Origin of the sequence: Halomonas sp. LBP4 (assembly GCF_003202205.1) — a bacterium.
GTDB classification, from domain to species: domain Bacteria; phylum Pseudomonadota; class Gammaproteobacteria; order Pseudomonadales; family Halomonadaceae; genus Halomonas; species Halomonas flagellata.
The window spans coordinates 1,287,240-1,402,582 of the sequence record NZ_PDOG01000001.1 but is presented as its reverse complement, the minus strand read 5'-3'; the positions used below and the strand labels follow the sequence as shown (position 1 = coordinate 1,402,582).

Genomic DNA, 115,343 nt, shown 5'->3' with positions numbered 1-115,343 from the left:
GTTTTTTTTAAGCAAAAAGCACCCGGTTGGAGACAAATACCCCTATGAAGTTCAGGACCCATATAAAGTACTAGGTGAGGGGACTGGCTACGAGAATCTACATCTAGTGGGTGATAACTGGATAGATAACCCAGAATTTCCCATCATAACGGTCATTGGATGCAATGATTGGAAGTTCGGGTTTGTGGCAGACTATCTTCCAGACTACCGTGTGGCTTTTCTACCTAGGAAAAAGGTGGGTTTTAGCGCGATAAGGTTTTTTTTGCGCCTTAAAATAAAACCGTCGGCCGCCCTTGTTTGGGGCTATACTGAAACCAGTGTCCTTTCTCGCTATCTGCAGCTGGCAAATTGCCCTATCTGGCGTATAGAAGATGGGTTTGTTCGATCTGCGGAGTTAGGGGCCTCGCATGCTACCCCCTATTCGTTGGTAATAGATAAAACTGGATTGTATTATAACTGTCATCAGCCTTCTGATATTGAGAATATTTTAAACTTTTATGACTTTGATGCTGATGCTCAGCTATTAGAGAATGCTGAGGTTGCGCTTTCTGAACTGAAGGCCCTGAGGTTGTCAAAGTACAATCTCCCTACGGTTCCGGGCGGAAATAATGTAAAGCTCAAGAAGCGAGTGGTTGTTATTGGTCAGGTCGATGCAGATGCCTCTATCAGGTATGGTAATCCCGATGGCTGGACCAGTGAAGAACTGGTGAAACTTGCTTATTATGAGAATCCCGAAGCAGAAATAGTGTATCGGCCCCATCCTGAAGTCTACAAAGGCTTTCAGAAAAGCGCATTCAAGAAGAAGCGTGTTGAGAAGTTTGCGAAACTGGCATCTCCCGAAGAGGGAGTCGTTGACTTTATAGAAAGTGCTGATCACGTCTATACGATCACTTCTCTGACGGGTTTGGAAGCGCTAATTAGAGGGAAGAAGGTTACTCTGGTTGGTGCTCCTTTTTATTCGGGGTGGGGATTGACCGATGATAGGGTCAAGATAGAGAGACGTGGAAGAAAACTATCTTTAACTGAGCTGTTTTTAGCTGCCTATATTATCTATCCTAGGTATTTGGCCAATCTCTCGGACTCTTTTGTTGGGCTGATGGCTTCATGCTATAGGATTTCTATTGAGAGAGATGCTCTTAATAAAGAGGCTTGTAAAGAGTTGGTCTTCCAAGGAGATTCTAATGATTTTGTTCGGCTTTTTCATGGTGGTAGTTGGCCGTTGGCGTTGGTAGAGGCTAGCAAGAGAAAGGATTATGAGTTTGATTTTCTACTGGTAAAGAATTTTGATCACAAACGCCACCTTTCTTTTGGAGGGGGGGTGTACAATAAACTTCTGCCTTATATTTTTATTGGTTGCTTTTCGGATAGCAGGTCCATTGACAAGTATTTAACTTCTGTGCGTGAGTTCTTGGATCATGAGTTATTTAACATTATCCTTGTGGATCTTGAAGGGTGTTTTCCTGGTGATTACCTGTTGAAGCATTGGGTATGGTTACTTTCTAAGTCAGACAATGAAGAGATCTTTTATATTGAAAATTCCTTGTATATTAGGTACATTGAAGAGTGTGGTGGCGAAGACAAACAGCTTATAAGAAAAAACGTAAGTATTGATAAGGAAAGCCCAGTCTTGAACAATGATCTTTGTCTGGCTGTGTTTGAAACCATAGAAAATAAATTATATGACCGTCAGTTTTCTGGGTTAGATGAGCTCTTTAGGTTGCTTTTCTTGTCTGGCTTTTCACTGTCTAAGACAGTAAAAATGGCTGTGACCTTGTCAGAATTGCTCTTTGATTTTTCATCAATGCGAAGTTTTTCTGTGCTTTTGCATGGGTTGGGCCCCTTCTTTGCAAATCGGCATGGCGCACTTTCTGAGTTTAAGTCATTTTCCAATCGGGTGGCTAATAGCAGGCAAGAGCATCTTAGAGTCTTGAGTAAGCTCGTTTACTATCGGCCGGACTCTGTTGGGGCTGCCGTGTTTAATATACAGAAGTTTGAGGATGAATTTCTTCCTCATGATGCTGATATTTTTGCTTGTCAAGTAAGGTTAGATGCTTTTCCCAGTGGCAGGTTAGCACAGGCCTATATTACTCTTGAGAACTATGAAAAGGCCGAGAGGATAGCAAGAAAGGTTGTTGATTTAGAAGGTGGTCTTGAAGGTGATCTAGTAAGGCTATCTCAGGCTCTTTCATATAATGGGAAGCTGGGGGACGCGCTATCTCTTATGAAGTCAGTGCGTGCTAGGGGGTTGACTTCTATGAATGTGGCCGAGTCGATGAGGCTTTTTGTGTTGAAGGGGATGTATGCGGAAAGCCTAGATCTCATGAAAAAAGCGCTTTCTCAAAATATTAATATAGGGGAAATGCACAGAAGGAAAGCCTATTTTGGCAATGGGATGATTCGGGAAGCGTTTGAAACATTCACAGACATTAGGGTGCGCTGCTCTGTTGAAAAATACTATAAGGAAAAATATTATAAATTTGATAAGCTATTGGAAAGGAAGGAGCAAGTCTTCTTGCTGGCAATCTTCGGGCCTGGGGATGAAATCCGATTTGCATCCATCTATAATAGGTTGGCTGGCAATCTTGGGACCGAAAAGGTCTTCATTTCTTGTAGCCCTCGTTTGCGGAGTCTGTTTTCTAGGTCTTTTCCCGCCTTAGAGTTCGTCCCTGTTGCAAGGCCAAGGTATGTGGATAAAATTGATCTTGATGATTATTCTCATGTGCCCGGATCTGATGTCATAAATGTTATGGATAACTCGGCAGTAAGTCAGATTCAATGCTCTGATAAGTTCCTTTTCGTTACTGATATGCTTCATCGGGTTTTGCCAAGCAAGGATGAGTTTCCTGGGCTTGCTTATCTCTCAGCAGACCCCATTTTGGTTGAAGGGTTTCAAGAAAGGTTAAAAAAGCACAAGGGAGAGATTCTTGTTGGAGTCTCATGGAGAAGCAGCCTTGCTACCAGTGCCAGAAATGAGCACTATTTATCGATTGAGCAACTGTCTAAAATTTTCGATATTGAAGGTGTTCAGTTCGTCAATTTTCAATACGATGAGTGCCAAGAGGAACTTGACTGGGTTGAGGGAAGGTTCCCAGGAAAACTAATTGATTTTGAAGATGTTGATCATTATAACGACTTTGATAGCGTTGCGGCCTTGATGAAGTGTATGGACTTGATCATTTCTCCAGCGACTACAGTTGCTGAGCTGGCTGGTGCGCTGGGCTGTGCGTCACTGATGTTTTCTAACTCTTCAGAGATCGATTGGCGAAAGAAAGATAGAAAAGGCTGTGATATTTGGCACAATTCCATGGAAATAGTGGATGTTAAAGAAAAAGGAAATAAAGACCTTTTGGTGGAAGAGTTAAGACGTCGATTAGTTTTTCGTGTCAACTTCGTTTCAAGTGTCGAGCTTGTCGAAGCTTGATTTAATTTTCTGGTTGTGAGATTGATATGTTTGGTGAATCTACTATCTTGTTGACAGGTGGTACAGGCTCTTTTGGGCACAAATTTGTGCCAATGATTCTTGACAAATACAATCCCAAGAAGGTTATCATTTACTCTCGCGACGAGATGAAACAGTGGGAGATGGCCAAGAAGTTTCAGGGCGACTCTCGAGTGCGCTTCTTCATCGGTGACGTGCGGGATCGGGATCGCATATACCGGGCCTTGGACGGCGTCGACTATGTGGTGCATGCGGCCGCCACCAAGATCGTTCCCACCGCCGAGTACAACCCATTCGAGTGCGTCAAGACCAACGTCATCGGCGCCATGAATCTGATCGACGCCTGCATTGACAAGGGCGTCAAGAAGGTCGTTGCGCTGTCCACCGACAAGGCCAGCAGCCCGGTCAACCTGTACGGTGCCACCAAGCTGACCTCCGACAAGCTTTTCGTGGCCGGCAACTCCTATGCCGGTGGACATGATACCCGCTTCGCGGTGGTTCGTTACGGTAATGTCATGGGCTCGCGCGGTTCGGTGATTCCCTTCTTCATGTCAGTCCGTGACAAAGGTGTGCTGCCGATCACCGACGACCGCATGACCCGCTTCATGATCTCCCTGGAGCAGGGTGTGGAGCTGGTGTGGCATGCCTTCGAGGACATGGAAGGCGGCGAGATCTACGTCAAGAAGATCCCCTCCATGAAGGTTACCGACTTGGGCCGGGTGGTGGCGCCTGACACCCAGCAGGAGGTGGTGGGCATTCGCCCCGGCGAGAAGCTCCACGAGCAAATGATCGGTGCCGAGGATGCCTACTACACCTACGAGTACCCTGAGCACTTCAAGATCCTGCCGGCCATCAACAGCTGGGACCAGGATGCCAACCGCATCAAGGATGGCACTAAGGTGCCCGAAGGCTTCGTCTATGCCAGCGACAACAACGCGGAGTGGATGACTGACGATGAGCTCCGGGCGTGGATCGATGTCAACTGGGAAAAGATCGGAGCCATCTGATGATTCCCTACGGACGCCAGGATATTCAGCAGGCCGATATCGACGCTGTGCTGGCTGTGCTGCAGTCGGACTTCCTGACTCAGGGCCCGGTGGTGCCGCGCTTTGAGCAGGCCGTCGCCGACAAGGTCGGCGCCCGCCATGCCCTGGCAGTGAACAGCGCCACCTCGGCGCTGCATATCGCCTGCCTGGCACTCGGCCTGGGGGAGGGCGACTGGTTATGGACCTCACCGATCACTTTCGTCGCCTCCGCCAACTGTGGCCTCTACTGCGGGGCCCAGGTTGACTTCGTCGATATCGACAAGGCCACCTACAACCTCTGCCCTCGGGCGCTGGAGGCCAAGCTCGAGCAGGCCGAACAGGAAGGGCGCCTGCCCAAGGTGGTGGTGGCGGTACACCTGTGTGGCCAGCCCTGCGATATGCAGGCGATCCATGCCCTGGCGCAGCGCTACGGCTTCATGATCATCGAGGACGCCTCCCACGCCATCGGCGGCAAGTACCAGAACGATTACATTGGCGGCGGGCGCTACAGCGATATCACCGTGTTCAGCTTCCACCCGGTGAAGATCATCACCACCGCCGAAGGCGGCATGGCGCTGACCAACGACGACGCTCTGGCAAGTCGCATGGACCTGCTGCGCAGCCACGGGGTGACCCGCGACCCGGCGCTGATGACCCAAGAGGCCGATGGCCCCTGGTACTACCAGCAGGTCGACCTGGGTTTCAACTACCGCATGACAGAACTGCAGGCGGCCCTGGGGCTTTCTCAGCTCGAGCGGCTGGGTGCCTATGTAGCGCGGCGCAACGAACTTGCCGCTCGCTATGATGACCGGCTGGCCGAGTTGTCTGTGACCACCCCCTGGCAGCATCCGGACGCCTATTCTGGGCGCCATCTCTACGTGATTCGCCTCGAGCTCGACCAGATCGGCGTGACGCATCGCCAAGTCTTTGAGGCGCTGCGTGAGCAGGGTATCGGCGTCAACCTGCACTATATTCCCGTGCACACCCAGCCCTACTATCAGGAACTGGGCTTCCGGCCGGGCGACTTCCCCGAGGCGCAGCGCTATTACGCCGAGGCCATCAGCCTGCCGCTCTATCCCACCATGAGCGAAACGCAGCAGGACCAGGTGGTTACTGCCTTGCACCAGGCGCTGGAGGTGGCATGAGCGATACCGCTGTCACTGGCTGTATTGCCGTGATTCCCGCCCGCGGCGGCAGCAAACGGATTCCGCGCAAGAACATCCGTGAATTTGCCGGCAAGCCGATGATCGCCTGGTCCATCGAGGCGGCGCGGACCAGCGGCTGCTTCGACCGGATTCTTATCTCCACCGATGACGACGAGATCGCTGCCGTGGCCGAGGCGCATGGCGCCGAGGCACCGTTCCACCGCCCGGAGGCACTGTCCGACGATCATACCGGCACCCTGCCGGTGATCGCCCACGTCATCGACTGGCTGCGCGAGCAGGGCGAGGCGCCGCAGGCGGTGTGCTGCCTCTACGCCACCGCGCCCTTTGTACAGGCGGATGACCTGAAGACAGGCCTCTCGGCGCTGCAGGGTGATGAGGTGGATTACGCCTTCTCGGTGACCAGCTACGCCTTTCCCATCCAGCGCGCCTTGCGCCTGACGCCCGAAGGCTGCGTGGCGATGTTCCAGCCCGAGCACTTCACTACCCGCTCCCAGGATCTCGAGGAGGCGTGGCACGATGCCGGGCAATTCTACTGGGGCCGCACCGAGGCCTGGCGGGCCGGCACGCCGATCTTCAGCCAGCGCGCCGTGCCGGTGAAGCTTCCGCGTCATCGCGTGCAGGATATCGACACCCCAGAAGACTGGCAGCGCGCCGAGTGGTTGTTCCGGGCCTGGCAGGCCGAGAACCAGGCGGGGCAAGAGGGCCAGGCATGAGCGACACAGCGAACCACAACGCCGCCAGCGTGGTGGCCTTTCGCGCCGACGCCTCGCTCGAGATCGGCACCGGGCATGTGATGCGCTGCCTGACTCTCGCCGAGGCCCTCGCGGCGCAGGGCGCCGAGTGTCACTTCCTGTGCCGTGAACATCCGGGCCATCTGATCGAGGCGATCGAGGCACGGGGCTTTACCGCGCATCGGTTGCCCATGGTGCGCCAGGAAGGCGCCGCAGCCCGGAAAGACGACGCCCAACCGGATCATACGCACTGGCTGGGCACGACCTGGGAGCAGGATGCCGAGGCCTGTCGTCCCCTGCTGGCACACCTCGCTCCGGACTGGCTGGTGGTGGATCATTATGCGCTGGATGCCCGCTGGGAAGCGGCCGTGCTGCCTGAGCGAACCCGTCTGTTGGCCATCGACGACCTGGCCGACCGCCCCCATTGCGCCGGCCTGCTGCTGGATCAGAACCTGGGGCGTGCAGCCGAGGACTATGCCGGCCTGGTGCCGATGGCGTGCCAGGTGCTGGCCGGCCCGCAGTTTGCGCTATTGCGACCGGAATTTGCCGAGCTGCGTGAGAGCAGCCTGGCCCGCCGACGCCACGCTCCGTTCAAGCGGTTGCTGATCAGCCTGGGCGGCGTGGACAAGGACAATGCCACCGGCCAAGTACTCGACGCTCTCAAGGCCTGCGATCTGCCGAAGGATCTCGGGATTACCGTGGTGATGGGCGCCACGGCTCCTTGGTTGTATGACGTCAAGGCTAGGGCCGCCGAATTGCCCTGGCCGATCGAGGTGGTGGTCAACGTGTCGGATATGGCCCGGCGCATGGCCGAGGCGGACCTCGCCATCGGGGCCGCCGGCAGTACGTCCTGGGAGCGCTGCTGTCTGGGCCTGCCCACCCTGATGCTGGTGCTGGCCGAGAATCAACAGCCTATTGCCCGGGCGCTGGACACCGCCGGTGCGGCGATCTGCGTGGGCAGGCCGGAGCAAATTGTCGACGGGCTGTCCCGCCATCTTGCCGCCCTCCAAGTGCCCGATACCCTGCAGGCCGTACGCCGAGCCGCCGCCCAACTAACGGCAGGGGAGGGGGTGATGACGCTCTGCCATGCCATGCATCAGGAGGACGCGTTTGCATGACACCGGCTGCCACCACATTGCGCCCACTCCAGGAAGCCGATCTCGCCCAGGTGCGCCAGTGGCGTAACCATCCCGAGGTGCGCCGCTACATGTATACCCGGCACGAGATCGGCGAGGCCGAACACCGGGCCTGGTTTCTGCGCTCCCAGGAAGACCCGCACCGTCATCTGTTGTTGGCCGAACGCGAAGAACAGCCGTTCGGCTTCGTCAACATTCAGCTGGTGGATGCCGACGCGCAGCGGGCGGACTGGGGCTTCTATCTCGCCCCTGACGCGCCGCGAGGCAGCGGCCAGGCGCTGGGGCTCGCCGCCCTGACGCATGCCTTCGGCCAACTAGGGCTGCACAAGTTGTGTGGCGAAGCGTTGGACAGGAATGATCGCTCGCTGCGTTTCCACGAGCGCCTGGGCTTTACCAGAGAAGCACACCTCCGCGACCATCACTTCGATGGTCACGCCTATCATGATGTCATTGGCTTCGGCCTGCTTCGCAGCGAATGGCAATCCCATCAAGGAGCTTGACGTCCCATGTCGCTACCCGCTATCGAGATCTCTGGCCGTCGTATTGCGGCGGATCAGCCCCCCTACATCATTGCCGAGCTTTCGGCCAATCATAACGGCAAGCTGCAAACGGCCATGCGGATCATTGAGGAAGCCGCCAGGGCCGGTGCCGATGCCGTCAAGCTGCAGACCTACCGCCCCGACACCATCACCCTCGACTGCGACAGCGAGGACTTCAAGATCAAGGGCGGTCTGTGGGACGGGCGGACCCTCTACGAGCTCTACGAGGAAGCCCACATGCCCTGGGAGTGGCACCAGCCGCTCTTCGAGCACGCCCGCAAGCTGGGTATCACCATCTTCAGCTCGCCGTTCGACACCACCGCCGTCGACCTGCTCGAGGAGCTTGGCGCGCCGGCCTACAAGATCGCCTCCTTCGAGGCCGTGGATCTGCCGCTGATCGAACACGTGGCCAGGACAGGCAAGCCGATGATCATTTCCACCGGCATGGCCGACGCCGAAGAGATCCAGGAAGCCATCGATGCTGCCCGCGGCGCCGGCTGTGAGCAGCTGGCGATCCTGCAGTGCGTCAGTGGCTACCCAGCACCGCCGGAAGACTATAACCTGCGTACAATTCCCGACATGATCAAGCGCTTCGGGCTGGTGACGGGGCTCTCCGACCACACCATCGACAACACCACCGCCATCACTAGCGTGGCGCTGGGTGCCAGCCTGATCGAAAAGCACGTCACCCTGGATCGCAACGGCGGCGGCCCCGACGACAGCTTCTCACTGGAGCCTTCAGAGCTCACTGCCCTGTGTCGCGACACCAAGACCGCTTGGCAGGCGCTGGGCAAGGTGGACTACGGTAGGAAATCCAGCGAGCAGGGAAATGCCCAGTTCCGCCGCTCGCTCTATTTCGTCAAGGATCTCAAAGCAGGGGATATTATTACCGAGGATGCGGTGAGAAGCGTTAGGCCGGGATATGGTCTATCGCCGAAAAGATTAAAAGAGTTGCTGGGAAAAAAAGTAGTTGGTGATGTTTGTGCTAATACGCCAGCAATAGAAGATATTATGAAATAAGAGTGCGTGGTCGATAACTTTCAGCCCAGAGTGATTAACTACCTGTCGGGTCCCGGGTGATTGACTACTCGTTTGTGAAATAACTTAGGCTGGACGGTCTCAAGTTCCAAGCGCAACGGCGAGTTCACGGTGAACATCGCGCTGATCGAGAAGGGAAAGCCGGTGCTTGGCGTAGTCCCGGCGCTGGAGGTGTCTTATCTCGCGGCCGCGTGGAAACCCTAGTTAGTCAGCCACTCAACTACTCTGAGCCGCAAAGCATCTGAACCCCTACTTTGTGGTCTGGGGCGAGGGGTGATCAGCATTTGGCTACGGTATCAAAAGTTGTAGGTGACGCCGGCGGTGAACAGGTCGAGGTCACTGTCGTTGCCGTTGTCACTCTGGCCGAAGCCTCCTAGGTAGCGATAGTCGAACCGTAGGCCGAGGTGGGCGCCGAATTGATACCAGGCGCCGATGCCGAGGATACCGACAGTGTCCTCGAAGTGATGCTCGACAGTGTCTCGGGAAGACATCGGCTCCCCGAGCACCGCGCCATGGTGTGTCGTCACCGCCGTGATGTCGGTGTCGATGCGGGCCACCCCCGCGGTGAAGGTACCGTTAAGCGCCTCGGTGATGGGGAGCAGCAGCTTGCCGTTCAGCCCCCAGCCGCGCGCCTTCACATCGGTCACCGTGCGCGAGCTGAGCTGCTGGGTCGGGGCAGTGAGCGCGCCCCTTGTCTCGAACTGATAGGACCCCAGGTGGTAGTAGGCCAGTTCGAGGGCCAGATAGCGGAAGGGCTGGATCCCCACCCCGATGGTACCGGCAGCGCTCTGGTCATCGACGTCCCTCAGGGCGACGCCGCCGTTGTCGGTAATGCTCTCCGCCATTCGCTGGTGTCTTCTGTCCAGGGTATCCATGTCGGGCTCGGCGAGCCCTGCGTCCGCAAAGAGATAGATATCCGCCGCTGAGGCGTTGACCGCCAAGGCCGGCGTGGTCAAGAGCCAGGTCATGGCAAGGACGGTGTGCCTTTTCATCGACACCTCCCGAGAGCGAGTAGGGTGAAGGACTCGTCACTGATGCCAGGCCCTTTCAACCGTCTTTGTTACTCGAAGGCCTGAGTGATGTTGCTTATGAAAGACGCTAGCAACATTCTGTAACATGATGTTGCAAAACAGGCTTTTTTGCCGAAATATCAGTAGGGTGGGTGACAAGTCTGGTGCTTTTCTTCAGCGATAACGGAAGTGCTTCTGCTGAAAAAGTTTGAGGGATATCATCCCTATCGACGGCGTGGAGAAGCTGCGGTACCGCCCTTGGGCAAGTGAGCGTCGTGCGGCAAGTATCTTGCACACAGGGGCGTACGCCCCTGTTGGTTGCCCGGCCGGACAGTGGGCTTGCTTAGTCGCACAAGGGCAGGGCCAGGGTGGGCAAGCAGGAAGGGAAGGGAATCTAGTTGGTAGGGGAGGCGGCCGACTCGGCCATGGCGAACCTCAGGGCCTCGAGGGTGCCGTCGACCTGTTTCTCGCTGTGTTCGCAGGAGAGGAAGAAGCGCAGGCGCGCGCTCTTCTCGGGTACGGCGGGGTGGAGAATCGGCTGGACATTGATGCCGCGTTGGAAGAGGTCGTGGGAGAGTCTCGCGGCAAGCGGTGAGCTCCCCACGATCACCGGCACGACGGCGGCGCCGATGCTATGGCCGGTATCCAGTCCCATATGGCGGGCCTGCTCCAGGAAGTAGCGCGAGATGGCATGCAGTTTCTGCACGCGCTCGGGTTCCTCGTCCATCAGCTCCAGCGCCTTGAGCGAGGGGGCGGCAACTTGGGCGGGGAGGCCCACGCTGTAGAGAAAGCCGGGCGCGAGGTAGCGCAGCGTTTCCACGAGTTCGCGGCAGCCGGCGATATAGCCGCCGCAGCCGGCCAGGCTCTTGCTCAGGGTGCCCATCCAGATATCCACGTCGCCGGTGGGCACGGCGAAGTGCTCGCTCAGGCCCAGGCCGTGCTCCCCCAGCACGCCGAAGGAGTGCGCCTCGTCGACCATCAGCCACGCCTGGTGGCGCCGCTTGAGCTCGACGAAGCGCGGCAGGTCGGGCACGTCGCCGTCCATGCTGTAGAGGCCTTCGATGACGATCAGCACCCGCTCGAACTGACCGCGGTGGCGGGTCAGCAGGGCATCCAGGGAACTGGCGTCATTGTGCGGGAAGGAGATGCGCCGTGCGCCGGAGAGCTGGGCGCCGACCAGTGAGCTGTTGTGGATGTACTCGTCGTGCAGCACCAGGTCCTTCGGCCCCATCAGGTAGCCAAGGGTAGAGACATTGGTGGCGTGGCCACTGACGAAGGCCACGGCGTCCTCGACCCCGTAGGCCGCCGCCAGGGCGCGCTCCAGTTCACCATGGATCGGCCGTTCGCCGGAGACCACACGGCTGGCCGAGACCGAGGTGCCGTAGCGCTCCACGGCATCCCGGGCCGCCCGGTTGACGCGTGGGTCGCCGGAAAAGCCGAGGTAGTTGTAGCTGGCGAAATTCAGGCATTCGCGGCCATCGATCACCGAGGTCGCCCCGGCGTTGCCGTCATGAACCTTGAAGAAGGGGTCGGTCAGGCCCAGCTGGGCGGCCCCTTGGCGCATCATGGCGATCTGCTGGTAGCCCGGGTGGGCATCGAAGCGCGTGAAACGCTCCGGTATCGCGCCGCGAGGGCCCATACCGGCGGGCATCACCTCGGTGGTGCTGGGTGCGGCCGCGCGTGGCTTGCCTTGCTTGAGAGCCCGAGCCAGCAGCTGCTGCTTGAGGTCGGTGCGACGCTCATTCATGGTGTGGCGTTCTCCACGGTCTCTTCGGTGGCCTCGAACCCCTCGGCGCCGTGGCGGGCGGCGAGGGCCGCCATGTCGTCGGCGCTCGTTTCCCCGTCATCGCGGGCGTGCTGCTGAAGCTTCTGGATCAGCACACCGGCCAGCTTGTCGAGGGTCGAGGCTTCGCTGAGCACCATCACCGGCACCTGGACGCCCAGGCGAGCTTCGATGGCGGTCATCAGCTCCACGCCCATCAGCGAGTCGAACCCCATGTCGTAGACCGAGCGGTGCACGTCGATCTTCTTCTCGTCGAGCAACAAGATGCCGGCCAGTTCGGTCCGTAGCAGGTCGGTCACCGCGCCGTGCAGCTCCTCCGGGGAGAGAGACGCGAACAGATCGGCGAGATTGTCGCCGCCATCGTCCACGCGGCTGTCGTCCTCGGCCTCGCGGGCGATCTCGTGGAAGCGCGGGCTCGACGCCGTGGGCAGGAAGCGTGCCAGGGCACTCCAGTCGAGCTCTAGCACACCGAGGTTGCGACCTCCCCGCTCCCCCTGCACCAGCAGCTGTTCGAGTACGTCCAAGGCGTCGTCTGAGTGCAAGGCGGAGCCGCCCAGGCGCTCCTGCAAGGCATCTCGGGTGCGAGTGTGGCGGGCCAGGAAGCCGACGTCCTCGATGGCGCCCCAACGCAGGCAGGTCGCCGGCAGGCCCTGGCGGCGCCGGGCGGCGGCCAGCGCCTCTAGCCAGTGGTTGGCCGCCACATAGTTGGCCTGGCCGGGATTGCCGAAGAGCGTGGTGGCCGAGGAGTACATGACGAAGAAGTCGAGCTCGGCGTTTCGCGTCAGGGCGTCGAGGTGGCGGGCACCGTCGATCTTCGGCGACAGCACGCGGCGGATGCGTTCGGCATCGAGGTTACGGATCAGGCCATCGTCGATCAGCGTGGCGGCGTGCACCACGCCGCGTAGCGGCGGAAGCGTCTCACGGCACTCGTCGAGCAGGGCGGCAAGGGCCGTGCGATCGGTGACATCGCAGGCGGCGGCTTTCACCGTCACGCCCCGGGCTTCCAGCTTGGCCACGCCGGCCCGGGCCTCGTCACTTGTCGCGCCGCGGCGGCCGACCAGGATCAAGTGACGCGCGCCACGCTCGGCCAGCCATTGGGCGGTCTTCAGCCCGAAGCCGCCGAGGCCGCCGGTGACCAGGTAGCTGGCCTCGGCGGGCAGTGCCAGGGTGTCGCGTGACAGGCCGGTAGAGGAGTCGGCCGGGATGAGGGGTTGCTCGTGGGTCACGACCACCTTGCCGATCTGGCGCGCCTGCTGCATGAAGCGGAATGCCTCGACCACCTGCTGGGTAGGGAAGGCGGTGTAGGGCAGGGCGCTGAAGGTGCCGTCGTCGAACAGCGCCATCATCTCGCCGAATAGCTGGCCGGTGAGCTCGGGCTGTTCCTTCATCAGCTGGTCGGAGTCGATGCCGAAGTAGCTCAAGTTGTTGCGGAACGGACGCAGGCCGATGTGGGTGTTCTCATAGAAGTCCCGCTTGCCGAGTTCCAGGAAACGCCCGAACGGGCGCAGGGCGCGCAGGTTCTGGTTGATCGCCTCGCCGGCCAGCGAGTTGAGCACCACGTCGACACCCCGGCCGTCGGTGGCGTCGAGAATCTCCTCGGCGAAGGTCAGCGAGCGGGAGTCGTAGAGATGCTCGATGCCCATCAGGCGCAGGAAGTCGCGCTTTTCGGCGGAGCCCACGGTGGCGTGGATCTCGGCGCCCAGCCACTGGGCGACCTGGATGGCGGCGATGCCCACGCCGCCGGCGGCACCATGGATCAGCACCTTCTCGCCCGGTGCGAGCCGGGCCAGATGCTTCAGCGCGTAGTAGACGGTGAAGAAGGTGGTGGGAATGGTCGCGGCGGCCGCGAAGCCCACGCCGTCGGGAAGCGGCGCGATGGCGTGCCGGTTGGCGATCAACCGGTCGCTGAAGCTTGCCGGGCCAAAGCCGACCACGGCATCGCCCACGGCCACGTCGCTTGCGCCCGGCCCCACCGCCTCGACGATGCCGGAGAACTCCAGGCCCAGGGTGGGGCCGGCGAAGCCGTTCTCGATGGCTTCATCGGAGAGCAGCCCGAGGGTGTACATCACGTCACGGAAGTTCAGGCCGGTGGCCTGCACCTTGATGGCCACCTCGCCCTCGGCGGGCTGGGGCAGGGGCACGGCGGTCCAGGTCAGGTGGCGCAGCTGGCCGGGCATGGCGAAACCCAGCGTCATGGCATGCTGCGATGACCCGCCTTCCTCCGTTGCGGCACCGGGGGCCGGCAGGGTGCGCAACCGCGTCGCATAGCGGTGGCCTTGCGCGTCCAGCACGACCTCGGTTTCGGCATCGGGCTGGCTCAATTCGTCGAGCAGCGCCGCGATCAGGGTGGCGTCGAGGTCACCCTCGGGCAGGTCGAGCAGCCGCACCGGGTAGCCGGTGGATTCATTGGCCAGCGAGCGGCCAAAGCCCCATAGCGCGGCATCCGGGCCAGGCAACCCCTCACCACTCACTCCTGGCCACTCACCACTCACCCATTCACCACTCACCCACATGCCGGCCACGCCCCGGGTGATCAGCCATAACGCGCCTTGATCACCGAGCGGCTCGAGATCCCGCGCCCACTGCATGGCCTGTTCGCAGCGTGCTTCACCCTGACGAAGATCGACGATCCGAACCGGGGAGTGGCCTTCGTTCGGGAAGGCGTCAACGACGCGGGCCTGCTGGCCGCGCTCGATCAGGCCGGCGGCAAGCCGGTCGGCCAGCGGGCGTGTGCCGGCATCCGCCACCAGCTGGACCGTGCCTAAGTCCCCTGTGGGGTCTGACCCCAAATTTTGCTGTGGGGTCTGACCCCACTGGGCGTGGATCAGGTAGGCACCGCGGGTCTCGTCTTCCAGCGGGATCGGCTGGATGTGGATGGCCCCGAAGCGCTCGAGCGTGGCGATGACCTCGGCCTGTTCCGTGGCGAGCAGGGGAGTGCCGTTGTCCTCGAGGCCAGGCGTGGCCAGCAGGGTGTCGAGCCAGGTGCCGGGGTGCACGCCGAGCAGCAGCAGCTGGGCGCCCGGGGCCAGGCGGGTGGTCAGCGACTCCAGCAGGTGGCGATTACGCTGGCGGTGGCCCACCTCGAGGCTGATCAGGGCGAGCTGAGCCGGCGCGGCCTCGGCGGCCAGGGCCTCGAGACGCTCGATGTCGATCAGCGGGTGGCGCTCCTGGAGTTGTTCGGCCTGGTGCCAGGCACCGTCGCCCACCGCCAGGATACGGTAATCGCAGCGGTCGGGGTCGAGCAGGTCGCTGAGCCGCTCACCCAGCGCCGGGGCCGCGGGGCCGGCTTCCAGCAGGCGCAGGCGTTGGCCGGCAGGCATGCCGTCGAGGATGCCTCGCAAGGCGTCGTGTAGCCCCTCGGCCAGCGCTTGCCAGCCCCGCGCGTCGATCAGCTGCCGGCTGAGCGGGGCCAGTGCATTGGCGTCGAGACCCAGCGTTTCGGCGTTCTCCTGGCCCGTCAGCAGCGCCGGCAGGTGCAGGCCGAAGCGGCCCATGCGCTGTACCGGAGCGAAATAGTCCGGGTAGTCGCGCACCAGCAGCTGCCAGATGGTGGCAGCCGCGACGGCGTCGTCATCCTCGATCAGCGCCCAGCCCTGGTCGCTTTCCACCAGTCGCTCGTTGTTGATGAGCAAGCCGATCAGCTGGTCGAGCAGCGGCTGGCTGGCGAAATGGGTGCGCGTCAGCTCGCGGTAGCGGGCATGGCTGAGGTGTTCGCCGCCGGCCAGCGCCTGCAGGGTTTGCGCGGCGAAGGCGTCGGTCAGGCTGTCGAGCAGCGGGTCGACCTCGCCGGCGAAGCGCCGGCCGGTGCAGCGGGCGAAGTCGTCCAGCAGCCGCGGCATCGCGGCAAGCAGCGGCGTCAGGTCGAGCGCGGCGGCGTCGCTCTGGCGCGGGGTCGGGGTCAGCTCGACATCCAGGTAACTCAAACGCTGGTGGTGTTGGCGCTTGAGACGAACCGCCTTGAAACGGGTCTCGCTGAGCACCGCGATGGCGCGGCCCTGGGCGTCGAACAGCGCGAAATCGGCGGTGAAGGAGTGAGGCGAGCGCTTGCCCAGACGGGCCTGGGCGAGCGTCGGGGTGCCGGCGCCGGGCAGGAACTGCACGCGGTCGACACGGACCGGCACGAAGGCCAGGCCGTCGTCGTCGCGGCCATGGGCGCGGGCTTCGAGGGCCAGCAGCGGGATGAACAGCTGGAAGGCGCTGTCGAGGATGCCAGGGTGCAGATGCAATGCCTCGCGGCTCGCGTTCAGTGTCTCGTTCAGCGTAATCTCGCCGATCACGCTGTCACCTGCGACCCAGGCATGGCGGATGGCCTGGCAGGCGGGGCCATAGTGCAGCCCGAGGTGCTCGGCCATCGCCAGGTGGTCGGCAAGCGTGACATCGGGCGCGCGAGCCGGTCGGACCGGGGCCTGGCGGCGCAGCAGGAAGCCACGGCTCTGTGCCATGACGCGCGCCACGGCGTTGAGCTGCCAGTCGCTGCCGGTGACCGGCTCGCGGGAATGGATCTCCACACGGCCATCCTGCGGGGCCAGGTGTACCCGCACGCGACGTCCGTTGGCGGCATCGAGCAGCAGCGGGGCATGGATCTCGAGCTCTTCGATATCGACGAGCGGCGCTTCCTTGCCGTGCTGGGCGGCGGCCAGTGCCAGTTCGATGAAGCCGGCGCCCGGGAACACCGCCCCCTCGCCGACCACATGGTCGGCCAGCCACGGCACGCGGCCGGTATCCAGCTGGCTCTCCCAGGTATTGGCCTGCTGGGCCAGTCGGTAGCCGAGCAGGGGGTGTTCGTAGTAGCGGTCGAGCAGGCCCTGGCCGTCGGTGGTGCCTTGAACCCAGTAGGGTTCGCGCTGCCAGGGATAGCGGGGCAGTTCGACGAAGTGCCCCGCTACCGGGAAGTGGCGCGAGACGTCGAACGCGATGCCGGAGAGCAGGACCTGGCCAACCGCACGGGTCAAGCACCGAGCGGCGGGCGTGTCACGCTCCAGGGTGCCGATGACCTGGCCGTCGCGCGCGCTCGCGCGCAGCGTGTCGGTCAGGTAGCGGCGCAGGATCGGGTGGGCGCCGATTTCGACGAAGACGTTGATGCCGTCGTCGATCAACGCCTGAATGGCCGATTCGAATCGCACCGGCTGGCGAATGTTGTGCCACCAGTACTCGGCGCCGAGCTCGCTGCCGGCCAGTTCACCCCCCGATACCGTGGAGATGTAGGGCAGCGTCGTCTCGTGGGGGGCGATGCCAGCGAGCGAAGCGAGCACGCCGGCCTGGATGGGGTCCATGGCCGGGCTGTGGAAGGCGTAATCGAGCGGCAGGCGCTTGGCGAAGGTGCCCAGGTCGCCGAGCCGCTGCTCCAGGCGAGCAAGCGCGGCCGGGTCGCCGGCGAGTGTCACGCCGTTGGCGCTGTTGATGCCGGCGAGGTGCACGCCTTGATACTCGGGGGCGGCGAGCAGCTCGCTGATCGCCTCGGCGCCCATCGCCACGGCAGTCATCTCGCCCTGGCCTCGGGTCTTGCCTTGGTAGTGGCTGCGGTAATAGATCACCTTGACGGCATCGGCGAGGTCGAGCGCCCCGGCGGCCCAGGCGGCGGCCACTTCTCCGACGCTGTGGCCGGTCACGGCAATCGGCTCGATGCCGTGGTCACGCAGCAGGGCGGTGATGCCGACCTGCACGGCGAACAGCGCCGGCTGGGCGATCTCGGTCAGCGCGAGGCGGCTGCCGCCATCCGCCAGGGCGTCGTTGCGGCCCTCGAGCTCGGCGCGCAGCGAGAAGTCGCCGTGGCGCTGGAACAGCGCGTCGACCTCGTCCACGGCGGCGGCGAACACGGGGGAGCTTTCAAGCAGCGCGGCCCCCATGGTCTCCCATTGGCAGCCGTTGCCGGCATAGACGAATGCCGGTCCCCGGGCGTTCTCCAGGTGCTGGCCCCGGGCCAGGCCGGCGGGCAAGTCAGCAGGTTGCTCCGCGGTATCGGGAGCGGCCCAGACAGCGAGGGTCTCGGCGGCCTGTTGCTTGGTGCCGGCGAACAGCAGGGCGCCGTCGCGGTGCGCTTCACGATGGGCGTGCAGCGTATGGGCGATGTCGTAGAGGCTGGCCTCGGTGCGGGTCAGCCACTCGGCGAGCTCGCCGGCCATGGCCTTGAGCGCCGGCTCACCGCGCGCGGACAGCCGAAGCGGCAGCGCCCCGTCCGGCACGTTCTGGTACTTGTCGGGGGCGGCGCGTTCGGGTGGGCTTTCGAGAATGACGTGGGCGTTGGCGCCACCGAAGCCGAAGGAGTTGACGCCGATCACCAGGCGGCCTTGCGGCCTGAGCGGCTGTGCCTGGGTCACCACGCGCAGGTTCCACTCGTCGAACTTGATACGCGGGTTGAGGGTCTTGATGCCGATCGTGGCCGGCACCTCGCGGTGGCGAATGCTGTACAGCGCCTTGGCCAGGCCCGCCACGCCGGAGGCGGTTTCCAGGTGGCCGACGTTGCTCTTCACCGAGCCGATGGGCAGCGGCGTGGCGCGGTGCTTGCCCAGCGCCTCGCCGATAGCGCGGGCCTCGATGGGGTCGCCCACCGCCGTGCCGGTGCCGTGGGCTTCCAGGTAGTCGATCTCGTCGGGCGAAATGCCGGCCTGTGCGTAAGCCTGGCGCATCAGCGCGATCTGCGCCGTGGGGTTGGGCACGGTCAGCCCCGACTTGTGGCCGTCGGTGTTGACGGAGGAGCCCGCCACCACGGCCAGGATGTTGTCGCCATCGGCCACCGCACGGTCGTAGTCCTTGAGCAGGAACAGGCCGCCGCCCTCGGAGCGCACGTAGCCGTTGCCGGCCTCGTCGAACACCTGGCAGCGGCCAGTGGGCGAGAGCATGCTGGCCTTGGAGAAGATGATGAACCCATAGGGGTGCAGGTGCAGGCTGATGCCACCCGCCAGGGCCATGTCGGTCTCGCCGGCGCGGATCGCCTGGCACGCCTGGTGGAAGGCCACCAGCGAGGAGGAGCAGGCGGTGTCCAGCGACATGCTCGGACCGTGCAGGTCGAAGACATAGGAGAGTCGGTTCGAGGCGATGCTGGAGGTATTGCCGGTGGCCGTCGATGCATCGATGGCGTCGAGATCGTCGGCCAGGCGATAGGAGTAGTCGAGGCTCGCCACGCCTAGAAATACGCCGCACTGGCTGCCGCGCAGCCGCGAGGGCGGCACGCCGGCGCTCTCCATGGCTTCCCAGGCGAGCTCCAGCAGCATGCGCTGCTGCGGATCCATATGGGCGGCCTCACGTGGCGAGATGCCAAAGAACGCTGCATCGAAGCCGCTGATGTCACCTAGGCTGCCGGCGGCGAAGGTCACGCTGGTGCCGGGGTGGTGCTTGTCAGGATGCTGATAGGCTCGCTGGCTCCAGCGGTCTTCGGGGACCTGGCTCACCAGGTCGCGGCCTGCCATGAGGTCGGTCCAGAAGGTCTCCGGGGTGGTGCCGGGCAGCCGGTGGGCGGCACCCACGATGGCAACGCGTCGTGTCATTCCTGCTCCTGAGTGTGACGACTGGGCGTCGCGTTCTTTTCGAAATGGTGAACCCCTGCCGGGGCAAGGGCGTTGCGCTCGGCATGGGCGTGGATCCAGCCAAGCAGCTCGACGGCCAGCCGTGAGACCTCACGTTCCACCGGGGGAGGTCCGAGGGCAGTGTCGTGACGGGTCGACCAGATCAGGTAGTCGGTCATGCCGTCCGGCTCCCCCAGCCTTTGGTAGGCCTGGTCCAGGATCGGCACATGATCCCCGTACCAGCACAGCAGGCCGTCACGTGGGCTTTCGGCGAGCCGACGGCTGAGGTCGTCCAGCATGCGGTCGGCATTGGCCAGGTGACGCAGGTAGACCTGCAGGTCACGGTAGTGGGCCTGGTGGGCCGCCGCTTGACAGGCGGGCGACAGGCGCCGTGCATCGGCCTCGCCCGGGGTCTCCAGATGCAAGGGGCCATGGTTCTCCATGGTGATGACAAAGAGAAACAGGGGCGCATTGTCCCTGTCATCGAGCAGGCTTCCAACCCGGCGGGCCAGAGCGGCATCGCCGATGTATTGCCCGTCACGGTCGGCGGGGTCGAAGTCGCTGATGTCCAGAAAGTGATCGATGCCCAGAGCCGGCAGAACACGGTCGCGTAGATAGAAGCTGGCCGGCCAGGGATGCAGGGCCACGGTGCGATAGCCAAGCCGGCGAGCGCTGGCCAGCAGGTTAGGCATGGGCTGGCGGGCGAGCTGGTGATAGGGGTTGAAGCGGTGGTTGCCCAGCTCCCCGGGGCCGAGGCCGGTGAGGAAGGCCGCCTCGGTACGCACGGTATTGGCGCCCCAGGCGGGCACGCGGAGCGGGCCATGGGCGAGGCTCCCAGTGGAGAGGCGGTCCCAGTGGCTCAGCATGTCCGGGTGGACATGATCGCTCCAGCGGCGCGGATCGAAGAAAGACTCGCTCTGTACCACCACCACATCGGGCAGCGCCTCGGGGTCAGGCGCGGTGGCTGGCTGGCGAAATTCGGGCGGCGAAAGCCGGCTGTCCAGCGGGCGTCTTGCCTGACGCCCATAGCTCCACAGGAAGGCGTAGAGGCCGAGCGGGGACAGATCCTGCGTCGGCACCAGCGTGACCGGCGGCAGGCGCCGAAGTCCTGCCATGAGCAGGGCAGCGCCGACCAGGCCCTCGAGGACGAGGGCGAGCAGCCCCTCCCCTGGAGTGAGTCTGGTGAATAGCCACGGCTCGAGCCAGAGGAAGGCGGCGATGGCGACAGCACCGGCGAGCATGGCCCCGGTGGCGAGCCAGAGGCCGAAGAAGGGCAGGTAAAGTCGCGGGTGACGGACGGCGTCCAGGAAGTAGTCGAAGTCCTGGTAGAGGAAGGGTTCCTTGAGCGAGCGCCACTTGGTCAGGCTGGTCTGGATGACCACCAGTTGGAGACTGAGGATGAAGGCGCTGGCGAACCAGGGGCGTTGGAGCACGGCGAGGAAGGCCGCATGCAGCAGGCACCAGCTGCCCAGATGGACCAGCAGGGCCGCCGTGGGGCGACGCCACGGAGCCGCCACCCGCGGGCGGAGGAGGCCTTCGAGTGCAAAACTGGCCAGGCCGCCGAGCAACAGAGCGAGCGCCATGACTATCATCGTGGTGCCCCGTAGCCGAACCAGCGCACCAGGCGCTGGGAAAGGCCCGCCGGCAGCACGCCGAGCCACCAGCTGCCGACGTTCAATGGAAAGGGGAAGCTGATCCGCGCCAGGTCTTGCTCGATGCCACGGCGGATGACGCGGGCGGCACGCTCGGCCGACCACTGCCAGGGCTTGGGGCCGGGCATGGCCGCGGCCATGGGGGAGGCCACATAGCCGGGCATGACAACGCTGACACCGACCCCGTAGGGGGCGAGCCAGCCACGCAGGGCTTCGCCATAGGCCTTGATGCCGGCCTTGCTGGCGCTGTAGCTGGGCGTGACGGGCAGGCCATGCCAGGCCGCCAGCGAGCTGATGAAGACCAGCTGGCCGCTGCCGCGTGCCTTCATGCGCGGGGCCAGGACATTGGCCATGGCCATGGGGGCTCGCAGGTTCAGTGCCAGCAACTGCGCCGACTGCTCCCAGGGTTCCCCGGCGCCGTCCCGGCCGATATCGATATTCATGCCGGCGCAGGCGATGACCAGGTCGGGCAGGGTGTCATGGTGAAGTTCCTCGAGCCAGTTGTGTAGCTGGTGGTCGTCAGTCAGCTCCACGCTCGTCAGCTCGGTGTGGGCGCCAAGAGCGCTGCAGCGGTCGGCCACGGCCCGGAGCGCCGTGGCGTTCCGGCCATGCAGCAGCAGTTGCACGCCGGGCTCGGCATAGGCGCAGGCCAGGGCTCCCCCGATGGCGCCGCTGGCCCCGGTGATCAGAATCAGGCGGCGATGGGCAGGCATGTCAGCAGCTCTTCCAGCGGGGAGTGGTCCGCTTCCAGGCGGTGCAGGGTGTTTTCCACGGCGAGCTCGGTTCCGGTGGCACAGTAGAAGCCGCCGTTGATTTGGACGGAGTGCAGCAGGGTCGTGCGGAAGGCCTGGACCAGGGCGGCCTGCGGTGGCGTGCCAGCTTGCCAGAAGTCATCCAGCCGGCCCTGGAACGTCAGGCCCCGCATGGCATAGATGGGGGTGCTGAGCGTCAGCGTTGGGCAACCCTGCTCCAGGGCCACCAGGCCCGCCGTGCTGTTGACCGTGACCAGCCCGGCGGCACGGGGCAGCAGGCGATTGAGGTCACCGGTTTCCAGGTAGTCGACTCGGCCACCGATGCCAAAACCCTCTGCCAGTCGATCGATCACCCCTAGGTAGTCGACCAGGCCCATGTCGAGGGGGTGGTTCTTGATCACCAGGCGTGCGTTGGCGGGGGCATGTCGGGTGAAGGAGGCCATCACGTGTTCGATGACCTCCTCCATGCCGGCGAACGGGGAGTGGTCGCGGATCTGGGCGTCGCTGTTGAGCTGCAGCGGCAGCACATAGTAGGGCGCGTTGCCGCCCGCCAGGCGCTCGATGCAGCGAGCGTCATGGGCGTGGCGGCGTTGCAGACGCAACTGAAGGAATCGCTTGAGGTAGCCGGCATACTCCACCGGTGCGGTGACCGGGGCATGGTTGCGGTAGCGGGGAAACCCCACCGGATTGGTCAGGCCGGCCAGGTGATAGGCCACATCATGGGCCGCGCGGACCTTGAACGAGGAGCGAAAGCGGACCGCGGGCGGCGGCGGGCCCAGGCGCGCGGCTGCCTCACGGAACCAGTCGGGGTCGCGAGGCAGCAGCGAGTGGCCGTTGACGCCCTCGCGCTCCAGGGTGATCCAGAACGGCCGCAGGTAGCCCTCCTCGAAGATATGGTTGCGGATGCCGCGGCTTGCGGCGCCCTCGATGGCGGGCCGGTGTACCGCGCGGCGGTCACCGAACATCAGCTGATCGGTGATGCCGAGGCGCTCCCATATGCCCTCCAGGAAAGCCGGCAATTCGCTCGGCCGGCCGCGAAAGGCATAGGACGGGAGGCCGCGGCGGTAGGCGCGGTCGCCGCCATTGAAGTCCACGAGGGTGACGCGGTGCCCCTGGTCGGCCAGGCGCAGGGCGAGGCGTCGGAAGAAGGGCGTGCAGGGCCCCTGCAGCAGAAGAAAGGATCGTCCTTGATCGTGCATCTAGTGCCTTCCGATGAAAGAGTTGCGATACCAGCGATAGAGCCGACGCGAAAGGGGCAGCCGAGAGCGCTGCTCGCGATGCCGTTCCAGCCAGTCCACCACCGTTTCCGCGTTGACCAGCTGCCGTGAGCGCGGGTCGACGTAGAGGGGATAGAGAATCAGGCAGCCGGCGACCAGCTCGTCAAGGCTAAGCTGCCGTTGCCGCCGGGGGCAGGCTGGCCCCCGCTCCTCGGTGAGCCCCCAGCCGGCATAGAAGGGCAAGCCGTAGGTGACCACGTGGCAGCCGCGCAACAGGGCCTCGAAGCCGGCCAGGGAGCTCATGGTATGAAGCTCGTCCACCTGGGGTAGCAGATCAGTAATGCTGACGTCGGTAATTTGCTCATCATACAGCGGTTCGGTGTCAGCTTCGAGTCGCCCCAGGCGGGCACCGCTGACCACGTCCGGGTGGGGCTTGTAGATCACCCAGGCATCCGGAGCGGCGGCACGAACCCGGCGCAGCAGCTCGCCGTTGGTGGTGACGTGCGGGGAACCGAAGCGAACCGAGGCGTCGCTCTCCACCTGGCCGACCACGAGCAGGCTGCGGCGATCGCCGGGCCGCTGGGGGTGGGGAGCTCGGGAGGTGCCGACGTTGTATTTCGAGAGCCCGCTGTCGACCAGCCGTTCGCGCAGCCCGCGTGCCCGTTCCAGCAGGTGGGGCGAAAATGTTTGCGTGGCTAGCAGATGTTCCAGGTCACTGGGCTGGCGCGGGTCATAGTGGATACCGCGGCTGTCCAGCGCCAGGGATAGCGGTTTGACCAGGTCGACGCCGAGGCCGATGGAGCGGATAAAGCCATCCTCCATTCGCCACAGCGGGGCGGTGTGAGCCGAATCTGGCAGCCCTTCGAATGTCTCCTGCTGGCTGGACCAGAGCAGCAGCCGTTCGCTGTGGGCGGGCTGGGCACGGGCGGGGCGCGATGCGTGCCGAAGCTTGGCCTGCTCCCCCAGAAAGTCGCCCACGAAGCTGCGTTTCCAGGATGAGAAGCCCATGCCTAGCCAGTCACCGGCCAGTTGCGCCTGACGGCGCGTCTGGTCGGCGATCAGGTCGATGGTGGCCTCGAGGCTGGAAGCCTGACCGGTATAGGGGTTGGCATAGCGTGCGTAGCGAAGGTAGGCGGCGGCGAACAGCTGCAAAAGGCTGCGTGGCTGATTGCGTCGCGCGCAGTGAGTGCGGTCTTCTGTCAGTCCCCAGCCGGCATAGAAGGGCATGCCGTGGCAGGTGACTGGCTTGCCCGCGAGCAGGGCCTCGAAGCCGAGTTGACTGGTGACCACGTGGACCGCCTCGACGGTGTCGAACAGGCACCAGGGGTTGAGGTCCTCGGCGATCAGCCGGCAGCGAGGGTGCTGTCTGGCAGCGTCCAGCAAGTGACCTTGCTTGCGGCCGGCCACGACATCCGGGTGGACCTTGACCAGGATCTCGGCCTCGGGATGCTCATCCAGCGCCACGTCGAGCATGGAGCGAAAGCGTTCGGTATCGGCCAGGCCATAGTGGATCGAGGCATCGCCAGCTGTCTGATCGACCACCAGCACCCGCTTTTTCCGGCTAACTGGCAATGAGCGATCAGGTGCATGGTTGTACTTCGAGAGCCGGTAGTGCCGGATCAGCGCCATGCAATGGTCTGCGCGCTTCAGTTCATCCCCGCTGAACGGTGCGTCAAGTATCAGCTGCTCGAGGTCGGATGGACGTGTGGCGTCGTAGTAGATGCCCGTGGTGTCCACGATCAGGCTGTGAGGCTGATAGCCGTTGACGCCCAGTCCCCAGGAGCGCAGGAAACCATCTTCCAGTGAGACATAAGGAATGCCCCGTTGCCCAGCCAGCTGCCTGGCTTTCAGGCTGGTCGGCTTAAGCCCCCATCCCAAGGTGACATCGGGACGCTGCCAGGGCTTCAGCGGGGTAAAGCCTTGGTACTCACTGAGACAGGCGGGGAGGATGGATAGCCTGCAGATGCCACGGGAGGCACAGGCAGCAAAAGGGGGTCCCATACGGCTAGCGCTTTCCATGCGACCTCTGGCGTAGTACTGGTACGGCGGCATGAAGCAGAGGCGACCAGTAGCGGGAGAATCAACGACGAGGGCACATGATGCCCGAAGGGTGCGCGAGTATGAAGCAGGCTTAGCCTGCCTGGTAGTAAGTGACAATACATAAGTTTTTGTGCATAATGGTCAGCTTGTTTCCCCCTGCACCAGGACGTGCGCATGAGGCACCGCTTTGTTACTCCTCTCACTACGGCTGAGCAGGAGGCCCTGATGGACACTTACCAGTATGCCGAAAAGCCTGCGCTGCGTCGGCGTGCTCATGGCATCCTGAAGTTGACCCGGTTCGGTGGACACCCGACCCTTTGAGAAGGAGGAGTCCACCGAACCGGGTCAACTTCAATAGTATGCATTAGCCTCAGGCTAAAGCCGTTCACCGTCCGCTGAGTTGGTGTGACTCCATCGTCATTTACACCTCTTTTTCCTCAGAAATCAGAAGGAAGAGGGTCAGGCCGACATGAAGTCGTTCCAGCGTCTGACTAGATAGTTGTGTTCATCCATTACCGTGTTCCACACCGCGATACGGCTCATGCGCGTCATATAGTCTCCGCCGTCGCGGATCTCGCCACGATGAATCATGCGAGAAGATCCGGAGGGGCCGGAAAGATCCTCAGAGGCCGGCTTTCCAGCGTACCAGAAGTCCCATTCAGCAGAGGTTAGGTGAGGACGGGTCAGCTCTGGGGTGGAAATGTAATAGCCTTGACGGGCCATGACTGCACCGGGCCATCCGGAAAGCCACCAGTTGAGATAGTCGTAGGCGGCATCCAGGGTGCGCCCCTTCACATGTCGCGAGATTGACATGCCGCCATACCAGGCGCGGTAGCCCTCTATTGGCGAAGCCATGCGCACCTTGATTTGGCGTCGCTTGAGGTCAGTCATGGCCGGTGACCACAGGCTCTCGATGCCGACACGGCCGCGAACCATATCCGAGGAGGCCTGATCTTGGTTGCTCCAGAACGTACGAAAATGCTGCTGGCGCTTTAGACTGATGAGGCAGTCGATGAGGCAGTCGATCTCGGCCACGCTGAGGTTTCCAAGATCCTCGAACTGGACCAGGCCCGCCGCTTTGGCGGCCATTGCGGCGTCGATCGCCCCGATGGCGCTGTCGTTCTGCAGGCTGACCATGCCCCGCCAACGTTTGTCCAGCAGCCAGCCCCAGCTCTCTTGGTCGCTATCTAGCCCTTTCGGCAGCATGTCCAGACGATAGCCGAAGCTGTCCACATTGTGGCTGACTGGCAGCATGGTGATATGTTCGCTGGGGCGGGAACCGCAGCTGCCATCGGGCTGGACGTAGAGGCGGTCGACCGGATTACTGCCGGCGCCCAGCGGCGCGTGAGGCGTCAGGCGGCCTGTCTTCGGCAGGTCATTGATCCTGTCCCAGTGCTCAATGCGGCCGATCTCAATGGGTTGGATGGCATTGGCTGGCCAGACGAAGTCCACGTTGTGAAACCATTGATCGTAGATATCGAAGCTGTCCGGGGCCAGAACACCCGCGCGCTGGGCAGCGACGCCATCGAGGACCTCAAAGATCAGGCGAATGCCCAGGTCCTCCCGAGCGCGCTTGCGAATATTCTCCAGAAGTGTCACTGAGGTGCCGAGCACGCGTAGGGTAACGGGGCTGCGCTGCACGTAGGGCGGGGTCGATTGGGGGGAAGATGCAGCTTCACTCATGGAAGATCCTGGGGCTTGTGTGGTCGCTGACTGCGCTCATGAAGGCAGCCAATGAGTCTGCCACGCGCTTGGCGGTGATGCCATGGGTGATGAAGATTAGGTCTGAGCGGCGGTCACTCTCGGGCCAGGTCTCAACGTGCTCCGGGGGATGAATGGTGTGCTGAACACCGTGAAGGATCACCGGGCGACTGTCCCCTTTTATGTGCAGGACACCCTTGACTCGCATAATGTTGCTGCCGTGGCGATTGAGTAGCATAGAGAGCCAGAGACCAAAGCAGGTCCAGTCCACGTCGCCTTCAAAGCCGAGACGAAACGACTTAATATCACCAAGATGAGCAACTGCTTTGGATTCTATTGGTATGCGCCAGGGCCCAAGCCATGTTTTCACTTCGGAGTGGCTGAAGCGCTCAAGGTGGGGGCCGCTGGCGAAGAGCTCATCACTGGGTTGGTGTAGAGCCTCACGTCCCAGTCGCTGAGCTGCCGGGTTGATGGCGTCAATTAAGTGCTGGATCTCACTAAGTTGGTCGTTATCAACCAGGTCGCTCTTGCTGATTACCAGCTTGTCGGCCACCGCCACCTGGGCCTCCCACACCGGGTGCTGCTGTCGGCTGGCTGTGGCGTTGACGGCGTCGACCAGGGTGAGATTAGTGCCCGGGCGCAGGTGATGACGTAGCACCGGGTCGGCGGTGATGGTGGAGGCGATGGGGCCCGGGTCGGCTAGGCCGGTGGTTTCCAGCACAATCCGCTTGAACGGTGGGATTTTACCGTCCTGTCGCTGTGACAGCAGGCGCCGCAAGGCTTCCGACAGTTCGCCGCGAATGGTGCAGCAGACGCAGCCACTGGAGAGCAACACGGCATCCTCGGCGATATCTCCGAGCAGGCGATCGTCAAGGCCCACATCGCCGAACTCGTTAATCAGCACCGCGCTGTCACCGAAGGCTTCGCTGGCCAGCACCGACTTGAGCAAGGTGGTCTTGCCGCTGCCCAAGAAGCCCGATATCACGTGAACCGGTAGCAGCGGTGTCGTGTCGTTCATGGGTTGGCTCCTCGCCGGGGGATGTCATGGGGCTTTGGAAAGTCGGGAAGTCAGTTCAGAGATGCCAGAAACTGCGCGTCCAGAGGATCTATATCGTGACCGGTCAGCTGCTCGGCCTGGCGCCAGATGCCTCCCAGATCCTGAACAATCTCTCGTTTGCCGGTGGCCGTGGCTAGCACGAAGCTCGATGCCTGGAAATCCTCGATTTCCAGGCGGTGCGGGCGAAGTGCGCGATTGATCAGCTTTGTGCGGTAGGCCCTGGCGCGGCGACGCTCATAGTGGGCTTGCTCCGGGTCTTCGATATGGGTGCTCCAATGGTTCTCGCCGCCGAAGGCGCCGCATAGTCCGCACATGAGATCTCCTGGAACGGTTGGTTAAGGCAGGCAGCGAGCCTGCTCCGGGTCCGTGGGACAGTCCGTGTGGTAGCTGGCCGCAAGCGCCACCCTCAACAGCGCCTCGTCCTCTCCGCAGGGCGCGGTTAGCTGGATGCTGGTGTGCTGCTGCTCATCAACGCCGCTTGGCAGTGCTACCGCCGGAGCATCCAGCAGGCTCGCTACCATGCTCAATCGCAGGGTGGCGAGATTTACCTCGGCGAAACGCTCGGGGTCGTCCTTCAACGGTGCAAGCAGTGGTGCGGCATGCGCAACGGTAGGAGTGAGCAGGGTAGCACCTGCGAGCTCATGGCGAAGCTGCGATTGAAGCGCCCGGCGTTGGCGATAGAGCGTCACGACGCTGTCCGGTGTCATTTTCTGTGCACCCAGCAGCCGTTGGCGAACCCTTGGATCCATATCTTTGGCGGCGTCACGTTCCAGGAGCTCACGATACTCGGTGTAGGCTTCTGCCGCGCCTAGCCAGCCGTGGCATTGGATCAGGTCCAGGGTGTCGCTGATGCTGGCAAGCTTCCTCCTGACTAGATGAAAGCCGGCATTGGCAAGGCGCTCTGCGCTCTTCTCCAGGTTTTGACGCACGCCTTGTTCGACACGCTCGTCATCGAGACAGGCAGTATCGAGCACGATTACCGTGCATTCGGGGTCCGCCGGCTCTCGCACCTGTACCGCCTGGCCTCGCATAGCATCGTCGATGGCCAGACAGTCCTCCAGGGAGGTGGCCATCACCCCGATGGTGTCCAGGCTGTAGGCTAAGGGAGTGACACCCTCTCGGCTGTGGCGAGCTTGCGAGGGACGGTAGGACACCAGACCGTTGAAGGCGGCAGGCACGCGAAGCGAGCCCGCCGTGTCGGTGCCGATGGCTGCCGGGACGATCCCCTTGGCCACGGCCACTGCGGAGCCAGAGCTCGAGCCGCCGGGAACCCTGGGCTCCCCTCCCCCCGGAGTGTGGTGGGGAGTGCCATAGTGTGGATTCAGGCCCAGGCCCGAATATGCCAGCTCGGTAAGGTTGGTCTTGCCGATGCACACCATCCCGGCCCCCGCGGCATGGCGAACCGCTGCGGCATCGCATTTGGCTGGTGCTTCGGCGAGCACTTGACTGCCGGCGGTGGTCAGAGAGCCGGTGATATTGAACAGATCCTTCCAGGCCAGCGGGACTCCATCGAGGGGGCCCAAGGCGGTGCCGTAGCGTCGGCGCTGGGCGGCGGCCTCGGCTTCGGCCAAGGCACGATCCGGGGTGAGCGAGATAAAGACCGCGTCACTATCCTTGGCCTTGGCCAGGCAGTGACGCGTCAGCGCGACCGGATCGAGCTCGCCGCGCTGGATGGCCTCGCCGATGGCGAGGGCGGTGCGGGGGAAAGAGTCCATGAGGGTGTCTCTCCGGGTTGGAAGAGCGTCACCAGGGCGACGCTCGATGCCGGTTCAGCGATCCTCGCGCTTCAGCGCGGAGGTCGGGATGTCGTCGGTGATCAGGCGCTCGAAGCGTTCCTGCTCGGTGTAGACCCAGTTGCGCCCCACCGAGGTGGCCAGGAAGCGATCATCGAAATCGGCGTCCAGCTCTTCCTGAGGATAGCGGCGCAGGATCCAACCTTTCATCAGCACGAGGTACACAACCAGTGCCGTGACAAAACCGACGGCGTAGGCGTACTCGAGGAATAGGAGCGCCACTGTGCCGCCGATCACCCAGGCAATGATTCCGGCCGGGTTAAAGCCGTTGAGAAAGCGGAACTGGCCGTTGGGATCGAATAGCGCAGGTACATTGAGGCGACGGCGGCGCAGGATATAGTAGTCCGCCACCATGATGCCGCCGACCGCGGAGAGCACGGCGCCGTAGTAGCTGAGGAAGGTGAACAGATTGTCGAGGATCAGCCAGGGCATGGAAGCGGTGCCGATCAAACCGGCGATGACCAGCGCGACCGGATAGCTGATGCGAGGTGCGCCAGCGTTAACGAAGGTGAGGGCGGCCGGAATCAGGTTGGCCGCGTTGTTGGTGGACCACTGGGCGAGAATCACCATCAGCAGCAATGCCACCAGGGTCAGGCCGCCGCCCTGACCCTGAATGACAGTGACGGGGTTCCAGTCACCCGCGGCGATAAAGGATACCCCGCCGATCAGCGCGATCCACGCCTGGGTGGCGGGGAGGGCCAGAAACTGGGCGACGAAGACGTTGCGATTGCGGGCGAAGAAGCTGCGCTCTCCCCCGGGCGTGCGCAGGAAACGGGTCAGATTGGGGATGTCCACAGCCAGTGCCGACCAGAAGGCCATGTTGGCGAAGAACAGCCCCAGAGGGGCCACGTCCTGATCGCCGACAAAGGTCCAGATATTGATGCCGTTGGTCTCGGCCAGTACGTCGAGAGTGAAGTACATCCACACCGAGATCGCTACGATGCAGGGGGCTGCAATGGATGCTAGCAGTTCCACGGCGCGGATGCCGAGAGCGGTATTGACGATCTGCACCACGGCGAACAGTGCGTACCACAGGACCCAATTATCGAAACCCCACAGGTATTCGACGATGCCGTTGAGGGCCAGGGCGCCGAGATAAGTCTGGACGCCGAACCAGATGGCCGCCACCACGCCTCGGGACACCGCGGGCAGGTGGGTGCCCTTGAGTCCGAAGGGAGCGCGTAGGTAGACGGCAAAGGACAGGCCGTGTTCGGTGCCGATATCCGCGGTAAGGCTCATGACCACGCCGAGGACGAGGTTGGCAAAGAAAATGATCGCCACCACCTGAAGCAGTGGCAGGCCAGCGACACCGCCGGCGCCGAGCTGGAAGGTGGCGATGATTACGGCCATGCCTATCCAGAGCCAGATAAAGCCAAAGAAACCGATGGTTCGCTGGTTGAGCCAGACCGGCAAGATGGCAGCTTCCAGCAGGTGTTGGCGGTTATCGTCCGGTTCGACCGACGTGGCGGAGTCGTTGATGTCTTGTGTGTAGGCCACGGTATCGCTCCTCTGGGGTTGTGCGATTGTTGTTAGAAGGCGATTTTCGGCGACGATGACCTGATCGCGCCGAATCCAATAAATGCATTATGGGTACAAAAATCATCATTTGGCAAGAGACGCACCTTCTCCTAAGGTCGTATAGAGCGACACGGCTTAATCTAATAGGCTGTTTTATAAAGGAAAAGCCACTCTGAAAATCTGGTTGCTGTTAGGTTTTATGGTTTTTGTCGACAGTCGTCGCTTTTTCTCGGCTCGAAAGGCATGGAGGGAAGTGTCAAAATACGCTGTCGTCTATGGTGCGTTTGATTAGCGTCGGGCGAGCAAATCTGGCGCTCGCCAGGGTGGAGACGAGTGAGTGGATGACTTCGGGGAGGAGGGGGTTCTGGCTATCGCTTACAGTTCCAGCAGGCGTCAAGAGGGGCGCGCTCCGCGCTATGCCATGATCCAGGCGTCTTTGCGTGAGGCCATTCTGGCTCAGCGCGTGCCATCCAATCTGGTTCTGCTCGAGGGTCCTATTGCGAGGCTGTACGGCACCAGTCGCGGTCCGGTTCGCAAGGCGCTGGAACTGCTGCACGAACAGGGGGTGATCAGTCGCTTCGAGGGGCGCGGCTTTCTGGCGACGCCGGAGCCCGACTCGGTGACGCCGACGCGGGAGGCGCTGACGCCGGAGATGCTGGGGCTAGCCGCTGATGATCAGCCCGCCGTGGATACTCGGCCGGCCGCCGATCGCATCTACGCTCAGGTGGAGGAGGCCGTTGCCACCTGCCTGGCCTTTGGTCACTTTCGCATCGTTGAGACGATACTCAGCGAGTACCACGGCGTCAGTCGCACCGTGGCCAGGGAGGTGCTAGGACGTCTTCGCAATCAGCGGCTGGTCGAAAAGGACCATTATTCTCATTGGTTGGCCGGCCCTCTGACGGCCCAGGCGGTGTCCGAGGATTACGAAATTCGCGTTCTTCTCGAGCCGGCGGCGCTCAGGGCTTCCGGACCTCTGCTGGATCGCGCCGAACTGAAGGCGATGCAGGCGGGGGTTCAGCGCATGATCGATCATCCTGACCTGCAGAGCGCTGCGACCATCACCCGCCTAGAGCAGGATCTGCATCAGCGATGCCTGCGCCACTACCGAAATCGCAAGGCTAGCGAGATGATCGCCCAATGCCAGCTGCCGGTGGTCGTCAATCGCATATTTTTTCAGACGCTAGGCGTGCCACCGGACGAACCTCTGTTGATGGAGCACAAGCTGGTCCTCGACCATCTGCTGTTCGGCGCCTTCGACGCCGCGGCTTCCAGTCTGCAATCACATCTTCAGGCGGCGGCCGAGCGCACCCGGCGCCGACTGAAAGTGCTGTCGGTCTTTCCCGAGCCAGACCTTCCGCCTTACCTGCTCAAAATCACTTGAGTCGGCGCCTTCCCTTTGCTCTGTTGCCTCGTTAGGGCGCAATGCGCCTGCCTGCCTTTACGGAAGGTTGTGGGGGGCTTCCAAAGCCCTGGCTAAAATGACATGTGAATTCAATAGTCGTAAATAATGGCCTGTTTTGGAGCATCGGTAACGATGGTTAGCCTCTGGTCGAAAACCGTTGCGCAACGCGATCGAGAGCAAAGGTGGTAATTCTCTGATTTGTTTATATTTTTACTGCACCATGGGCTTTCCCGACTTTGGCCCTTTTGGTGCAACTGGAGGCCACAAAACGGGCGTCTCCAGTTGGTGATGTTCTTGCCTTGACAAAAATGACCTTTGTGTTCAGTATCCAATTGAGAGCGGATGGTGAAGACCACCATTCGCCTGCTGCAAGCACACCATGGCCAAGTACTAATAGAGGTGTTCAAGATGGCGAAAAAAGAGATTCTCTGTGCATTTGGCGTCGACGTGGACGCCGTGGCCGGCTGGCTCGGTTCCTACGGCGGCGAGGACTCCCCCGACGACATCTCCCGCGGCCTGTTCGCTGGTGAAGTCGGCGCGCCGCGCCTGCTCAAGCTATTCGAGCGCTACAACCTCAAGACCACCTGGTTCATTCCCGGCCACAGCATCGAGACTTTCCCGGAGCAGATGAAAGCTGTAGTGGATGCGGGTCACGAGGTCGGCGTTCACGGCTACAGCCACGAAAACCCCATTGCCATGACCCGCGAGCAGGAGCGGGACGTCCTCGACTACAACATCGAGCTGGTGACTAACCTATCCGGCAAGCGGCCGACGGGTTATGTGGCGCCATGGTGGGAGTTCAGCCCGGTGACCAACGAGCTGCTGCTCGAACGTGGCATCAAGTACGATCACAGCCTGATGCATAACGACTTCCACCCCTACTACGTCCGCGTTGGCGACTCCTGGACCAAGATCGACTACTCCAAGCCCGCCAAGGAGTGGATGAAGCCGCTGGTTCGCGGTGAGGAAACCGACCTGATCGAGATTCCGGCTAACTGGTACCTCGATGACCTGCCGCCGATGATGTTCATCAAGAAGTCCCCCAACAGTCACGGCTTCGTCAGCCCGCGTCAGCTGGGCGAGATGTGGCAGGACCAGTTCGACTGGGTCTACCGCGAGAATGACTACGCGGTGTTCACCATGACCATCCACCCCGACGTTTCGGGTCGCCCTCAGGTTCTCATGATGCTCGAGCGACTGATCGAGCACATGCAGAGCCACGAGGGCGTGCGCTTCTGCACCTTCGACGAGATCGCCGACGACTTCGCCAGCCGCCACCCGCGCAGCTGACGTTGGATCTGTACTAACAACCACACCACAACGATAACGAAAGAGGGTGACGTCAATGACCGAACCAACTTCCACCGCGCCCTCTGGGGCCCGTTCTGACGCGGATGAGCCCTGGAACGCTGTCATCACCAAGAAGCAGATCGGCTACGCCTCGCTAGTCTGCTTTATCGCCTGGGTGGCGTCTGTCTACGACTACACCCTCTTCGGAACACTACTGCCCGTGATCGCCGACGATTTTGGCTGGAGTGCTGCTAAGGCCACTGCGATCAACACCTGGGCCACCATTGGGGTGTTTGTCGTCTCGCTGGTGGTTGGCACCCTGCTCGATCGCTTTGGACGCAAGAAGACGCTGATCCTGCTGGTTATAGGTGGGGCGGTTAGCTCTGGATTGTCGGGGATTGCCATGGGGGCGGCCTCGATGGTCATTATTCGCGCTTTCTCCGGCTTTGCGGTCTCTGAGGAGGTGGTCAACGCCGTCTATCTCAACGAGATCTACAAGAAGGCCAAGGGGCGCGGTTTCATGTACAGCTTAGTGCAGAGCGGCTGGCCAGTAGGCGCTTTGCTGGCTGCGGGCATGACCTCGCTGCTGCTGCCCGTTGTGGGCTGGCGCGGTAGCTTCTTTGTTGCCGCCTGTGCCTCGATCATTGTCATCGTGATGGCTGTCAAGCTGCCAGAATCGCCAGTGTTCGCGGCGATAAAGGAAGTCGAGCGTCGGCGCAAGGCGGGAGATGCCGAGGGCGCCACTAAGCTGGCCGCCGAACACGACGTCGAGGTAGACACAGGAAGCAACCTGGGTCTGAAGGGTGTCTTCGCACCTGAACTGCGCCGTCATACCATCTCGTTATCGCTGGTCTGGCTGTTCAGCTGGATGGCGATTCAGGTCTTCGCGGTGCTGGGCACTACGGTGCTGGTGGAAGCCAAGGGTGTCAGTTTTGAAAACTCCCTCTACGTGTTGATCTTGGCCAACGCAGTAGGCTTTGTTGGCTACCTGAGCCATGGCTTGGTGGGAGATCGCATCGGCCGCCGCAACACTGTACTGATGGGTTTCCTGCTCGGCGGTATCGCCAGTATCCTGATGCTGCTTGGTCCGGCCAGCGATGGCTTCGTTTATCTGATGTACGCTATCACCCTATTTTTCCTGCTTGGCCCCTTCGCCGCCATCCTGTTCTACATGGGCGAGTCCTTCCCGGCCCACGTTCGTGGCACCGGAACCAATGTGGCCCACGTCATGGCCCCGGTGGGTGCAATTGTCGGTTCGGGCCTGGTATCTGTGCTGTTGACCATTGGCGTCAGCATGACCTGGGCAGCGATTCTGGCTGGCTCCCTGCCGCTGGTTCTCAGTGGATTGTTGATGTTCGGTACTCGACATGTGGATCACCTTGAGCACGACACACTCGAGGAGGCTGTGGCATGAACACTTTAAAACGTGACGATGGTCTGGCAGGAAAGGTCGCGATCATCTCCGGTGCCGCTAGTGGGATCGGCCAGGCCTTGGCGGTCAGTTATGCCAAGGCTGGCGTCAAGGTGGTAGCGGGTTACTACCCGGGCGACCCTCATGACGTCGAGGAAACCGTCTCGGCGGTGAGGGAGGCTGGCGGCGAGTGCGTAGCCGTGGCGGTAGACGTGAGAGATGGGTCCCAGTGTGACGCCCTAGCCCAAGCCGCCATCGATACCTTCGGCGCCCTCGACATTGCCGTCGCCGGAGCCGGGATCCTGCGCCAGGCGTCGCTGCATGACCTCTCAGATGAGGCCTGGAACGACATGTTGTCGGTGGATCTTACTGGGGTGATGCGAGTCTTCCGTGCAGCTTCCCGGGTCATGGCCGGGCCTGGCGCCATGGTTGCCATCTCGTCAATTGCCGGTGGCGTCTATGGATGGGACGACCATGCCCACTACGCTGCGGCCAAGAGTGGCTTGATGGGGCTAGTGAAGTCTCTGGCGGTAGAGCTCGCGCCACGCAGCATCCGCGTCAATACCCTTGTTCCAGGGTTGATCGAGACGCCGCAGTCGCTGGATCCAGTTAACTCGCTGGGCCCCGAGGGGCTCGCCGCCGCCGGCAAGTTGATTCCGTCGGGACGGGTGGGTCGTGCCGAGGAAGTGGCACGCACGGTGCGCTTTTTGACCAGTGACGATGCCACCTATGTGACCGGCCAGCAGCTCATCGTCGACGGTGGCCTGACTGTTCGCTGGCCGAGCTGACCGCGCAGACACGGGGTGGGGGTCTCCCTGCCTCGTCTCCCTCTTGAAAGGAGAGTTCCTCCATGTCAAATAAACTTCAAGGCAAGGTCGCCTTGGTGGTGGGCGGAGCCAGCGGTATCGGTCGCGCCATCGCCCATCTGTATCACGCCGAAGGCGCCACCGTTGCCGTGGCCGATCGCAATGCCGACGCCTGCGAGCAAGTGAGTAGGGCGTTCAGATCCCGCTTTACCACTCACGCGGTTGACGTCTTCGACGAAGCCTCGGTGAAATCCATGGTCGATGAAGTGATCGACACCCATCAGGCCATTGACGTGCTGGTCAACAGTGCAGGCATTCTTGACGAGAAGCCCTTTCTCGAAATGACCGCCGAGACCTTCGATCGCATGATCGGCATTAACCTGCGTGGTGTCTTTCTAGTCAGTCGCCAGGTCGCGCCGCACATGGTAGAGCGCAAGAGCGGGCGCATCATTAACGTGGCCTCTCAGCTAGCGCTCAAGGGCGGCATGGGCCTGTCCCATTACTGTTCGGCCAAGGCCGGCGTACTGGGGTTAACCAAGTCCATGGCCCATGAACTGGCCCCCTTTAATGTGCTGACCAACGCCATCGCCCCTGGACCTATTTTGACGCCGATGCTGGAAGGCCTGAGTCCCCAGTGGATTGCTGACAAGGAAGCGGAACTTCCCTTGGGCCGCTTCGGCAAAGCTGAAGAGGTGGCACCTACTGCACTGATGCTGGCCGCTTCACCGGACGGCGATCTGTACCTTGGCCAGACCCTTGGACCCAACAGTGGCGATGTAATGTAGTCGGCCGGGATCATGCCGATGCTCAGTATTCTGCTCGTCAAATGGTTGTCCACCGCGATTGTGGTAATTGGCGTGTCCGTGGCGGTGGTGCGTCTGGGCCCCAAGCTTGGTGGCGTCCTGGCCGGGACGCCCATCGTGCTGGGGCCGGGCTACTTCTTCATGCTCCGCGAGCAGCCGTCGGCCTTCGTCGCCGATGCCGCTCTGGGATCATTGCATGCCATGCTGGCGACTCTAGCCTTTTGCCTCAGCTATGTGCTGCTGGCCGGTCGATGGGGTGCATTGGCCAGCGTCGCTCTGGCCGCCGCCCTTTGGGTTCCGGTGGCGGCCGCCGTAGCGGTGCTGCCTGGTGGCGTGGCGTTGGCGCTAGCCGCGATCGGGCTGGGCATGATACTGGCGCTGCGTTTGATGAATTCACTGGGGCTTGCGCGAAGTGCGGTATCAGCACCGCTGCATTGGGGCGATTTACTCATTCGAGGCGCGCTCGCTGGGGCGATCGTCTGCCTGGCTACGGCGGTCTTGGATGATTTCGCACCCGCCGTATCCGGTGTAGCCTTGAGTTTCCCCATCGGCATGCTGACCATTGCTCTGACTCTACATCAGCGCTATGGCGCCGAGGTGGCCCGTGCCACCCTGGCCGATACCCAGCTCGGAATGCTCAGCTTGATAGCTTTCAGTGCGGTACTGGCTTCAAGCGTAGAATCGCTAGCTTCGGTCTTTGTATTTGGTTTGTCGTTGGCAGCGTCGCTTCTCGTTAGCATCCTACTGTGGTTCCTCCACAGTATCCGTCCGGAAAGCCCATCTTCCGCTGAGGCCAGCAGCGCGTAACAGTAGGTGCCCATCTATTTCTAAATGGGCACTACCATGACCATCCCAAGCATTGATCGCGTGATTCGTCGGCGTCGCCACTACACTCCCGAGTTCAAGGTCAGGATCGTGACTGCCTGCCAGTAACCCGGCACCTCGGTGGCCGGAGTTGCCCTGGAACATAGCCTGAACGGCAACCTGGTGCACAAGTGGATCCGTGACGCGCGTCGGCGGGAGTCGGGGTGCGACACACCACCATTTGTCCCGGTACTGATGGTAAGCCCCTTGCCACCGCTGGCCACCCAGCATCAGGATGCTGAGTGCATCTGACTCACGATCCCGCGCCCTCAGGGGGCGGTGACCGTGGCATGACCCGTCTCCGCCGCGGAGAGCTGTCGCGCGATGCTTTGGGATCTGCTGTCGTAATCCTGGATCTCGATGGCCTGCCCATCGAGGTGTTTGGTCGTAAGCAATGGGATGGAGTCCTCCCCGTTTGCCAGCATGGAGGCCTTCCTGCGCGCCAACGACAACCCGCACGGCGTGGACATGATAGGGCTCGGAGATCCGTGGCTGATCGTGACAATCCACAATCCGCTGGACACCGAGCCGAGTCTCTACCCCACCATACTCCGCGGCGCCTTCAAGCCCTCGCAGATCACAGACTTCATCAACCGCGAGGCAATTGTATACGGATCCGTACATATACGGTGGTCTGGGAGGGCACCGGGGGTGACCCCGGTCCCTACCCGATTGTGTTCTGGAATGGCTCCAACGCCCGCCTTGTCACGAATTCCTCAACGAGTGCGCCCTGCTGGCCTCTCCCGAGCCGGGTCTCAGCAGACTCCTGTCTGCAGCGACGTTCCGTCCGGGGGCAAGAACTGATGTTCCGGCCCCGTGGCATGGGGCATCGGGGCCTGCCGAGCGTGGTCAGAAGGTTGGTGGGGTATTTACCCAGACGATACGGGCGGTAGTGCGACCAGGGTTGCGGTAGCGGTGCTTGCGATTGGACGGAAACCAGAAGGAGTCCCCGGTCTGCAGAAAGAAGGTCTCATCATCGACCTGAAGCTCCAGGCAGCCCTCGATCACCAGGCCCAGCTCCTCGCCTTCATGGCTGATGGCGCCGTCGCTTTCGGCACCTGGTTCGACAATGTGAATGTTTGCCTCGAGCAGGGCATTCTGTTCGGTTGGGGCCAGGCCTTCCAGTGCGATCTGACCTGAGTAGTTGGCGCCCTTCAGGCGAATCATCGGCCGCTCCCCGGCACGTCGCACGATGCCGGCGGCCTTCGGGGTCTCGAACAGCGAGGCGATGCTGACGTCTAGGGCATGCGCAATGCTGTGCAGGACCCTCAGTGAGGGTACGGTATGGCCCGCCTCGATCTTGGATACCATGCTTTCCGAACAGGCTGCCTGCTTGGCCACCTCCCGCATCCGCAAGCCACGGCTCATGCGAAGGTGTTTGATGCGTATGCCGAGCTCACTATCGGTTTCACCGGTTGGTGTTGTTTTTGGATCTTTCCCCATCGATTGGTCTCTTCTCTTCAAGTGAGATCCCGAGGAATGTCTGGTCGATTTCCAAGGGCGGTTAGGTCTGGCGCGCCGGCACTGTTTTAGTGCATCGAGGCTGCCCTGGTGCAAGTGAGAGGCTGAGTATGGCAGCTACCGCTTATTGTATCGTCGCGTCGGGCAAGCGTCTCGAATCACGCCATCAGGCAGCGAAAGACAGCATTTATACAACCATAACAAGGCGTTGAGGCGCGGTATGGCAGCCTTGTGCCCCATCATTCGTGACAAACTGCCTGCTATGGCCTGGTCCTTGCAATTCTTTATGAAAGGTCTATCTTGGGATTCATGCCCATGAATATAGGTAAGGTTCTATCATTATGACTGCTAGCAAGCCAGGCCGCGATACGGCAAGAACATCCGGATGCCCAGAGGTCGCCATCGATGGCGAGCGTCTCTGGCATCGCCACATGGCGCTGGCCAGCCACGGTGCCCTGGCCCGGGGCGGCGTGAACCGGCAGGCGTTTACGGCGGTGGATGCCGACGCGCGGTTGCAGTTGATGGCGTGGGCCGCCGAGAGCGGGCTTGAGCCCTCGATCGATGCCATCGGCAACCTGTTCCTGCGCCTGGCCGGCACCGATTCCACCCTGCCGCCGGTCTTGACGGGATCACATCTGGATACCCAGCCGGCGGGAGGCAAGTTCGACGGTACCTTCGGGGTATTGGCGGGGTTGGAGGCCTTGACGGCGATACAGGCACGGCAACTGTCGTTGCCGCGTTCGCTGGAGCTGGTGGTGTGGGCCAATGAGGAAGGGTCCCGTTTCCCGCCAACCACCATGGGATCGAGCGTGTTTGCTGGCGGCATGAAATTGGACCAGGCACTGGCCGCGCGGGATGATCAGGGCATGGCGTTGGGGGATGTGATCGAGCTCTTCCTGGCGCGGCACGGTGAGCTCCCCCGTCGCGACTTCGGCACACCGGTGCACGCTTATCTGGAAGCCCACATCGAGCAGGGTCCGGTGCTGGAGCGCGCGGAATGCTCGCTGGGGATCGTGTCGGGCATCCAGGGACTGCGCTGGTTCGAGATCGAGGTGCAAGGCCAAGAGGCTCACGCGGGTACCACACCCCGCGCGGCACGCCGCGACGCCCAGGCGGCGGCCATGCGCATCGCGATGGCGCTGACCCGCTATTTCGAGGATGAGGACGATATCGCCCGGTTCACCATCGGGCGCTGGCAGGTGCAGCCGGGATCCCCGAACACTGTCGCTGGGCGGGTGGTGTTCACCATCGACTTCCGTCATCCCGACGCCGGCGCGCTCGAGCGCATGGGGGATGCCATCGCCCCACTCTGCGAGCAGCTGGCAGCTCCCTGCGACGTGCTGGTCCAAGAACTGTCGCACTCGGCACCGATTCATTTTCCGTCAGCCATTCGCCGGCTGTTGACCTTGGCCGCCCGCGACGCAGGCATGGCGACCCTGGAGCTCATGTCTGGTGCCACCCACGATGCGAAATGGCTGCATACCATGGCCCCGACAGGAATGTTGTTTGTGCCCTGCGAGGGCGGTGTCAGTCACAACCAGGCGGAAAGTGCAGCCCCCGAGGATCTCCGCGCAGGCACCCAGGTGTTGTGCAATGCCTTGATTCGTCTGGCGGGAGAGTCTGGAGCCGCACGTATGCCTTCATCGCAATAGGCCATCCACTGGGCTGCCTATTGCACCTTACCGCAACACCAACAACCCACAACTTTAACAAGAGGTACTGTTCCATGACGCTTTCAGGCATGAAGACGGTCGTCGGTATGACGGCCATGGCACTCGCACTCGGTGCCGGGGCTGCCCAGGCCAAGGATACGGTCGAGGTGGCCTTTATCGGTCCGCTCTCCGGGGGCGTGGCCGCCAACGGTCTCGGCGGACGCAACTCGGCAGAGCTGGCGGTCGCGCTGCGCAACCAGGACCCCGATGCCAAGTACCATTATGAGCTGCTGGTGCTCGATGATGAATGCAAACCCAATATCGGTGTGCAGGTGGCGACCAAGGCGGCGGCCGATCGAGATGTGATTGCGGCGGTGACGCACTACTGTTCCGCGGTGGCCATGGCCACGGCCGATGTCTATCACCGATTCAAGTTGCCGGCGGTGGTGTGGGGTGCCGTCTTGCCGGATGTGACCTATGGCAACGAGTACCCGGAAGTCCACCGCGTCAACGGCACGATGATCAACCAGAACGAAACCGCCGCGCAGTTCATGACCGAGCAGGGCTACAAGAAGTGGGTGGTCATTCATGACACCACGGATTATGGCAAGGGCCACAACGAGCACTTCTCGAAGTTTGTCACCGAGAGTGGTGGTGAGATCCTCGAGACCTTCGGTGTCGCCTCGGACCAGCAGGACTTCACCGCCGAGCTGACGCAGGCCAAGGCACTGGCGCCGGATGTCATCTACTTCGGCGGTCTGTCGCCGTTGGGTGTGCGTCTCCGTCGCCAGATGGAGAAACTCGGTATCGAGGCGCAGTTCGAGGGTACCTCGGGCATCGTTTCCGATGCCTATCTGCAGGGACTGGGTGATCTGGCCGAGGGTTCGCTGGCCTTCATCGAAGGGGCGCCGCTGGCCAAGCTGCCGGGTGGCCAGTTCTTCAAGGAACAGTACGAGGCAGCCGGCTATACCGATCCTGCCGAAGCCTATGGTCCCTTCGCCTTCGCGGCCATGGGTCTGGTGCTCGATACCATCGAAGCGGTGGGGCCGGATCGCGGCAAGGTCATCGATGCCCTGGGCAACACCGAGGGCAAGGATTCCATCGTCGGCGAGATCACCTTCGACGATCATGGCCAGAACGTCGTGGCCCTGATCACCAAGTATGTCGCCCAGGACGGCGAGTGGCTCGTCTGGGATGACAGTGAATATGCGTCTGGCCAGCGTAGTCTGGTCAATGTCCAGTAACACCTCGAGCCGTTCGGGAGCGCCTCCTCAGGGAGGCGTGCTCCCGCCCGCCCTTTTCCACACACGACTTTCGAGGTGCCTTCAATGGACATCGGACTCCTGGGTCAGTATGTCATCAACGGCCTCATGCTGGGGATGATGTACGCTCTGGTCGCCGTAGGATTCACCCTGTTTTTCGGGGTGCTCAACGTTATTCAGTTTTCTCATGGCGATGTTTTGATGGTGGGGTCTTTCGTTGGCTATACCGCCATCCTGGCGCTGGCGGCGATCGGGATCGATAATCCCATCATCGAGTTGCTGGGGGCACTGCTGGCATCGGTCGGTGTGGTGGCCCTCCTGGGGGCACTGATTGCCAGATACCTGGTGCTGCCGCTGCGATCGTCGCCGCCGCTCAATACATTGCTGATCACCCTCATGCTGGGCACCGTGCTCCGCGAGAGCGTTCGCCTGTTCTTCCCCGATGGTTCCAACCCCAAGCGCTTTCCTGCCCTGCTGCCCGATGAGGCCTTCACCTTTGGCAGTTTCACCCTGCGCGTCGACAGTCTGATGTTGTTGATCGCCGGACTGCTGCTCATCGTCGCCCTGCATCTCGTGATCAATCGCACGCGTTTGGGCCTGGCCATTCGGGCGGTCGCCCAGGATGAAGAAACGGCCATGACCATGGGAATCAATTTCCGGCTGGTGGTGCTGGTGACCTTCGCCATCGGCTCGGGTGTCGCTGCCTTCGCCGGGGTAATGAATGGCCTGTATTACAACGAGATCAATTTCGGTAACGGCCTGCTGCTCGGGGTGATCGGCTTTGCCGCCGCGATCATCGGTGGGCTCGGCAGCATCTACGGTGCCATCCTGGGCGGCTTCCTGTTTGCTGCATTGCAGACCATCGGTTCCGTGGCCTTGCCGTTTGCCAGCGCCTACAAGGACGTCTTCGCGTTTGCCGTGGTGATCGTGCTGATGGCGTGGCGACCGACCGGGCTGATCGCCGAACGTACCAGTGAAAGGGTCTGAGTCGATGCAAAATAATCTGATATACCGAATCCCCGTGCTCGGTCGACTCTCGGAGTCGAACCTGTCGCTGTTCGCTGGGCTGCTCGCCGCGCTGCTCACGACCGGCTTCGCGATCTGGTTTCTCAAGGCGGAAAACGAGTACGTCATCGGCTTCCTGCTGGCGCTTGCCGTGGCGGTGACGCTCGGCGTGTCTCGCCTGGGGGGACTAGGCTATGTCGGTCGCGCCTTCAGCGATCATGAAAAACTCATGAATGGTGCTGCCGTGTGCGGCGTGCTGGCCTTGGCGGCGGTGTTCCGCGAGGATCACTTCACGCTGCTTATGATCGCGATCGTGCTGCTCTACATGCTCGCCGGCCTGGGGCTGACCATTCAGTTCGGCTATCTCGGGCTGGTCAACCTGTCCGGGGCATCTTTCCTCGGGGTGGGGGCCTATACCTCGGCGGTCCTGCTGGCCCATACCGCCGTGCCGCCCCTGCTGGTGCTGGTGATCGGTGGGGTGATGTCGGCACTGGTGGGGTGTCTACTGGTACTGCCGGTGCTGCGTACCAAGGGACACTACTCGGCGGTGGTGACCATCGCCTTCGCCATCCTGTTCATGAGCTTTCTCCAGGTCAACGACACCCTGGGCGGGCCACAGGGCCTGGCCACCGGTGAAATGGCGCTGTTCGGCTGGGGGTTCAACACCGGGATCGAGCTGGAGAATGGCTTCTACGGGTCCTTTTACCTGAACTACCTGTTGCTGGCCCTGGCCTTGCTGGTCATCGCCTTCGCCCTGGTCAAGCGCCTGGAACGCTCCTGGATCGGGTTGAGCATGGATGCCGTCAGGCTCGACGAGACGGCGGCCGCCTGTTACGGGCTGAGCATCGCCCGCTGGAAGGTCGTCGGCTTCACGCTGGGGAACTTTCTGATCGGCATGGCCGGTGCGCTGTATGCCATGATGCTCGGCTTCATTGCTCCCGCCAACTTCAGCTTCGGCGACTCCCTGATCCTGGTCTCCATCGTGCTGTTGGGCGGCATCGGCAATCCCTGGGGGCTGGCGGTGGCGGCAGCCATTGTCGTCATTTTGCCCGAGAAGCTGCAGATGATTCAGGAGTACCGATTCCTGCTGTTTGCCGGCCTGGTGGTCCTGGTGCTGCTGTTCAGGCCGGACGGACTGCTTCCTCGCGGCATGCGTAATTACATCCCGGGCGGGGGGGCCAGATCATGAGCGCGTCAGATGTACTGCTGTCCTGCGAGGGGGTCACGCGCCGATTCGGTGGCCTCGTCGCGCTGGATCATCTCGATCTCGAGGTGAAGCGTGGCGATATCCTCGGCTTTCTGGGGCCCAACGGCTCGGGCAAGACGACCTTCTTCAATGTCCTGACGGGGATCTACGACTTCAGTGACGGCCAGGCCCACTTTGCGGGTGAGAACATCAGCAAGCACTCGGCCCAGGCCGTGTATCGTGCCGGCATCGCACGCACCTTTCAGCGTTCACGCATGTGCCTGTCGCTCTCCCTGTTCGACAACATCATGGTCGGCAATCACAAGCATCTGAACCTGGGGCTGGGCTTCAACCTATTTCGGCGCGGCGCCTTCGCGCGGGATCTCGAGCAGCGTTACGAGCAGGCCCGCGATCTCGTGCGGGCCTTCAGCCCGAACCTGGCCGATCGCATGTCCGAGGCGGTAGGGGGCTTTCCGATGCTGGATCGGCGGCGCATCGAGATCTGCCGAGCGCTGATCAGCCAGCCCAAGCTGCTGTTGCTCGACGAGCCGTCGGCGGGCATGACCCATGAGGAAACCCATCAGCTGATGGGGGATATCCTCTCGGTGCGCGAACATACCCCGGAGCTCTCGATCATCATCATCGAGCACGAAATGAGTGTCATGGAGCGCATCACCGATCACTGTGCGGTTCTCAATTTCGGCAAGAAGATCTGCGAGGGCACCTACCAGGATGTCGTCAACAACCCACAGGTGCGTGAAGCGTACCTCGGCATTGAGTGAGCGCTGTCATGACCGAAGGGCTAAAGATAGAGAACGTCTATACCGCCTATGACAAGGCGGATGTGCTGGAGGGCGTCTCCCTCGCGGTGCGGCCGGGGAAGATTACCTGCCTGCTCGGGTCCAACGGGGTAGGCAAGACCACCCTGATTCGCTCCATCCTGGGACTGACCGTACCGCGCGAGGGGCGGATCACCTTCAACGGGCAGGACATTACCGGCCTGTCGACCCACAAGGTAATCGCCAATGGCATCTCCTGCATTCCTGAAGGGCGCAAGGTGTTTCCCAAGCTTACCGTCGAGGAAAACCTGCGCCTGGGGGCCTATCAGGTGAAGTCCGACGCGGTGATCCGTGAGCGCATCGAGGAAGCCTACGAGATCTTTCCGCGCCTGAAAGAGCGCCATGTCCAGCTCGCCGGGACCATGTCCGGCGGCGAACAGGCGATGCTGTCCATCGGCCGGGGGCTCATGAGCTCACCGCAACTGCTGCTCATCGATGAGCCCTCGCTTGGGCTGTCGCCGCTGTTCGTAAAGGAGAATTTCAGCATCATCGAGCGCATCAACGAGCGGGGGGTGACCATCTTTCTGGTGGAGCAGAACATGCGCCAGACCCTGGCGATTTCCGACTACGGCTATGTGCTGAGCAAGGGAGGCGTGGTGGCGGAAGGTGATGCCAAGGCCTTGAGTGAGAACGATGAGGTTCATCAGGCCTATTTCGGCTGAGGGCAAGTCCACAGGCACCCTGTCGGGTCCCACCGGCCAGCATCGCCGCAGGTCGATTCCATTCATCAGGAGAGGTTCATCATGCCGAGTTCGGTCGATCCCGTGGCGCTGACCCAGGCACTGGTACAGTTCAACACCATCAACCCCCCCGGGCAGGAGCGCGAGTGCGCCCATCATATCGGGCAGTTGCTGTCGGCGGCGGGCTTCACGGTGACCTATCCGGAGGGCGAGGAGGGGCGCAGTAATGTCATCGCGCGTCGGGGGGGGCACTCTGGCAAGCCGATCTGTTTCACAGGCCATATCGATACGGTGCCCCTCGGCGCCCAGCCCTGGAGCGTCGATCCGTTTTCCGGTGACATCATCGATGGCAAGCTCTACGGACGCGGTTCCACCGACATGAAGGCGGGCGTCGCTGCCTTCGTCGCCGCGGCCATCGATCTGGCGGATACCTTCGATGAGGGGTCCGGCGTGGTTCTGGTGATCACTGCCGGCGAGGAAACCGGCTGTGAGGGGGCGTATTTTCTCGCTACGCAGGGGGATCTGCTCGGCGAGGCCGGTGCCATGATCGTGGCCGAGCCGACCAGCAATTTTCCCATGGTCGGGCACAAGGGGGCGCTCTGGCTCAATGCCCTCACGCAGGGGGTCACCGCGCATGGGTCGATGCCCCAGCATGGCGTCAATGCCGTGTACAAGGCCGCGCGGGTCGTTGCCAAGCTCGAGGCCTTCGAGTTTCACCGACCGCCGCATGCGGTGCTCGGCAGTGATACGCTGAATGTCGGTACCATTTCAGGTGGCCTGAACATGAACTCCGTGCCGGATTTGTGTCGTATCGGCATCGATATTCGCACGACGCCGGGCGCCTCGCATGATGCTCTCCGCGATGGCCTCGGGGGGCATCTCGCTCCCGACTTGAGCGAGCTGGAAACTGTGATCGACTTGGATGGCGTATGGACCGACCCCCAGCATGCTTGGGTGCGGGAGGTATTTGCCATCATGCAGCCCGTGCTCGGGGACATGCCCGACGCGCGCGGGGTCAACTATTTCACCGATGCCTCAGCACTCACACCATACTACGGCGATATTCCGACCATTATTCTCGGGCCTGGGGAGGCGTCACTCGCCCACCAGACGGATGAATACTGCTTTGTCGATCGCATCGAGCAGGCCAAGGCGGCCTATGTCGCCATCATGACCCACTGGAATGCCTCGTGACTCCCCCCACATGGCGCACCGCCACAGACGGCCTGACAGCGATCAGGACCGGTGACCTCACCAGCGAGGCGCTGATGCGGGAATGTCTGCAACGCGTGGCGGCCCGCGAGCCTGATGTCGCCGCCTGGCAATATCTCGATGAGCGTCGGGCGCTCGAGGAGGCCCACCGTCGGGATTCATCAGCATCACAGGGGCCGCTGCATGGTGTGCCTGTCGCGGTGAAGGACTTGTTCAGCACCCATGACATGCCGACCGGGTGTGGCTCGGCCATCTACACCGACCATCGGCCGGCCTCGGACGCCGCAGTGGTGGCACTGCTTCGCCGCGCCGGGGGCATCGTCATGGGCAAGACCGTGACCACGGAGTTCGCCTTCTACTCGCCCGGCGGCACGCGCAACCCTCATGATCTAGAGCGCACACCGGGGGGCTCGTCCAGTGGCTCGGCCGCGGCGGTGGCGGATGGCATGGTGCCGTGGGCCCTTGGTACCCAGACCGCCGGCTCCATCATTCGACCCGCGTCCTATTGCGGCGTGGTGGGGTACAAACCTACCTATGGCCTGATCAATACGGCGGGGCTCAAGCCCGCTGCCTGGTCGCTGGATACGGTTGGCGTGTTCGCCCGCAATGTTCCGGATGTCGGGCGATTGGCTGGCGTGCTGAGTGGGCGCGATCTGGCCCCGTTATGGCCAACAACACATCTTCCGAGGGTGGGGCTATGCCTTACGCCCCAGTGGGAGGCCGCCACGGCGGATACCGAGCAGGCCCTGCAAGAGGCGGTGATGTGTATCCGGGACGCTGGCGGCGAGGTGCACAACGTGAGGTTGCCGGCCAGTTTCGATGAGCTCCTCGCGGCCCAACACACCATCATGATCTATGAAGCCAGTCGCAGCCTGGCCTTCGAGCGTGACCGGCATGGCGATCGGCTCAGCAGCCAGCTCAAGGCGCTGCTGGATGAGGGTAGCGGCGTGCCGGCGGAGCGTTATGACCGGGCCCGGCAAACCGCGCGGGGCTGTCGGGCCGAGCTTGGTCGGGTCTTCATGGATATTGATGTCCTGCTGGCACCCAGCGCCCCGGGGGAAGCGCCGGCACATGCCGCAGGAACGGGTGACCCCGTCTTCAGCCGCATCTGGACATTGCTTGGTACACCTTGCGTCAACGTGCCTGGCTTGACAGGTGCCAGCGGTATGCCCGTCGGCGTGCAACTGATCGGCCCCCGGGATGGTGATCTGGCTACCTTGAGTATCGCCGAGTGGCTGTTCTCGCGGTTGAATGAAGGCTAGCGGCTGCCGCCTTACCGATCGATCGGGTCATGCTCAGAGGAGACTTGAGACGGAGCAGCGTCATCGGTTGATCATCGGTTCCCGCATCTGCATGACGTCTTTGGCAGCCCTCTCGAGGGCTGCCGGTTGGCCATGGTTCAGGCGTATGGTGCTACTGATGAGAGCAGCAGGGTTCATCAGGACGTCTCTCAGCATTGCACCCGACATCCTTGAACTGATCTAATTGGGGCGAGGCATTCTTTATCTTGAGCGCCGAGTTATCGACCAGCGCCTGCTGATATTTCTCCTCCAAGGATGCCGAGGACACAGGGTGAAATTCCTTGTTGAATCAAGCTTCTGTTTACCACCCCATTAGGCCGTTGACAGCTTGGGATGCCAGCGTTTTCAGCGTTTCGTGACCACCAGATCAAAGCCTTCGATCAAGGCCTCGAACTCGGCATGGCTGAGGGCAATGGCCTGGCCTGCCTCGATCTCCCAGCCTCGTGCGTCATGCTCTGGCGCCTCATCGGGCGCCATCACCGGGGCAAAGATCGACGACACGTCACTGGCCGCTCGGGACGCCGCAGGCGCCGCTGCCCCCGTCCCCCTGTCAGCGCTTCGCCGAGGGTCACTCGTGCGGGTGGTCAGTCACGTATAACGAATGACTATAAAAAAAAGAGCAAGATCAGGGTCTCAGGCTATTAGCACCGAGCTTCTGATAGGAGAATACCGGCCCTCAGGGGGCGGGTGCCGCCGGACAGCCCCGAAATCCTGCTTGGACGGCACCCTGGTGAAATAGGCGGGCTGAAGGCAGACACCGAAAAGGTCGTCTCCCTGCAGCAGGACTTCGTCAAGGACAGCCAGAAGCTGACCGAAGAGAACAGAAGGCCCAGGAAGGCGTCAAGGAGAGCACTGAACCGTCCCGGGATTCCCGGAGGCTCCAGACCTTGAGAGGATGGAGCCATGAGCATATCAAAACGATACTCTCCCGAGGTACGCCAGCGGGCGGTACGCATGGTCTTCGACCACGAGGCCGACTACCCCTCGCAGTGGGCGGCCATCGGCGCCATTGCCCCCAAGATCGGCTGCACGCCGGAAACCCTGCGGAGCTGGGTCCGGCAGGCCGAGCGTGATGCAGGTCGCCGGGAAGGCACTACGACCTCAGAGCGTGAGCGGATCCAGGCGCTGGAGCGCGAGAACCGGGAGTTGAAGCAGGCCAACGAGATCCTGCGTAAGGCGTCCGCGTATTTTGCCCAGGCGGAGCTCGACCGCCGCGGCAAGTGATGATCGAGTTCATCGATGATCACCGGGAGTCGTACGGGGTCGAGCCGATCTGCCGTGTCCTGCCGATCGCCCCGTCGACGTACTACGAGCACAAGGCCCGTGAAGCCCAGCCTGACTGCGCGCCGCCCCGAGTCCAGCGCGATCACTGGCTGTGCGCTGATATCCAGCGCGTCTGGGACGAGAACTTCGGTGTTTACGGTATCCGCAAGGTCTGGCGCCAATTGCATCGAGAAGCTATCCCAGCCGCTCGCTGCACCGTCGAGCGCCTGATGCGCCGGATGGGGCTGCGTGGCGTGGTGAGAGGCAAGCCGGTCCGTACGACCGTGCCAGATCCCAACAAGACCTCTCCGGCGGACCTGGTGCAGCGGCAGTTTCAACCGACTCAGCCGAACGCGCTGTGGGTGTCGGATTTCACCTATGTCGCGACCTGGCAGGGCTTCGTCTATGTCGCCTTCGTCATTGACGCCGAAACCGCCACCAAGGCTATTAAGGAAGCGGTTCCCAAGACTGCCAAGGCCGCCTAGTAAGTTTTCCCGCCGGCCCGCGCCGGCAGGTCGCGACACCTCGAGGCCGCCGATCATCGATCGGCGGCCTCTTGCATGCATGGATGATGATGGCAGGACGGGGTTTGTCATGCCGTGAATCAAGGGGAAGGCGGAATGATGCTCGATGCCTCGGTTTCCACCTGGTTGCGGCCCCCTTCCTTGGCCCGGTACATGGCCTGATCGGCCCGGGCGACCAGGGTCTTGCGACTGTCGCCGGGGTACCAGGTGGCCACGCCGATGCTGATGGTCACTCCGCCCAGGTTACCCAGGTCCGGTTCCTCGGTGCTCTGCCTGAGGCGTTCGGCAAGATGCAGGCCCCCGACCAGGTCGCAGTCGCTGGCCAGCACGATGAACTCCTCACCACCCCAGCGGCCCAGGTTGTCGGTGGGGCGCAGGATGTTCTGCAGGACTCGGCACAATGTCACCAGGACCTGATCGCCGGTCTCGTGACCGTGGGTATCGTTGAAGTGCTTGAAGTGATCGATGTCGAACAGCAGCACGGCGAAGGGTCTGTCGTGGCGTTCGGCGGCATTGAGCTCGGCGTCGATCGCCTTCTCCATGCGGTAACGGTTCCAGGTGCCGGTCAGGCTGTCGCTGTAGGCCAGGCTCTTGAGCTTGCAATTGGCGTGATGAAGTCTTTCATTGAGCTGGGCGATCTCGTGGGTGGAGGTCAGGACGGCAAGACTCTTGGCGAGGTCTCCGGCGGCACGGCGCTCGATGGCCCGCCAGGCGCGGCTACGCCCCTTCACCTCCTCCTGCCATTGGGCGAAGGATCGGCGCGGCGTCATGACCAGCTGCCCGTCGCGGAGCATGGGGGTATCCTCGGACTTGCCGGCCCAGCGCCTGCTGTGTCGCTGCTCGCGGCGAAACAGCATCAGCCAGTGGCTCGACTCGGTGGGCAGGGCCACGGCGAACAGGCCACAGAGGTTGCCCTCCTGCCAAATCGCCAGGGGTGTCCTTGCCAGCGCCTGGGTGTGCCAGGGGGTGTCGGGACCCTGGTGGCGGCTCAGCCAGTCGGCCATGGCAACCAGATTCTCCTCGGCCGGCAGGGTCCCCAGGCCACAGCTCTCTTTCCCGGTGACGAGGGCGATGCCTTCGGCATCCAGCAGTTCGAGCCATTCCGCGCCGTGGCGCTGTATCAGGCCATCCGGCCCGAGAAGGCGCCCCCTTTCATCGGAGAGAATCTCGTTGCTGTCGTGGATGCCGTGAAGAAGGTGGGTGTCGGCGCGTGTGCGCAGCAGCATCAGCCGACCCATGGCAATCTGAGCCAGGGCGCACAGAGCATCTCGCAGGTCGGCCTCCAGCGGCCTGGGTTCCAGGCCGTGACAGGCCAGCAGGCCCCAGAGCCTCCCCTCCTCGTGCATGGCCATCGACAGCGAGGCACCGACGCCCATGTTGGTGAGGTACTCCTGGTGAATCGGCGCGACCGCGCGCAGCACCCCCCGCGACATGTCCAGTGGCGCCGCCTCGCCAGGGCCACTGGGCGGCACCAGGGGAACCGCCGGTGCCGAGGCATCGGGGATGCTGCGCACCCGGTTCATGTCGTAGAGCCGGCGTACCTGGGCAGGAATGTCACTGGCCGGAAAGTAGTGATCGAGGAAGCTCTCTGCCTGGGGCAGACAGGTCTCGGCGATCACCCGACCGTTCCACTTCTCGTCGAAGCGGTAGACCATCACCCGCTCGTCGCCGGTCAGCTCCTGCACCCGCCGCGTCAGGGCATCGAGGAGTGTATCGGCGGCGTCGATCTGATTCACTTCGACCAGCCAGTCGTTCACCTTGTCCAGCAGGCGATGTCTATCCGGGCACATCAGGTGTTCCAGTTCCACGACGACAGCGTCGCCACTGTGATAGGCCACCACGTGGAAGCGACGTCGTTCGCCCCACACCTCGCGCTGGGCGGTAAGCACGGAGGCCGAGCTGTCCTGCTTCACCAGTTCGGTGCCCAGGAGATCCATCAACTCGTCGCCCAGCACCTCTCTGGCCTCACCGGCCAGGGCATCCGTCACGCCAATACCCAGGAAGACCTCGATATTGGCGCTGACCTGGCGAACTCGCTCCATGGCGGCATCCAGGCTCACCAGGCAGCCCATCGGCTGGATGGCGCCGGGGATGTGCACCGGCTCACGGGCACAGGCCTCCAGGGCGGCGGCGATCTCGGCATCACTGTACTGGGTGTTGGGCACGCGCAGGCTCCAGGCGGTGGGTTCAGAGGATGGCCAGGGTGGTGACGGGTCGCGAGACATTGAGGCTCTGGCTAAACTTCGCGAAGGCCTGCTGCGCCATGCTGGCAGCGGCTTCCTTCTCGTCTTCCTTGCCGTGCAGCTGCACACATTCTACCTGCACGAAACGGCGAAAGGCCGGCCAGATATCTGCTCCGCCGGCATCGGCGAAGAAGCTCAGCGGCGTGTCGGCCCCAAGGCAGGCGCGGACCCGGTCGGCGAGCAGCCGGGCACCGAGGCGCGAGCCTTCCAGCACATAGAGCAGGCCGATCAGCTCGCCGTGGGAACGCGGCTGCGCCATGGGCGGCAAAACAGCCTCCGTGGGGGTCAGGCCGAGACGTTCCATGTCATCTCTCAGGCTGGCTGTCCGCCGCCACAACCGGTAATCCAAGCGGAGACGGTCGATAGCCGCCCCGGCGACCTGCTCCAGGTAGTGCTGTGCCGGATAGAGCCCGAGAAGGGCGTCGCCATAGCGGTCAAGGTCGAGCCCGGGTCGCAGCAGGCCGTTCAGGCGTGGATGCCTGTCCAGGGCGTGATGTTCGCTGCGGGTCGCCTGGCGCAGGTGATCGAGCAGTTGACAAGGGGATTCGTTCACCCGGTGCTGTCCTTGTATGAATGGCGGATGGCAGAATGCCTGGTCCCAACCGACGCCTGGAGCAAGGTGTGATCTTACCCAGTAATCGTGGACACCGGTCAATGTGACTTTCCTGGCCTCAAAGGCCTCGGGTGCTGCACAGCCGAAACCGGCAAGGTCCAGCAGGATTAGTCGGTAGTCGGCCTCCAGGTAGGGCAGCAGCCGCCGCCAGGCGGTCTAGTCGCTGCCGAAGCCATGGATCATCAGCAGCGGAGTGGTGCCGCTGCCATGCTCGGTGACGTTCAGCAGGTGGTGGATATCGGTCATAGGGACTCCTGGGCGTCCTTGTCGGTTTCCTGAGAGCTTGAGTGCAGCGCCGAGAAAGCTCAAGACGCCTGCATGATGGCGCACCGTTGCCGGAAGGCCTCCCCCTTCAGGCCTCTTCCCACTGCACGCGGTTACGCCCTGTCTCCTTGGCGGCGTAGAGGCCCTGGTCGGCGCGCTTGATCGCCGGCTTCAGGGTGCACTCTCCGGCACACACCAGCGTCACGCCCAGCGAGGCGGTATAGGCCAGCGTGCCGTTTTCCGGCCCGGCTTGGCCGACCTTGGTGGGCGTGGTGGCGACGGCCTCCCGCAGTCTCTCGGCGACCCGCAGGGCCTGTTCCCGATTCGTGTCGGGCAGCAGCACGGAGAACTCCTCGCCACCCATGCGACACAGCATATCGCCGTCACGCAGTACCTGGCGGGCCAAGTCGGCAAAGGCCTGCAGCACGAGGTCTCCCACGTCGTGGCCGTAGGTGTCATTGATGCGTTTGAAGTGGTCGAGGTCGATGGCGATCAACGTCAGCGGCGCCCCGCTGCGTTCGGCGCGGGCGATCTCCATGGCCGCCTGGTTCTCCAGGTAGCGGCGGTTGCCCAGACCGGTGAGCGGGTCGGTGAGTGCCTGTCGCGCCAGCCGCGCCTCCATCTGCTTGCGCTCACTTAGATCGAACACTGTAGCCCGGGAGTATTGGAAGCCCTCCTCGGTGACTTGGGCGGTGGCCTGAATGGCCACCGGTAGGCGGGTGCCATCGTGACATAGCAGCTCGCACTCGGCGCTCCCCTCCTGCCCCCGGCCCAGCACCTGCCGGAAGGCGGCGTCGAAGGCCTCACGAGTCTCCGGGGCGACGAAGTCACGGTAGTAGCGTATGTCGATCACCTCGTCGGCGCGATAGCCCAGCCAGTCGAGTTCGGTGCGATTGATCTTGATGACTCGGCCATCGCTATCCAACGAGTGGTAGCCGCAGGGGGCGTGCTCATAGAGGTCCTGCACCTCGCCGGCGTACTGGCGAGCCTCGCGGGAGAACGCCAAGGCGCGCTGCCTGAGTCCACGTAGGCGGTGGTCGCTGAGCACCCAGAACACCCCGAAGCCCACCGACAGCAGGTAGACCAGGACGAGGGCCAGCAGCTGCACCGGGTTCTCCCTGAGCAGCCCCCAGAGGCGGGGCCGCGGCATCAGGATGCCAAGACGCCAGGGCTGGGTCTCTGACTCGCTGAGGATCTTCCCGGCCTGGCTGCGGTAATGCTGAGTACGCAGATCGTGGCTGCGGAATGCAAGCAGATGGTCGTCCAGGGTGGCCATACCGTGATTGCGACTGGACATGGCGTTCCAGGCGGCGGGCCAGCGCTCAATGAGCGAACGGCCGAAGCGCTCGCCCGGGGCATCACTGTTGGGGAGCAGCCACTGGCCCTGGGTATCCACCAGCAGGGCCTCGCCCGGGCCCTCCTCCCGTGCATGGGGCAGTGTCGCGGTGAGTCGTGACCAGTCGAGGGTGAATAGCAGCACGCCCAGCCGCTCGCCCTGACCGTCGACGATCGGCGTGGTGATGTCGATGACGGTGGTCACCGGCGCCTGTTCCTCGCTGGAAGCGCCCAGGCGCGGGGAAGAGACATAGAGGTCCCGCCTCTGCAGGCTCATGGCCTTGCGGAAGGCGGTCGTTGTGCCATGGTCGACCACCGGTGGCCGCGGCAGCCGGGACACGGTCGTAGTGGCGACCCACTCACGCCCTTCGGTGTCGACCACCGCCAAGCGGGTGTAGCGACCGAAGTGGGTCAGCAGCGTGCCGAACAGCGCCTCCAGCTGCTCCCAGTCGCTTTGCGCCGCAAGGCCCCACGTCGGCGTCTCGGCAGCCGCCTGTCGGAGCAGGAAGCGCCTCAGCAAGGGGTACTCCGCGGTGGCCAGCACCTGGTTGAAGCTCTCGTTCATGCCCCGCAAGAGCAGGTCATACTCGGCCGCGAGCAGCGACTCGGCCGACTGGCGCGTGCCGTCGATCCTCTCCTCCAGGTGCGAGGTGAAAATGGGTGTCAGTATCAGGGTGACCAGCGCCACGGGGAGCAGGACGGCCACTGTCAGGCGGGCCCAGAGGGGTTTAAGGATCAAGGGTGAAACCTCGAATCAGGTCAGCCGCAATCTGTGCAGGCGAGGGGTTCAGGAGGTCAGGAGCAGGATGGAAAGGGCCTCTTAGCTGACCGTGCGCAGTATCCAGCAAAAGCCGCGTATCGTCATCCCGAAACGTGGCGGGTCCCGCATGGCGTGTGTGCCTTGCCCGCCAGCCCGGATATTGCACTGGGCTGGCCAGAAGCACCCAGATGTCGGGCTCGGTGGGCATGATGGCTCTCAGGGCATGAAATTGGCTATTTCTTGATCAATTTCATGGACTCCGGACGCACTTCCCCCTACCCCCATGTATTTTCTGTGCCGGGGACAGCACGCCGCGACGCTATCCGGGCACCAGTTTGCGAGCCAGCTTGAGGAAGAGGTCCTGATCGGGGTAGTGGCTGCTCAGCATCAGCCGGACGCGCCGGGTATTGCGGATCACCACGCCACCGATCTTCAGTAACTTCAGGCGCAGGGTGGTGACCTGGGCCGTGGCGTACGCGGTGCGCTTCAGGTACACCCGACGCAGCCGTTCCATCAGCAGGTAGGCCAGACCGGCCAACAGCAGCCGGTACTGGTTGGGCCACCATTCATGGCAGCTGGTGCGGTCGGAGAACAGGAACTGCTGCTCCTTGATGCGATTCTCCATCTCGCCTCGGGCGCAGTAGCGGTGGTCGTAGAGCCACTCGGCGCTGCAGCCGCGCAGGTTGGTGACCACGTAGCGGGTGTTGAAGCCACGCCGGCTGGTTTCGGATTTGACGATCACCTGTCGTCGGCGTTTCTTCCAGCTGCCGGCGGCGTACTTGATGAAGCCGAAGACGCGCTGCTTCTCCCAGGTCTTCTCGAAGCGGATGGCCGACTCGTAATCAATGTCCAGCGCCAGCTTGGCCAGGCGCTTGTTACCGGCGATACCGATGAAGTAATCGACGCCGTGGCGGTCGCACCAGTTGAGGATCAGCGGGCGGCAGAAGCCGCTGTCACCACGGAAGACGATCGTCACATCGGGCCATGCCTGACGCAGCCGCCGGACCAGCAGGGTAAGGATGGCACCGGCGTGGTGGGCGGTATCCAGCGAGGCCGGGCGCAGGTAGCTGACCAGCAGCTGATCGCCACAGAACACGAACAGCGGCAGAAAGATGTAGTGGTCGTAGTAGCCGTTGAAGTGCCGTCCGAGCTGCTGGAACTGGAGGTCACCGAGAGCGTGTTGCTCGACGGCGCCGAACAGGCGATTGAGTTGATCAATGCCCTCAAGGCGAAGGGCGTTCGGGTCGCCCTGGACGATTTCGGCACCGGCTTCTCGAGCTTGAGCTACCTGCGCGACCTGCCGATCCACAAGGTCAAGCTCGACCGTGCCTTCATCAAGGACATCGCTACCAACCGCATCAACGCCGCCATCGTGCAGGGAATCATCATCATGGACCACCACCTGGATCTGGTGGTGGTCGCTGAGGGCATCGAGGAACAGGACCAGCAACAGGACCTGATACGACGCAACTCCGACTTGCTGCATAGCTTTTTGTTCTCACAGCTAGTAACTTTGGATTACCTGATGATCGTTTTATCGGAGCGACGTCCCGCTAATGGCTGCCTCCTCTCCTTCCTGCTCAATCGCGTATGAAGCACGACGTTTGCAGGTGCTGGCGGACTACCAGATCCTCGACACGCCAGAGGAGTCAGCGTTTGATGAGATCGTCGAGGTGGCTTCGCTCATCTGCGACGCTCCCATCGCCGTCATCAACTTCATTGACCGGGATCGGCAGTGGTTCAAGTCGGAGAAGGGGCTCGGCGTGCGTGAAACCCCGCTGGATATCTCCATCTGCTCGCATGCCATTCTGCAGCCGGGGCTGTTCATTGTGCCCGACACCACCCGGGAAGCGCGTTTCGCCAACAATCCCCTGGTAACCGGCGAACCCCATCTGCGCTTCTATGCCGGTGCGCTACTGGAAAGCCGTGATGCCTATCCGCTGGGAACGCTCTGTGTCCTCGATTACAAGCCCCGCGAGCTAACCGAACGCCAACGCTTCGCGCTCCAGGCCCTCGCCAACCAGGTGATGGCGCACATGGAACTGATGCAGGCCCACCGTGAACAGGCCGAGCTGATACGCGAGCTGGAGGCAACGAAACGGGAGCTGACCCGGCATGCCGCCACCGACCCGCTCACCGGCCTGCTCAACCGCCGGGCCTTTGAACAGCGCTTCGCCCAGGAAGTAGCGCTGATACAGCGCGGAGCCCTCCCGGCCGCTATACTCTTGATTGACTTGGATTATTTCAAGAAGGTCAACGACACCCTGGGACACCAGGCCGGGGATGAGGTCATCCTGAAATTCGCCAAGCTCTGTCGGGAGGTATTTCGGCAGATCGATGTGATCGGCCGTTGGGGTGGCGAAGAATTTGTGATTATGCTGCCAAGAACCACTGTGATGGAAGCAGAGCACGCCGCTGAGCGGCTCCACCAGCGCCTGGCCGAGACGTCGATGCGCAATGACGGCGCCTCGGCACTGACCATCACCGCGAGCATCGGCGTCTGCGCCTTGACAGGTACCAGCACAATGGACGAGTGCTTGTATAGAGCCGACGACCTTCTGTATCTGGCCAAGGAGCAGGGCCGCAACCGTACAGTCTCCCAGGCGTAGTCAGCCAGTTAGCTTGAAGGCTCCACCTCCGCCAATTGCGGCGACCATGCCTAATCGAGTGACGATAGACGACCATACCGCCAGACATTGTCCCAAAAATCGGAAAGACCCGACGATCAGGGAGATCAACATGGTACCCAAGGATCCTGTAAGCGACCGATCCCTGCATCAGGCTCATGAGTTGCTCAGCTTCCATCTCGACAACCTACCCCTGGCGGTGATCGAGTGGGACAGCGGGTTTCACATCTCGCGCTGGTCGCGGCATGCCGAGGTGCTTTTCGGCTGGCCGGCCGAGGCGGTCATCGGCCTGCACCCCTTCGAGTTTGCCTTCGTTCATCCCGAGGATGCCGAGTCCGTTGCCGAGGTTATTGGGCGACTTCTCGATGGTATCGAACGACAGCATGTGTCGACCAATCGCAACCTGACCAGGGATGGGACTCAGATTGAATGCGAATGGCACAACTCCATCCAGCTCGATGATCAGGGCCACGTGGTCTCGGTGCTCTCGGTGGTGCATGACATCACCGAGCGCAATGCCGTCGAACGGTACAACCGCGAGTTGTTGGCCCGTGAACAGGCCCTCAAGGCTCAGTTTCGTGCCATCTTCGAATCCGCCCCGGGCCTCTATCTGGTCCTGACCGCCGACGACTACCGGATCGTCGGGGTCAGTGATGCCTACCTGGAGGCGACCTATACCGACCGCGAGGCCATCATCGGGCGCCAGCTGTTCGAGGTCTTCCCGGTGACGCCCGACCGGTCGAATGCCGAGGGGGTCGAGGAACTGATCGCGTCGCTGGAACGGGTCAAGCGTTATGGCCAACCCGACACCATGCCTGTCCTGCGCTATCCGATTCCCGATCCCGCGACGGGCGGCTTCGAGGAGCGTTACTGGAGCCCCATCAATGTCCCGATCTTCGACGAGCAAGGACAGCTGTCGCTGATCCTGCACCGTACCGAGGACGTAACCGACTATCTCAACGACTCGCCGACCATCGAACCCACGAACCTGGAGCTGATCGCCCGTGCCCGGGAGCTCAAGACCCTGCTCGAGCGCCATCGCAGCAGCGAAGAGCACTGGCGCCGCCTCTTTGCCGAGGCCGCCACCGGCATCGTGCAGGCCGACACCCAGGGTCGCTTCCTGTACGCGAACCAGGCATTCTGCGACATGCTCGGCTATTCCGAGGAGGCCCTGAGGGCCACCGATTTCCTCGCCCTCACCCATCCCGACGATAGGCAAGGCAATCTCGACGAGCTCAGGCGCCTGCTGGCCGGGGTGACGAATGGCTTTATCATCGAGAAACGCCTGCTGGACTACCAAGGCGGTGTGGTCTGGTGCCGGAACAGCGTCTCCGCCCAGCGCGACATGCACGGTACCATCGTCAGCTTGGTGGCGGTCATCGAGGACATCACCGCCCAGCGCGAGGCCGAAGTACGCCAGCAGTCGCTGGCCCAGCGGTTGACCCGCAGCCTCGAGAACATGAGCGACGCCTTCCACCTGCTCGATAAGGACTGGCGTTTCTCCTACCTCAATCACCAGGCCGAACGCGTGCTGCAACGACCCGCCGCCGAGCTCCTGGGCCGCAACGTCTGGGAAGAATTTCCCGAGGCACGGGGGAGCGAGGCCTGGCCCCGCTATCATAGCGCCGTCGAAACCGGTGAATCGCAGCACTTTACCCTCTACTATGCGCCCCTGGCTCAGTGGTTCGAGGTCAATGCCTATCCGGGCGAGGAGGGCCTGGCGGTCTATTTTCGTACCATCACCGAGCAGAAACGCCTCGAGGCCCAGCTCCAGGAGGCGCAGCGCATGGAGGCCATCGGTCACCTGACCGGAGGAATGGCCCATGACTTCAACAACCTGCTGACCGTGATGATGGGCAATGCCGACCTGCTCGGTGAGGCGTTGGCGGAGGATACCCAGCTGGCGCCGCTTGTTCAGGCCATCGCCGAGAGCGCCAAGCGGGGGGCCGACCTGACCCAACGCCTCCTCGCCTTCGCTCGTCGTCAGGCCCTGGCCCCGGAACCCACCGATATCAATCGCTTGATCCGTGGGTTGGCCGAGCTGCTGCGGCGGACCCTGGGCGAGCAGATCGAGCTGCGCTTCCATCCGGGGCAAGGGCTCTGGGCGGCCAATATCGATCCCTCACAGCTCGAGAGCGCACTGCTCAACCTCTCCCTCAACGCCCGGGATGCCATGCCCGATGGCGGCCACCTGACCATCGAGACTCGCAATGTCTCGCTCTCGGCGCAGTACGCCGGCGAGCACCTGGAGCTGGCCCCGGGCGACTATGTCTGCATCGCGGTCAGCGACACCGGGACGGGCATCCCCGAGGGCATCCGGGAGCGAGTCTTCGAGCCGTTCTTCACTACCAAGGAGAAGGGCAAGGGAACGGGGTTGGGGCTGAGCATGGTCTTCGGTTTCCTCAAGCAGTCCGCCGGGCATGTCAATCTCTATTCCGAGGAGGGTGAAGGCACCACCATCAAGCTCTACCTGCCGCGCATCCAGCAAGCCGTTTCCGATCCCAGGCCTACGGCTAGAGACACGGCGAGTCTCAAGGGCAGCGAGACCCTGCTGGTGGTTGAGGACGATGCGACGGTCCGGGAATATGTTGTGGCACAACTCGAGGCCGCCGGCTATGGTGTGCGCCAGGCGAACGATGGCCCCAGCGCCCTGGCAATGCTCGCCGCAGACACCACCATCCAGCTTCTCTTCACCGACGTCATGATGCCAGGCGGCATGACCGGCAGGGACCTGGCCAATGCTGCCCTCGAGCGCAAACCCGACCTCAAGGTAGTCTATACCTCCGGCTACACCGAGAATGCCATCGTTCACAACGGTAGGCTGGACGAGGGGGTGCGATTCCTCGGCAAGCCCTATCGCCCCGTCGCCCTCTTGAGACTCATCAGAGAGACCCTGGATGAAGACTGACACACCCGGCAAGGGAAAGCCGCCCCGGCTGCTGATCCTCGACGACGAGGCAATGACCGGCGAGACCATTGCGCGCATTGCCCATTTCGCCGGCTTCGAGGCGCGCCACCTCACCTCATCGGCCACCTTTTTCGACGAGGTAACGCTCTGGCAGCCGGATATCCTGGCCATCGACCTGATCATGCCGGAAATGGATGGCGTGGAGGTGATGGCCGAACTGGCCAGGCGGGGCAGTCAGGCCCGGCTGATCATCACCAGCGGGGTAGGCAGTCGGATACTGGATGCCGCCGGGCGTTCGGCGAGAGAGCACGGCCTGGATATCGTCGGCGTCATCGCCAAGCCCTTCTCGGCCGTCGGCCTTCGCGAGCTTCTGTATAAGGCCGTGGAGATGGAAGGGGGCCCCGTCGCGGCCTTGCCTGGCGAGCGAACTCCGACTCGGCAAGCCAGCGTGGAGGATCTGGAACAGGCGTTGACGCTGGGCCAGATCCGCCTGGCTTACCAGCCCAAGGTCCGCTGCCGGACCGGCACCCTCGTGGGTTTCGAGGCTCTGGCCCGCTGGCAGCATCCCCAGTTGGGTGCCATTCCCCCGGATGTCTTCATTCCCCTGGCCGAGGCCCATGGCCTGATCGATCGTCTCACCCTGCAGGTGGCCGAGCAGGCCCTCGACTGGCTCGTAGAGATCTCTTCGGAGGATACTGCCAAACGTGTGGGGCAGCATGTCCTTCAGGACATCCTGCTATCGATGAACGTCTCCGCGCGCTCCCTGGGGAATAGCGATCTGTTCGATGCCATCCTGCGGCTGTGTCGCGAGCGTGGCATCGCACCCCAACGCATCGTGCTTGAGCTAACCGAGACCAGCGCCATGCAGGATGCCACGACCTCCCTGGATACCCTGACTCGGCTGCGCCTCCAGGGTTTCCAGCTCTCCATCGACGACTTCGGCACCGGCTACTCCTCGATGGTGCAACTGGTACGCTTGCCCTTCTCGGAGATCAAGGTCGACAAGCGTTTCGTGATGACGGCCACCGATTCGGAGGAGTCCCGGGCGGTGATCCGCTCGGTGGTGGAACTCGGCCGCAGCCTCGGCCTGAACACCACTGCCGAGGGCGTCGAGGACAGCGAGACGCTCGACTATCTCGACGAGCTGAAGTGCGGCCTGGCCCAAGGCTATCTGATCTCGCGCCCCCTGCCGCCGGAGGATGTCCTCGACTGGTTCATCAGCCGCGAGGCACAGCGCGAAGAGCGCCGACTGGCGGCGATAATGAGCCTTAATTTGCTGGACACGCCCGCCGAGCCACGCTTCGACCGCCTCACGCGGCTGGCCTGCCGCCTCTTCGGTGTCTCCACCGCGCTGATCAGCCTGCTGGATCGTGACCGCCAATGGTTCAAGTCCCGCCAGGGCCTCGATGTCGCGGAGACCCCCCGCGATATCGCCTTCTGCCACAAGACGCTGGAGCGCGACGAGCTGATGGTGGTTCCCGATGCCCGCACCCATCCCCTCTTCAAATATAATCCGCTGGTAAGGAAGAGCCCCTTCATCCGCTTCTATGCCGGAAGCCCCCTCTACCTGCGTGGCGGCGAGAAGGTCGGCACCCTCTGCCTGATCGATCCCGAGCCCCGAGCCTTCGGGGAAGGGGATGCCGAGCTCCTTGATGACCTGGCCCGCATGGTCGAAAACGAACTGGCCCTCTCCTCGACGGATGGCCATGACGAATGCACCGGGCTGCTCAATCGCACGAGTTTTCGCGAGCAGGCCGAAGCGGCCTGCCAGCTGTGCCGGCGCCTCAACCTACCCATGGCGGTGGTATCGGTAAGGCTGGAAGAACTCCCCGCCGTCAACAAGCTCTTCGGCCGGGAGATCGGCGACCGCCAGTTGCGTGACCTGGCTATTCTGATGATGGAGAGCACCGAGGATGCCGACTTGATCGGTCGCTATCGTGCCACCGAAATCACGGCTCTGCTGTTGGGGGTTGGTCTCGAGACGGCTCGTGAGATCGGTGGGCGACTGCACCGGGCCATCGAGCGAAGCAATGACGGCCAGGCGCCCGACCAGGCCAGGCTCTCGCCGAGCATTCGGGTGGCGGCGTTGCCCCCCGGTGAAGGCCCCTTCGAGCAACGCATGGAAGCGGCCTGGCAACTCCTCGGTTGAGCACCAGGACTTGCAGAGGTCGCGTCTATCGCGGGGCCTCTTGCGGATCTCTTCGTGGTGCATTAAAGAAAACGACTATTTCTTGTCCGGGCCCCAGCCGCAGGAGTCAGTTATGGAAGCCTTTTCCCGACGGCCTCTAGAGATTGCCGCCCTGTTCGATACCGTCTCCGACCCGGTGTGGATTTGTGACCCGGTGAGCCTGACGATCCAGGGCGCCAATCGTGCCGCCGTCGGAACCTTTGACTACGACCCCGAACTGTCGGTCGCTATGTCGATTCCGGACATCATCTTGAGCGGCGATCTGGCCGGGTTGAGGATGGCGGTGAAAGACTTCCCGCAACGCTCCCCGGAAGCGAAAGATAGCTGGCGAATAAGATGCCGGGGCGGTGAGGTTCTCGAGGCTCGAGTCTACTGGCGGCTACACGGGACCGATTCCGCCGAGATGCTGGTGGTGTCGATACGCGACATCAGTCCAATTGGGGCGGGAAAGGAGAATCGGTCATCCTCCCAACAGGAAAGCCCTCTATGGGATACCGAGACCAGCACGGATTTTTTCCGCGCCCTCTTCGAAGCGGCGCCTGGCAGGTTTCTGGTGCTCAACCCCGGCAGCTATCGGATCGTCGCCGTTTCCAATGCTTACCTCCAGGCCACCATGACCGAAAGAGAGGCCATCCTGGGCAAGCCGTTGTTCGAGGTGTTTCCGGATGACCCGAACGACCCCGAGGTGGACGGTACCCGCCATCTTCGCGCCTCCCTGTCCCGAGTGGAAGCCAGTGGCTTGACCGATGTCATGGCCGTTCTGCGATACCCCATCCCGCGGCCGGCGAGCCGGGGCGGCGGCTTCGAGGAGCGCTTCTGGAGCCCGGTCAACACCCCCGTCAACGGACCAGACGGGAAGATCGAGTTGATCATTCACCGGGTGGAAGACGTCACCGACTTCGTCAGGGAGACGGGCGAGGAGCCAGCTCTGAGTGCGCTGGAGGATCGGGCCTCCCACCTGCGCCAGGATATCGCCCTGCGCTCTCGGGAGCTGCGGACGGCCTACGAACAGCTCGTCGAGCAGACGAGTTACTTGAGGGCGGCACAGCGCTTGATGGGGCTCGGCGTCTGGAAAATGGACCTTGACACCCGGCAGTTGACCTGGCTGGACGGCGTCCATCGCATCTACGGCGTCGACACATCATTTCAGGTGGGTGACATGGAAGGCTATCTAACGCTGGTGCACCCCGCGGACCGGGAGGCACTGGTGCGCCACCTGGAGGAGTGGCTGGCCGATCCCGGTGATCACTTCGAGTTTCGGCATCGCATCCTGCGGCCGGATGGTGACATCATCTACGTCAAGGGGCTGGCGGAGTTGGCCGAGGTCGAGGGGCGGCGCCAGCTGACCGGCGTGGTCCAGGACGTGACGGATCAGGAGGTGACTGCCGCCGCCCTTTCCCGTGGCCAGAGCCTCTCGCGGATCGCCGGCAAGGCCGCCAGCCTGGGCGGCTGGCGGGTCGACCTGAAGGAAGGAACAGTGGAGTGGTCGGAAGAAACCGCCAGTATTCACGAGATCGACGGGGTACCGCCACGATACCCCGTCGAAGAGGGGATCGAGTTCTATGCCCCCGAGTATCGGGACACGATTTCCCGGGTATTCAACCGCTGTGTTGAAACCGGAACGCCTTTCGACGAAATCCTGCAGATCATCACCGCCCGGGGCAACCGGCGCTGGGTGCGTTCGATCGGCGAAGCGGAACGAAACTCAGCGGGGGAGATCGTTGCGGTACAGGGGGGCTTCCAGGACATTACCGAGCAGATCGGGGCTCGCCGCGCCTACGAGGAATTGACCCAGAGGTTACATCTCACACTGGAGAACATGCGCGATCCCTTCATCCTGCTGGACGAAGCGCTGCGCTTCGTTTTCGCCAATCCGGCGGCGGAAAAGGTGCTGGAAAAACCTCGAGAGGCGATGATCGGCAAGCCCCTGGACGTCGTTTTCCCCTTCGAGGACACCCCCCATTTCCAGAGACATTACCTGCGGGCCCTGGCGCGACAGGAGAGTGAGCATTTTACCGCCCACTTCCAGCCACTGAACGCGCTCTTCAGGGTCGACGCCCATCCCGTGCCAGACGGCCTGGCGGTGTACTTCTCCGATATCAGCCGCGAGCACGAGCGGGAGAAGCAGTTGCGTCTGCTGGAAGTCGCCGTATCCCGACAGAGCGACATGCTATTGATCACCGAAGCGACGCCCATCGAAGGTCCCGAGGGCCCCCGGATCGTCTATGTCAATGAGGCCTTTACACGCCTGACCGGATACAACCGAGACGAGGTCATCGGTGCCACACCCCGACTCTTGCAGGGTCCCGATACGGACCGCGCGGCGCTGGACCGGATCAAGGTGGCGCTGCACCGCGCAGAGCCGGTCCGGGAGGAGCTAGTCAACTACACCAAGGGGGGCGAGCCCTACTGGCTGGAGCTGGATATCGTGCCCTTGACCGACGACGCAGGCCATCCCACGCATTTTGTCTCCGTCGAACGGGATATTACCGAGCGCAAACGCCTGGAGGAGTCCACACGCCTCAGCGAAGAGCGCTTCCACCTGGTGGCCCGGGCCACCAACGACGTCATTTGGGACTGGGACCTGGTGCAAAGCAAGGTCTGGTGGAATGAAAGCATTGAGACCCTGTTCGGCCATGATCGAAGCCGGCTGGAACTCGGCCCCGAGTCCTGGGCCCACCGGATCCACCCGGCGGACAAGGAAGCCGTCCTGGCCGGTATCCATGCGGTGATTGAGGGCGAGGCGAGTAACTGGAGCGACGAATATCGCTTCTTGCACGCGGACGGGAGCTCCCGCACCGTGATCGACCGCGGCTTTGTGCTACGGGACAGCGACGGCCAAGCCGTGCGGATGATGGGTAGCATGCAGGACATCACCCAGCAACGGCAGGTGGCCGAAGAGCTTCGCCAGGTCCAGAAGCTGGAGGCGGTGGGACAACTCACCGGCGGCGTGGCTCACGACTTCAATAACCTCCTGACGGTGATCCTGGGAAACGCCGAGCTACTCGCGGAGGAACTGACCGCTACCCCCCAGCTTCGCGCCTTGGCTGACATGACAGCCAGTGCCGCGTCTCGTGGGGCCGAGCTCACCAACCGCCTACTGGCCTTTGCTCGTCGCCAGGCATTGGAGCCGCAAGTCTTGAATGTCAACCGGCTAGTGGCGGGCATGGAAGAGCTTATACGACGGACCCTGCTTGAAAGCATCGAAATTGAGCTGGTTCAGGCAGGAGGGCTGTGGAGCGTCGACCTCGACGCCGGCCAACTCGAGTCGGCGATTCTCAACCTGGCCCTCAATGCCCGTGACGCCATGCCCGGCGGGGGACGACTTACCATCGAGACCGCCAACGCCATGCTGGACGACAGCTACGCGGACAATCACCGGGAGGTCAAGGCAGGGCAGTACGTGCTGATTTCCCTGTCGGACTCGGGAACGGGGATGTCAGAAGACGTCGCCCGGCAGGCATTCGAGCCCTTCTTTACCACCAAGAAGGATGGCAAGGGCAGTGGACTGGGTCTGAGCATGGTATATGGCTTCGTCAAACAATCCGCGGGGCATATCAAGATCTACTCCGAGACCGGCGAAGGGACCACCGTCAAACTGTATTTCCCCCGCGCCCGGGCGGGGGCGGCGATGGCGGTCGACGCTACGACATCGTCCTTGGTCGAGGGCGGCGACGAACACATCCTGGTGGTGGAGGACGATGCCCCGGTACGCCGGCATGTCGCTACCCTGCTGCAAGGACTCGGCTATCGGGTCACCAGCGCAGGGTCGGGGCAACACGCCTTGGCGATCATTGAAGCACAAGCAGACATCGACCTGCTGTTTACCGACGTCGTCATGCCCGGTGGCATCAACGGTCGTCAGCTGGCGGACCGGGCCAGCGTTCTTCGGCCCCGCCTCAAGATACTCTTCACTTCCGGCTATACCGAGAATGCCATCGTGCATCACGGCCGCCTGGACCCGGGGGTACAGTTGCTCAGCAAGCCCTACCGCCGACAGGAGCTGGCGGCCAAGGTCCGTAAGGTCTTGTCGGAGGTCGAATGATGCGGCCAACTACCGGCGGCCTCTTGCCTGCCATGTCCGCCTCCTTGGCCTGGCTAGTCGCCGTGGTGGCGGCAGCGATTCTCTGGGGCTGGCTGACTTGGAGCCTGGCGGCGGTCGTGGTGTCGCTGGGGCTGCTGACACTCTGACAGTACGTCTTTCGCACTGGCCTGGGGGGTGGATGCGCTGTTCTTTGACCCGCCCCAGGCCGGTGACACTCCCTTCCCGCGGCGGATGGCGCCTGCCACGGCCTTAGGTTTTGTACGAAAAGTAGATTCTGCTAATTTTTCCCATGCTGCGGCAGCATAGGTGAGGCATGGTTGCTGATCGGATGCTCCCTGTGTGAGCTATGTACTACATGGAATTATTTAACCTTTGAAATTCCAGGGTTATGCGCTGCAGGCGCGTTCCCCAAAATGGCTTGGTTGCACTCATAATCCCTCCTGATTACGCATATGGCTCAGCCAGCTTCAGGAGCCGATACGGCATCGGCGGTGTTCTGACCGCCACGGTCAGCAAGCGCGGGATCATGGCCGTAAGGTCATAGCGACGGTTGAAGCGGTACTCGAACTCGGCCAGGTAGCGCGGGGCATGGTGGCCACGGATCGCATGGTAGCTGCCGGTGATGGCGTTCTTGACGTTGCCTAGCACGGTGTTGACCCAGTTGAAGGGGATCTGGGCGCTAGCCCGGCCACCGCCGGTGATGAGGCGCTCATGGGTGTAGAGCGGCGTATCGAAGGCCCGGAAACACCCCACGCCATCGCTGATCACCTGACTACCGGGGATGATGGCCAACTGGGCATAGCGGTGGACCTCGGTACGAGTGAAGCCGCTGACGCGACGCAACTGGACGCGTTGGGGATGGCCCTCTTCATCGATCTGCACCGCGGCGACGAACGGGACCTTGTGCTCGGCGCCGCGGCCGGGCTTTCCCGAGCGTTCACCGCCCAGGTAGGCGTCATCGATCTCAATGCATTCCACCAGCGTCTCACCCTGGTTACGCTCGAGCATGACCTGCAGGATCTTGTGCTTGAGCTTCCAGGCTTCCAGGCTTCCAGGCTTCCAGGCTTCCAGGCTCCCGGGCGGTGTTGTAGCTGACGCCGAGCTACCGGGACAACTGCAGGGCCGAGAGGCCATTCTTGCGTTGGGTCAGCAGGTAGATGGCCAGGAACCAGGTGGTGAGCGGCAGGTGCGTGGCATGGAAGAGGGTGCCGGCGGTGAGCGAGGTCTGATGATGGCAGTGATGGCACTGGTACACCCCGCGCGCGAGCAGGCTGCCGGTGGTGTTGCCACAGTCGGGGCACACGACCCCCTTGGGCCAGCGATGCTGGAAGAGGGCCGCCTGGCACTGCGCTTCGGTGCCGTACTGCGCGAGAAACGCCGGCAACGACAGCCCGGGCTGGAACTGGATGGGATTGCGAGCCATGACGCTAACTCCCTGACGGACCATATGATTCCAATATAGCCACAGGCTGGTGCGATGGCGGATCAACATGAGTAATCAGGTAATCCCTTGCTATCTGACCCATGATGAATAGCTAATGGTCTGGCGGCTGATTGAGACGCCTTCGCTTCGGGAGCAGGCCGGGAAGAGCAGTCCTTGTGTTGGAAATGCCCACGATAGAGAACCGTCTCCTACGCAGCGGACGCTCGTCCGCTGCAATAGCCGATGTCATGTGGTCGCAGTTTGGTCGCAGACAGCAGCCAAACTACGTTCCGTGTGTAAGCAGTGTAAGAGTGCAAGTGGTTGATTTATCGACAAGTGCCCGTAGCAAGCGCGGCCTAGAGTTGTCGAAAAACAGATTCAAAATCCGCCGGGTGCAAGCCCTTGTCGGTTCGAGTCCGACCGCCGGTACCACGTAACCTGCGCGCCCCATGGCCATGGGGTTCAGCGGGTTACAGGCCTGGATCAGAGCCTGAGGTGTGACACTTCGGTGATCCACTCCCGAGGTCTGGCACGCCCTGCGGACCCTGTCTGACGCGCAGCCGTCATCCCCCGAACCGGCATGCCCGGATCGTCCCCCCACGAAATCCGCATCTCTCGCGACGATCGGTCAAATCCGACAGTCACCGGGTCCTTCAGTCCTCGTCGTCGAACGGTTCATCCCATTCGCCGTACTCCTCGTGGATGCCATTGATGTTCACGCTCCGCTCGGCGCCGCAGAGTACGCAGCGCTCGGTGCGGGTGATGTTGCCGTGTGCCGCGGGATTCTCGTGCTCGCGGGTGACTGGGCCCGCGAAAGCGCAGTCATCGCCGACTGGGCGAGTTTCAGTGTGGTTGCATCGGGTCATGGGTCAGGCCTCCTCGAGGGGGTTCAGGTAGTCGATGGCCTTCGGGGTGTCGCCGGCGTGGGATGCGTCGGCCCACATGGTTAAAGGCAGCACCCGGGGGGCTACCTTGCAAAGAGTTTTGATCATCGACCTTGGTATAGGGTTGCAAACCCCGGCGCAGCGCCTGGGAGTGGATGCCTGGTGCCAGCCAGGGCCCGCTCGTGCTCGAGGGCTTAGTGTGGCGGCGTCCTAGACCAGGCTGGCGATCACCACGCCCAGGGTGCCGCCGGTCAGGGCATAGCCCAGCAGGGCCAGCAGGCCGTCGTTGGCGAGCAGGGCCAGGCCGAACAGCGTGAGCGCCAGGCCTGCGCCGGTGGCGGTAAAGGGCACCAGTTCCATGGGCGGCATGGCCAGGCCGATCAGCAGGCAGGTCAGGGCCACCGGCAGGTGGGCAGGCGGCCGGGTCAGCCAGGTGAGCCGCGGCTTGAGCAGGCGGTCGACCCAGCCGGCCGGGCGCTCCATCCAGCGGGTGGCCTGCACGAAGCGCTCGCGTGCGATACGGCGCTGCAGCAGCCAGCGCGGCAGCCAGACATGATCGCGGCCGACCAGCAACTGCACGGCCGAGAGCACCACGAGGCTGGCCATCAGGGTGGGCACCCCGGGGATATCGCCCAGGATGGGCGCCAGGGTGATCAGCCCGGCGAGCAGCAGGAAGGGGGCGAAGGAGCGCCGGCCCACGCTGTCGAGCAAGGCGTCCAGGCTGACACTCTCCTCCCGTTGGCCGGCCTGTTGCATGCGTGCCAGCAGGCCGGTCAGGTCGGTCGGGGACTCGCATGGTGACTCGTCGGGGATGTCACTCGGCATTCTGCCTCCGGGTCCATAGCAGGATCACGCCGAGAGCGATCAGGGTGAGCCCCACGAGCGCCGCCGGGTTGGTGGTCAGCCAGCCGAAGACCACCAGAACGAGGCCGAGCAGCAGCAGGGCGAAGGCGAAGGTGCGGACGTTCATGAAGGGCTCCATCGTCGGGTATGCCGACAGTGTACCGGCGTCCCGCGCGGGAGTGCAGCCGCCGGGGCTGTCCAGGGCTATCGCAGATGGCGGTAACGCTCGAGGCTGTTCCGGCGACAGGTCGGCGAGGGGGCGCTGTGAACCCCTCCTTGGGCGCTACCGATTCCATCCATGGAATAGGACCCCCTCTTCGACCTGTCTCCGGCGCCTCTCGCTTTGGGTAACTGCGATTGCCCTGCGGGGCTGTCCCGGTGGCCCGGGATGACGTAGGGGAGTGGTTATCACACTCCTTTGCCCGCTGCCGGGTGGAGGGCTGTCATCAATCGGCTCGACGCCGAGCATCTGCAGCGCGTCATCCTCGGTGATGGCGGCTACCTCGCCTGGCTGGACATCTAGGCGTTGCGCGCCGAGCGTGCCCGGGCCCTCGAGGCGACCGTCATGGCCTCGTCCAGGCTCGTGGCCACCGCATCCCACGGCAGCGGCGAACCGGCGAAGTGGCAGTGATAGAGTGCGACGCCATCGATCTCGACACGATGGATGTCGTTGCCCTGATCGTCCTGCCACCAGTCGGCATGGACGTGCTGCCAGTTGGGTGCGAGCGGGGTGGCAATGGCGATGGTCATGATGGCTGTCCCTCCTCAAGCATCCTGTGCAGGGCGCTGGCTCAGGATGCTTTCCATTATCTGCAGGTAAGGCTCTTGCAGCCCGTGCCAGCGGGAGCGGAAATCGTGTCTGCGCCTGGCATCGTCCCTATCCTTAGTGTAGTATAAAAACAGTGTTTGTAAACACCGTTCCCTAACTCTGTGCTCCTCGGCTATCCGACCAGCGAGGATCGCCGTGAGCCACCGTATCGTGAGCCTCCGAGAGCGGTATCGACGGTGGCGCCGGGCGCCATCGCGCTGTCGCCCGGGATCAGCCGGCCACCGACACCAGGGCCCGCATCAGCCCCTCGCGCCGCAGCGCCTCGGCCTGCTCCCGACTCTTGACCAGCAGCGCGCCGGCAAAGCCCAGGGCGTTGATCGAGACCGTCCCCGTCCGCTCGCGCCGGCGCGGGACCAGCATCAGCCAGCTCTCGGTCAGCAGCAGGTTGTAGGGATGCGTCACGCTGCCGTCGGCGGCCACCACCAGGTGCTGCGCCTCGAGCAGCTCCCGATAGCACCGATGCAGCCAACCCGCCGCCTGCGCCGGCCGGGCGAGCAGGCCGTCGGGCAGTGCGACGAGCCGGTGGGCGAACGCCATCTCGGGCGCGGTGGGCGAGCCCCGCGTGGCCGCCCGCGTCAGCAGCGGCTCGAAGGGCAGCGTCATGGCGTCGCCGCGCGGCAGCAGCTGCAGGTGCTTGTGCGTCTGGCTCGCCCCGGCTTCCGGGCCGCTGTTGTAGAAGGCCATGGCCGGGCCGTCGGCCAGGCAGGTGGCGAGGGCGGCGAAGTCCGCGGCATTCAGTACCCGCCGCTGGGGCTCGTAGGCGCGGGTGACCAGCAGCAGGTGGTGCTCGATCACGCAGTACTTGTTCAGCACACAGAGGTGTGCCGGGCCCGCCTCGCTGACCAGCAGCGCCGGGTCGGGCGGCAGGAAGGGATCGACGTCCTGCCGGCCGGCACGGGCGAGCCGTTCCCGGGCCCGCTCCTTGTCGGCCAGGCTGCCGAGGATCCGGATCGCAAAGGGGATCCCGTTCTCGCGAAGCGTCAGGCACTCGGTGGCGATGGGCTGCAACGCGCCGCTGGCCAGGGCCGCTGCACTCACTTGGTGGGTGCGTGTCCAGAGATCGTCCATTGCGCTCCTCCCTGACGGATATACCTCCCCAGCGGGGCTTTCAAAGGCGGTGCCGAGGCCCTATGATGCAGAAGACACCAGTCCTTCACCTCTCGCGGGTGGAGGGCTGTTTTTGTTGGTTGATGCCGTCATATCACTATTATGGCGCCTGGACCGCTGGCCGGGCATTGAAGGAGGTTTCGTGTCGTCCCGTCCCCCCACGATCAATCGGCTCGATGCCATCCTGTGGCAGCCGGAGCGCGAGAAGCAGTTCCACCGCTGACACCCCCGGGAGTCGATCGGACATGCCCTTTTCCCTCTGGATCTCGCTGGTGGCGATCTGCGCCATGGGCGCCATGTCACCGGGCCCCAGCCTGGCCCTGGTGCTGCGTCATACCCTGGGTGGCGGACGCGCGCCGGGCGTGGTGGCGGCAGTTTCCCATGCGTGCGGTGTCGGCTTCTATGCGTTGTTGACCGTCTGGGGCCTGGGAGCCCTGGTCGTGCGCGTCCCGCCCCTGTTCCAGGCGATTACCTGGGCCGGGGCCGGCTACCTCGCCTGGCTGGGCATCAAGGCGTTGCGCGCCGGGCGTGCCGGGCCCCTCGAGGCGACCGCCATGGCCACCACCCAGCGCCAGGCAGCCCGGGAGGGCGTGCTGGTGGCGCTGGGCAACCCCAAGCTGATCCTGTTCTTCGTCGCCCTGCTCAGCCAGTTCGTCACCCCGGAGATGAGCGTCGCGGCCAAGGCCGTCATCGTGCTCACGGCGATGATCATCGACGGTGGCTGGTACGTGCTGGTGGCCGTGAGCCTGTCGCACTCCCGGGTGCTGCCCTGGCTGCAGGCCCGGGCCCACTGGATCAATCGCATCACCGGGGTGCTGCTGCTGGCCCTGGCGCTGCGGGTGGTGGCCGGACCGCTCGGCGGTTCATGACGGGAACGTTGATGCGGGACAGTTTCTGCAGGTGTCGCCGCCCGGCGTCGGTGCTACGCTCAAGCCTGTTGCCTGACCGGAAATCCTGTCGATGAACGAACTGTCGAACGAGACGCGGGCACTGGCGGTGGTTCTGGAAGCAGACCCCGACGTGGCCGCCGTCCTGTCGTTGCAGCTTCACGTACTGGGCATGGAGAGCCGCTACTACCGTCAGGGAACCCAGTTGCTGGACGAGATCGCCCACTGTCAGCCGCAGCTGGTGATCATGAGCCTGGAGTTCGGCGAACTGGACGGCATCGCCATGCTGCGGCTGCTGGCCGAGCGCCGCTATCGGGGGCGGATACTGCTGCTCAGCGGGGTGGAGCGCAAGATCGTGCGCATCGCCGAGCGCGTCGGCCTGACCCTGGGGCTGCAGATGCTGGGCTCGCTGGACAAGCCCATGCGGCTGACCGAGCTGCGCCAGCGTCTCGGTAGCCTGCGGGTCGGCCGCGAAGCGCCGGCGGAGGTCGAGGGCGACCCGGTGTTCACCACCGAGGAGCTCGAGCAGGCCCTCGAGCGGCGGGAACTCACCGTTCACTACCAGCCCCAGTTCGAGCTTGCCTCGGGCTGCCTGAGCGGGGTCGAGGCCCTGGTGCGCTGGGCCCATCCCGAGATCGGACTGCTCGGACCGGCCAGCTTCCTGCCCCTGCTCACCACGGCCCAGAGCAAGCGTCTGACCCGCCACGTGCTGCGGCAGGCCCTGGCCGATGCCGAGCAGTGGAGGCAGATGGGGCTGGTGCTGTCGCTGTCGGTCAACGTCACCGCCGATGACCTGATGAGCCCCGACCTGCTGGCGCTGACCCGGCACCGTGCCCCGGGCGAGCCACCGCTGGTGGTGCTCGAGATCACCGAGACCGCGGCCATGGACGACGAGCTGCTGGGCAGCGAGGTCGCCGCCCGGCTGCACCTCAACGGCATGGAGGTCTCGGTGGACGATTTCGGCGTGGGCTTCTCGTCGCTCTCCCGGCTGCAGCTGCTGCCGATCAGCGAACTCAAGGTCGACCGCAGCTTCGTGGGCCATCTGCACGAGGAGTCCCAGGATGCCGCCATCGTCGAGGCGGTGGCCCTGCTCGGCCGCCGGCTGGGCATCCGCGTGGTGGCCGAAGGGGTCGAGGAGCTGAGCTGTCTGGCGCTTCTCGAGCGCTACGGCTGCACCCACGTCCAGGGCTTCGGCCTGTCGCGGCCGGTGCCGGCGGAGGCGATCCCCGAGCTAGCCCGCACTCAACTGCCGATCCGCTCCAGTATCGCCGCCAGCGGCGCGTCGCTGGGCAGCACCCCGTAGGCCGGCCCGGCCTCGTCGCCGAGCCGGGCGCGGCAGAAGGTCGTGGCCACCTCGGGCGGGGCGTGGCGCAGCAGCAGGGCGGCCTGCAGGCACTGGGCCAGGCGCTGGGCGAGCCAGCGTGCCCGGGGCTCGAGCTCCTCCGCGGGGCGCGCCAGCTCGCGCTCCAGCCCGGCCAGGGCGCGGTCGAAGTCGTCCTGCTGGCCATGGGCCTGGGCGAGCTCCATGCGCAGCGCGGCCACCGCCTCGGGGTGGCGCGAGAACACCCGCAGCAGGTCGAGGCAGATCACGTTGCCCGACCCCTCCCAGATCGAGTTCACCGGCGCTTCCCGGTAGAGCCGGGCCAGCGGTGTCTCCTCCACGTAGCCGATGCCGCCGAGGCACTCCATGGCCTCGGCCATGAAGCCCGGCCCGCGCTTGTTGTGCCAGTACTTGGCCAGTGCGGGGAGCACCCTAGCCAGGGCACGCTCGTGCTCCTGGTCCATGCCGTCGAAGGCCCGGGCCGTGCGCATCACCAGCGCCAGGCCGGCCTCCACCTCCAGCGCCAGGTCGGCGATCACCTGCCGCATCAGCGGCTGTTCGGCCAGGGCGCGGCCGAAGGCGTGGCGCTCGCGCACGTGGCGCCACGCCTCGCCCAGCGCCTGGCGCATCATGCCCACCGGGGCGGTGGCGGCATCCAGGCGGGTCTGCTGCACCATGGCCAGGATGGTGGCGACGCCGCGGCCCGGTTCGCCCACCGCCTCGGCCCAGGCGCCGCGGTACTCGATCTCCGCCGAGGCGTTGGCGCGGTTGCCGCACTTCTCCTTGAGCCGCTGCAGCTCGATGGCGTTGCGCTCGCCGTCGGGGGTAAAACGCGGCACCAGGAAGCAGGAGAGCCCCTCGTCGCTGCGAGCCAGGGTCAGGAAGGCATCGGACATGGGCGCGCTGCAGAACCACTTGTGGCCGGTCAGCCACCAGCCATCCTCCCCGGGCTCGGCGCGCGTGGCATTGCTGCGAACATCGCTGCCGCCCTGCTTCTCGGTCATCGCCATGCCGAAGGTCAGCCCGCTCTTGTCGGCGGCGGGCAGGGGGCGGGGATCGTAGTCCCAGGCCAGCAAGCCGGTGGCCCAGCGGGCCTCCAGGCGCGATGACTGGCGCAGCACCGGCATGGCGGCATGGGTCATGGTGATCGGGCAGCAGAAGCCGGGCTCGGCCTGGGTCAGCAGGTAGAGGGCGGCGACATGGGCCTGGTGGCCGCCGCGCCCCTCTTCCTGCCAGGCCACGGCATGCCAGCCATGGTCGATGGCCAGGTGCATCAGCTCGTGGTAGGCGGGATGGTACAGCACCTCGTCGAGGCGCCGGCCATGGCGGTCGAAGAGTCGCAGCTCCGGCGGGTGGCGGTTGGCCGCCTCGCCCAGCGCCTGGACGCGAGCGCTGCCGGTCTCGCGGCCCAGGGCCGCGAGGCGCCGGGCCACCCAGTCGGGGGCCTCACGGCCCAGGGCCTCGCGCAGGGGCAGGTCCGTGGCGAGCAGGTCGCGGTCTCCACCGGGGGCGGGCTGGTTGGTCACCTCGTGGGTGGCCAGTCGTGTGCGGGGGGCATGGTCGGACATGGGCGAAGACTCCCTGTTACCTGCCTCTTTCGAGCATGGTGGCCGGGAGCCTCCGGGTCAACGCGGCGCTGCCTGCGCGTGACGCTGTCGACGGGACTGGTTAGGCTGAAGGCATTTCGCAGGGAGAATGCCATGACCGACGCCCTCCGGCCCGAGGCGTTGCCGACGCCACGCATCGCCGACGAGAGCATCCAACTGGTGGATGCCCGCAACCGCCCCTGTGGCAGTGCCTCCCGGGTGCAGATGCGGCGCTTCCGTTTCTGGCATCGCGCCACCTACATCGTGGTGCGCAATGCCCGCGGCGAGATCTGCGTGCAGCGCCGCACCCTGACCAAGGAGGTCTTCCCGGGCGGGCTCGACCTGGCCGCCGGTGGCGTGGTGGGGGCCGGCGAGGCGGTCCATGTGGCGGCCCGCCGCGAGCTGGCCGAGGAACTGGGCATCCATGGCGTGCCGCTGCGCCATGTGCGGGAGTTCGTCCACGCCGAGGGCGGCCACCATATCTTCGGCAGCCTCTTCCTGGTCGACCATGACGGGCCGCTGACGCTGCAGGCCGAGGAGGTCGCCGACGCCTTCTGGCTGCCCCCCGCCGAGGCGCTGGCCCTGGAGGCGGTCACCCCGGATACCCGCCAGGCGGTGGAGGCGCTGCTCGAGGCCGGCGCCCTGGAGCCGGCGCCATGAACCGCCAGGCGCGGATCGACAGCCTCGAGGCGGTGGTCGCCGCCCTCGAGGGGGTGGTGCTGGGCAAGTCCCGGGAGGTGCGCCTGGCGCTCTGCTGCCTGCTGTGCCGCGGCCACCTGCTGATCGAGGACCTGCCGGGGCTCGGCAAGACGACCCTGGCCCAGGCCCTGGCGCGGGTCACCGGGCTCGACATGCAGCGTCTGCAGTTCACCAGCGACCTGTTGCCTGCCGACGTGCTGGGGGTCTCGGTGTTCGATCCCCGCGAGGCGCGTTTCACCTTCCACCCGGGGCCGGTGTTCCACGGGGTGGTGCTGGCCGACGAGATCAACCGGGCCACCCCCAAGACCCAGAGCGCCCTGCTCGAGGCGATGGAGGAGGGGCGGGTGACCGTGGAGGGCGAGACCCGCATGCTGCCGGACCCCTTCTTCGTCATCGCTACTCAGAACCCCCAGGAGCAGGCGGGCACCTTCGCCCTGCCGGAATCCCAGCTCGACCGCTTCCTGATGCGCCTCTCCCTGGGCTACCCGGACCCGCGGGCCGAGCGGGAGATCCTGCGTGGCCAGGCCGGGCGGGTGAAACTGGCCTCGCTGCCGGTGCTGCTCGATGCCGAGCGGCTGCAGGCCTGGCAGGCACGCCTGGCCGATATCCATGTGGCCGAGGCCCTGTTCGACTATGTCCAGGCGCTGGCAGCGGCCAGCCGCGAGCATCCGGAGCTGGCCTGGGGGCTCTCCACCCGCGGCGTGCTGGCGCTGCTGCAGGCCGCGCGGGGCTGGGCGCTGCTCGAGGGACGCGACCATGTGCTGCCCGAGGACGTCCAGGCGGTCTGGGTGGCGGTGGCGGGGCATCGCCTCAGCAGCGGGCGGCGCGAGGAGGGCGAGGCCCTGGCGCGCCACCTGCTCGTTCGCGTGCCGGTGATGGGGTAGCGTGGCCATGCCCGATCGAGTCGCCTCCGACTGGCGTGAGCGCCTGCGCCGCCGCTGGCTGGGGCGCTTGACGGCGTCACTCTGGGCGCCCCTGCCGCAGAGTCGCCTGTTCCTGCTGCCGACCCGCTTCGGCCTCGGCTGGGCGGGGCTGGTGGTGCTGCTGGTGCTGTTCGGCATCAACTACCAGAACAACATGGCCCATGCGCTGGCGTTCTGGCTGTTCGCCCTCGGCGTGGTGGTGCTGCTGCGCACCTGGCGCAACCTGCTCGGGGTGAGGGTCGCCCTGCGCCTGCCCCAGGAGGTCTTCGCCGGCAACGAGGCGCGCCTCGGGGTGAGCCTGGAGGGGAAGCGGTCGCGCACTGCCCTGGTGCTGCATGCCGGCGGGGCCTCGGCGCAGGCGGACCTGCCCGAGGGTCGCGGCGAGACGACCCTGGCGCTGCCGGCGCCCCGCCGCGGGGTGCAGTCGCTTCCGCCGCTGCGCATCGAGAGCCGCTGGCCGTTGGGACTGGTGCGGGTGGTGGCCTGGCTCGAACCGGGAGGCCGGCTGCTGGTCTATCCCCGGCCGCTCGACGCGGACGAGCCGCTGCATCGCCGCGCCGGCGCCGGCCTCGACGCCAGCGACTTCGCCGGGTTGCGCCGCGCCGAGCCTGGCGACAGCCCCGCCCGGCTGGCCTGGAAGCAGTGGAGTCGCACCGGCGTGCTTGCCGCCAAGGTCTTCAGCGTGCCGCCGCGCCAGCAGCTGTGGCTCGACTACGATGCCTGCCAGGGCGAGGCCGAGCGGCGCCTCTCGGTGCTCTGTGCCCGGGTGCTGGCCCACCACCAGGCCGGCGATCGCTTTGGGCTGCGCCTGCCGGGCCTGACCCTGGCCCAGGGCGAGGGGGCCCGCCAGCGGCGGCTGGCCCTCGAGGCGCTGGCGCACTTCGACCCGGCGACGGCGAGCCCGGAGGAGGGGGCGTGATGCGTCGGCGACCGCCCGCGGGGCTCGGCCCGGCCCCGGCGGTGCTGGCCGACGGCCGCGCCCTGAGTGCGGCCATGCTGCGCCAGCTGTTCGTCGGCCAGTGCCTGGTACTCGCCCTGCACCTGCCCTGGATGCCGGCCTGGCTGGCGGGGCTCGCCGTGGCGGTGGCGGGCTACCGCCATCTGCAGCTGCGACGACGCCTGCCGCGGGCCAGCCTGCTGCTGCGGCTCACGGCCGTGGGCGGCCTGCTGGCGGCGCTATGGCTGGAGTTCGGCACCCTGTACGGCGTGGACGGCCTGATCGGCCTGCTGCTCGGGGTCTACCTGCTCAAGCTGCTCGAGACCCACGACCGACGCGATGCCCGGGTGGTGGTGATGATCGGCGTGGTCGCCACCAGCGGGGCCTTCCTGCACGACCAGGGCCTCCTCATGGCCGGCGCCGCGCTGCTGGCCCTGGGCTGGCTGGTGCAGTCGCTGGTATGGCTGAGTGGGGCCTCCGGGGCTCGCCAGGCCTGGCGGGAGACGGCCTGGCTGCTGGGGCTCTCGGCGCCGCTGATGGCGCTGCTGTTCGTCACCTTCCCGCGCGTCGGGCCGTTGTGGAACCTGCCCCAGGTGAACCGAGCCTCCACCGGCCTCACCGACGAGATCGCCCCCGGCGACATCGCCGAGTTGTCGCGCAGCGATGCCCGGGCCTTCCGGGCGCGTTTCGAGGGCCGCGAGCCGTCTCCCCATGAGCGCTACTGGCGGGTCTACACCCTGTCGCATTTCGACGGCGTGCGCTGGTCCCGGACCGCCCCGCGCGAGCTCTCCTCGGTGCTGGGGCGCCCGCTCGACCACTTCGCGCGGGAGGGGCAGCACACGCCCTGGACGGACGACGCTCCCCGGTTCACCACCGAGCTGCTGCTCGAGCCCGACAGCCGGCCCTGGCGACCCTCGCTGGGGACGCCACTGGCCAGCGACAGCCGCCAGCGCTTCCTCGCCGACGGCACCCTCGAGGGGCTGTCGCCGCTGGGCTCCCGCAGCCTGCTGCGCCTTGCGAGCAGCGGTGCGGCGCCGTCCAATCCCGATCCGGCGGGGCCCGCCTGGCAGGCGATGCTGCCGGCAGAGGGCAACCCGCGTACCCGGGAACTGGCCGAGCGCCTGCGGCGCGAGAGCGGCGGTGACGCCCGCGCCTTCCTCGCCGCGGCGATGGCGCGCTTCGGCGAGGCGCCCTTCCGCTATACGCTCTCGCCGCCGCGGTTGAGCTCCGCCGACCGGGTCGACGAGTTCCTGTTCGGGAGCCGCGCCGGCTACTGCACCCACTATGCCTCGGCGATGGCGGTGCTGGCCCGGGCGGTGGGGATTCCCGCCCGGATAGTGGTGGGCTTCCTCGGCGGCGAGTGGCACCCGGATGGTCATGTCACGGTGCGCGACTACGACGCCCATGCCTGGGTCGAGGTGTGGCTGGACGGGGCCTGGCGGCGCCTGGATCCCACCGGCGTGATCGCCCCGGAACGCATCGAGGAGGGCCCCCAGGCGATCCGCGACGGCCGGGAGGCCTTCCTGGCCGATGCGCCCTTCTCGGCGCTGCGTCTGCGCGAGCTGGGCTGGGCCAACCAGCTGCGCCTGGAGTGGGAGCGCCTGGAGTATCGCTGGCAGCGCGGGGTGATCGGGTATCAGCGTGCGTCGCGCGCCGCGCTGATGGAGCGCGTCAGCGAGCGGCTGCGGGCCCTCTGGGCCTGGCTCATCGAGGTCTCGCCGGGGCGTGGGATCCTGGCGGCCGTGGCGACCCTGCTGGTCACCCTGGGTGGGCTGGCGGGGGGCGCGTGGCTGCTGTGGCTGGGGTGGCGGCATCACCGCCGCGGTCGCGACGAACGGGCCCTGCTGCTGGTCCTGCAGGCCTGGCTGGCGCGGCGTGGCCTGGGGCCGGCGCCCGGGGAGTCCCCGGCGGCGCACCTGCGACGTATCGCGCCACGGGCGGGCGCGGCCGGCCCGGCCCTGGAGGAGAGCGCCCGCCACATCGAGCGGCTGGCCTATGCCCCAGTGGGGAGCGCGGAGCGTCGCGAGCGGCAGCGTCGACTGGCGCGGCGAGTGGCCGAAGCGCGCCGGCGGCTGGGGCGTCGGAAATCCTCTGCCCCATGAGCCGGGACCGTCGAGGCTGGCATGCGGCCGGCGGGCGTGGCATCGTGGACACCATCACCCCTGAAGCTTCGACCATGTCAATTCACGATTACCAATGCCGCAACTATCGCGGCGAGCCCTTCAACCTCGGTGCCCTGCGCGGCCAGGTGCTGCTGATCGTCAACGTGGCCAGTCGCTGCGGCTTCACCCCTCAGTTGCGGGAGCTCGAGCGGCTCTACCGCCGCTATCGCGACCGGGGGTTCACCGTGCTGGGCTTTCCCTGCAACCAGTTCGGCCACCAGACACCGGAGTCGGCGCAGGACTTCTGCGCCTTCAGCGAGCGGGAGTACCGGGTCAGCTTTCCGCTGATGGAGAAGGTCAAGGTCAACGGGCCGGAGGCCCACCCGCTGTTCGTGGAGCTCAAGCGCCAGGCGCCTGGCGTACTGGGGACCACCCTGATCAAGTGGAACTTCACCAAGTTCCTGGTGGGCCGCGATGGCCGGGTGATCCACCGTTTCTCGCCCCGGGACGGCGAGTTGGAGCTTCGCGAGGCGCTGGAGAAGGCCCTCGATGAGCCCTGACGGCCGTTCGCTCAGGGCATCTCGCCGCGCTCGACCATCAGCCGCGCCATCGGCTCGTTCCAGCTCGGAGGCATGAGCCGGGTCATCCGGTTCGGTCAGGGCATCTCGCCGCGCTCGACCATCAGTCGCACCATCAGCTCGTTCCAGCGGTGACGGGTCATCATGGTAGTGAGCCCGGAGAACAGGGCCCAGCTCTTGCGGCGCCACCCCTTGAGGCGCAGGTTGTGCGCCACCAGCTGTTTCATCAGCTTGTGGTCGTCGAAGCCGCGCCATTCGCCGACCACCGACATCTGGTGGCGTGCCAGCACCGGCGCGAGCTCCAGGCGGAAGATCCACTCCAGTTCGCGCAGCGTCAGCCCGTGACGTTCGATCTCCTCGATCATGCGGGCATAGTCGCGTTCGCCGGGCTCGCGTTCGAGCCACAGCGGCGCTAGCGTCAGCCACAGCTCGCCGCGCTCGTCGACCAGGGTCTGTGCATCCATATCGTGCCTCCAGCATGAGGGCTTGCCCGGGAAGAGCATCCTGCCCCAGCCGCCGACGCGGCTCAAGGGCGGACAGGATGCGACGTGGTCGCTAGAATGTGGCCACTGTCATTCCGAATCAACGGGCGAGGCCAGGTTCCCCGCCCGACACCCATCAGCGAGGTCTGTCGTGATCATCAAACCCAAGGTTCGCGGTTTCATCTGCACCACCACTCACCCCGTCGGCTGCGAGAAGAACGTGCTCGAGCAGATCGAGGCCACCCGGGCCCGCGGCCTGGACAAGAGTGCCGGGCCCAAGAAGGTGCTGGTGATCGGCGCCTCCAGCGGCTACGGCCTGGCGGCCCGCATCACCGCGGCCTTCGGCTACGGCGCCGACACCCTGGGGGTGTTCTTCGAGAAGCCGGGCAGCGAGAAGAAACCGGGCACCGCCGGCTGGTACAACAGCGCCGCCTTCGACCGCTTCGCCAAGGCCGAGGGCCTCTACAGCAAGTCGATCAATGGCGACGCCTTCTCCCACGAGGCCCGCGAGAAGGCCATCGAGCTGATCCAGCAGGATCTGGGCCAGGTCGACCTGGTGGTCTACTCGCTGGCCTCGCCGGTACGCAAGCTGCCCGACAGCGGCGAGCTCAAGCGCTCGAGCCTCAAGCCGATCGGCGAGCCCTACCGCGCCACCGCCATCGATACCAACAAGGACACCATCATCGAGGCCGAGGTCGAACCCGCCACCGAGCAGGAGATCGAGGACACCAAGGCGGTGATGGGCGGCGAGGACTGGGAGCTGTGGATCGATGCCCTGGACAGGGCGGGCGTGCTCGCGCCCGGGGCCCGCAGCGTGGCCTTCAGCTATATCGGCACCGAGATCACCTGGCCGATCTACTGGCACGGGGCCCTGGGCAAGGCCAAGGAGGACCTGGACCGGGCCGCCGGCGAGATCGACGCCAGGCTCAAGGCCAGCGGCGGTGGCGCCAACGTGGCGGTGCTCAAGTCGGTGGTGACCCAGGCCAGCGCCGCCATCCCGGTCATGCCGCTCTACATCGCCATGGTCTACAAGGTGATGAAGGAGCAGGGCCTGCACGAGGGCACCATCGACCAGCTCAACCGCCTGTTCGGCGAGCACCTCTATTCATCTCAAGGACGGGGTGGCAGCTTGGATACCGACGAGGCCGGCCGCCTGCGCCTGGACGACTGGGAGCTGCGCGCCGATGTCCAGCACGCGTGCAAGGCGCTGTGGCCGAAGGTGACCACCGAGAATCTGTTCGAGATAACCGACTATGCTGGTTACAAGCACGAGTTCCTCAAGCTGTTCGGGTTCGAGCGCGACGACGTGGACTATGACGCCGACGTGGATCCCGTGGCGGAATTCGATGTCGTAAACCTGTAGGCGGGCATTCCCGACCCGGCGTCTTCCCGGGCCACGCGCCTGCCACTCATCGACGACGGGATGAGCAGGAGGTCCGTATGGATACCAGGGAACGCAAGACCCCGGAGGAAGAAAGGAACCACGTGATGGGACAGCGTACTCCGGAGGACTACGACAACCCCGAGCCGGACGAAGAGCAACCCGAGGCGAAGGCCCCCTCGCACGGGCTCCATCGCGTGTTGCCCATCGTCATCGTCGTCCTCGGCCTGGTGGTGGCGGCGATGCTGATCTTCAGCGGTGGTGTCATCGACTGACCTCCCGCCACCGGGCCGACCGGTCCGGTGGCGCCTGATCCCTGACCCGTTGTGAGGCGGGGCTGTGGTTCGCCCCGGCCTTGGGTAAGATAAGCCTTTGCCCGGCCAAGGCTCCGCTTCGCATGTCCGACTCCGTATCTCCTTCCCGCACGTCGACCCTGACGCGGCATGTCGGTGTCGTGGTGCTGCCCGGCTTCTCGCTGCTGGCCCAGGCCTGCGCCACCGAGCCGCTGGCGGTGGCCAACCAGCTCGCCGGCCGGACCCTCTATCGCCTCACCACCTTCGGACTCGATGCCCGGCCGGTGACCAGCGGCTCCCAACAGGTACTGCTGCCCCACGAGCAGGCCGGCGAGGCCTTCGCCGGGCTCGACCTGCTGCTGGTGTGTGCTTCCGGGCCGCTGGCGTCGGGGGTGCCCGAGTCCCTCTTCGCGTGGCTGAAGCGGCTGGCGGCCAGGGGGGTGGTCCTGGGGGGCATCGGCGGCGGGACCGAGGTGCTGGCCCGGGCCGGGGTGCTCGACGGCTACCGGGCCACGCTGCCCTGGCAGCGCTTCGACGCCTTCGCCCGCGCCTACCCCCGGGTGCGGCTCTCCCAGCAGCTGTTCGAGATCGACCGCGACCGCCTGACCTGCGGCGGCGGTACCGCGGCCATGGACATGATGATGACCCTGATCGGCAGCCAGCAGGGCAGCCAGCTGGCCGAACGGGTCTCGGAGCACTTCGTGCTCGAGCGGGTGCGCATGGGCGACGAACCCCAGCAGGTCTCGCTGCGCTCGCGGCTGGGGCATGCCCCCCAGAGCCTGATCGAGGCGGTGTCCCTGATGGAGGCCAACATCGAGGAGCCGCTCAGCACCCATGAGCTCGCCGAGCACCTGGGCATCTCGCGGCGCCAGCTCGAGCGGCTGTTCAAGAAGTACCTGCAGGCGGTCCCCAGCCGTTACTACCTGGGCCTGCGGCTGCAGCAGGCGCGCAAGCTGCTGCGCGAGAGCGACCGCCCCGCCGGCGAGATCGCCCTGCAGACCGGCTTCTCCTCGGCGGCGCACTTCTCCACCGCCTACCGCAATCATTTCGGCGTGACGCCGCGGGAAGAGCGTCTGTCCTGAACGTCCATTCGACGCGGGAGGCACGCTTGAGCGCCCTGAGGCCCCATCTGTTCCTGCTGCCGGCGTTCACCATGCCTGGCGCCTGCTGGGGGATTGCCTCCTGCCGGCCCAGGTCGTCGGCGGCCAGGTGGTCGTCGTCGGGGTCTGGTGCACCATGGCAGGAGCGGCATCGGGCGACCTGAACGGGAGGCGTCGCGCGAGCTGAGCGGGCGTCGGCGAGAAGGGCCACCGCCTGCCTCGCCGCGGCGTTTACACAAATTGGGGTCCCATTGCTGAAAGCTTCCCTCGACGCCGCTCCCTATACTCGAGTCTCATCCAGTGATTCCTGACCGATGGAGTGGAGACCGACATGAGCCAGACCCCGACCCGCGCCGACTTCGACCGTTACATGGTGCCCAACTACGCCCCCCAGAAGGCGATACCGGTGCGCGGCGAGGGGAGCCGCCTGTGGGACCAGGAGGGGCGCGAATACATCGACTTCGCCGGCGGCATCGCCGTCAACTCGCTCGGCCATTGCCATCCGGTGCTGGTCGAGGCCCTCACCGCGCAGGCGAACCGTCTCTGGCACCTCTCCAACGTCTACACCAACGAGCCGGCGCTGGCCCTGGCCCGCAGCCTGGTCGAGCGCACCTTCGCCGACAAGGTCTACCTCTGCTCCTCCGGCGGCGAGGCCAACGAGGCGGCCCTCAAGCTGGCCCGGCGCTGGGCCCATGACCACCATGGCGAGCACAAGCACCGCATCGTCTCCTTCGCACAGTCCTTCCACGGCCGCACCTTCTTCACCGTCAGCGTCGGCGGCCAGCCCAAGTACTCCGCTGGCTTCGGCCCGGTGCCCGGCGGCATCGTGCACGGCGAGTTCAACGATCTCGACAGCGTGCGCGACCTGATCGACGACGACACCTGTGCGGTGATGGTCGAGCCGATGCAGGGAGAGGGCGGCATCGTGCCCGCCACGCCCGAGTTCCTCCAGGGACTGCGCGACCTGTGCGATGCCCACGACGCCCTGCTGATCTTCGACGAGGTGCAGACCGGTGCCGGCCGTACCGGCTCGCTCTTCGCCTACCAGCAGTACGGCGTGACGCCGGACATCCTGACCAGCGCCAAGTCGCTGGGGGGCGGCTTCCCGGTGGGCGCCATGCTGACCACCGATGCCGTCGCCGGGGTCTTCACCCCGGGGACCCACGGCTCCACCTACGGCGGCAACCCGCTCGCCTCGGCGGTGGCGCTCGCCGCCGTCGAGTTCATCGACACCCCCGAGGTGCTCGCGGGCGTGCAGCAGCGCCACGACCTCATCCGCGAGCACCTGGAGACGATCAACCGCAAGCACGGCGTGTTCCGCGAGATCCGCGGCATGGGGCTGCTGATCGGCGCCGAGATGGCCCCCGGCTACGCGGGCCGGGCCAAGGACATCCTGCCGCTGGCCCTCGAGGAGGGGCTGATGGCGCTGATCGCCGGGCCCAACGTGCTGCGCCTGGCGCCGTCGCTGGTGATTCCCGAGGCCGACATCGCCGAGGGCATGGCACGCCTCGAGCGGGCCGTGGCGCGGCTGGTGGCGGCGCAGTGAGTCGCGGCCCCGCCATGGATGACGACGTATCCCGATCCGGAGGTACCGCCATGCTGGTCGTACGCCCCGTCCGCCCGGCGGACCTGCCGGCCCTGGAACGGCTGGCCGGGACCGCCACCCCGCGGCTGACCAACCTGCCGGCCCATCGCGACCGCCTCGAGGAGCGGATCACCCGCTCCCGCCAGGCCTTCGGCCACGAGGTGGAGTTTCCCGGCGACGAGCACTACACCTTCGTGCTCGAGGACCTGGAGCGCGGCGAGGTGGTGGGGACCGCCACCGTGCGCGCCCAGGCCGGCGCCCGCGAGGCCTACTACACCTATCGCCAGGAGACGCTGATCCACGCCTCGCAGCAGCTCGACGTGCGTCGCGAGGTGCAGACCCTGGCGCTCTCCCACGAGGTCTCCGAGGCGAGCCTGCTGTGCGCCCTGTCGCTGGACCCGCGCTACAAGGGGACCAGCGCCGAGAGCCTGCTGCGCCGGGCGCGGCTGATGTTCATCGCCCAGTACCCGGAGCGCTTCGCCGACATCCTGGCGATGGCCTTCCCCGGCTACCTGGACGACAGCGGCGAGTCGCCGTTCTGGAACAGCGTGGGTCGCCACTTCTTCGTCCGCGACTACCAGGAGATCAACTACCTGGCCGGGGTGCGCTCGAAGAGCTTCATCGCCGAGGTGATGCCGCAGTTCCCGCTCTACCTGGCGCTGCTCACCCCCCAGGCCCGGGCCGCCATCGGTCGCGAGCACCCCGACCACGAGGAGGCCCTGGCCGAGATGCTGGCCGAGGGTTTCCTGCGCTCGCGCCACGTGGACATCTTCGATGCCGGCCCGGTGATCAAGGGCGAGCGCGAGCGGTTCGCCAGCTTCCGGCGGGCCGCCTGGCACCCGGTACGCATCCGCCCGGACCACGCCCTGCCCGATGCCGAGCCGGCCATGATCGCCAACCAGCAGCTGGCGGACTTCCGCTGCATGGTGGCGCGCTATGCGCTGTCGCCCACCGGCCAGCTGATGCTCTCGCCCGAGCACGCCGACCTGCTGGGGGTGGAGGAGGGCCGCGCGGTGCTCGCGGCGCCGTTGGCGCTGCCGGGGGCGGGCGAGCACGACCCGGGCTATGACGAGGGAGAACTGTGATGCGCATTCGACCCATTGCCGAAGGCGACCTGGACGACCTGCAGGCCCTGGCCCGGGAAACCGGCGTGGGCTTCACCTCGCTGCCCGACAACCGCGACTTCCTGGCCGCCAAGATCGCCTCCGCGGTGAGCGCCTTCGAGGAACGCATCCCGGTGGACCGGCGACTCTACTTCTTCGTGCTCGAGGACGAGGTCCAGGGCAAGCTGGCCGGCTGCTGCGCCATCGAGGGACAGGTGGGGCGCGAGGTGCCCTTCTATCACTACCGGCTGGGCACCCTGGCCCACTCCTCGGTGCAGCTCGACATGCATCGCACCATCGATACGCTGTTCCTGAGTTCCGACCATACCGGCGATGCCGAGGTGGCCTCGCTGTTCCTGCGCCCGGAGTACCGCGGCACCGACCACCGTCACCAGCGCAACGGCGCCCTGCTGTCGATGATGCGCTGGCTGTTCATGGCCGAGTTCCGCGACCGTTTCCCGGACAAGGTGCTGGCGGAGATGCGCGGCGTCTTCGACGAGCACGGCAGGAGCCCCTTCTGGCACTGCCTGGGCAGCCACTTCTTCCCGCTGGACTTCGATGAGGCGGACAAGCTCACGGGGCTGGGACAGAAGAGCTTCATCGGCGAGCTGATGCCCAAGTTCCCGATCTACACGCCCTTCCTCTCGGAGGAGGCGCGGGCCTGCATCGGCCAGGTCCACGCGCAGACCCGGCCGGCGCTGGCGATGCTGAAGAAGGAGGGCCTGCGCTGGGAGGGCTACATCGACATCTTCGACGGTGGCCCCACGGTGGAGGCCTACATCGACGACGTGCGCGGCGTGCGCCTGTCGCGCCACTGCCGGGTGGAGGTCAAGGCCGGCGCCACGCCTACCGAGGCCCGTCCCCGCTGGCTGGCGGCCACCACCGGCATGGCAGGTTTCCGGGCCGCCTGGGTGGGGCGCGGGCCCGACGCACATGACGTATTGACACTGAGCGAGGAGGAAGCGCGGCGGCTCGAGGTCGCCGCGGGCGATACCCTGCGCATACTGGATACCGAGGAGGAGGCGTGATGAAGGCGAGACGGCAACTGCTGATCGACGGCCACTGGCAGGAGGGAAGCGGCGAGCACTTCGCCAAGCACGACCCGGTGTCCGACGAACGCCTCTGGCAGGGAGGAGCCGCCAGCGAGGGGCAGGTCGAGGCGGCGGTGGCCGCGGCGCGCCGCGCCTTCCCGGCCTGGGCCCGGACGCCGTTCGCCGAGCGCCAGGCGCTGGTGGAGCGCTTTCGCGAGGTGCTGGAGTCCCATCGCGAGGACCTGGCCACGGCCATCGCCCACGAGACCGGCAAGCCGCTGTGGGAGGCGCGCACCGAGGTGGGGGCGATGATCGGCAAGGTGGCGATTTCGATCCGCGCCTACCAGGAGCGTACCGGCGAGCGCCGCCGCGACCTGGGCGACGCGACGGCGGTACTGCGCCATCGCCCCCACGGCGTGATGGCGGTGTTCGGCCCCTACAACTTCCCCGGCCACCTGCCCAACGGCCATATCGTGCCGGCGCTGCTGGCCGGCAACAGCGTGGTGTTCAAGCCCAGCGAGCAGACCCCGCTGACCGCCGACCTCACCCTGCAGTGCTGGCAGGAGGCCGGGCTCCCCGACGGCGTGATCAACCTGGTGCAGGGGGCGGCCACGACGGGCCAGGCGCTCTCCGCCCACCCCGGCATCGATGGCCTGCTGTTCACCGGCAGCGCCCGGGTCGGCGGGATCCTGCATCGCCAGCTTGCCGGCCAGTTCGACAAGATCCTGGCGCTGGAGATGGGTGGCAACAATCCGCTGGTGGTGAAGGACGTGCCCGACCAGGACGCCGCGGTGCTGACCATCCTGCAGTCGGCCTTCCTCTCCGGTGGCCAGCGCTGCACCTGCGCGCGGCGGCTGATCGTGCCCGAGGGGCAGGTCGGTGACCATCTGCTCGACGCGCTCAGTGACGCCATCTTGCGGCTGCGGGTCGCCGGCCAGTTCGCGGAGCCGGCCCCCTTCTATGGCGGCCTGGTGAGTGCCCGGGCGGCGGACGGCCTGCTCAAGGCCCAGGACGACCTGGAGGCGTTGGGTGGCGTGGTGCTGTCGCGCATGGAGCGCCTGGAGGCGGGCACCAGCCTGCTCAGACCGGCGCTGATCGATGTCACCGGCCTGCCGGTGCCGGACGAGGAGCACTTCGGCCCGCTGCTCAAGGTAAGCCGTTACCAGAGCTGGGATGAGGCCATCGCCCTGGCCAACGACACCCGCTACGGCCTCTCCGCCGGCCTGATCGGCGGCGAGCGCGCCGACTGGGACGACTTCCTGCTGCGCATCCGCGCCGGGATCAATAACTGGAACCGCCAGACCACCGGCGCCTCCGGCGACGCTCCCTTCGGTGGCGTCGGCGAGAGCGGCAACCACCGTCCCAGCGCCTTCTATGCCGCCGACTACTGCGCCTATCCGGTTGCCTCGATGGAGAGCGAGGACCTGCACCTGCCGGACCAACTGCCGCCGGGGGTAATCCTATGATTCTGCAAGTGACCCCATCGCCGTCTACGGCGCTGCCAGCGCGCTCTCTCACTGGCGCCGCCGACTACTGCGCCTATCCGGTTGCCTCGATGGAGAGCGAGGACCTGCACCTGCCGGACCAACTGCCGCCGGGGGTAATCCTATGATTCTGCAAGTGACCCCATCGCTGTCTACGGCGCTGCCAGCGCGCTCTCTCACTGGCGCCGTCGACTACTGCGCCTATCCGGTTGCCTCGATGGAGAGCGAGGACCTGCACCTGCCGGACCAACTGCCGCCGGGGGTGGTGTTATGAGCGTCCGCGAGGTCAACTTCGATGGCCTGGTGGGGCCGACCCACAACTACTCGGGCCTGGCCCTGGGCAACGTGGCCTCCATGACCCACGAGGGGCTGGTGGCCAACCCCAGGGAGGCCGCCCTGCAGGGCCTGGCCAAGATGAAGGCGCTGATGGAGGCCGGCTACGCCCAGGGGGTGCTGCCGCCCCATCAGCGCCCGGACCTGGGGGCGCTGCGCTCGCTCGGCTTCACCGGCAGCGATGCCGAGGTGCTGGCCCGGGCGGCGGGCGAGGCGCCGCAGATCCTGCGCGCGGTCTGTTCGGCCTCGAGCATGTGGACGGCCAATGCCGCCACCGTGACGCCGAGCGTCGACGCCCCGGATGGCCGGGTGCACTTCACCCCGGCCAACCTGCAGTCGAGCTTCCATCGCTTCCTGGAGCCGGCGACCACGGCGCGGGTACTGGCGGCGATCTTCCGCGACGAGGCGCGTTTCGCCCATCATCCGGTGTTGCCGGCGAGCCCGGCCTTTTCCGACGAGGGGGCGGCCAACCACACCCGGCTCTGCGGCGGTCACGGCGAGCCCGGCGTGCACCTGTATGTCTATGGCCGCGAGGCCTTCGGCTGGGGGCTCGACAAGAGCGTGGCCCCCAGGCGCTTCCCGGCCCGCCAGACCCTGGAGGCGAGCCAGGCGGTGGCGCGCCAGCACGGCCTCGGCGAGTCGCAGACGGTGTTCGCCCAGCAGCATCCCGACGCCATCGACGCCGGGGTCTTCCACAACGACGTCATCGCCGTGGGCAATGGCCCGGTGCTGCTCTACCACGAGATGGCCTTCCTCGACGAGCGGGCCACCCTGGACGAGCTGCGCGCCAAGCTCGCCACGCCGTTGATTCCGGTGCGGGTGCCGGCCGAGGCGGTCAGCCTCGAGGACGCCGTGGCCTCCTACCTGTTCAATTCGCAGCTGCTCTCCAACCCGGACGGCTCCATGACCCTGGTGGTGCCCGGCGAGTGCCAGGAGCGCGAGAGCGTCTGGCGCACCCTCCAGGATCACCTGCTGGCGGGCCACAACCCGATCGCCGAGGTGGTGGTCAAGGACGTCAAGCAGAGCATGCGCAACGGCGGTGGCCCGGCCTGCCTGCGGCTGCGGGTGGTGCTCAGCGAGGCCGAGCGCGCCGCACTCTCCGGGCGGGTGCTGCTCGACGAGGCCCTTCACGGCGAGCTCACCGCCTGGGTCGAGCGCCACTACCGCGACCGCCTGGCGCCGGAGGACCTGGCCGACCCGCAGCTGGTCGTGGAGACCCGCGCGGCCCTGGACGAGCTGACGCGGATCCTGAAGCTCGGCTCGGTCTACCCCTTCCAACTGGGGTGAGGCGTCACCTCGACGCCTCCGCTACGATGGGTGTCGTGATCGATTCGGGGAGGCCATGATGGCGACACGCACAACGGGGGGCCGGGGAGGATGATGTCGGCGTCTTCCCCCCTGGCCGCCTACCGGCAGGCGGTCGAGCAGGGCGGCTTCGCGTCCGATGCGGCGCAGTGGCGGGCGGCCGATCATCTCGACCACTGCTTTCATGCCCTTCACCGGCAACAGGACGGCGTGACGGGCCAGGTGCCCGGCGTCTACCTGTGGGGGCCGGTGGGACGCGGCAAGACCTGGCTGATGGATGCCTTCCATCGGCGCCTCGACGTTCCTGCTCGTCGCCTGCACTTCCACCATTTCATGCGCTGGGTTCACCGGCGCCAGTTCCAGTTGCGCGGCACCGCCGACCCCTTGATGGCGCTGGCCCGGGAGCTGGGCGATGAGATTCGGGTGCTGTGCCTCGACGAGCTGTTCGTCAGCGATATCGCCGATGCGATGCTGCTCGGCCGGCTGCTGAGCGCGATGTTCGACCACGGGGTGACAATGGTCTGCACGTCCAATCAGGCACCCGACCAGCTCTATGCCGATGGCTTCAACCGGGACCGCTTCATCCCGGCCATTGCCGCCATCGAGCGGCATACGCAGGCGATCGAGCTGGACGGCGGCCAGGATCACCGGCTACACCCCGGCAAGGCGCACCCGCGCTACTGGGTGAAGCAGCCCGATCGGCCCAGTGCCCTCGCGGCAGTGTTCGAAAGCTTGCGCGGAGACCAGCGGGAGAGTCACGCGCCCATCGAGCTCGGCCATCGGTCGATCCCGGTGGTGCGACGCAGCGAACGGGTCCTCTGGTCTCGCTACGACGACCTGTGTGAGCAGCCGCTATCGGCGCTGGATTTCATCGCCCTCGCCGATCGCTTCACCCATATCCTGCTCGGTGAGGTCCCCTGCTTGAGCCAACGGGGACGGGGCACCGAGATCGCTCGGGGCACCGAGGACGGGGTAGCGCGTATCGAGGCCGGCGAGCGGTCGTTCCCCAAGCTGTCGCGGCAGGACGACGGCGTGCGTCGCTTCATTGCCCTGGTCGATGAGTGCTACGACCGGTGCATCCCGCTCTACCTCGAGGCCGAGGTGGGGCTGAGCGAACTCTATCCCCACGGCTACCTCGCCTTCCCGTTCCGGCGTGCCCTGAGCCGTCTGCAGGAGATGCAGCTGGAACGCTTCGGTATCGGCCCGTCGGCTGATCAATGGACCACTGCGCAAGGAGATCCCGAATGATCGATCGCCTGGAGATCGTTCGATTGACCGCCGAGTCCCCTCACCTCCCCCGGATTGCGGCCTGGCAGCATGCCGAGTGGGGGCACCTGACCTTTGGTGAGACGTCGGCGTCGCGGCTGTCGGCCCTTCGCGAGGAGTGCGGGGAGGCCGCCGGCGTGCCCTCGGCCTTCGTGGCCATGAGCGGGGGGCAGCCCGTGGGCACGGCGAGCCTGGTGGCGCAGGACATGGACGCACGACCCGCACTCTCGCCCTGGCTGGCGTCGGTGTTCGTGCTGCCCGAGTGGCGTGGCCGGGGCATCGCCTCGCGTCTCGTCCGGCGGGTCGAGGCCGAGGTGGCAGCGAGTGGCATCACCCGCTTCTATCTGTTCACTCCTGACCAGCAGGCGCTGTATCGCCGGCTGGGCTGGGAGGACCATGAAGTGCTCGACTATCGTGGCGAGGCCGTGACCATCATGGCCCGCCTGGTCGATGCGTCGGCCTGACGGCCGTTCCACGAGCCCGGACTGCCGTCAGGCGGTCTCGTCGGAAATCGGCGTCAAGGGGTAGCCCGCGGCTTCCCAGTCTCGCTTGCCGCCGACATAGTGGTATACCCGCGTGTAACCCAGGCGTTCGAGGCGCTCGGCCGATCGGCCGGCGCGCTTGCAGGTCGTGCTGGCACAGTAGACCACGATCGGGATGTGCTTGTCGGGCAGTAGCGCCGGGGCCCGCGCCAGGATGTCATCGGAGACGATATTGATGGCCCCCGGGAGGTGGCCCTTGGCGAAACTCTTCGCCGGCAGGGTATCGATCAGCACGAACTCATGGCCCTGTACTTGCCAGGCGCGCAGCGTCTCTGTCGCTATCGGAGTCATCGGTGCCATGGCCTATGTCGTGTCGGTGGGCTTGCGCGGCAGGTAGGCGTCCAGTCCCCACAGCAGGATCCCGAACAGCAGGTGCGGCAGCAGGGAGGCCGGAATCAGCCGGGGACCGATACCCAGCCCGGCGATCCCCCAGCCCACCACCGGAAAGAAGATCACCAGGATCACCAGCCACAGCGCCGCGGCAAGCCCCAGGGCCGTCTTGATGTTGCGTTGCGGGAAAAATCGCACGAACACCACGCACCAGAAGGTCACGTAGACGGTGTGGAACAGCAAGCCGACGGGTAGCGGCAGGCTGCGTGCCAGGATCGTTTCGGCGAAGGCCAGCGAGGGCGGTTGGGGGAAGGGGGAGACCCCCAGCCCCATCAGGGCACCCATCACCAGCGCCGTCAGCAGGGAAACGATCAGCCCGATTCCGATGGCGCGTGGCCAGGAACGGCCGGATGGTTGGACATCATTCATGCTGAACTCCTTGATCCGAATGGGCGTGAGTGAGCCGTCGTCACCGTCTTGCGGAGGGGCAGCGCGGGCCACACGCCTCGGGCGTGTCGGCACAGCAGGCGCCCACCAGGCCATCCGCCAGGTCGAGCAGGTCGCTGAAAGCCGCGGTATAGATCATGAACTGCCCTTCCCGGCGTGAGCTGACCAGGCCGACATGGGCCAGCTTCTGCAGGTGGAACGTCAGGGCGCTGGGCGCGATGCCCAGGGATTTCCCCAGTTTTCCGGCCGGCAGGCCGGCGGGACCGGCCCGTACCAGTGCCCGCACGATCGCCAGGCGCACGGGATGCGCCAGGGCGCCGAGTCGCTTGACCATCAGCTCATCGTTCATGTGCTTCATCGTTGCATGAATTCATGAATTATTGAAATATAGATTATGACTAGGGTCATGACGGGTATCGATGATGCCGCGATGCCCTTCGCCGGCACGCCGCGCTCGGCCAGGGCATGCCTGGGCGTTCGCGGCGTGCGGCATTCGCTCAGCCGCCCGTGGCGGCACCCCCGACCACGCCGCCGCGCAGGCCGCTCTGGTTGTCGCTGGTCCTCAGGTGGCTGGCCACGGCGTCTTCCGGGGAGCCGGCCATCTCGCGGAACATGCCCATCGAGCCGAGCAGGGCGCTGGACTCGTAGGGCACGAACACGCGTTCCCCTTCCCCGGCCATGGTCGGCAGGACCTTGATGTAACTCTGGCCCAGCAGGTAGCCGACTACGGTGCGCTTGTTCTCCTCGCTGTCGCCGATGGCATTGAGGACCAGCTTGATCGACTCCTGCTCGCCCTGGGCCCGCAGGATGGCGGACTGCTTGTCACCCTCGGCATTTAGGATCGCCGACTCGCGTTGGCCCTGGGCCTTGGCGATGGCGGCGGCCTTCTCGCCTTCGGCCTCGGTCACCGTGGCGCGGCGCTTGCGCTCGGCGGCCATCTGCAGGCGCATGGCGGTCTCCACCTCCTCGGGCATGGCGATGTCCTGTACCTCGACCCGCGAGATCTTCACCCCCCACTTGGAGGCGGGTTCCTCCATGGCGGCCTGGATCTCGTTGTTGACCTCGGCACGGGACTCGAACAGCTTGTCGAGCTCCATCTTGCCGACCACCGAACGCAGGGTGGTCTTGGCCAGCACCTCCACCGCCTGGCTCATGTTCTCCACCTCGTAGACGGCCCGCTTGGGGTCGATGACTTGGTAGTAGAGGGCGCCATTGATGGTCACCGTGACATTGTCGGTGGTGACCACCGGCTGGCCGGGGAAGTCCATCACCGTCTCGCGGCGGTCGATGCGGATCTCGTCGCTGGTGATGGCGTGATAGTCATCACCCATCTTCCGGTAGCGGATCATGGTGATGGCGCGGGGCTGCTCGAGGAAGGGGATGATGATGTTGATCCCGCTCTCGAGCAGCCGGTGGAACGACCCCAGGCGCTCGATGACCATGACCTCGGACTGGCGCACGATCACCAGCCCCTTGACGGTGATCAGGATGCCGATGACGACGACGATCAGGCTGAGGATCAGGCCCGGGCTGAGTGGTAGGTCCATGTTCACTGCTCCCTGTGTGGTGTGGAGGTGTTGCTCGTTGTGGATGACGCGGGGGGGGCGGACGAGACGAGGGCGGTGGTGCCGTCGAACCTCTCGAAGGTCACCAAGGTACCCGCCGGCAGCTCGGTGGCGCCGGTTTCCACCACCCGCAGGCGGTAGAAGTCGCCATTGATCTTGATGCCGGTGGCACCGTCGAAGTCGCGCTTGAGGGTGGTGTAGGTGCGATGCTTCTCCACCCCGGTACCGGTGGTGCCATAGGCCACGCCACGGGGCGAGAAGCGGGGCCGGATCACCATCACCGCCAGCGGCACCAGCAGCCCCGAGAACACGCCCATGCCCAGCAACTGCCAGGGCAGCGACAGCCCCAGGGCGGCCAGGCCGGCGGTCAGGGCGGCGGCCACGCCCAGCGCCAGCAGCACCAGGCCGCCGGACATCAGTTCCGCCAGGCCCAGCAGCAGGGCGATGGTCAGCCAGAGATAGGCGAGGTTCCACTCCATGGTGGCTCCGGTCCGGGGGGTGAGGCAAGCAGCTCCGAGAGTAACAGATTGTCAATCGTCGGTAGTGCTCCTGTCAGTAGAATTGTGATGCCTTGCCCGGTTCGACACGGCCACGCCCCGAGGCGGTTGCCCCGGGGCGTGGCCGTGGCGGGTCGGTCTTACTCGGCGGCGCCGCGGGCGGCTTCCAGCCACTCGTCGACCATCTCGCGGTTGGCGTCGATCCACTCGGCCACCAGCGGACGGATCTGGTCGTCGGTGAGATCCTGTTCGTCCATGGCGCCGTCCACCTCGCTGATCCACTCCAGCGGCAACCGCACCTGACGGAACAGCTCGGCGGCGGCGGGGTTGGCCTCGAGGAAGTCGTTGTTGGCCGCGACCTGGATATCGGCGGCCACGAAGCCCATCTCGACGGGATCGCTGACCGCGCCCTCGACACCCTCGGTCCGCTCGGCCTCGTCCTCGACGATGCCCGGGGCGTTGATCCACATCACGTCTTCACCGGGCACCAGCGACAGCAGCCAGGCGCTGGGGCCCCAGGTGTAGTAGAGCGCCGGTTCGCCGTTCCGGATGCGCGACAGGGCCTCGGCGAAGTTGGCGGCGTAGCCGGCATCCACGTGGTTGATATGGTCGCGCAGCTCGAACTTGTCGAGCATGGCGTTGATGCCCTCGTGGCAGCCCCAGCCGGGGGGGCAGCCGAACAGGTCGGCCTTGCCGTCACCGGTGGCGTCGAAGGCGGCCTTCACCTCGTCGCGGGTGAAGTCATCGATCCCGGTGATGTCGTACTCCTCGATCGAGGGGGTATCCACCAGGTAGCCCTGGATGCCGCAGGCCGGGCAGTGGGGATCGAAGAGGGTGGCGACGTCGTGGAAGCCATCCGGCAGCTGCGGGTCGTGCAGCGGGAACCAGCCGTTGGGCCAGTAGTCGGCGTCGCCTTCGGTGATCGCCAGGTAGGCGACCGGGTTCGAGAGCGAAATGGGGGCCTGGACGTCGTAGCCGAGTTCGGTGAGCAGCTCGACGAATACCCAGCTCACGGGCACCGCCGAGGTCCAGGTCGCCATGGCCGGCTGCACCGACACGCCCTCGCCGGGCTGGTCGGCTGCCGTGTTCTCGGTGGCGGTGAGGGCCCAGGCCGCGGCGGCGGCCAGTACGGCCCACTTCAGCGGACGCGCAGTGCGGGCATGGTATTTCATCGCTTCAGCCTCCCTGGCAACCTGTCGGACTTGACGCCGATCTACTGCGAAACCCGTGTCTCTCGCGACGATCGGTCAAATCCGACAGGCTGCTAGCATGTTGAAAACGACAGGGAAATCGCTGCCCTGTCCCGGTGCCATCGAACGTCTGGAAATGTCGTGTCACCTCCTTCCCGCTCAGGGGGCGTTGTTCCTGTTCCTGCCGGGGCCCTTTTCACCCAGCCCCTGGGTGATGCGGTCGAGGACCATGGCCAGCAGCACGATACCGATGCCGCCGACGAAGGCCTGGCCGATATTGAGCCGCTCGAGCCCGGCGTAGACCTCGAGGCCGAGGCCGCCGGCCCCGATGATGGCGGCGATCACCACCATGGACAGGGCGAGCATGATGGTCTGGTTGAGCCCGGCCATGATGGTCGGCATGGCCAGGGGAAACTGCACCTTCCACAGGATCTGGCGTGGCGTGGAGCCGAAGGCCACCGCCGCTTCGATGTACTCCTGGCGCACCTGGCGGATGCCCAGATTGGTGAGGCGGATCATCGGCGGCATGGCGAAGATGATGGTGGCGATCAGCCCCGGCACGTTGCCGATGCTGAACAGCATCACCGCCGGCACCAGATAGACGAAGGGCGGGGTGGTCTGCATGATGTCGAGAATCGGGCGCATGGCGTTGGCGAAGCGGTCGCTGCGCGAACAGAGGATGCCCAGCGGCAGGCCGATGATGATGCAGAACAGCACCGCGGTGGCGACCAGCGACAGGGTGACCACCAGGGCATCCCAGACACCTATGAAGCCCACCAGGGCGAAGGCGATCAGGCTGAACAGCCCCACCCGCCAGGAGGCGGCCCGCCAGCCGATCAGGAAGATGCCGATCAGGAACAGCCCGGGGGGGATACCCGCCAGGGTCGTCTGGGTGAAGCCCATGACGCCCCGCACCGGCGGACTCACATAGGTGCGGAAGAAGTCGCGGAAGTTGCCGACGATCCAGTTGACCGCGTCGGTGATCCACTGCCGCACCGGCAGGGCCTCGAGCAGCCCGAAGGGGTCGACGATCAGCTGGCGCAGGAGTTCGAGGATCTCGCTCATGATGACACCTCCTCCCGGGCCGGGTGCGGTTCGCTGCCGGCTGCCGGCCCGCGCTTCTCCAGGATACCCCTGATCAGCTGCGGTTCGTCGATCAGGCCCACGACCCGGCCGTCCTCCTCGGTCACCAGCATCGGCAGGGCGGAGCGGGTGCGTCCCCGCAGCACCCGGCGCAACACCGTTTCCCGCGGGCACTGCATCAGCAGGTCCTCGCGGCGGGTCTGCGGGGCCTCGGAGGCCAGCACGGTCTCCAGCGGCTGAATCTCCAGCTCACGATCGCCCCGCCGGGCCCGGCGCAGGCGGCCGTGATCATCCAGGCCGTACTGCAGTTCAGGCAGGTCGCGGCTGGCGACGAAGTGCACCCCCTCGGCGTCTGCCTGCCGGGGGAAGGCCTGGGGATCGAAGGGCAGGGCGATGGTGCCGGCAGTGATCACCCCGGTGGGGTCGGCATGCTCCACGAAACGGGCGACGTACTCGGTGCGCGGGTTGACCAGGATCTCCTCGGGCGTGCCGAGCTGGACCACTTCGCCCTCCTCCATGATGGCGATGTGGTCGCCGATGTGCATGGCCTCGTCCAGGTCGTGGGTGATGAACAGGATGGTGCGGCCCAACTGCGCCTGGATCTTCTTCAGCTCCTGCTGCATGTTGACCTTGATCAGCGGGTCCAGGGCCGAGAAGGGCTCGTCCATCAGCAGGACCCGGGCATCGGTGGCCAGCGCCCGGGCCAGTCCGACCCGCTGCTGCATGCCGCCCGAGAGCTCGGCCGGGTAGGCGCGGCCCCAGTCGCCGAGCCCCACCATCTCCAGCATCTCCCCGGCGTGGCGCTGGCGTTCGGCCGGCGGGCGACCCTGGACTTCCAGGCCATAGGCGACATTGGCGAGCACCGTGCGGTGGGGGAAGAGGGCGAAGTGCTGGAAGACCATGCTCATGTGGTACTTGCGCAGCTGGCGCAGGCGTTCCGGGGACAGCGCGGTGATGTCCACTTCCCCTTCGTCGGGGTGCTGGAAGAAGATGCGCCCGGCGGTGGGCTCGAACAGCCGGTTGACGCAGCGGATCAGGGTCGACTTGCCGCTGCCCGAGAGCCCCATGATGACGAACACCTCGCCCGGCTCCAGGGCGAAGCTGACCTTGTGCACCCCCAGCACATGGCCGGTCTCGGCCTGGATCTCGCTCTTGCCCTTGCCCGACTCCAGCAGCGGAAGCACCGATGCCGGGGCGGGACCGAAGATCTTGGTGACATCCTCTGCACGAATCAAACCACGATCTCCCCTCTTGTCGGCTTGAGTCAGGCGACTTGCCTGCACCGCCGCTGTCAGGCAGCGGGTCTTTCCTCGTGTCGAGCAAGCTATTAACAGGGTAGACAATTCTATTCATGGGATGATCCGGCAGGTGGCCCCCGGCCGTCAGGCAGTAGACGGGCGCGCGGGGGGCCGCCCCTGGGCAGCCCCCTCCCGCATGGTCCGGGCGGGCCCGGCCGAGCCTGAACTTCATGGTGCCGGCGATACCGACACCCTTGCCGATCCCGGCCATATGGTTGATCACCGCGTCGACCTCCTCCTGCCCCTCGCCCTGACCGCCATGACTACGCCCCACCCATACGCCACCTCCTACGCCCCCGGGGAGGAGGCCCTCGCCGCGACGATTGGCGAGGCTAGCCTGGTCCGCCAGTCCACGCCGGCCGTGCGCCGGCCCATCGATCGGATAACAACAACCGGAGGTAGTCACCATGACCCCATCACGCCGCCATCTGCTGCTCCCCCTGGTCGCCGCCACGCTGGTCGCCGGCCTGGCCACGCCCGCCCTGGCCTTCGACGACGACCGCCTGACCATCTGGATCGGCGACAACAAGGGGCCCCAGGGCATCCGCGAGGTAGCCGAACGCTTCACCGCCGACACCGGCATCGCCATCGACATCATCCACCCCGACGACATGACCAACCGCTTCCAGCAGGCCGCCGGCAGCGGCCAGGGACCGGACATCGTCATCTTCGCCCACGACCGCCTGGGGGAGTGGGCCCAGAGCGGGCTGCTCAAGGCCGTCGCGCCCTCCGACGCCTACCGCGAACGCTACTTCGATTTCACCTGGGACGCCGTGGTCTGGAACGGCGAGACCTACGGCTACCCGATCTCGGTGGAGTCGCTGGGGCTGATCTACAACAAGGCGCTGGTCGGCGAGGCACCGGAGAGCTTCGACGAGCTGATGGCGCTGGAGGAAGAACTCGCCGAGCAGGACAAGAAGGCGATCCTCTTCGACTACGCCGAGCCCTACTTCAGCTGGCCTCTGCTGGCCGCCAATGGCGGTTACCCCTTCAAGCAGACCGAGGCGGGCTTCGATGTCGCCGACATCGGCGTCAACAACGCCGGGGCGATCCAGGGCGCCGAGCTGCTCCTCGAGCTGATCGAGTCGGGGGCACTGCCCGAGGGCACCGACTACAGCGTGACGGATACCCGTTTCAACCGCGGCGAGGTGGCCACCATGATCAGCGGCCCCTGGGCCTGGAGCAACCTGGAGAAGAGCGGCATCGACTTCGGCGTGGCGCTGCTGCCGAAGGTGGACGACGAGCGGGCCAAGTCGATGTTCGGGGTGATGACCGCCATGCTCAACTCGGCCACCCCCAACGACTTCCTGGCCATCGAGTTCCTCGAGAACTACCTGCTCGACGAGGAGGGGCTGCGCACCTTCAATAGCGACGGCTCGCTGGGCGCCGTGGCTCACCGCGCCTATCAGGCCGACCTCGAGAGCGACCCCAAGATCGCCGCCACCCTGGCCAACGCCGAGCTCGGCGTGCCGATGCCCAACATCCCCGAGATGGGTGCCTTCTGGGCCGCCATGGAGCCGGCGCTGCAGAACATCGGCAGCGGCCGCCAGACCCCGCAGGAGGCGCTGGACGCCGCCGCCCGTCGCATGCGCCAGTAAGCCCACCCGCCGGCGGCCCACGCCGCCGGCCCCTTCGCAGGACCGTCGTCATGTACATCACCAACGCCTCCCGGGGCCTGCCGCGGCACCGCTCGCGCCACCTCGGTGAACGCTACTCCCGCTGGGCGGCCCGCGCCCTGGTCGCCGCCCTCGTCATCTCGCTGATGTGGCTGGTACTGGCCTTCCACCTCAACGGCCAGTGGATGTTCGCCCTGCTGTTCCTGGTGCTCGGTGCCTCGCTCGCCGTGGTGTTCACCCGGCGCAGCCTGATGAGCCATCGCTATATCTTCCCGGCGCTGGCCGGGCTGGGCGTGTTCGTGATCTTCCCGCTGCTGTATACCATCGGCATCAGCTTCAGCAACTACAGCTCCGAGAACCTGCTCAGCGAGGAGCGGGTGCGGGCCCAACTGATGTCGCGCAGCTACCAGGAGGAGGGGGCTGCCTTCTCCTTCGCCCTGCATCGCGAAGGCGATCTCGTCCGGCTCTATCTGGAGGCGGAGGCGAGCAGCGAACTGGATGAGGCCATGGCGGGGCAGCGGCGCTTCGTGACCTCGCCGCTGAACCTGGCCAACGAGGAGGCGCGGACCATCGGCGTCCAGCCCGTGGAAGCCCCGCCGCAGGCCGAGCCACTGGCCATGCGCGAGGTCATCACGGCACGCGGCACCCTGCAGGCCCTGACCCTGGTCACGCCGGAAGGGGTCGAGCTGCGCATGGCGGGCATGAGAAGCTTCGCGCCGATGCTCGACCGCTATGAGGCCCGCGACGACGGTTCGCTCTACGATCGCCGCGACGACCGGCTATTGACCGCTGATCAAGAGACGGGCTTCTTCGTCACCGACGACGGCGAACGCCTCACCCCCGGCTGGCCGGTGGCCGTGGGCCTGGACAACTACACGCGGATCTTCACCGACCCGGACATCCGCGGCCCCTTTCTGCAGATCTTCGTCTGGACCTTCGTCTTCGCCGGGCTGACGGTGGCCTTCACCCTGGCGGTGGGCTTCGTGCTGGCCACGCTGCTGCAGTGGGATCAGCTGCGCGGCAAGGCGATCTATCGCACCCTGCTGATCCTGCCCTACGCGGTGCCGGCCTTCATCTCGATCCTGATCTTCAAGGGCATGTTCAACCAGAACCATGGCGAGATTAACCTGATCCTGGAGAACCTCTTCGGCATCAGCCCCTCCTGGTTCACCGACCCGGCGCTGGCCCGCAGCATGCTGCTGATCGTCAACACCTGGCTCGGCTACCCCTACATGCTGCTGCTGTGCATGGGCCTGATCCAGTCGATCCCCCGCGACCTCTACGAGGCCTCGGCGGTGGACGGCGGCGGACCGCTGACCAACCTGTTCAGGATCACCCTGCCGCTGATTCTCAAGCCGCTGACGCCGCTGCTCATCGCCGCCTTCGCTTTCAACTTCAACAACTTCGTGCTGATCGCCCTGCTCACCGGCGGCAGCCCCGACATCCTCGGCGCCAGCACCCCGGCGGGTACCACCGACCTGCTGGTCAGCTACACCTATCGCATCGCCTTCCAGGACGCCGGCCAGAACTTCGGCCTGGCGGCGGCCATCGCCACCCTGATCTTCCTGCTGGTGGTGGGGCTGTCGTGGCTCAATCTGCGCCTGTCCAAGGTCAAGGTCTAGGAGACACACTCATGGCCATGGTTCAACCCCGTTCCATCCGCGCCCGCAAGCTGGGCGCCCACCTCGCCCTGCTGGGCTTCGTATCGCTGGTGGTCTTCCCGCTGCTGCTGGTGATCTCGATCTCCTTCCGCGAGGGCAACTTCGCCACCGGCAGCCTGATTCCCGAGCGCTTCTCGCTGGAGCACTGGGCGCTGGCCTTCGGCATTCCCTGGGAGCGCGCCGACGGCAGCGTGGTGCAGCCGCCGTTCCCGGTACTGCTGTGGCTGTGGAACTCGGTCAAGGTGGCGGTGGTGTCGTCGCTGATGATCCTGGCGCTCTCCACCACCAGCGCCTACGCCTTCGCGCGGATGCGCTTCCAGGGCAAGGCGCCGATCCTCAAGGGCATGCTGATCTTCCAGATGTTCCCGGCGGTGCTGTCGCTGGTGGCGCTCTACGCCCTCTTCGACCGCCTGGGGCAACTGGTGCCCTGGCTGGGCATCAATACCCACGGCGCGCTGATCGTCGCCTCGCTGGGCGCGGTGGCGCTGCATATCTGGACCATCAAGGGCTACTTCGAGTCCATCGACGGCTCCCTGGAGGAGGCGGCGATGGTCGACGGCGCCAGCACCTGGCAGGCCTTCCGCCACATTCTGCTGCCGCTCTCGGTACCCATCCTGATGGTGGTGTTCATCCTCGCCTTCATCATGTCGATCATGGAGTACCCCATGGCCTCGGTGCTGCTGCTCGACGAGGACAAGCTGACCCTGGCCGTGGGCGCCCAGCAGTACCTGGCCGAGCACAACCAGCGCTGGGGCGACTTCGCCGCCGCCGCGGTGCTCTCCGGGTTGCCCATCACCGCGGCCTTCCTGCTCTGCCAGCGCTGGATCATCGGCGGGCTGACCGCCGGTGGCGTCAAGGGCTGAGGCCATGGCATGAACCGGACTGTTTCCTCGTCCTGAGCAGAGCCTTGCTCGACCCCGGCCGGATAGCCGGGGTTTTTTATGGGAGGTAGACGGGGCTTCAGGCATCAGGACGGGCCGCGAGGGCCCGCTCGGTGATCGCCAGCAGGCCCTCGGGCCGCCAGGCGCTGCGACCGATGAAGAGACCGGCGACCTCGGGCAGGGCGGCGAGCTCGGCGCAGTTGTCGAGGTTGACGCTGCCGCCGTAGAGCACCGGCAGGGGAGCGCCCTGCGCGGTCGTCGGCAGCGCCTCGCGAATCCGGCGGTGCATCCAGCCGGCGTCCTCGGCCGTGGCCGGGGTACCGTGCTCGCCGATGGCCCAGACCGGCTCGTAGGCGATCAGCACGCGGTCCAGGACCTCGACGGGGACGCCGCTGAGGGCGATCCGGCATTGGCGGATCACGGTGTCGGCGGCCACGCCCTGGGCCTTCTCCTCGGCGGTCTCGCCCACGCAGATCAGCGGGCGCAGCCCCTGGGCCAGGGCGGCCTTGACCTTGCGGTTGATCGCCGTGTCGGTCTCGTTGAAGGACTCGCGCCGCTCGGAGTGCCCCAGCTCGACGATATCGGCGCCGCAATCCTGGACCATGAGCGGCGACACCTCCCCGGTGTAGGCGCCCGAATCGGCCCAGTGCATGTTCTGGGCCCCCACCATCACCGGCGTGTCGGCCAGCGCCCGGCACACCTCGCTCAGCGCGGTGAAGGGCGGAATCACGAAGCCCTGCAGCCGCGGGTCGCGCAGCAGCTCGGCGTCGTGCAGGGCGGCGCAGTAGTCGGCGGCCTCGCCCAGGGTCTTGTTCATCTTCCAGCTGGTGCCTACCCAGAAAGGGGTCGTCATGACGTGCTCCTCATGCTGTCGGTGTGTCGGTCGATGCCTGGCTCAGGCATGCCGGATGCCGTAGTCGCGAATCCACTGCAGCGAGTCTTCCGTCCTGCCGCTGGGGCTGTATTCCAGCGAGATGTAACGATCGAAGCCCAGGCGCATCAGTTCGGCGAACAGGAAGCGGTAGTTGATCTCGCCGGTGCCCGGCTCGTGGCGTCCCGGGGTGTCCGCCAGCTGGATGAAGCCGATCCGTCCGTTGTGGCGACGGACCGTCTCGACGAGCTCCCCCTCCGCGCGTTGCATCTGATAGAAGTCGTACTGGATCAAGAGGTTGGGGTGGTCCACGTCGTCCTGCAGGGCCACCGCCTGGGCCGTGTTGACCAGCGGATAGCCGGGGTGGGTGATGGGGTTGAGCGGCTCCACCAGCAGGCGGATGCCGGCCCGGGCGGTGGCCTCGGCGGCATGGCGCAGGTTGTCGATCAGGGTCCTGTGCTGCACCTCCCCGGACAGGTCATCGCGGGGGTAGCCCAGCGGGCAGTTGAGCTGGCCACAGCCCAGCCGACCGGCGATCTCGATGGTGGTGTCGAGCCCCTCGCGGAACTCGGCGGTGCGCTCGGGCAGGACCGCAATGCCGCGCTCGCCCGCCTCCCAGTCGCCCCCCGGCAGGTTGAAATGAATGATCGCCACGCCGGCCCGGGTCGCGGCATCACGAATGTCCTCGAGGCGCTCGCAGAACGGGTAGGGATTGTGGAACTCCACGTAGCGAAAGCCCGCGGCACGGGCCCGGGCGAAGCGCTCCAGGAAGGGCACCTCGGTGAACATGAACGTCAGATTGGCGGCGAGCTTGAGCACGCTGACCTCCCGCTTTGTCGTTGTCGGTGTGGGGCCGGGCCCGCCACGGCGTGGCGTCATCAGGCCCGCTAGCGCGAGGCTTCCGCAGGGGATGCCCAGGACAGGGGAATGTCTTGACAGCCCAGAAAACCTCCACTAGCGTTATTTTTAACAGCGAACGAACAAAATATCAAAACCGGAGTGAAGCATGAAAAATACCTCGCCGAGTCACAGCGAGAACGACCTGGCCCTGAGGGCGGCCTGGCTCTCCTATGTGGGGGGCTATACCCAGGCGCAGATCGCCGAGCGCCTGAGGGTGTCGCGCATGAAGGTGCACCGGCTGATCGCCGCGGCCCACGAGATGGGCGCGGTGCAGGTGTTCATCCAGGGCTCGCCCGAGGCGTTGCTGACCCTGGAAGACGAGCTCAAGCGGCGCATGAACCTCGAGATGTGCTCGGTGGTGCCCGCCATGCCCGCCGAGGAAGGCGCCAACCCCTTCGCCAATCTGGGCATGGCCGCGGCCTACTACCTGAAGAGCCGGCTGGATGCCAGGAGCGTCGAGGTGCTGGGACTGGGCTGGGGCCGCAGCCTGTCGGAGATGGTCAACTGCCTGCCGCAGATGGACTGCTCGGGGCTCAAGATGGTCCCCGTGCTGGGCAGCGTGGTGCGCAAGATGGCCCTGAACCCCTACGACGTCATCCATCGCCTGGTCGACAAGACCGGCGGCGAGGGCTACCTGCTGCCGGTGCCGTTGTTCGCCGACACCGCCGAGCACAAGCGGGTGCTGATGGAGCAGCGCAGCGTCCAGGACGTGATCAATATCGCCACGGCCGCCGACCTGACCATGGTGGGGCTGGGGGCCGTGCCATCGCAGGGCCATTCGTTGCTGATGGAGCTCGGCGAGATCGACGCCGAGGATGCCCGCCGGCTGCACGAGGCCGGCGCCGAGGCGGAATTGCTGGGCCAGTTCCTGGATGCCCAGGGCCACCGGGTGGATTGCGAGATCAACGGTCGCACCCTGGGGCTCGGCCTCGAGCAGTTGCGCGACCATCACATCGTCGCCGTCGCCGGGGGCGAGGAGAAGGTGCGCGCCACCCTCTCGGTGTTGCGCAGCGGGCTGCTCAAGGGGCTGATCACCGACGAGGTCGTCGCCCGAGAGGTGCTCGCGCTGCTCGACGAGGACGAGACCTAGCACGCCAGGCCCGCCTCGCGCCATCACGACAGCGAAAACGAATACGACAACGACAACGACAACACCAGGAGACACGCCCATGGCCGACAACGAGGGCGGCGCTCACGCTTTCCACCCTGCCCCCGAGAGGCCCCATGTCGATGACGTGATCGTCGGCCTGGATGCCGGGACCTCGGTGATCAAGGCGGTGGCCTTCGATCGCCAGGGCCGGGAACTGGCCAAGACCCAGTGCGAGAATCGGCTCGAGACCCGCCCCGACGGGGGCGTCGAGCAGAGTCTCCCGGGCACCTGGGAGACGGCCCGGGCCACGCTCCAGCGCCTGTTCGCCGAGCACCCGGCACTCATCTCGAGGCTTGCCGCCATTGCGGTGACCGGCCAGGGCGACGGCACCTGGATGATCGATGACCAGGGCCGACCCGTGGGCGATGCCCTGCTGTGGCTCGACAGCCGCGCCAGCGACATCGTCTCCCACTGGCGGGCGACCCGCACCGGGCCCGAGACCTATCGCCGTACCGGTACCGGGCTCAACCAGTCGATCCAGAGCGGCCAGCTGAGCTGGCTCGAACGTCACGAGCCCGAGCGCGTCGCCGCGGCGGCCACCATCTTCCACTGCAAGGACTGGCTGTACTTCTGCCTGACCGGCGATCGTGCCACCGACCCGGCCGAGGCGCTGTGGACCTACGGCGACTTCCGCAGCGGCGACTACTCGGATGCCGTGCTCGAGGCATTCGGTCTGGCCAGGCACCGCGAGCGTCTGCCGCGGATCGTCGACGGCAGCCGCGAACATGGCGCCCTCACCGCCGAGGTGGCCCGGGAGATCGGCGTGGCCGAAGGCACCCCGGTGGTGCTGGCGCCGGTGGACATGCTGGCCACCGGCCTGGGGGCCGGCGTCTATGAACCCGGCAAGCGGGTGGCCTGCAGCATCATCGGCACCACCGGGGCCCACCTCTGCGTGCGCGAGGACCCGCGCGACATCGTGCTCAGCAACCAGTCCTGCTACACCATGCCCTGCGTGGCGCCCGACACCTGGGTCCAGCTGTGCTCCAACATGGCCGCCACCCTCAACCTGGAGTGGTTCCTCAAGGGGCTCAACGCGATGCTCGAGGCGTTGGGCGAGGCGCCACTGACCGCCGAGGGGCTGCTGCCGCGGCTCGACGCGGCGCTGGCCACCACCGAGCCGGGGCGGCTGATCTATCACCCCTTCATCTGCGCCAACGGCGAACGCGGCCCCTTCTTCAACCCCCGCGCCCGGGCCCAGTTCCTGGGACTCTCCACCGAGGTCAACCATCTGCACATGGCGCGGGCCATCTACGAGGGCGTCGCCTTCGCCGCCCGCGACTGCTACCACGCCCTGGAGGCTCACCCGGAGGAGCTGCGGCTGACCGGCGGCGCCGCCCGGAGCAAGACGCTGTGCACCATCCTCGCCTCGGTGATGGGCGTGCCGGTGCGCACCCTGACCCGGGGCGAAACCGGTGCGGCCGGCGCCGCCATGGTGGCGAGCCTGTGCCTGGGGCACCACCGCGACCTGGCCGAGGCCTGCCGGACCTGGGTGACCCCCTTCCTGGCCGAGGAGTGCGTGGCGCCCGATCCCGCCCTGCAGAACCTCTACGAGCGGCTGTTCGGCGTCTACCGCCGTTCCCACACCAACTCGGACGGCTTCTGGCGCCATCTCGAGCGCGTCAACGCCGAGCGCTGAAGCGGTTCACGTTATTCCCCGACCTGGAGGCAAGCATGTCCGACTCATCCGCCCAGCCCCGGCCCCTCTATGACCTGCTGATCATCGGGGCCGGCATCAACGGCGCCGGCTTCGCCCGGGACGCCGCCGGCCGCGGCCTGTCCGTCGCCCTGTGCGAGAAGGACGACCTGGCCCAGGGCACCTCGTCGCGCAGCGGCAAGTTGATCCACGGCGGCCTGCGCTACCTGGAGTACTACGAGTTCCGCCTGGTGCGCGAGGCCCTCAAGGAGCGCAGCGTCATGCTCAAGCAGGCGCCGCACATCATCTGGCCGATGCGCTTCGTGCTGCCCCACAGCCCCGAGCAGCGGCCCGCCTGGTTGGTTCGCGCCGGCCTGTTCCTCTACGACCACCTGGGCGGCAAGGACGACCTGCTGCCCGGCAGCCGCGGCCTCGACCTGCGTACCTGCCCGGAGGGCGAAGCGATCCGCGACGACTACCCCAAGGGCTTCGAGTACGCCGACTGCTGGGTGGATGATGCCCGCCTGGTGGTGCTCAATGCGCTCGACGCCGCGCGTCTCGGGGCCAGGGTCTACCCCCGTGCCGCCTGTACGAAGGCAACCCGACTGGCCGATCACTGGGAGGTCGAGCTCACCGACACCGAGAGCGGCGAGATCACCCCCCTCGCCGCCAGGGCTGTGATCAACGCCGCCGGCCCCTGGGTGGACAGCGTCCTCAAGGGCGCCTTCGACCAGGGCGGCAAGGACAGGGTCAAGCTGGTCAAGGGCAGCCATATCGTGCTGCCCAAGCGGTATGCCACCGCCAACTCCTACCTGCTGCAGAACGACGACAAGCGGGTGATCTTCGTCAACCCCTACGAGGGCGACAAGCTGCTGGTAGGCACCACCGACATCCTCTACGAGGGCGATCCGGACCGGGTGGCCATCGATCAGCAGGAGATCGACTACCTGCTCGGCGTGGTCAATCGCTACTTCAAGACGCCCTACACCGAGGACGACATCCTGACCAGCTTCTCCGGCATCCGGCCGCTGTTCGATGATTCCCAGGACAACCCCTCGGCGGTGACCCGCGACTACGTCTTCGACGTCGCCGACGCGGGCGGCAAGGCGCCGCTGCTGTCGGTGTTCGGCGGCAAGATCACCACCTACCGCAAGCTCGCCGAGCACGGCCTGGAAAGGCTCGCCCCCTACTTCCCGGCGATGGGCAAGACCTGGAACGCGACCGCGCCGCTGCCCGGCGGCGACATGCCGGGAGCCGACTTCGCGGCCTTCCTCAAGGGACTCCAGCGCGACTACCCCTGGCTCGAGAAGGCCACCGCCACCCGCTACGCCCGCCTCTACGGCACCCTCGCCCGGCGGATCCTCGGCGAGGCCCGGCGTTACCAGGACCTGGGCGAGCACCTGGGGGCCGACCTCTACGCCGTCGAGGCGCGCTATCTGGTCGATCACGAGTGGGCGCGTAGCGCCGCGGACATCCTCGAGCGACGCACCAAGCTCTACCTGGTCATGAGCGAGGCGGAGGTCGAGCGGGTCGCGGCCTGGGTGAGGCGGGAGGTCGACGCGCCCCCAGGCGCCAGGGCCGACGCCAGGACCGACAGCGTCGCCACCTCCTGAGCCCGGCTCGACGCTTGCGCCAACGCAGAGATTCCAACAACAAGAGGTTTTTTCACCATGAATGCATCAGTCAATGCCATACCACTGCCGCGTCCCGGGAAGGGGCGTGGCCTCGCCGTGGCCATCGGCATCGCGGTCGTCCTGCTGGGCGCCATGGCCCTGGACACCCGGGTCGTGACGATCGGCTCGGAAGCGGAGCTCCTTGATGACGGCTTCTCGGCCGAACGCTTCGGCGCGGAACACTTCCCCATCGTTCGGGCCAGCGTCGAGGAGCGCGCCGTCGAGGCCGGCCAGCTGGCGGCCGCCATCGCCGAGGACAAGACGGCGGCCGGCGAGCGCCATGGCGTGCCGGCCGGCATCGGCCCGGTGGTCCCCGTCAGCTTCTCCGGCGTGGTCGGCGAGGGCAAGGCCGGGATCTATACGGTCGATGTCGCCGGCGTTCCCGACGATCTGACGATCCGGGTCCAGACCGGGCCGGCCATCAATGGCACCGACCTGCGGGACGCCACCGGCACCATTCGATTCGGCCAGTTCACCAACCAGATCGAGTACCAGGACGCCGCTGCGGCGATCAACGACGAGATGAAGGCGCAGGTGCTGGCGGATATCGACACCGGGGAGCTGACCGGCAAGACCGTTTCGGTCAGCGGTGTCTTCAAGCTGATCAATCCGCACAACTGGCTCGTGACGCCCGTTCGGCTGGATGTGCAGTGAGCCAGAGATACTCAAAGACGGATGAGCATGCCATGAACCAGACATATCAAGAACAAGACAGCGTCGACGAGGTCATCCTCTCGGCACGCCATATCGCCAAGTCCTTCGGCAATGTCCATGCCCTGAAGTCGGTGAACTTCGATATCCATCGCGGCCAGGTCACCACCCTGTTCGGCGAGAACGGGGCCGGCAAGTCGACGTTGATGAAGATCCTCTCGGGAGTGCTGCAGCCGACCTCCGGCGAGATCCTCCTGGAGGGCCGGCCGGTGAGTGTCGCCTCGACCACCGAGGCGCAGCGTCTCGGCATCTCGATCATCCATCAGGAGCTGAGTCTCGCCCCCAACCTCAGCGTGCGCGACAACCTCTTCATGGGACGCGAGCTGGGAGGACCGACCGGCATCGACTACGCCGAGGAGGAGCGCCAGACGCGTCGGCTGATGGAGGAGCTGGACGAGCCCATCGATCCGCTGACCCCGGTGGAGGACCTGCGCCTGGGACAGCAGCAGATCGTCGAGATCGCCCGGGCGCTGTCGGCGAACTCGCGCATCCTGATCATGGATGAGCCGACCTCGGCGCTCTCCGCCTCGGAAGTCGAGGTGCTGTTCCGGGTGATCCGCGACCTCAAGAGCCGTGGCGTCTCGATCGTCTATATCTCCCACCACCTCGAGGAAGCCCTGCAGATCACCGACCATGCCGTGGTGCTGCGCGACGGCAGCATGACGGCCTACGCCCCGCGCCGGGACATCGACCTGGAGTGGATCGTGCGCAATATGGTCGGCGAGGGCTTCGACCTCGGCTCGCCGCCCAGCGGCTACCCCATGGGCGAGGTCGCGCTGTCGCTGCGCGAGGTGTCCGTCCCGGACGCCACGGTGCCCGATCGGTCGGCCGTCGACCGGCTGTCCCTCGACGTGAGGGCCGGCGAGATCGTCTGCCTCTACGGCCTGATGGGCGCCGGGCGCACCGAGCTGCTCGAGAGCGTCGCCGGCCGTATCCCGCTGACGGGAGGCAGTGTCGTGCTCGAGGGCCGAGACGTCTCGCGCCTGAGCATCGCCGAGCGCATCGAGCAGGGCCTGGTGCTGGTGCCCGAGGACCGCCAGCGCGACGGGCTGGTGCAGACGATGTCGGTGGGCGAGAACCTCTCGCTGGCCAGTATCGGCGCCTTCACCCGGTGGCTCTTCACCTCGCGCCGGCGGGAGCGGGCGGTCGTCGAGGACTCCATCCGCAACGTGCATATCAAGACCGACGGCGGCGGGGCCGAGATCGGCTCGCTGTCGGGCGGCAACCAGCAGAAGGTCGTCATCGGCAAGATGCTGGCCACACACCCCCGGGTCGTGCTGCTCGACGAGCCCAGTCGCGGCATCGACATCGGGGCCAAGGCCGAGGTGTTCCGGCTGCTCAGCGAGGGCGCGCGGCAGGGCCTGGCCGTGGTCTTCACCACCTCCGAGGTCGGCGAATGCCTGAGCATCGCGCACCGGGTGGTGGTGATGAGTCGCGGCCGGATCGCCGCGGAGTTCGGTGCCGACGTCAACAAGGCAGACATCATGGCCGCCTCGGGTGAGGCCGTGGCCGCCTGATCCCCCTTCATAGCGGAGTACACAACAATGACCAACTCAAGCCAAGCTCAAAACGGCGCCCGAGCGGGAGCGTCCGGTGGCGGTTTCGACCTGGGACGCCTGCTGCTCGAGGGCAGGGCATTCTTCGCCCTGATCGCGATCATCCTGATCTTCTCGATCCTGTCGCCGGTCTACTTCTCGGCGAACAACTTCCTGACCATGTCATCGCATGTGGCGATCTTCGGCCTGCTGTCCATCGGCATGCTGCTGGTCATCCTCACCGGTGGCATCGACCTGTCCGTGGGCTCGACGCTGGGACTCGCGGGCGTCTTCGCCGGCTTCCTGATGCAGGGGGTGTCGTTCGAAGTGTTCGGCGTCGTGGTGTATCCCCCGGTGTGGGCGGTCGTCATCCTGACCTGCGCCCTGGGTGCCCTGGTCGGCGCGATCAACGGCGTGCTCATCGCCTTCTTCAAGGTGCCGGCGTTCGTCGCCACCCTGGGCATGCTCTACGTCGCCCGCGGCGTCGCCCTGCTGATGACCGACGGCCTCACCTTCAACAACCTCGGCGGCAGCCCGGAGCTGGGCAACACCGGCTTCGACTGGCTCGGCTTCAATCGGCTGTTCGGCGTGCCGGTCGGTGTGCTGATCCTGGCGGCCGTGGCCATCGCCGCCATGCTGGCGCTGTCGCGCACCCCCTTCGGCCGCTGGGTCTATTCCACCGGCGGCAACGCCCGGGCGGCGGAGCTGTCCGGGGTACCGGTCAAGCGCGTGCAGGTGTCGGTCTATGTGCTGTCGGGGATCTGCGCCGCCATCGCCGGCCTGGTGCTGTCGTCGCAACTGACCTCGGCGGGGCCGACGGCGGGCACCACCTACGAACTGACCGCCATCGCCGGCGTGGTCATCGGCGGTGCGGCGCTGACCGGCGGCCGCGGCAACGTGCGGGGCACCCTGCTCGGGGCCTTCGTGATCGGCTTCCTGTCCGACGGGTTGGTGATCATCGGCGTCTCGTCCTACTGGCAGACCGTGTTCACCGGCGCCGTCATCGTCCTCGCCGTGCTGCTCAACAGCATTCAGTACAAGGGCCGCAAGAAGCCGCGCCCGGCGCCTTCCGGCGCTCAGACGTCTTCCTCGCCACAGCGTGCCGCGGCCTGACCGGCGCCGACCGCTGTGGCAAACCAGCCGAGTCTTCGGCATCACAACCACAACAGTAAGGAAGGTCCACCATGTTCAAGACTGGAAAGCACCTGCTGATCGCCGCCCTCGCCGTAAGCGCGCCGCTCTTCGCCGGCGCCGCCGCGGCCCAGGACAAGGGGCTCATCTCGATCATCGTCAACGATAACTCCAACCCCTACTGGTTCACCGAGGGCAAGATCGCCCGGGAGACCGCCGAGGAGTTGGGCTACGAGGCCAACGTGAGTTCCCACAAGGGGGATACCAATACCGAGAGCCGGCAGATCGATACCGCGATCACCAACCAGGCCGAGGCGATCATCCTCGACCCAGCCAACGCCGACGGCTCCATCGGCGCCGTGCGCAAGGCCGTCGACGCCGGGATCCCGGTGTTCATCGTCAATGCCGAGATCAACCAGCAGGGGCTGGCCGAGGCGCAACTGGTGTCCAACAACGCCCAGGGAGCGGCCCTGGGCGCCCAACAGTGGGTGCAGAACGTCAGCGACGAGGCGAAGTACGTCGAACTCAAGGGGGCGCCTTCCGACAATAATGCCGCGACGCGCTCGAACGGCTACCAGACCGTGCTCAGCCAGTACCCGACCCTGGAACGGGTCGGCGTGGACGTCGCCAACTGGGATCGCACCCAGGGCTACAACAAGATGCAGAGCCTGCTGCAGGCCAATCCCGACATCGACGGGGTGATCAGCGGCAACGACGAGATGGCGCTCGGCGCGATCGCCGCACTCAAGGAGGCGGGCAAGCTCGACGAGGTGGTCGTCGGTGGCTTCGATGGCTCACCCGACGCGATCGATGCGGTCAAGGCCGGCGAGATGGCTTACACGGTCCTGCAGCCGGTGGCCATCTTCTCCGAGCAGGCGGTTCGCCTGGCGGACCAGTTCATCCGCACCGGTGAAACCGGCCTCGATGGCGAGAAACAGCTCTTCGACTGCTTCCTCGTCACCGCGGACAATGTGGATCGGTACACCGCTCCCTTCGTGCTCGCGCAACAATAGCGCGCCCCCGGAGGCGGCATTCCCCGCCTCCGCCGTTCCTCCCCTCTGCGCCGCCGGCTCCGCCCGGCGGCGCTTGCGTGTGTCGGGCTGGTGATCTCGAGGCCCATCTCGGCGATGCCACCGAAACGACACTGCCCGGCGCAAGGCCGGGCAGTGTCGTTGAGATAACGCTGCAGCGTGCGTCAGTCGCCCAGTCGACGGGCCTGGCGGTGGTTCTCCAGTGTCATGACGCAGGCGTCGGCGGCCTCGCGGCCCTTGGTCACGAAGTGCTCATGGAAGAACGCCGTGTGGGTGGCGTGCTCGTGGAAGTGGTGCGGCGTGAGCACCACCGAGAGCACCGGCACCTCGGTGTCGAGCTGGACCCGCATCATGCCGTCGATCACCGCCTGGGCGACGAAGTCGTGGCGATAGATGCCGCCATCGACCACGAAGCCGGCGCCGACGATGGCGGCATAGCGACCGCTGTTGGCCAGCAGCTTGGCCTGCAGGGGAATCTCGTAGGCGCCGGCGACGCTGAAGACCTCGACCCGCTCGGCCTCGATGCCGTGCCTTTCGGCGAGTGTGGCGGTGAACGCCTCGCGGGCCCGACCGACGATATCGTCGTGCCAGCTGGCCTGGATGAAGGCGATGCGGGGGGCGTGACTGGGGGTGGACTGATTCATGGTTTTCCTCGTTGATATCACCAGAATCAGGGCAAGCGGGACCGATCGCCGGGCGCAAGCACCCGTCAATGGAGCCGTTCTCTTCCTTCCGGACTATCACCGTCGGCTTCGGAATCGCACCGAATCTGCTGACCCCGGTCGCGGCCGCGTCGGTGGGGAACCGTACGCCGGCCGTCCCGGGCGCTCGCGGGCTGAGGCGAAAGCCGCCATCACCGCCGGTGGGGACTTTCACCCCGCCCTGAGAACAATGACCGCGGCCAGGCGCCTGTCGGATTTCACCGATCGGCGCCTGGCCACGGTCGAACCATTGTATGCGGCGCCGCCTGGCGCCGCTAGCCTCTCCGCTCTCGACATCGAGGATCCGGCGTTGGCCGGATCCTCGATGTCGGTATCAGGTGGCCCGCCGGGTCAGCAGCCGTTCGGCCTGCT

General features: G+C 65.1%; 93 protein-coding genes, 3 pseudogenes, 1 riboswitch and 1 other annotated feature (1 of these 98 only partly in view). Of the genes and pseudogenes, 57 read left to right on the top strand and 39 right to left on the bottom strand.

The window, feature by feature from the left end:
* From CR157_RS06375 to CR157_RS06340, 8 genes and pseudogenes are all read left to right on the top strand, one after another.
* On the top strand, positions 1-3,421 hold the 3' portion of the coding sequence (locus tag CR157_RS06375) for a capsular polysaccharide export protein, LipB/KpsS family (RefSeq protein WP_110282636.1). Its footprint begins 65 nt before the window's first position; only the last 3,421 of its 3,486 coding nucleotides appear in the window; the start codon falls outside the window, past its left edge; its stop codon occupies positions 3,419-3,421.
* A 26-nt stretch (positions 3,422-3,447) separates the two neighbouring features.
* Positions 3,448-4,446 (top strand): UDP-N-acetylglucosamine 4,6-dehydratase (inverting), encoded by a 999-nt coding sequence (gene pseB / locus CR157_RS06370; protein WP_110282635.1) that lies wholly within the window; start codon positions 3,448-3,450, stop codon positions 4,444-4,446.
* Positions 4,446-5,609, top strand: coding sequence for a UDP-4-amino-4,6-dideoxy-N-acetyl-beta-L-altrosamine transaminase (gene pseC / locus CR157_RS06365; protein ID WP_110282634.1), 1,164 nt, complete (start codon positions 4,446-4,448; stop codon positions 5,607-5,609). The genes pseB and pseC overlap by 1 nt, the downstream gene beginning before the upstream one ends.
* Entirely contained in the window at positions 5,606-6,343 is a 738-nt protein-coding gene (pseF, locus tag CR157_RS06360; RefSeq protein ID WP_110282633.1) for a pseudaminic acid cytidylyltransferase, read from the top strand. Before pseC ends, pseF begins: the two co-directional genes overlap by 4 nt.
* A complete protein-coding gene (gene pseG, locus CR157_RS06355; RefSeq protein WP_110282632.1) occupies positions 6,340-7,479 on the top strand; it encodes a UDP-2,4-diacetamido-2,4,6-trideoxy-beta-L-altropyranose hydrolase in 1,140 nt (379 codons plus the stop codon). Before pseF ends, pseG begins: the two co-directional genes overlap by 4 nt.
* Positions 7,476-7,997 carry a UDP-4-amino-4,6-dideoxy-N-acetyl-beta-L-altrosamine N-acetyltransferase gene (gene pseH / locus CR157_RS06350; protein WP_110282631.1) on the top strand — a complete coding sequence of 174 codons (522 nt, stop codon included), beginning with the start codon at positions 7,476-7,478 and terminating at the stop codon, positions 7,995-7,997. The genes pseG and pseH overlap by 4 nt, the downstream gene beginning before the upstream one ends.
* A 6-nt stretch (positions 7,998-8,003) precedes the next feature.
* Positions 8,004-9,056: a pseudaminic acid synthase gene (gene pseI / locus CR157_RS06345; RefSeq protein ID WP_110282630.1), complete on the top strand. Its 1,053-nt coding sequence runs from the start codon at positions 8,004-8,006 to the stop codon at positions 9,054-9,056.
* Between the two features lie 108 nt (positions 9,057-9,164).
* Positions 9,165-9,263, top strand: a pseudogene (locus CR157_RS06340) (3'(2'),5'-bisphosphate nucleotidase CysQ); the annotation flags it as partial.
* Positions 9,264-9,370: 107 nt separating this feature from the next.
* Here CR157_RS06340 and CR157_RS06335 read toward each other — a convergent pair.
* From CR157_RS06335 to CR157_RS06280, 12 genes are all read right to left on the bottom strand, one after another.
* Entirely contained in the window at positions 9,371-10,066 is a 696-nt protein-coding gene (locus tag CR157_RS06335; protein WP_110282629.1) for an outer membrane beta-barrel protein, read from the bottom strand.
* A 412-nt stretch (positions 10,067-10,478) separates the two neighbouring features.
* On the bottom strand, positions 10,479-11,831 hold the full coding sequence (locus CR157_RS06330; RefSeq protein WP_110282628.1) for an aminotransferase class I/II-fold pyridoxal phosphate-dependent enzyme: 1,353 nt from the start codon (positions 11,829-11,831) through the stop codon (positions 10,479-10,481).
* Positions 11,828-19,351 (bottom strand): type I polyketide synthase, encoded by a 7,524-nt coding sequence (locus CR157_RS06325; protein WP_110282627.1) that lies wholly within the window; start codon positions 19,349-19,351, stop codon positions 11,828-11,830. Before CR157_RS06325 ends, CR157_RS06330 begins: the two co-directional genes overlap by 4 nt.
* Positions 19,348-20,952 (bottom strand): LTA synthase family protein, encoded by a 1,605-nt coding sequence (locus tag CR157_RS06320; protein WP_181421983.1) that lies wholly within the window; start codon positions 20,950-20,952, stop codon positions 19,348-19,350. Before CR157_RS06320 ends, CR157_RS06325 begins: the two co-directional genes overlap by 4 nt.
* A gap of 5 nt (positions 20,953-20,957) precedes the next feature.
* Entirely contained in the window at positions 20,958-21,734 is a 777-nt protein-coding gene (locus CR157_RS06315) for an SDR family NAD(P)-dependent oxidoreductase (RefSeq protein WP_110282625.1), read from the bottom strand.
* Positions 21,713-22,972 carry a capsule biosynthesis protein gene (locus CR157_RS06310; RefSeq protein WP_110282624.1) on the bottom strand — a complete coding sequence of 420 codons (1,260 nt, stop codon included), beginning with the start codon at positions 22,970-22,972 and terminating at the stop codon, positions 21,713-21,715. Before CR157_RS06310 ends, CR157_RS06315 begins: the two co-directional genes overlap by 22 nt.
* Positions 22,973-24,991 (bottom strand): capsular polysaccharide biosynthesis protein, encoded by a 2,019-nt coding sequence (locus tag CR157_RS06305; protein ID WP_110282623.1) that lies wholly within the window; start codon positions 24,989-24,991, stop codon positions 22,973-22,975. It lies immediately after the preceding gene.
* A 498-nt stretch (positions 24,992-25,489) separates the two neighbouring features.
* Complete coding sequence (locus CR157_RS22975; RefSeq protein WP_110282622.1) at positions 25,490-26,713, bottom strand: ABC transporter substrate-binding protein; 1,224 nt, start codon at positions 26,711-26,713, stop codon at positions 25,490-25,492.
* Positions 26,706-27,749 carry a CobW family GTP-binding protein gene (locus CR157_RS06295; protein WP_110282621.1) on the bottom strand — a complete coding sequence of 348 codons (1,044 nt, stop codon included), beginning with the start codon at positions 27,747-27,749 and terminating at the stop codon, positions 26,706-26,708. Before CR157_RS06295 ends, CR157_RS22975 begins: the two co-directional genes overlap by 8 nt.
* Positions 27,750-27,799: 50 nt before the next feature.
* A complete protein-coding gene (locus tag CR157_RS06290) occupies positions 27,800-28,102 on the bottom strand; it encodes a hypothetical protein (protein WP_110282620.1) in 303 nt (100 codons plus the stop codon).
* 21 nt (positions 28,103-28,123) lie between these two features.
* Positions 28,124-29,503 (bottom strand): amidase family protein, encoded by a 1,380-nt coding sequence (locus CR157_RS06285; RefSeq protein WP_110282619.1) that lies wholly within the window; start codon positions 29,501-29,503, stop codon positions 28,124-28,126.
* Positions 29,504-29,557: 54 nt separating this feature from the next.
* Positions 29,558-31,078 carry an NCS1 family transporter gene (locus tag CR157_RS06280; RefSeq protein WP_258364080.1) on the bottom strand — a complete coding sequence of 507 codons (1,521 nt, stop codon included), beginning with the start codon at positions 31,076-31,078 and terminating at the stop codon, positions 29,558-29,560.
* Positions 31,079-31,436: 358 nt separating this feature from the next.
* On the opposite strand from CR157_RS06280, the gene CR157_RS06275 reads away from it, so the two are divergent.
* From CR157_RS06275 to CR157_RS06250, 6 genes are all read left to right on the top strand, one after another.
* Positions 31,437-32,480: a GntR family transcriptional regulator gene (locus CR157_RS06275; protein ID WP_219999889.1), complete on the top strand. Its 1,044-nt coding sequence runs from the start codon at positions 31,437-31,439 to the stop codon at positions 32,478-32,480.
* A gap of 363 nt (positions 32,481-32,843) precedes the next feature.
* A complete protein-coding gene (locus CR157_RS06270) occupies positions 32,844-33,791 on the top strand; it encodes a polysaccharide deacetylase family protein (RefSeq protein ID WP_258364079.1) in 948 nt (315 codons plus the stop codon).
* A 55-nt stretch (positions 33,792-33,846) separates the two neighbouring features.
* Positions 33,847-35,205 (top strand): MFS transporter, encoded by a 1,359-nt coding sequence (locus CR157_RS06265; RefSeq protein ID WP_110282618.1) that lies wholly within the window; start codon positions 33,847-33,849, stop codon positions 35,203-35,205.
* Positions 35,202-35,990 (top strand): SDR family NAD(P)-dependent oxidoreductase, encoded by a 789-nt coding sequence (locus CR157_RS06260; RefSeq protein WP_110282617.1) that lies wholly within the window; start codon positions 35,202-35,204, stop codon positions 35,988-35,990. Before CR157_RS06265 ends, CR157_RS06260 begins: the two co-directional genes overlap by 4 nt.
* Before the next feature lie 62 nt (positions 35,991-36,052).
* Positions 36,053-36,793 (top strand): SDR family NAD(P)-dependent oxidoreductase, encoded by a 741-nt coding sequence (locus tag CR157_RS06255; protein ID WP_110282616.1) that lies wholly within the window; start codon positions 36,053-36,055, stop codon positions 36,791-36,793.
* A gap of 18 nt (positions 36,794-36,811) precedes the next feature.
* Positions 36,812-37,618: a hypothetical protein gene (locus tag CR157_RS06250; RefSeq protein WP_110282615.1), complete on the top strand. Its 807-nt coding sequence runs from the start codon at positions 36,812-36,814 to the stop codon at positions 37,616-37,618.
* A gap of 326 nt (positions 37,619-37,944) precedes the next feature.
* Here the strand turns inward: CR157_RS06250 and CR157_RS22545 are convergent, their stop codons facing one another.
* Together CR157_RS22545 and CR157_RS06245 are read right to left on the bottom strand one after the other, a co-directional pair.
* Entirely contained in the window at positions 37,945-38,100 is a 156-nt protein-coding gene (locus CR157_RS22545; RefSeq protein ID WP_181421982.1) for a hypothetical protein, read from the bottom strand.
* A gap of 424 nt (positions 38,101-38,524) precedes the next feature.
* The gene (locus CR157_RS06245) at positions 38,525-39,118 is read right to left on the bottom strand and encodes a cupin domain-containing protein (RefSeq protein ID WP_110282614.1); all 594 of its coding nucleotides are present in this window, start codon (positions 39,116-39,118) and stop codon (positions 38,525-38,527) included.
* Positions 39,119-39,477: 359 nt separating this feature from the next.
* On the opposite strand from CR157_RS06245, the gene CR157_RS06240 reads away from it, so the two are divergent.
* The 8 genes from CR157_RS06240 (at position 39,478) to CR157_RS06205 (ending at position 48,234) form a co-directional block, all read left to right on the top strand.
* Positions 39,478-40,788, top strand: a complete 1,311-nt coding sequence (locus CR157_RS06240; protein ID WP_110282613.1) for a M20 family metallo-hydrolase — start codon at positions 39,478-39,480, stop codon at positions 40,786-40,788.
* A gap of 74 nt (positions 40,789-40,862) precedes the next feature.
* Positions 40,863-42,032 (top strand): branched-chain amino acid ABC transporter substrate-binding protein, encoded by a 1,170-nt coding sequence (locus tag CR157_RS06235; protein ID WP_110282612.1) that lies wholly within the window; start codon positions 40,863-40,865, stop codon positions 42,030-42,032.
* Positions 42,033-42,116: 84 nt separating this feature from the next.
* On the top strand, positions 42,117-43,037 hold the full coding sequence (locus CR157_RS06230) for a branched-chain amino acid ABC transporter permease (RefSeq protein WP_219999887.1): 921 nt from the start codon (positions 42,117-42,119) through the stop codon (positions 43,035-43,037).
* A 34-nt stretch (positions 43,038-43,071) separates the two neighbouring features.
* Complete coding sequence (locus CR157_RS06225) at positions 43,072-44,244, top strand: branched-chain amino acid ABC transporter permease (protein ID WP_219999886.1); 1,173 nt, start codon at positions 43,072-43,074, stop codon at positions 44,242-44,244.
* Complete coding sequence (locus CR157_RS06220) at positions 44,241-45,023, top strand: ABC transporter ATP-binding protein (RefSeq protein WP_110282610.1); 783 nt, start codon at positions 44,241-44,243, stop codon at positions 45,021-45,023. Before CR157_RS06225 ends, CR157_RS06220 begins: the two co-directional genes overlap by 4 nt.
* Positions 45,024-45,031: 8 nt before the next feature.
* On the top strand, positions 45,032-45,742 hold the full coding sequence (locus tag CR157_RS06215) for an ABC transporter ATP-binding protein (protein WP_110282609.1): 711 nt from the start codon (positions 45,032-45,034) through the stop codon (positions 45,740-45,742).
* An 81-nt stretch (positions 45,743-45,823) separates the two neighbouring features.
* Complete coding sequence (locus tag CR157_RS06210) at positions 45,824-46,954, top strand: M20 family metallopeptidase (protein WP_110282608.1); 1,131 nt, start codon at positions 45,824-45,826, stop codon at positions 46,952-46,954.
* On the top strand, positions 46,951-48,234 hold the full coding sequence (locus tag CR157_RS06205) for an amidase (protein WP_219999885.1): 1,284 nt from the start codon (positions 46,951-46,953) through the stop codon (positions 48,232-48,234). The genes CR157_RS06210 and CR157_RS06205 overlap by 4 nt, the downstream gene beginning before the upstream one ends.
* A gap of 384 nt (positions 48,235-48,618) precedes the next feature.
* On the opposite strand, the gene CR157_RS22970 is transcribed toward CR157_RS06205, so the two are convergent.
* On the bottom strand, positions 48,619-48,750 hold the full coding sequence (locus tag CR157_RS22970; RefSeq protein WP_146218656.1) for a transposase: 132 nt from the start codon (positions 48,748-48,750) through the stop codon (positions 48,619-48,621).
* Positions 48,751-49,176: 426 nt separating this feature from the next.
* Between CR157_RS22970 and CR157_RS06200 the strand changes: the two are divergent.
* Positions 49,177-49,961, top strand: a pseudogene (locus CR157_RS06200) (IS3 family transposase); the annotation flags it as partial.
* Positions 49,455-49,571: a sequence feature (AL1L pseudoknot), on the top strand. It overlaps the preceding pseudogene by 117 nt.
* 179 nt (positions 49,962-50,140) lie before the next feature.
* Here CR157_RS06200 and CR157_RS06195 read toward each other — a convergent pair.
* From CR157_RS06195 to CR157_RS06175, 4 genes are all read right to left on the bottom strand, one after another.
* A complete protein-coding gene (locus CR157_RS06195; protein ID WP_181421981.1) occupies positions 50,141-52,225 on the bottom strand; it encodes a sensor domain-containing diguanylate cyclase in 2,085 nt (694 codons plus the stop codon).
* A 22-nt stretch (positions 52,226-52,247) separates the two neighbouring features.
* Positions 52,248-52,856, bottom strand: coding sequence for a biliverdin-producing heme oxygenase (locus CR157_RS22185; protein WP_146218655.1), 609 nt, complete (start codon positions 52,854-52,856; stop codon positions 52,248-52,250).
* A gap of 412 nt (positions 52,857-53,268) precedes the next feature.
* Entirely contained in the window at positions 53,269-55,254 is a 1,986-nt protein-coding gene (locus CR157_RS06180) for a sensor domain-containing diguanylate cyclase (RefSeq protein WP_110282604.1), read from the bottom strand.
* A gap of 340 nt (positions 55,255-55,594) precedes the next feature.
* On the bottom strand, positions 55,595-56,371 hold the full coding sequence (locus CR157_RS06175; protein ID WP_258364078.1) for an IS1380 family transposase: 777 nt from the start codon (positions 56,369-56,371) through the stop codon (positions 55,595-55,597).
* Between the two features lie 21 nt (positions 56,372-56,392).
* On the opposite strand from CR157_RS06175, the gene CR157_RS22540 reads away from it, so the two are divergent.
* The 6 genes from CR157_RS22540 to CR157_RS22535 all read left to right on the top strand — a co-directional run bounded on the left by CR157_RS22540 (position 56,393) and on the right by CR157_RS22535 (position 67,189).
* A complete protein-coding gene (locus CR157_RS22540; RefSeq protein WP_258364077.1) occupies positions 56,393-56,869 on the top strand; it encodes an EAL domain-containing protein in 477 nt (158 codons plus the stop codon).
* A gap of 16 nt (positions 56,870-56,885) precedes the next feature.
* Entirely contained in the window at positions 56,886-57,884 is a 999-nt protein-coding gene (locus CR157_RS06170; RefSeq protein ID WP_258364076.1) for a GGDEF domain-containing protein, read from the top strand.
* Between the two features lie 130 nt (positions 57,885-58,014).
* The gene (locus tag CR157_RS06165; protein WP_181421978.1) at positions 58,015-60,810 is read left to right on the top strand and encodes a hybrid sensor histidine kinase/response regulator; all 2,796 of its coding nucleotides are present in this window, start codon (positions 58,015-58,017) and stop codon (positions 60,808-60,810) included.
* Positions 60,800-62,959 carry an EAL domain-containing protein gene (locus tag CR157_RS06160; RefSeq protein ID WP_110282600.1) on the top strand — a complete coding sequence of 720 codons (2,160 nt, stop codon included), beginning with the start codon at positions 60,800-60,802 and terminating at the stop codon, positions 62,957-62,959. The genes CR157_RS06165 and CR157_RS06160 overlap by 11 nt, the downstream gene beginning before the upstream one ends.
* A 112-nt stretch (positions 62,960-63,071) precedes the next feature.
* Positions 63,072-67,043, top strand: a complete 3,972-nt coding sequence (locus CR157_RS06155; RefSeq protein ID WP_181421977.1) for a PAS domain S-box protein — start codon at positions 63,072-63,074, stop codon at positions 67,041-67,043.
* Positions 67,040-67,189 carry a hypothetical protein gene (locus CR157_RS22535; protein WP_181421976.1) on the top strand — a complete coding sequence of 50 codons (150 nt, stop codon included), beginning with the start codon at positions 67,040-67,042 and terminating at the stop codon, positions 67,187-67,189. The genes CR157_RS06155 and CR157_RS22535 overlap by 4 nt, the downstream gene beginning before the upstream one ends.
* Before the next feature lie 298 nt (positions 67,190-67,487).
* On the opposite strand, the pseudogene CR157_RS06150 reads toward CR157_RS22535, so the two are convergent.
* From CR157_RS06150 to CR157_RS06125, 7 genes and pseudogenes are all read right to left on the bottom strand, one after another.
* Positions 67,488-68,466, bottom strand: a pseudogene (locus CR157_RS06150) (IS1595 family transposase).
* 653 nt (positions 68,467-69,119) lie between these two features.
* Entirely contained in the window at positions 69,120-69,332 is a 213-nt protein-coding gene (locus CR157_RS06140) for a hypothetical protein (RefSeq protein WP_110282598.1), read from the bottom strand.
* 3 nt (positions 69,333-69,335) lie between these two features.
* Positions 69,336-69,458 (bottom strand): hypothetical protein, encoded by a 123-nt coding sequence (locus tag CR157_RS22965; protein WP_258364075.1) that lies wholly within the window; start codon positions 69,456-69,458, stop codon positions 69,336-69,338.
* Positions 69,459-69,560: 102 nt separating this feature from the next.
* On the bottom strand, positions 69,561-70,175 hold the full coding sequence (locus CR157_RS06135; RefSeq protein ID WP_110282597.1) for an exopolysaccharide biosynthesis protein: 615 nt from the start codon (positions 70,173-70,175) through the stop codon (positions 69,561-69,563).
* A complete protein-coding gene (locus tag CR157_RS22530) occupies positions 70,165-70,320 on the bottom strand; it encodes a hypothetical protein (RefSeq protein WP_181421975.1) in 156 nt (51 codons plus the stop codon). Before CR157_RS22530 ends, CR157_RS06135 begins: the two co-directional genes overlap by 11 nt.
* A gap of 392 nt (positions 70,321-70,712) precedes the next feature.
* Complete coding sequence (locus tag CR157_RS06130) at positions 70,713-70,943, bottom strand: hypothetical protein (protein ID WP_110282596.1); 231 nt, start codon at positions 70,941-70,943, stop codon at positions 70,713-70,715.
* Between the two features lie 289 nt (positions 70,944-71,232).
* A complete protein-coding gene (locus tag CR157_RS06125) occupies positions 71,233-72,090 on the bottom strand; it encodes a DUF4922 domain-containing protein (RefSeq protein ID WP_110282595.1) in 858 nt (285 codons plus the stop codon).
* Positions 72,091-72,374: 284 nt separating this feature from the next.
* Here CR157_RS06125 and CR157_RS06120 point away from each other — a divergent pair, with 284 nt between their 5' ends.
* Both CR157_RS06120 and CR157_RS06115 read left to right on the top strand, forming a co-directional pair.
* A complete protein-coding gene (locus tag CR157_RS06120; RefSeq protein ID WP_110282594.1) occupies positions 72,375-72,998 on the top strand; it encodes a LysE family translocator in 624 nt (207 codons plus the stop codon).
* Positions 72,999-73,089: 91 nt separating this feature from the next.
* Entirely contained in the window at positions 73,090-74,319 is a 1,230-nt protein-coding gene (locus tag CR157_RS06115) for an EAL domain-containing response regulator (RefSeq protein WP_110282593.1), read from the top strand.
* Here the strand turns inward: CR157_RS06115 and CR157_RS06110 are convergent.
* Entirely contained in the window at positions 74,259-75,905 is a 1,647-nt protein-coding gene (locus tag CR157_RS06110; RefSeq protein WP_110282592.1) for an acyl-CoA dehydrogenase family protein, read from the bottom strand. The genes CR157_RS06115 and CR157_RS06110 overlap by 61 nt on opposite strands.
* Positions 75,906-76,037: 132 nt before the next feature.
* Between CR157_RS06110 and CR157_RS06105 the strand changes: the two genes are divergently transcribed.
* The 5 genes from CR157_RS06105 to CR157_RS06085 all read left to right on the top strand — a co-directional run bounded on the left by CR157_RS06105 (position 76,038) and on the right by CR157_RS06085 (position 81,144).
* Positions 76,038-76,583, top strand: a complete 546-nt coding sequence (locus CR157_RS06105) for an NUDIX hydrolase (RefSeq protein WP_110282591.1) — start codon at positions 76,038-76,040, stop codon at positions 76,581-76,583.
* Entirely contained in the window at positions 76,580-77,506 is a 927-nt protein-coding gene (locus CR157_RS06100; RefSeq protein ID WP_110282590.1) for an AAA family ATPase, read from the top strand. The genes CR157_RS06105 and CR157_RS06100 overlap by 4 nt, the downstream gene beginning before the upstream one ends.
* A gap of 7 nt (positions 77,507-77,513) precedes the next feature.
* On the top strand, positions 77,514-78,464 hold the full coding sequence (locus CR157_RS23205; RefSeq protein WP_146218654.1) for a DUF58 domain-containing protein: 951 nt from the start codon (positions 77,514-77,516) through the stop codon (positions 78,462-78,464).
* A complete protein-coding gene (locus CR157_RS06090; protein WP_110282588.1) occupies positions 78,464-80,584 on the top strand; it encodes a transglutaminase family protein in 2,121 nt (706 codons plus the stop codon). Before CR157_RS23205 ends, CR157_RS06090 begins: the two co-directional genes overlap by 1 nt.
* Before the next feature lie 74 nt (positions 80,585-80,658).
* A complete protein-coding gene (locus CR157_RS06085; protein WP_110282854.1) occupies positions 80,659-81,144 on the top strand; it encodes a glutathione peroxidase in 486 nt (161 codons plus the stop codon).
* Positions 81,145-81,239: 95 nt separating this feature from the next.
* Here the strand turns inward: CR157_RS06085 and CR157_RS06080 are convergent, their stop codons facing one another.
* Entirely contained in the window at positions 81,240-81,626 is a 387-nt protein-coding gene (locus tag CR157_RS06080) for a DUF7079 family protein (protein ID WP_110282587.1), read from the bottom strand.
* 169 nt (positions 81,627-81,795) lie between these two features.
* On the opposite strand from CR157_RS06080, the gene fabV reads away from it, so the two are divergent.
* The 10 genes from fabV to CR157_RS06030 all read left to right on the top strand — a co-directional run bounded on the left by fabV (position 81,796) and on the right by CR157_RS06030 (position 92,989).
* Entirely contained in the window at positions 81,796-83,007 is a 1,212-nt protein-coding gene (gene fabV, locus CR157_RS06075) for an enoyl-ACP reductase FabV (protein ID WP_110282586.1), read from the top strand.
* A gap of 77 nt (positions 83,008-83,084) precedes the next feature.
* Complete coding sequence (locus CR157_RS06070; protein WP_110282585.1) at positions 83,085-83,300, top strand: hypothetical protein; 216 nt, start codon at positions 83,085-83,087, stop codon at positions 83,298-83,300.
* Positions 83,301-83,422: 122 nt separating this feature from the next.
* Positions 83,423-84,400: a GlxA family transcriptional regulator gene (locus CR157_RS06065; RefSeq protein ID WP_181421974.1), complete on the top strand. Its 978-nt coding sequence runs from the start codon at positions 83,423-83,425 to the stop codon at positions 84,398-84,400.
* Positions 84,401-84,749: 349 nt separating this feature from the next.
* Complete coding sequence (locus tag CR157_RS06060; RefSeq protein WP_110282583.1) at positions 84,750-85,964, top strand: aspartate aminotransferase family protein; 1,215 nt, start codon at positions 84,750-84,752, stop codon at positions 85,962-85,964.
* A gap of 50 nt (positions 85,965-86,014) precedes the next feature.
* On the top strand, positions 86,015-87,088 hold the full coding sequence (locus tag CR157_RS06055) for an arginine N-succinyltransferase (protein ID WP_110282582.1): 1,074 nt from the start codon (positions 86,015-86,017) through the stop codon (positions 87,086-87,088).
* Positions 87,088-88,134, top strand: a complete 1,047-nt coding sequence (astA, locus tag CR157_RS06050) for an arginine N-succinyltransferase (RefSeq protein WP_110282581.1) — start codon at positions 87,088-87,090, stop codon at positions 88,132-88,134. The genes CR157_RS06055 and astA overlap by 1 nt, the downstream gene beginning before the upstream one ends.
* A complete protein-coding gene (astD, locus tag CR157_RS06045) occupies positions 88,134-89,603 on the top strand; it encodes a succinylglutamate-semialdehyde dehydrogenase (protein ID WP_110282580.1) in 1,470 nt (489 codons plus the stop codon). The genes astA and astD overlap by 1 nt, the downstream gene beginning before the upstream one ends.
* Positions 89,604-89,891: 288 nt before the next feature.
* Positions 89,892-91,241 (top strand): N-succinylarginine dihydrolase, encoded by a 1,350-nt coding sequence (astB, locus tag CR157_RS06040; RefSeq protein ID WP_110282579.1) that lies wholly within the window; start codon positions 89,892-89,894, stop codon positions 91,239-91,241.
* 93 nt (positions 91,242-91,334) lie between these two features.
* Complete coding sequence (zapE, locus tag CR157_RS06035; protein ID WP_110282578.1) at positions 91,335-92,507, top strand: cell division protein ZapE; 1,173 nt, start codon at positions 91,335-91,337, stop codon at positions 92,505-92,507.
* Positions 92,504-92,989 carry a GNAT family N-acetyltransferase gene (locus tag CR157_RS06030; protein WP_110282577.1) on the top strand — a complete coding sequence of 162 codons (486 nt, stop codon included), beginning with the start codon at positions 92,504-92,506 and terminating at the stop codon, positions 92,987-92,989. Before zapE ends, CR157_RS06030 begins: the two co-directional genes overlap by 4 nt.
* Before the next feature lie 27 nt (positions 92,990-93,016).
* Here CR157_RS06030 and CR157_RS06025 read toward each other — a convergent pair whose 3' ends face one another.
* The 8 genes from CR157_RS06025 to CR157_RS05990 all read right to left on the bottom strand — a co-directional run bounded on the left by CR157_RS06025 (position 93,017) and on the right by CR157_RS05990 (position 99,414).
* On the bottom strand, positions 93,017-93,367 hold the full coding sequence (locus tag CR157_RS06025) for a rhodanese-like domain-containing protein (RefSeq protein ID WP_258364074.1): 351 nt from the start codon (positions 93,365-93,367) through the stop codon (positions 93,017-93,019).
* Between the two features lie 3 nt (positions 93,368-93,370).
* A complete protein-coding gene (locus tag CR157_RS06020) occupies positions 93,371-93,826 on the bottom strand; it encodes a hypothetical protein (RefSeq protein ID WP_110282576.1) in 456 nt (151 codons plus the stop codon).
* A gap of 40 nt (positions 93,827-93,866) precedes the next feature.
* Positions 93,867-94,193, bottom strand: a complete 327-nt coding sequence (locus CR157_RS06015) for an ArsR/SmtB family transcription factor (RefSeq protein WP_110282575.1) — start codon at positions 94,191-94,193, stop codon at positions 93,867-93,869.
* 148 nt (positions 94,194-94,341) lie between these two features.
* Entirely contained in the window at positions 94,342-95,391 is a 1,050-nt protein-coding gene (locus tag CR157_RS06010; RefSeq protein WP_110282574.1) for an SPFH domain-containing protein, read from the bottom strand.
* Between the two features lie 2 nt (positions 95,392-95,393).
* Positions 95,394-95,888, bottom strand: a complete 495-nt coding sequence (locus CR157_RS06005; protein ID WP_110282573.1) for an NfeD family protein — start codon at positions 95,886-95,888, stop codon at positions 95,394-95,396.
* 158 nt (positions 95,889-96,046) lie between these two features.
* Positions 96,047-97,078, bottom strand: coding sequence for a glycine betaine/L-proline ABC transporter substrate-binding protein ProX (gene proX, locus CR157_RS06000; RefSeq protein WP_110282572.1), 1,032 nt, complete (start codon positions 97,076-97,078; stop codon positions 96,047-96,049).
* A 177-nt stretch (positions 97,079-97,255) separates the two neighbouring features.
* The gene (locus tag CR157_RS05995; RefSeq protein ID WP_110282571.1) at positions 97,256-98,161 is read right to left on the bottom strand and encodes an ABC transporter permease; all 906 of its coding nucleotides are present in this window, start codon (positions 98,159-98,161) and stop codon (positions 97,256-97,258) included.
* Entirely contained in the window at positions 98,158-99,414 is a 1,257-nt protein-coding gene (locus CR157_RS05990) for a quaternary amine ABC transporter ATP-binding protein (RefSeq protein ID WP_110282570.1), read from the bottom strand. Before CR157_RS05990 ends, CR157_RS05995 begins: the two co-directional genes overlap by 4 nt.
* A gap of 470 nt (positions 99,415-99,884) precedes the next feature.
* Between CR157_RS05990 and malE the strand changes: the two genes are divergently transcribed.
* From malE to malG, 3 genes are read left to right on the top strand one after another with little or no spacing between them, the layout of a single operon-like run.
* Complete coding sequence (gene malE / locus CR157_RS05985) at positions 99,885-101,075, top strand: maltose/maltodextrin ABC transporter substrate-binding protein MalE (protein WP_110282569.1); 1,191 nt, start codon at positions 99,885-99,887, stop codon at positions 101,073-101,075.
* 50 nt (positions 101,076-101,125) lie between these two features.
* Complete coding sequence (malF, locus tag CR157_RS05980) at positions 101,126-102,715, top strand: maltose ABC transporter permease MalF (protein ID WP_110282568.1); 1,590 nt, start codon at positions 101,126-101,128, stop codon at positions 102,713-102,715.
* 11 nt (positions 102,716-102,726) lie between these two features.
* The gene (malG, locus tag CR157_RS05975; protein WP_110282567.1) at positions 102,727-103,617 is read left to right on the top strand and encodes a maltose ABC transporter permease MalG; all 891 of its coding nucleotides are present in this window, start codon (positions 102,727-102,729) and stop codon (positions 103,615-103,617) included.
* 97 nt (positions 103,618-103,714) lie between these two features.
* Here the strand turns inward: malG and CR157_RS05970 are convergent, their stop codons facing one another.
* Both CR157_RS05970 and CR157_RS05965 read right to left on the bottom strand, forming a co-directional pair.
* A complete protein-coding gene (locus CR157_RS05970; protein ID WP_110282566.1) occupies positions 103,715-104,488 on the bottom strand; it encodes a triose-phosphate isomerase in 774 nt (257 codons plus the stop codon).
* Positions 104,489-104,530: 42 nt separating this feature from the next.
* On the bottom strand, positions 104,531-105,325 hold the full coding sequence (locus CR157_RS05965; RefSeq protein WP_110282565.1) for a hydroxypyruvate isomerase family protein: 795 nt from the start codon (positions 105,323-105,325) through the stop codon (positions 104,531-104,533).
* Between the two features lie 187 nt (positions 105,326-105,512).
* On the opposite strand from CR157_RS05965, the gene CR157_RS05960 reads away from it, so the two are divergent.
* From CR157_RS05960 to CR157_RS05930, 7 genes are all read left to right on the top strand, one after another.
* A complete protein-coding gene (locus CR157_RS05960) occupies positions 105,513-106,496 on the top strand; it encodes a sugar-binding transcriptional regulator (RefSeq protein ID WP_110282564.1) in 984 nt (327 codons plus the stop codon).
* A gap of 79 nt (positions 106,497-106,575) precedes the next feature.
* Complete coding sequence (locus CR157_RS05955) at positions 106,576-108,192, top strand: FGGY-family carbohydrate kinase (protein ID WP_110282563.1); 1,617 nt, start codon at positions 106,576-106,578, stop codon at positions 108,190-108,192.
* Between the two features lie 35 nt (positions 108,193-108,227).
* Positions 108,228-109,802, top strand: a complete 1,575-nt coding sequence (locus tag CR157_RS05950) for a glycerol-3-phosphate dehydrogenase (protein ID WP_110282562.1) — start codon at positions 108,228-108,230, stop codon at positions 109,800-109,802.
* Between the two features lie 117 nt (positions 109,803-109,919).
* Positions 109,920-110,516, top strand: a complete 597-nt coding sequence (locus CR157_RS05945; RefSeq protein WP_258364073.1) for a DUF2291 family protein — start codon at positions 109,920-109,922, stop codon at positions 110,514-110,516.
* 32 nt (positions 110,517-110,548) lie between these two features.
* Positions 110,549-112,090, top strand: coding sequence for a sugar ABC transporter ATP-binding protein (locus CR157_RS05940; protein ID WP_110282560.1), 1,542 nt, complete (start codon positions 110,549-110,551; stop codon positions 112,088-112,090).
* A 27-nt stretch (positions 112,091-112,117) separates the two neighbouring features.
* The gene (locus CR157_RS05935; protein ID WP_110282559.1) at positions 112,118-113,221 is read left to right on the top strand and encodes an ABC transporter permease; all 1,104 of its coding nucleotides are present in this window, start codon (positions 112,118-112,120) and stop codon (positions 113,219-113,221) included.
* A 71-nt stretch (positions 113,222-113,292) separates the two neighbouring features.
* Complete coding sequence (locus tag CR157_RS05930) at positions 113,293-114,252, top strand: D-ribose ABC transporter substrate-binding protein (RefSeq protein WP_110282558.1); 960 nt, start codon at positions 113,293-113,295, stop codon at positions 114,250-114,252.
* Between the two features lie 182 nt (positions 114,253-114,434).
* On the opposite strand, the gene CR157_RS05925 is transcribed toward CR157_RS05930, so the two are convergent.
* A complete protein-coding gene (locus CR157_RS05925; protein ID WP_110282557.1) occupies positions 114,435-114,914 on the bottom strand; it encodes a 6,7-dimethyl-8-ribityllumazine synthase in 480 nt (159 codons plus the stop codon).
* A gap of 72 nt (positions 114,915-114,986) precedes the next feature.
* Positions 114,987-115,164: riboswitch (FMN riboswitch) on the bottom strand.
* Between CR157_RS05925 and CR157_RS22795 the strand changes: the two genes are divergently transcribed.
* A partial coding sequence (locus CR157_RS22795) for a hypothetical protein (RefSeq protein ID WP_219999884.1) occupies positions 115,162-115,343 on the top strand: 182 nt, incomplete at its 3' end. It overlaps the preceding riboswitch by 3 nt.

What these genes read in the sequence shown, in the direction of transcription:
- pseB (WP_110282635.1), top strand. Translation starts at nt 3,448, where the DNA reads ATGTTTGGTGAATCTACTATCTTGTTGACAGGTGGTACAGGCTCTTTT.
- pseC (WP_110282634.1), top strand. Translation starts at nt 4,446, where the DNA reads ATGATTCCCTACGGACGCCAGGATATTCAGCAGGCCGATATCGACGCT.
- pseF (WP_110282633.1), top strand. Translation starts at nt 5,606, where the DNA reads ATGAGCGATACCGCTGTCACTGGCTGTATTGCCGTGATTCCCGCCCGC.
- pseG (WP_110282632.1), top strand. Translation starts at nt 6,340, where the DNA reads ATGAGCGACACAGCGAACCACAACGCCGCCAGCGTGGTGGCCTTTCGC.
- pseH (WP_110282631.1), top strand. Translation starts at nt 7,476, where the DNA reads ATGACACCGGCTGCCACCACATTGCGCCCACTCCAGGAAGCCGATCTC.
- pseI (WP_110282630.1), top strand. Translation starts at nt 8,004, where the DNA reads ATGTCGCTACCCGCTATCGAGATCTCTGGCCGTCGTATTGCGGCGGAT.
- CR157_RS06335 (WP_110282629.1), bottom strand. Translation starts at nt 10,066, where the DNA reads ATGAAAAGGCACACCGTCCTTGCCATGACCTGGCTCTTGACCACGCCG.
- CR157_RS06330 (WP_110282628.1), bottom strand. Translation starts at nt 11,831, where the DNA reads ATGAATGAGCGTCGCACCGACCTCAAGCAGCAGCTGCTGGCTCGGGCT.
- CR157_RS06325 (WP_110282627.1), bottom strand. Translation starts at nt 19,351, where the DNA reads ATGACACGACGCGTTGCCATCGTGGGTGCCGCCCACCGGCTGCCCGGC.
- CR157_RS06320 (WP_181421983.1), bottom strand. Translation starts at nt 20,952, where the DNA reads ATGGCGCTCGCTCTGTTGCTCGGCGGCCTGGCCAGTTTTGCACTCGAA.
- CR157_RS06315 (WP_110282625.1), bottom strand. Translation starts at nt 21,734, where the DNA reads ATGCCTGCCCATCGCCGCCTGATTCTGATCACCGGGGCCAGCGGCGCC.
- CR157_RS06310 (WP_110282624.1), bottom strand. Translation starts at nt 22,972, where the DNA reads ATGCACGATCAAGGACGATCCTTTCTTCTGCTGCAGGGGCCCTGCACG.
- CR157_RS06305 (WP_110282623.1), bottom strand. Translation starts at nt 24,991, where the DNA reads ATGGGACCCCCTTTTGCTGCCTGTGCCTCCCGTGGCATCTGCAGGCTA.
- CR157_RS22975 (WP_110282622.1), bottom strand. Translation starts at nt 26,713, where the DNA reads ATGAGTGAAGCTGCATCTTCCCCCCAATCGACCCCGCCCTACGTGCAG.
- CR157_RS06295 (WP_110282621.1), bottom strand. Translation starts at nt 27,749, where the DNA reads ATGAACGACACGACACCGCTGCTACCGGTTCACGTGATATCGGGCTTC.
- CR157_RS06290 (WP_110282620.1), bottom strand. Translation starts at nt 28,102, where the DNA reads ATGTGCGGACTATGCGGCGCCTTCGGCGGCGAGAACCATTGGAGCACC.
- CR157_RS06285 (WP_110282619.1), bottom strand. Translation starts at nt 29,503, where the DNA reads ATGGACTCTTTCCCCCGCACCGCCCTCGCCATCGGCGAGGCCATCCAG.
- CR157_RS06270 (WP_258364079.1), top strand. Translation starts at nt 32,844, where the DNA reads ATGGTGAAGACCACCATTCGCCTGCTGCAAGCACACCATGGCCAAGTA.
- CR157_RS06265 (WP_110282618.1), top strand. Translation starts at nt 33,847, where the DNA reads ATGACCGAACCAACTTCCACCGCGCCCTCTGGGGCCCGTTCTGACGCG.
- CR157_RS06260 (WP_110282617.1), top strand. Translation starts at nt 35,202, where the DNA reads ATGAACACTTTAAAACGTGACGATGGTCTGGCAGGAAAGGTCGCGATC.
- CR157_RS06255 (WP_110282616.1), top strand. Translation starts at nt 36,053, where the DNA reads ATGTCAAATAAACTTCAAGGCAAGGTCGCCTTGGTGGTGGGCGGAGCC.
- CR157_RS06250 (WP_110282615.1), top strand. Translation starts at nt 36,812, where the DNA reads ATGCTCAGTATTCTGCTCGTCAAATGGTTGTCCACCGCGATTGTGGTA.
- CR157_RS22545 (WP_181421982.1), bottom strand. Translation starts at nt 38,100, where the DNA reads ATGCTGGCAAACGGGGAGGACTCCATCCCATTGCTTACGACCAAACAC.
- CR157_RS06245 (WP_110282614.1), bottom strand. Translation starts at nt 39,118, where the DNA reads ATGGGGAAAGATCCAAAAACAACACCAACCGGTGAAACCGATAGTGAG.
- CR157_RS06240 (WP_110282613.1), top strand. Translation starts at nt 39,478, where the DNA reads ATGACTGCTAGCAAGCCAGGCCGCGATACGGCAAGAACATCCGGATGC.
- CR157_RS06235 (WP_110282612.1), top strand. Translation starts at nt 40,863, where the DNA reads ATGACGCTTTCAGGCATGAAGACGGTCGTCGGTATGACGGCCATGGCA.
- CR157_RS06230 (WP_219999887.1), top strand. Translation starts at nt 42,117, where the DNA reads ATGGACATCGGACTCCTGGGTCAGTATGTCATCAACGGCCTCATGCTG.
- CR157_RS06220 (WP_110282610.1), top strand. Translation starts at nt 44,241, where the DNA reads ATGAGCGCGTCAGATGTACTGCTGTCCTGCGAGGGGGTCACGCGCCGA.
- CR157_RS06215 (WP_110282609.1), top strand. Translation starts at nt 45,032, where the DNA reads ATGACCGAAGGGCTAAAGATAGAGAACGTCTATACCGCCTATGACAAG.
- CR157_RS06210 (WP_110282608.1), top strand. Translation starts at nt 45,824, where the DNA reads ATGCCGAGTTCGGTCGATCCCGTGGCGCTGACCCAGGCACTGGTACAG.
- CR157_RS22970 (WP_146218656.1), bottom strand. Translation starts at nt 48,750, where the DNA reads ATGGCGCCCGATGAGGCGCCAGAGCATGACGCACGAGGCTGGGAGATC.
- CR157_RS06165 (WP_181421978.1), top strand. Translation starts at nt 58,015, where the DNA reads ATGGTACCCAAGGATCCTGTAAGCGACCGATCCCTGCATCAGGCTCAT.
- CR157_RS06160 (WP_110282600.1), top strand. Translation starts at nt 60,800, where the DNA reads ATGAAGACTGACACACCCGGCAAGGGAAAGCCGCCCCGGCTGCTGATC.
- CR157_RS06155 (WP_181421977.1), top strand. Translation starts at nt 63,072, where the DNA reads ATGGAAGCCTTTTCCCGACGGCCTCTAGAGATTGCCGCCCTGTTCGAT.
- CR157_RS22535 (WP_181421976.1), top strand. Translation starts at nt 67,040, where the DNA reads ATGATGCGGCCAACTACCGGCGGCCTCTTGCCTGCCATGTCCGCCTCC.
- CR157_RS06140 (WP_110282598.1), bottom strand. Translation starts at nt 69,332, where the DNA reads ATGACCCGATGCAACCACACTGAAACTCGCCCAGTCGGCGATGACTGC.
- CR157_RS22965 (WP_258364075.1), bottom strand. Translation starts at nt 69,458, where the DNA reads ATGATCAAAACTCTTTGCAAGGTAGCCCCCCGGGTGCTGCCTTTAACC.
- CR157_RS06135 (WP_110282597.1), bottom strand. Translation starts at nt 70,175, where the DNA reads ATGCCGAGTGACATCCCCGACGAGTCACCATGCGAGTCCCCGACCGAC.
- CR157_RS22530 (WP_181421975.1), bottom strand. Translation starts at nt 70,320, where the DNA reads ATGAACGTCCGCACCTTCGCCTTCGCCCTGCTGCTGCTCGGCCTCGTT.
- CR157_RS06130 (WP_110282596.1), bottom strand. Translation starts at nt 70,943, where the DNA reads ATGACCATCGCCATTGCCACCCCGCTCGCACCCAACTGGCAGCACGTC.
- CR157_RS06125 (WP_110282595.1), bottom strand. Translation starts at nt 72,090, where the DNA reads ATGGACGATCTCTGGACACGCACCCACCAAGTGAGTGCAGCGGCCCTG.
- CR157_RS06120 (WP_110282594.1), top strand. Translation starts at nt 72,375, where the DNA reads ATGCCCTTTTCCCTCTGGATCTCGCTGGTGGCGATCTGCGCCATGGGC.
- CR157_RS06115 (WP_110282593.1), top strand. Translation starts at nt 73,090, where the DNA reads ATGAACGAACTGTCGAACGAGACGCGGGCACTGGCGGTGGTTCTGGAA.
- CR157_RS06110 (WP_110282592.1), bottom strand. Translation starts at nt 75,905, where the DNA reads ATGTCCGACCATGCCCCCCGCACACGACTGGCCACCCACGAGGTGACC.
- CR157_RS06105 (WP_110282591.1), top strand. Translation starts at nt 76,038, where the DNA reads ATGACCGACGCCCTCCGGCCCGAGGCGTTGCCGACGCCACGCATCGCC.
- CR157_RS06100 (WP_110282590.1), top strand. Translation starts at nt 76,580, where the DNA reads ATGAACCGCCAGGCGCGGATCGACAGCCTCGAGGCGGTGGTCGCCGCC.
- CR157_RS23205 (WP_146218654.1), top strand. Translation starts at nt 77,514, where the DNA reads ATGCCCGATCGAGTCGCCTCCGACTGGCGTGAGCGCCTGCGCCGCCGC.
- CR157_RS06090 (WP_110282588.1), top strand. Translation starts at nt 78,464, where the DNA reads ATGCGTCGGCGACCGCCCGCGGGGCTCGGCCCGGCCCCGGCGGTGCTG.
- CR157_RS06085 (WP_110282854.1), top strand. Translation starts at nt 80,659, where the DNA reads ATGTCAATTCACGATTACCAATGCCGCAACTATCGCGGCGAGCCCTTC.
- CR157_RS06080 (WP_110282587.1), bottom strand. Translation starts at nt 81,626, where the DNA reads ATGGATGCACAGACCCTGGTCGACGAGCGCGGCGAGCTGTGGCTGACG.
- CR157_RS06070 (WP_110282585.1), top strand. Translation starts at nt 83,085, where the DNA reads ATGGATACCAGGGAACGCAAGACCCCGGAGGAAGAAAGGAACCACGTG.
- CR157_RS06065 (WP_181421974.1), top strand. Translation starts at nt 83,423, where the DNA reads ATGTCCGACTCCGTATCTCCTTCCCGCACGTCGACCCTGACGCGGCAT.
- CR157_RS06060 (WP_110282583.1), top strand. Translation starts at nt 84,750, where the DNA reads ATGAGCCAGACCCCGACCCGCGCCGACTTCGACCGTTACATGGTGCCC.
- CR157_RS06055 (WP_110282582.1), top strand. Translation starts at nt 86,015, where the DNA reads ATGCTGGTCGTACGCCCCGTCCGCCCGGCGGACCTGCCGGCCCTGGAA.
- astA (WP_110282581.1), top strand. Translation starts at nt 87,088, where the DNA reads ATGCGCATTCGACCCATTGCCGAAGGCGACCTGGACGACCTGCAGGCC.
- astD (WP_110282580.1), top strand. Translation starts at nt 88,134, where the DNA reads ATGAAGGCGAGACGGCAACTGCTGATCGACGGCCACTGGCAGGAGGGA.
- astB (WP_110282579.1), top strand. Translation starts at nt 89,892, where the DNA reads ATGAGCGTCCGCGAGGTCAACTTCGATGGCCTGGTGGGGCCGACCCAC.
- zapE (WP_110282578.1), top strand. Translation starts at nt 91,335, where the DNA reads ATGTCGGCGTCTTCCCCCCTGGCCGCCTACCGGCAGGCGGTCGAGCAG.
- CR157_RS06030 (WP_110282577.1), top strand. Translation starts at nt 92,504, where the DNA reads ATGATCGATCGCCTGGAGATCGTTCGATTGACCGCCGAGTCCCCTCAC.
- CR157_RS06025 (WP_258364074.1), bottom strand. Translation starts at nt 93,367, where the DNA reads ATGGCACCGATGACTCCGATAGCGACAGAGACGCTGCGCGCCTGGCAA.
- CR157_RS06020 (WP_110282576.1), bottom strand. Translation starts at nt 93,826, where the DNA reads ATGAATGATGTCCAACCATCCGGCCGTTCCTGGCCACGCGCCATCGGA.
- CR157_RS06015 (WP_110282575.1), bottom strand. Translation starts at nt 94,193, where the DNA reads ATGAACGATGAGCTGATGGTCAAGCGACTCGGCGCCCTGGCGCATCCC.
- CR157_RS06010 (WP_110282574.1), bottom strand. Translation starts at nt 95,391, where the DNA reads ATGGACCTACCACTCAGCCCGGGCCTGATCCTCAGCCTGATCGTCGTC.
- CR157_RS06005 (WP_110282573.1), bottom strand. Translation starts at nt 95,888, where the DNA reads ATGGAGTGGAACCTCGCCTATCTCTGGCTGACCATCGCCCTGCTGCTG.
- proX (WP_110282572.1), bottom strand. Translation starts at nt 97,078, where the DNA reads ATGAAATACCATGCCCGCACTGCGCGTCCGCTGAAGTGGGCCGTACTG.
- CR157_RS05995 (WP_110282571.1), bottom strand. Translation starts at nt 98,161, where the DNA reads ATGAGCGAGATCCTCGAACTCCTGCGCCAGCTGATCGTCGACCCCTTC.
- malE (WP_110282569.1), top strand. Translation starts at nt 99,885, where the DNA reads ATGACCCCATCACGCCGCCATCTGCTGCTCCCCCTGGTCGCCGCCACG.
- malF (WP_110282568.1), top strand. Translation starts at nt 101,126, where the DNA reads ATGTACATCACCAACGCCTCCCGGGGCCTGCCGCGGCACCGCTCGCGC.
- malG (WP_110282567.1), top strand. Translation starts at nt 102,727, where the DNA reads ATGGCCATGGTTCAACCCCGTTCCATCCGCGCCCGCAAGCTGGGCGCC.
- CR157_RS05970 (WP_110282566.1), bottom strand. Translation starts at nt 104,488, where the DNA reads ATGACGACCCCTTTCTGGGTAGGCACCAGCTGGAAGATGAACAAGACC.
- CR157_RS05960 (WP_110282564.1), top strand. Translation starts at nt 105,513, where the DNA reads ATGAAAAATACCTCGCCGAGTCACAGCGAGAACGACCTGGCCCTGAGG.
- CR157_RS05955 (WP_110282563.1), top strand. Translation starts at nt 106,576, where the DNA reads ATGGCCGACAACGAGGGCGGCGCTCACGCTTTCCACCCTGCCCCCGAG.
- CR157_RS05950 (WP_110282562.1), top strand. Translation starts at nt 108,228, where the DNA reads ATGTCCGACTCATCCGCCCAGCCCCGGCCCCTCTATGACCTGCTGATC.
- CR157_RS05940 (WP_110282560.1), top strand. Translation starts at nt 110,549, where the DNA reads ATGAACCAGACATATCAAGAACAAGACAGCGTCGACGAGGTCATCCTC.
- CR157_RS05935 (WP_110282559.1), top strand. Translation starts at nt 112,118, where the DNA reads ATGACCAACTCAAGCCAAGCTCAAAACGGCGCCCGAGCGGGAGCGTCC.
- CR157_RS05930 (WP_110282558.1), top strand. Translation starts at nt 113,293, where the DNA reads ATGTTCAAGACTGGAAAGCACCTGCTGATCGCCGCCCTCGCCGTAAGC.
- CR157_RS05925 (WP_110282557.1), bottom strand. Translation starts at nt 114,914, where the DNA reads ATGAATCAGTCCACCCCCAGTCACGCCCCCCGCATCGCCTTCATCCAG.